We start from the raw sequence: 110,870 nt of genomic DNA, 5'->3' as shown, positions 1-110,870 counted from the left end.
GGGTGACGCCGCAGTCAGGGCAACGGTCTGAGTCCGTCATATATTCACCTTTCTGATGGAACACCGTGGCTGTTACGCTGTCAGTAAGGGCAGCGTACGGTCATCACAAAATCGTCGCACCGCTGCCGACCGACGTTGGGTAGGCCCGCGCTTCGACGTCCGCGTCTAAAAAGGCATCAAGCATTGCACTTGCGACCGAACTCTGTCCCCCCTCGCGGCAGACGGCGAGGACGCTCGGACCTGCACCACTGACCGCGACGCCGGTCGCACCCGCGGAAAGTGCGGACTCCCGCACCGCGTCGAATCCCTTGATGAGCGATTCGCGTGCCCCCGTGAGGGAGTTGTTGCGCAGACCCTTCCCGACGAGTTCGGGGTCGTCGCGAAACATCCCCGCGGTGAGCGTCGCGGCGTCGCCCACGGTTCCCACGAGTTCGTCGATTTCGACGGATTGGGGGACGACCTGCCGAGCATCTCGCGTCGAAACGACGATTTCTGGGAGACAGGCGACGACTGGAATCGACGCATCGACCTGCGTCACGTCCTCGTCGGTAACGATGGTAAACCCGCCGAGAATTGCGGGTGCGACGTTGTCCGCGTGGGCTTCGCCGGAAACGGCGGCCTCGCCCTCCGCGGCAACGCGAACCAATTCAGTGGGCGTGCATCCGCAGTCGTAGAGTTCGTTCAGCGCGACTGCGGCGGCGGCGGCGCTCGCGGCGGACGAACCCAGTCCGGACGATGGACGAACCCCTTTGTCTATTTCGATGTGCGCGGGTGCGTCAAGTTCCTCGGCGACGACGCCCGCGGTATTTTTCGCCGGATTCTCCGGAATGTACTGCTGTCCAACGCCTGTTACTTCAATCGTCGTCTCCTCGGCGCGCTCGACCCGGACGACGTCTGCGGGTCGCTCCAGCGCCAGTCCGAACACGTCGAAGCCGCTTCCGAGGTTGGCGCTTGTCGCGGGTGCCCGCACAGTGACCATGGCTTACGTTTAAAAGACTGGTTGAAAAACCTTCGCCTAGCATTGGGATTTGCGTGTTGGGGTGGAAGGGAGGTTCGTTTAAGAGTCGGTCACCATCCGAAAACCCGACAACGCGCTGAAATCCCCTTACCGCTAGGGCAGGGCTTTAAGCTACCGTGCCACCACCGCACACGCATGCAGGTGGCCATACTCGCTCACGAGAAGTTCCCCGGGCGTGCGAAAACCGCGGTCGGAATCCTTCGCTACGCCGACTACGAAGTCGAGGCGATTCTCGACCACGACCGACCCGGCGAGCGCGTGAGCGACCATTTACCGGACGTACAGGACGCCCCCATCGTCGCCGGAATGGACGACGTTGGCGACGTGGACGCGCTGATTATCGGCATCGCACCCATCGGCGGCGGATTCGACGACTCGTGGCGCGATGACATTCGAACTGCGCTCTCTCGCGGGTGTGACGTGATTTCCGGACTCCACTACTTCCTCGAAAACGACGAGGAGTTCGCCCGACTTGCGGAAGAGAACGATTGTGAGATTTGGGACGTACGCAAACCGCACGACGACCTGACGGTCGGCCAAGGGATTGCGAACGAAGTGGACGCGGAAATCGTGCTGACGGTCGGCACCGACTGCTCGGTTGGGAAGATGACCGTGACGCTCGAACTGCTCGAAGCGGCGGAAGAGCGCGGAATCAACGCCGAATTCATCCCGACCGGACAGACCGGAATCATGATTGACGGCTGGGGCAACCCGATCGACCGCGTGGTCAGCGACTTCACCGCCGGGGCGGTCGAGGAGATGATTCTGGAGCGCGGCAACGACTACGACTACCTGTTCGTGGAAGGACAGGGAAGCATCGTCCATCCCGCCTACTCCGCCGTAACCTGCGGCATTCTCCACGGGTCGATGGCCAACAAACTCGTGCTTTGTCACGAAGCAGGAAAAGAAGTCATCCACAGCTACGAATCGTTCTCGCTCCCGTCCATCGAGGAGTACGTCTCGCTGTACGAGAATCTCGCCAGACCAGTTCAAGAGGCCGAAATCGTCGCGGGCGCGCTCAACACCTCCGGAATCGAGGGAGATGAATCTGCCCGGGATGCGGTCGAATCCTACGAATCCGAACTCGGCAGACCCGCGACAGACCTCGTTCGCTTCGACGCCGACGACGTGCTGGAGGCGATTCTATGAGCCTCTCGACCGAATACGAACGGCTCTCGCTTCCGCTCGAACACGCCTTCACGATTTCCCGGAGTACCCAGACGACTGCCGACAACGTCGTCGTCCGAATCGAGGACGACGAGGGGAATGTCGGCGTCGGCGGGGCCGCACCCTCCAAGCATTACGGCGAGACGGCGGACACCGTGGAGACCGTCATGCCCGACCTCCTAAACGTCGTGGAATCGGTGGACGACCCCCACGCGCTCGCCCAAATCGAACGGGAGATGAAGGAAGTGGTAAATCGAAATCCCGCCGCTCGCTGTGCGGTGAGCATCGCGCTCCACGACCTCGTGGCGAAGCGGGGCGACCTGCCGCTGTATCGCTACTGGGGACTCGACCCGGAGAACACGCTCGAAACCTCGTTCACCATCGGCATCGACACGACCGAAGTCATGCGCGAGAAAACGGCGGAAGCGGTCGAAGCCGGATACAACACGCTGAAAGTGAAAGTCGGCACCGACCGCGACGGGGAAATCGTCGGGGCGATTCGAGACGAGGCTCCCAACGCGACGATTCGCGTCGATGCGAATCAGGCGTGGAGTCCCCGAGAAGCAGTACGCAAAATCGAGGTACTCGCGGAGTACGACGTGGAGTTCGTCGAACAACCGATTCCAGCCGAAAATCCCGACGGGATGCGATTCGTCCGCGAACGCTCCGCCCTACCGATTGCGGCGGACGAATCCTGTATCACACTGGAAGATATTCCGCGAATCGCCGGACAAGCGGACATCGCCAATCTGAAACTAATGAAATGCGGTGGGCTTCGGGAGGCAATGCGGATGATTCACACCGCGAAAGCGCACGGGATGGAAGTCATGCTCGGCTGTATGATAGAGAGCAACGCGAGCATTGCGGCGGCGTGCCACCTCGCACCGCTGCTCGACTACGCGGATTTGGATGGCTCGCTTCTGCTCGCCGAGGACGAGTACGAGGGCGTTCCGATGCCTGATGGCCGCATCTCTCTCGAAACCGGGCAACCCGGAACCGGCGTGCAAAAACAGTAATCAGCTCTCCCTCAGAGTTTGCCGACCCGTTCGGCCTGAAACCCGAGAATATTCTCATACCCGTCCGTGGACATCAACACCGGATAAAACGCCCGTTCTGCGCGGCGTTCCTCGCCGTTCTTTCTGGCGAACGTCTCGCCCACTTCCACGCGGACGAAGTTCTCCCCGACGAACTCGTAGTCGCCGCCTTCGACGACGTCGAAAATCCGATACAGTTCGGGGTCGCCCGCGTCCGACAGCGTATCGACTGCGCCCATCTCTCCCAGAAAATTGCGGAGGACGCGCTCTGCGTTTCGGTCTGCTCGCTCGCTTCCCCGTAGTCCGCATTCGACTGCCACTCCATCAACGTAGTCGATGAGACCGCCAGCGATGTAGCTGACATCGACCACGCGGGGCGTACCTGTTGCACGAGCGAGTCTGGTCGTTCGCTCGTTCACCTGCGCGACCAACGCGAAGGGGTCGGGATGCGAGCGCGTCGAATGGAGGTCGAGAACGGAACAATCGCGGACTTGCGGAAGGAGTTCCGCTGCGAGTCTGGATTCGTGGGGTTTTCCACCAGAGTCGCCCGGAAAGGCACGATTCAGGTCTTCGTCGATGCTGCGGACGTTTTTCTCGATTGCCGCCTCGTTGGCCACGACGAACCGAACCGGTCTTCGAAAATCGTGGTTTTCGGCCAGCACGCGCTCGATTGCCGTTTTTCCACACAGTTCATTTCCGTGGAGGCACGCGACCACGGCGAGTTCCGGCGTCCCGTCGCCGACGGTTTCGACGTGCATTGACAGCGAGTGGCACGCAGTGGTACTACTTGAGACTGTGGATTTCGGTCATCGTTTGTGGTCAGTCGTCTTCGTGTTCCGAATCGCGGGTTTGCAGACGAACCTCCTTGTCCGTTATTTCCGCGATTGCCTCTTTCGGAAGCGGGTAGATTTCCTTCGAGTCGTCTTTCCACCCGAGAAGCATCTTGTATTCGGTCAGGAGGCTCGGATGCGGGTCAACGTAGGCGGTGCCGTCTTTGATCTCCGTGACGATACCGACCTTTTCGTCGTCCACGTTGAACACCGGTTTGCTTTCGTCTTCTTTTGCTGGCAGTCGTCGCATGGAGGTGATACGGGCTTGTCGAGCATCAGATTGTCCGCCGAATCAGTCGAACGTTGCGGGGATTTTGCGTCCGATTGGGCGTGATTGGCGTGAGTTCAGTTTTTGAGACCGATTGGGCGTGGTTTGCGTGATTTTTGTCGCTAGGTAGTCACGACTCCACTGAAACCGTCTCCGCCCACATGCCTCTCCAACCGACACGTGCGCTCACAGTCGTTCGCACACTCGTCCCTCGCACGACTTCACCACAGGCCCTCAGACGACGAGTCCTCGGGCCTGTGGAAGCACGCGCCATGGTGTTTGTGTGATTTCTACAGATGAGAAAAACCACACGGCGTGCGAAGGCGAACCGTAGGTTTGCCCGCGCGGGGGATGACTGACCGAGTGAAACGAGGGAAGGAATCGGTTGGGGAGGTGTGTGGGCGGATCGGTGCGGAGGCGGTTTCAGTAGAGTCGGGAATTGCAGACAGCACAAAACCAGACAAAATCCACCGAAATACGGGCTTCACGACAGGGATGCATCTGCGCAAAAATCCACAAAAATACTAAAGAAACCAACGCCTGAAAATCTCCGTCCTCGCCTCCGTCTCAACACACTTATCTTGCACCTGTCCCGTATCTGCGCCCATGAGCGAAATCGTCGTCACGCTTCCGGATGGCTCCGAACTCCAGATGGAGGACGGGTCAACCGTAGAAGACGTGGCCTACGAAATCGGCCCCGGACTCGGCAAGGACGCGGTCGCAGGTGTCGTTGACGGAGAACTCGTTGACAAGGCAACGCCCCTTTCCGAGGACTGCCGACTCGTCATCGTCACCGACCAGAGCGACGAGTACGTTGATGTGCTCCGTCACTCCGCGTCCCACGTCTTCGCACAAGCCCTCCAGCGACTCCACCCCGAAGCGAAACTCGCAATCGGCCCGTGGACGGACGAGGGATTCTACTACGACATCTCCGGCGTCGAACTCGACAGCGACGACCTCGCGGAAATCGAAGACGAGGCACACGACATCATCGAGGAAGACTTAGACATCGAGCGCGTCGAAAAATCCCGCGAAGAAGCGTTCGACCTGTACGAGGACAACGAGTACAAACAGGACGTTTTGGACACCGAAGCGGCGGACGAAGACCCGCTTTCGTTCTACGAGCAGGGCGAGTTCGTAGACCTCTGTAAAGGCCCGCACGTCGAATCGACGGGCGAAATCGGCGGCTTCACGATTCTCGAAACCTCGGCGGCCTACTGGCGCGGCGACGAGGAAAACGACACGCTGACTCGCGTGTACGGCACCGCGTTCGCCAGCGAGGGCGACCTTCATGACTATCTGGAGCGCATGGAGGAAGCAGAAGAGCGCGACCACCGCAAACTCGGACGCGAGATGGACTTGTTCTCGATTGACGAGACGACTGGGCCGGGTCTGCCACTGTACCACCCGAGCGGAAAGACGATTCTGCGGGAACTCTCCGACTTCGCGGGCGAACTGAACCGTGAGGCAGGCTACGACGAAGTCGAAACGCCCCATCTGTTCCGCACCGAACTGTGGAAGAAATCGGGCCACTACGACAACTACGTTGACGACATGTTCCTCCTCGACGTGAACGATGAGGAGTACGGCCTCAAACCGATGAACTGCCCCGGCCACGCGACCATCTTCGACCAAGATACGTGGAGTTACCGCGACCTGCCGGTTCGGTACTTCGAGAACGGGAAAGTCTACCGCAAAGAACAGCGCGGGGAGCTTTCCGGCCTCTCGCGCGTCTGGTCGTTCACCATCGACGACGGCCACCTGTTCGTTCGCCCCGACCAAATCGAGCGCGAGATTCGACAGGTCATGGACCTCATCTTCGAGGTCATCGAGACGTTCGATTTGGACGTGGAAGTCGCGCTGGCGACCCGCCCGGAAAAATCGGTCGGAAGCGACGAACTCTGGGAGCACGCGGAGGAACAACTCGAATCCGTCCTCGAATCCTCCTCGATGGACTACGACATCGAACCCGGCGACGGCGCGTTCTACGGCCCGAAAATCGACTTCGGCTTCGAGGACGCCCTTGGGCGCGTCTGGGACGGCCCGACGGTGCAACTCGACTTCAACATGCCCGAGCGATTCGACTTGGAGTACGTCACCGAGGACAACGAGCGCGAGCGCCCGGTGATGATTCACCGCGCCCTGTACGGAAGCTACGAGCGCTTCTTCATGGTGCTCATCGAGCACTTCAACGGGAAGTTCCCGCTCTGGCTCTCGCCCGAACAGGTTCGCATCCTCCCCGTCAGCGACGACAACCTCGGTTACGCCCACCGCATCAAAAACGAACTCGGCGACTTCCGCGTCGAAGTCGAAGACCGCTCGTGGACGGTCGGACGCAAGATTCAGCAGGCCCACGACGACCGCGTGCCGTACATGATTGTAGTCGGTGGTGACGAGGAAGAGGCAGGCACGATTTCGGTTCGTGACCGCAAAGAGCGCGAAGAGAAGGACGTGTCGTTGGAATCGTTCCGCGAGCATCTGGAAGCGGAGCGTGAGGAAAAGCGGACGGAAATCAACTTCCTCGACTGAAAACGTCGGCGCGCTTAGTCGGACAGCGTCCACGTCGAATCCTTCTATCGACTACGTAGTACCGGACTGCAATGAGGCAAGCGGAAAAGAAAACGACACACGCACACAGCTAACAAAGTCTTCTCTAGGGAGCCTCCGGTTTCAGTTATACTGGCTCGGAGAACTCTCGGGGCGAAGAACGCAAAACCAACGGCAGTAACTACGCTGACCACACCGTACCCGAACGCTTTCATAGAACGTTCCGGGTGGTGATTCGGACTAACTGTACCAAGTAAATAGAGAAGAAGCCCTATTAAAATAATATACAGCTCGCGTATCATTATCATACGAATTAAATATCAACCGATTTGAAAAGGTTGCTGATTGGAGTTGACGGGGTCACTCCAACTCGTCGTTTCGTGCCGTTTCTCGCAGAATAAACGGCCCGATAGATAGCGTCCGTTTCGCCACCGTCGCAATCCGGAGGATGTACGAAAGCAGGATGACGAAGGGAACGACTGCGATGGTCGTCGCCAAACTAACGACCAGTACGTCGTTGCTGATGGCGAACGTGTAGCCCGGAACCGCCCTCGCGTCGTAATAGAGTATCATCGCCACGGCGACAACGAGCGCCGGAATCGAGGTGTAAAGCATCGACCGCGAGAGGTTGACGAGTTCCCACTGGAAGTAAAGCGTCTTGAAATGCTCCCGCGACGGGCCGAAGAACTCCAAGCATTCGATAATATCGTCGAATGCCTCGTCTACCTCGTCGGTGAGCGCGTCCGCATGTTCGTTCCGGATTTTGCGCGCGAGGAAGATTTTCCACGAGTAGTTGAAGTTGAGGATGGCAGAAAGCAGGTCGAACGTCCCGAACTGCTTTTCTTTGAGACGCTCACTCACCGTGTTCGCATTTTCGGCGAGGCCATCCACGTAGCTTCGAATCTCCTCCTTCAACTCCTCGTCCCGACTCTCTTCGACAGCATCCGCAAGTGCTTCGGCTCGGTCTTCAGTTTCGTTCATCAACGCCTCCATAAACGAGGCGGGTTCCGGCGGCGCGGTCGGAACGTCGAGTAGTTCCTCAACGTCCTGCCGAAATTCCATTGCGCCTTTCATCCGACTGCGCTGGTCGCCGACCGGGCCGAGTTCCTGCGAGAGAACGAGTTGGTTCAGCGTCACGACGAGCGTCACGCCCGTGATAATCGCGCCGATAAAGCCTTGAAAGGCGGTGTCAATAGGGTCTGAGGTTGCGATAGACTGCTGAAGCGGTGACGGGTCGAGAATACCGAGAATCACCAGCGAGAGAAAGAACGCGAGCAGGATGCCACCAGCGACACCCCACCGGTTTGCCTCCATCAGAATCCACAACTTCCGCCGACTCTCGTCTACTCGTTCCCGCATGGTATCGCCGGGCTGGGAACTACCACCTGAATCGCTCATACTGTCCGTGAGGGTAAGCGGACTCAAATAGGCTGTTGCCGGGGCGATACGACTACCGGCAGAGCTGTTGGGTGATTACTGAAACAGCAAATGGCCGAGAAGGTTACGAGTTGTTCTCCTCAGTGGCCTGTTCGGTTTCGACTTCAGTTTCAGTTTCGGTTTCGTCGGCCGAGACTTCCGCCTCGAGGTCTGCAAGGTCGATGTCCTCCTCGCCGGAATTTGTCGTCGTTTCTGTCTCGGCTTCCGGTTCCGGCTCCGGTTCGTCCTCGACTCCCATCTCGGCTTTCAGGGTGTCGAGTTCTGAATCGACTTCTCCGCCGGTTCGCATCTCTTCGAGTTCGCGGTCGAGTTGGTCTTTGTCCGAGAGCGCGTCGTCGAACGCACCCGTGTCGTGGAGTTCGTCCATCGCTTCTGCGCGCGCTTCCATCTCCTCGGTCTGTTGTTCTGCGTTCTCGATGGAGCGCGAAACGTCTTCCATCTCGTCGCCGACGCCCGTCATGGCCTCCGAGACGCGACTGTTCGCTTCGGCGGCCTCGTAGCGCGCTTTCATGCTCTCTTTTTTCGTGCGGAACTCCTCGATGCGGTTTTGGAGCGTGTCCTTTTTCTCCACGAGGTTGTCCTGCGTGTTCTGGAGTTGTGCGATTTGGCCCTCCAAATCCTCGATTTGGTTCATCTTCTGCTTTTTCTTCTCAAGCGCTTTCCGGGCTAAATCCTCGCGTCCCTGCTTTACAGCCTCCCGCGCCTGCGAGTTGTGCTTCTCGACGTTCTCTTCGAGGTTTCGCTTCTGAATTTCGAGGCGCTTTTTCTGGGTGGTCAGGTCGGCGATGCCCTTCTTCACGTCCTGCAGTTCGTCTCGCATCTGCTCGTAGGAGTAGTCGAGCGTCTCGGTCGGGTCTTCAGCCCGGTTGAGGACGGCATTTATTTTCGAGCGGATGACGTACGACATGCGTGAAAGTACTCCCATACATCTACATTCAGAACCCGACCCTTAAAATCCTCACCAAGCTAACACGCCCTCATGCAGTCGAACAAAGTCGTCGTCCCCGGTGCGCGGGACGTTCGGGCCACCTTGGACGTGCCGGAGGGCGAAACCGATACGATTGTAGTCGCCTGTCCGCCCCATCCGCAGTTCAACGGGAATCGGCGCGACAACCGACTCGTGGTCCTCGGCGAATATCTTACTGACCACGGAATCGCCTGCCTGCGCTTCGATTACGGAGATTGGGACGAAGGCTACGGCGAGCGCGAGGACGCCCGGAACGCGATTCGGTGGGCGAGGGAGCGGTACGGTTCAGTTGGAATTTTTGGGTTCAGTTTCGGCGGCGGAGTTGCGGCACTTGCAGGGGCAGATGAAGCGGTGGATGTGATTGGACTGCTCGCGCCCGCGTCTCGGTTGACGGACGATTTGGACGCGGTGGAGGTTTTGGATGGGATTGCGGTTCCATTGAAGATTCTGTACGCGACTCGGGACGACACCGCGAACTGGGAACCCATCGTGGAGCGCGCAGAGGAGTTAGGCTTCGAGACGGAGGCGTTCAGCGCCGACCATTTCTTTGTTGGGCAAGAGAAGAAGGTTGCGAGGCGGTTGGGCGAGTTCTTCGTTGGACAGTTCTAATAGGGGGATTGATTTTCATTCGGGGAGGGGGTTGCACCTGATAGTTAAAACGAAGCAGTAAGAGAAACACGAATAATTGACCGTGGTGTAAAGTTGCTGTTGGCAAGTCACGACTCAAATGAACTGCCACCGCAGGCCACTCCCTCCCCAACCGATTCCCTCGCGCGCTTCATCACGCCTTCTCGGACGGTCGCTCGCGGCTTCACCGCTCGCGTTCGAGATTTCGGAGAAATCTCGTTGTCCTCGAATACCCGCCAGCGCGCCACATCGCTCGATGATTGAGGGCCGGAGAAAATCTTCGATTTTCCGGTATCACGAAAAACGCCGTCTTTCACAGGCTTCGTTTGGAATCGGCATCAGTTGTCGTTCGGATTTCTTCCCCATACTAAACCTCGACCGTGTGACCAGAGACGGCTTAGCCACGGCGTATGACTGCCGCCAAGTTCGATGACGTGCATCTTCGCCATGAGGAGATAGACTCCCAGCGAAAGAACGTAGACGAGTGGCGTCAAGCCCAACTGCCAGAGAAGCGTCGACGTGAGGTCAATCCCAATCTCGGGACGCCAAACTCTGTTCATCGTCCGGAGGAGACGCATTACCGGAACGTGAAGCAGATATATGCCGAGGGCGTGCCGCCCTATTTTCGGGAGAATCGTATTCTTGCCCCACTGTGGCTTCGAAAGCACGTATGCGAAAAGCGCGAGAACGAAGAATATCGTCGAAATGGTGTACCCCGTCGAGTGGATTTCGGAGCGAAGAACGTTATCACGGATGATATAGCCAATCGCGTACTGCTCGACTAGTTGGGCCACTGCGAAGAAACAGACCGCCGCAAAATAGATGTGACTGCGACTCTCCTTCGGCGTCCAGTCCATCGAACTGATGTGGTATCCAAGCGCGACGTAGAAGAATCCGAAGAAGAGAGCATCCCGCGTTCGAAACGGTACGTTAGCGAGCATTCCGTAATTCATGCCGATAAGACCGACGACGTGGAAAAGCGCGGCAACGGGCAGTAGATAGCGGGTTTTCCTGAACTTGACGAAGCAAGCGACGAAAACGAGGGAGTAAATCAATGCTGTCAGGAACCACAGTGGAACGGCAAGCGCGCTTCCAAAGTACAGGAGGTCGATCGCAGAGATGTTTTCGATGCCACGGTTGACGAGGGCAGTCACTACGGGAACACCTTGGAATAGCGCAAGACCGATGACTGCCGTCACGGAGAGGAGTCTCCCGAACACGTAAATCGAACCGAGTTTGCGGACAGAACCGACGACGGTCGATGTGACGGTGTCAGCAGTCGCCGTCTTTGCGAGGAAGTATCCGGACGTGAGGAAAAAGAACGCAACGTCGAACTGACCGATTGTGTCTATCACGAAAAAGACGTAGTTCCCGTACGTTCCGAAACCGCGAAACGGTTGTACGTGTGCTATGACGATGAAAAATATCGCAACTGCTCGCAGGGTATCTATGCTATGGATTCGCTTACTCATCGTATCTCAAAGGTCCACTGAGGAATCATTCCCCGGTATTTAAATTGCCTCCGATATTGTCGGGAAAACCGAGTTAGTTCGTATCAAGGAGTTGGACTTCGAGACTGAGGCGTTCAGTGTTGGGCACTTTTTATCGGAAGTAAAAAAGCGATGGGGTAGTTGGCGAGTTCTTCGTCGGTTACGATACTATTCGATGAATAGACAGCACCAACACATTTAAAAATTAATACTAACCAAAGAATATTATATAAAATTAGTCATAAAATAATTTAATATAGTTCGAAGTAAATTCCGTATGCAGTATGACAAAACGAAACAAAGACTCGAATCGGAGAACGTTCATGAAGCGAGTTGGTGCAGCATCCCTTGGTGCTGTGACCATTCCAGCGACTGCTGCTGCAGATTCCAATAGTGAAAGAGAGTACAACGTCGCTCGACAAACGGGTACGTTCGACGCGTCGTCCTCGGGCCTTTCGCGCTCCGAACGGCGCGACTTTGTCGAGAAAATGGAACAACGACACGGAAAGGAGGCGACGGCGAACCTCGTTGCAGAACCCGAAAGTAACTTCAGTGCCAGTGCAGACGTTGATGGAACACTGGTCGATTCGGTGGACGGCCACGTCGAAACGAACGAAGCAACGTCCGACCACATTATCGACATCTACAAAACGGATGTCTACACGTCCAGTGGCGCACGACGATACATCTACCATCACTGGAGTACTGCGTCATCAACGAGCGGTGGTCTCTACGAAGGAAATCTAGTTAGTTTCACCAATCACGTCAAGCACACGGACTATTCTGACAGAAAGCAGATAAAACCAGCGAGTTCGATTTCTCGCAACGGGACGGACGTGGATCTATCCTTGACGACGACAGCGCAAAACAAGACCGGAACGGGGGAGGTATCGGCGTCGGCCAGCACGACCGTCACCGTGCTTGAGGATACCATCGGTTACGACCCGAACCGAACGAGTACGACGACTGACGAGTATGCCGCCCAGTGGTCTGGAAACTACGAAGGTCAGCAGGAGTTGAGCGGTTTCCACGTCGAACAGCGACCTTCCTACGGCATTCGTGAGTTCGACTACACGTTCGAACTCGTTTCGGACGCGTTCTAATCTGAAATAGGAAACACTTTTCAAATATTTTCATACACAATTAGAGGCCGCCATGAATGAGAAAAAACAGACACGAAGTACGCGACGTTCAGCGATACGAACGCTCGGAACAGTCGCACTTGCAGGTTCAATAGCAGGGTGTACAAATATTGGTTTACGTGCAGACGGGAAAGACGACCCCTCCTACTCGGAAAAAAAAGTCGTCACCCCTGATTCGGATGCGCTTTCCCACGAAGCATTCACGAAAAAAGTATCGTCGCTCGAATCGACCTACGGTACGAACGGTGTTTGGGGGATTGCAAAACAAGAACCGGAACACGGTCTTACGTTCGCTGGTGCGTGGACGCTTTCCTCCGACGATGAGAACTGGTCTTCCGACCATGTCCTTGCCCTCTACAAAATACCAGACGTGGAACTCGACTCCGAACAGTTTTACAGGGCATGGCTCTGGAGTGGCGTAACTCCTGAAAACGAGACACAGCTTCAAGCGATTCAATCAAGGCTCTCGTTGCCCCGAGAGACGGACGACATGCGTCGGTACGACCCGGCGGAAAAGACGAGTTCCAAGAAGGTTCCAGTCGCGTTTTCGCGGGTCAATCGGGACGGACCGATGATACAATTCCCCCTTCATACCGGTTCCGTCGGATATGTGGGCGAAAAAACGAACGTCGGCAAAGCAGGGTCGTATGCCGTATCGTGGTCGGGAGAGTACGATAGTACGCAATCGGTGAACGCGACGTGTGAAATGAAGTGGCCGAAATCGAACGAGTACGAGCTAAAGTGGCAAGTAGAAGTGAACGCCACTCGGACGTAAACATCTAATCGAGCGGCCATATCGAGATGGACTGTGCCACCCCCTACCGAACCGGCCCCTCTCCGAAATCGTTTTGACGAACGATTGCGGAACATCAGTATGCCGACTGACCCCGAGACAGGCTACGACCCCGAGATGGGGGAGAAGTTCATTTTCGTCACAGGGGGCGTCATGTCCGGACTTGGCAAAGGCATCACCGCCGCGAGCACTGGCCGACTGCTCGCAAACGCCGGGTTCGACGTGACCGCCGTAAAAATCGACCCGTATCTGAACGTGGACGCGGGGACGATGAATCCCTACCAGCACGGAGAAGTGTACGTCCTGAAAGACGGTGGCGAGGTTGACCTCGATTTGGGCAACTACGAGCGATTCCTCGACATCGACATGACGTTCGACCACAACGTCACCACCGGAAAAGCGTACAAGCACGTCATCGAGAAGGAACGCGCGGGCGACTACCTCGGAAAAACCGTCCAGATCATTCCGCACATCACGGACGAAATCAAGCGCCGAATCCGCGAGGCCGCCGAAGGCCACGACGTGTGTATCGTCGAAGTGGGCGGCACCGTGGGCGACATCGAGAGCATGCCGTTCCTCGAAGCCCTGCGCCAGTTCGCCACGGAACAGGACGAAGACGACTTCCTGCTGACACACGTCACGCTCGTTCCGTACTCGAAAAACGGCGAGCAGAAGACGAAACCGACCCAACACAGCGTGAAGGAACTGCGAAGTATCGGCCTTCAACCCGACGTACTGGTCGGACGCTGTGACGACGGATTGGACGAGGAAACGAAGGAGAAAATCGCGCTCTTTTGCGACGTGCCGACCGACGCCGTGTTCTCGAATCCGGACGTGGAGGACATCTACCACGTCCCGCTGGTTGTCGAGGAAGAAGGCTTGGACGACTACGTCATGCAGGAACTCGACCTGACCGACCGAGCGGTTTCCAGCGAGGAACGAAGCACGGCGTGGCGCGAACTCGTCACGCAGGAAACCGAGGGCGAGGTCGATATTGCGCTCGTCGGTAAGTACGCGCTCGAAGACGCCTACATGTCCATCCACGAGGCGCTGAAGCACGCCGGACTGGAGAAAAACGTTGACGTGAACGTCCTGTGGGTCGATTCCGACGAGATGGACGACGACCACGAGGAGCGACTCAAAGAGGCCGACGGAATCGTCGTCCCCGGCGGATTTGGCAGTCGCGGAACCGAGGGTAAAATCGAGGCCATTCGCTACGCCCGCGAGAACGACGTTCCGTTCCTCGGCCTCTGTCTCGGCTTCCAGATGGCCGTCGTGGAGTACGCCCGGAACGTCCTCGGACTGGAGGGTGCGAACTCCGCGGAAAGTGACGACGACACGCCACACCCCGTCATCGACATCCTGCCCGAACAGTACGAAATCGAGGATATGGGCGGGACGATGCGTCTCGGCGCGCACGAAACCGACATCGAATCGGACACGCTTGCTCAGGAGGTGTACGGCGACACGAGTTGCACGGAGCGCCACCGCCACCGCTATGAGGTAAATCCCGAGTATTTCGAGGATTTCGACGGCGAACCGATGGTCTTCTCCGGACACGCAGGCAACCGGATGGAAATCCTCGAACTGGACGACCATCCGTACTTCTTCGGGACGCAGTTCCACCCCGAGTTCCGTTCCCGGCCTGACAGGGCCAGTCCACCGTTCGTTGGTCTGCTAGACGGAGTGCTCGAAGAGAAAGCAAACGGAAGCAAAACTTCGGACGCGGAAGAACGCGAGGAGGTCGAAGCATAATGGTCGAAACCGGAAAATTCATCGAGGAAGCAGTCGCGGAGATTCGAGAGGAAGTCGGCGACTCGCACGCCATCATCGCGCTGTCGGGCGGCGTGGATTCGTCCGTCGCCGCCGCACTGGCGTACAAAGCTATCGGCGACCAACTCACGCCCGTCTACGTCGATACCGGCCTGATGCGGAAAGGCGAAACCGCGCAGATTCGAGAGACGTTCGCCTACATGAGTTCGTTGGAGGTCGTGGAAGCCGAAGACCGATTCTTGGACGCGCTGTCGGGCGTCATCGACCCCGAAGAGAAGCGCGCCGTCATCGGCGAACAGTTCATCCGGGAGTTCGAGCGCGAAGCGAAGGAGACGGACGCGGACTACCTCGTGCAGGGGACGATTTACCCCGACCGAATCGAGAGCGAGGGTGGCATCAAATCCCACCACAACGTCGGCGGCCTGCCGGATGTCGTGGATTTCGACGGCATCGTAGAACCGGTTCGTGACCTCTACAAGGACGAGGTGCGCGACGTTGCGCGCGCCCTCGGACTGGAAGACATCGTCGCGGAACGCATGCCCTTCCCCGGCCCCGGGCTCGCAGTTCGCGTCATCGGCGAAGTGACGCGCGAGAAGGCCCAAGTCGCCCGCGAAGCGTGCCACGTCGTCGAAGAAGAACTCGAAGAGTACGACCCGTGGCAGGCGTTCGCCGCCGTCGTCGGGAAAGGAACCGGCGTGAAAGGCGACAACCGCGTTCACGGCTGGATTGTCGCGGTTCGGTCGGTCGAATCGCGCGACGGCATGACCGCCAGAGCGCAGGAACTCGACTGGGAGACGCTCCAGCGAATCCAGTCGCGCATCACGGGACAGAACGAGAACGTCGCCCGCGTCGTCTACGACGTGACACATAAACCTCCGGCGACCATCGAATACGAATGATGCGCGCAGTTATCGCAGGCCCGGATGAAGGTGGACTCGGAACAGCACTGAAATCGCAGGACGTCGAAACGACCGACGTGGAAGGTGTCGCCTCCCGGCCTGCAATGGAAGACGCAGGCATCCACGACGCAGACCTATTCGTCCTCACCGACGTCGGACAGGCCACCGCAATCGCGGTTGCGAAGGACGTGAACCCGAAGATTCGGGTCGTGGTCTACGACGAAAACAGCATTCCGGAGTTCGCCCGCAGTCAGGCCGACCTCATCGTTGACCCGAACCTGCTGACGGTGGACGCGGTCGCAGAAGAGTTGACGGCGTAGAGAGAAGACAAAAAGGAGAACGAGAAGGAAAACGGCCGGAACAGGAAGCCCTAATCACCTGCCCGCGGAACGATTTTGTATGACCTACGACGTTCGTGACGAACTGCCGACAGTCGAGGAGTTCATCGCCCTGCGTGAAGCCGCCGACATGGCATCCCGAAGCAGGAAGGCAGTCGAACAGGGGTTGCCGAACTCCGTGTTCGGCGTGACGGTGGTTGATGAGACTGGTGAAGTCGTCGGCATGGCCCGGATTATCGGCGACGGCGGTTCGGTGTACCAAATCGGCGATATGGCGGTACATCCCGACCACCAACGACAAGGGCTTGGTTCGCGGATGATGGAGCGACTGATGGCGTATTTGGACGAGAACGCGCCCGAGGGTGCCTATGTCAACCTCATGGCGGACGTGGAGGGATTTTACGAGCAGTTCGGCTTCGAGTACACTGCGCCTGTTTCGCGCGGGATGTACCAGCGAATGTGAAACGACTTGGGAGTTAATGGGTAGTCAGGAGGGTAATTTTGTGACCGTTACTCTGAGGAATTTTCGAGTTGCTGTCCATATTTACGGGGGTGGCTGTAGCTGTAGAAGTTGCTGAGTTGCTGTCTACAATTCCCGACTCCAAACACCGCCTCCGCACCCGCCCATATGCCTCCCCAATCGACTGCGTTTCTCACTCCCTACAGTCGTTGCGATACTCATCCCTCGCGCGACTTCACCACAGGCCCTCGGACGACGAGTCCTCGGACCTGCTGGCGCACGCGCCGTGGTGTTTGGTTGAGTTGCTGTAACGGTTGGTTTTCCCGTCTATCACAACATTTTGGCCAACTCCCGCAGTCGCTCGCTTCCGTCACGAATGAAAGGCACCCCGTGGCCCATTCCCGCGACTTCGAAGTCGGGGGCGCGTTCCGCCAGCGAAACGATGCTGTCGCGCACGTCGTCGGTGTCGTAGCTCATAGCCCACGACGAGGGTTTCAGTTTCCCGTGGCTCTCCATCACCAAATCCCCGAAGAAGGCGGCATCGAGTTTTTCGCTGACGTACACGACGTGGCCGGGAGAGTGCCCCGGCGTGGTGTAGGCCGTGAAACTCCCGATTTCGTTCTCGTCTTCGACCGGTCGAATGTCGTTTTCGGGCGCGGAAACCAGCGACCCCGCCGCGCGCTGGAATGCACCTTTGTGGTTTTGCCAGTCGGGCGTTTCTGTTCCGGAGAGAATCGGCGCGTCCGCCTTGCCGACGAAAACGGGCGCTTCGCTGGCAAGTCGGGAGAGCGCGCCGACGTGGTCGAAATCGTAGTGCGTCACCAGCACGCGGTCGATGTCGTTCACGCTGTATCCCGCTTCGTTGACACCGCGGGCGATGTCGCCGCTGTCGAACGGCGTTCCGGCGTCTACGAGCGTCAGGTCGCCGTCGTCGTCCGCGAGGAAAGCGTTCACGCGTCCGAGGTCGAACCACCAGAGGCCGTCCGCGAGTTCGGTCGCCATGGGGGCGGTACGACGGGGAGTCACTTGAGCGTGGGGCGAGGAGACGAAGCGAACGGACAGTTTTTGGTCGTGGGACGCCGAGCATTGGATATGGGTTCGTCACTGCTGGACAGATCGGACGAGGTAGATAGAAAACGTGCGGCGAAAGCCATCGCGCCGTTTCTCATTCTCGGACTGCTCAACCTCGCCCTAATCCTCTGGTGGGGGATGGAACCGCTCTGGGGCTTCGCCATTCTCCCGCCAATCTTGTTCATCAGCGTCATTGGCTGGATTGGGTTCAAATCAGGGTTCATCACCGACCACGCCGATTATCGAGAGGAAGACCGCGAAGAAATCAGCGATGACGCCGACCGCACCGCCACCGACCAGTCGAATTAAGTCCCAACCCGCCGTTTTCCCGGTATGTTCGACCGCTACGCAGACCTCGACTTGTATCCCGACGACGAGGAAGTCCAAACCGCCGAACTGGTCGTCACCGACGACGTACTCGTGAAGGCCTTCGCCCTCGGCCCCGACGCGGAACTCTCGGCCCACGAACACGGCGATAGCACGAACGTTTTCCACATCTTGGAGGGCGACGTGACCGTGATTCAGGACGATTCGGAGGAAGTCGTCTCGGCCCCCGGCGTCGTCCTCCACGAGCGCAGCGTGATTCACGGCGCGCGGAACGAGACGGACGAAACTGTGATTTTCACGGCGAGTCTCTGCCCGCTTCCGTGAACGCTGACGGCAGTGTTCGCGCATGTTGGGTATGCTCGTTCATCCGTCCATGTCCGGCCTCCCAATCTAAGTCCGACCTGCCGTTTTCGTGGAAACTCGGCTTTTCGACAGCCAAAGACAGTCTCGTCCACTCACTTGGCGGGCGAGTGCGGTGCACTCGCCCGCCAGCTGGTTTGGCCGTCCATTGCGCCTAGTAACTGAAACGTTCACATTCTTGTGACCGATTTGCCTGTATCGAACACGAAACCAACGTACTGTATCAGAGAGATACAGAAGACAATCATTTCGGCTTCCTGTTCGAAACTGTAGGATTTTACTTTCAAAACGGGCCTCGGCAGTTCCCTCTCGGTTGAACTTTTCTCCAACGACACACAATCCCACGATTCTCGGTAACCGCTTTCGGAACGGCTTTGAAACCGGACTACATTGCCGGGGGCATGAACCGAATCATCGGAGAGCGGGAACTGGCCGAGACGCCCTTTTCCGCCGAAGATGCCCGCGAGACGTTTAAACAGATGGTTCTCGCCCGACGATTTGACGAGCGCGCAATCGCACTCCAGCGCCGGGGCTGGATGAGCAGTTGGCCGCCGTACCGCGGGCAGGAAGGCTCGCAGGTCGGTGCCGCGCTGGCGATGGAAGACGACGACTGGCTCTTTCCGACCTATCGCTCGAACGCGATGCAGGCCGCGCGCGGCGTCCCGATAAGCGACATTCTCCTGTTCCGACTGGGACGACCCGAGTACAACTCCGACCACGACGTGCCGAACTTCCCGCAGGCGGTTCCCATCGCCACCCAGATTCCCCATGCGGCGGGCGTCGGCATGGGGATGAACTACCGCGCAGAGGAGAATGCAGTGCTCTGTTACTTCGGTGACGGGGCAACCAGCGAGGGCGACTTCCACGAAGGGATGAACTTCGCGGGCGTTTTCGACGCGCCGGTCGTCTTCTTCTGTGAGAACAACAACTGGGCAATCAGCCTCCCACGACACAAACAGACCGCGAGCGAGAGCATCGCGGTGAAAGCCGAAGCCTACGGATTCGAGGGCGTACAGGTGGACGGCAACGACCCGCTCGCTGTGCGCGAAGCGGTCGCCGAGGCGCTCGATTCGGCACGGGAAGGAAAGCCCGTCCTGGTCGAGAGCCTGACCTACCGACAGGGAGCCCACACGACAAGCGACGACCCGAGCAAGTACGAAGACCAAGAGCGTGACCTGCCCGAGTGGCGGAAAGCCGACCCACTGGAACGCTACGAATCGTGGCTCAAAGAGCAGGACGTTATCGACGACGAGTTCGTGGAGGAAGCCCACGACGAAGCCGACGAAACGCTAGAAGAGGCAGTCGAAGAAGCCGAATCCGTCGAAGACCCCGACCCACACGACGTGTTCGACAGAGTGTACGCCGACGTGCCGCCGCGACTGCGCAAGCAGAAAGGCTGGTTAGACTCGTTCCTCGAAACGAACGACGTGTACGAACTTGACCACTGAGAGGTGAATCGTACCGGGAAAATTCGCTCAGTCGATTGCGATGTACGTTTTCGTATCCACGACGCCATCCAACCCCTGAATGTCCGACGAAGAGGTTTGAAGCACGTTGTACACTTCCTCCGCGTCCACTTCCACCACGATGTCGTAATCTCCTGCAACGATGTGGGCTTCCCCGACGCTGTCCAAGTCCCGCACCGAATCCAGTAGTCCTTGGGACTTTCCTGCAGCGGTGTTGACCATGATAAATGCGTGAACCATGGTGTGTGATACTCTACCATGCGAGAAAAACCTTTGCCCGCCGCTCACTCGATTCTCGTTTCCCGATTCCACCACCGGAGAAAGGTTATTTAACCCCACTGTCGTACAGTGTGCCATGCGATTCGTTATCATTGGTGCAGGTCGCGTCGGCCTGCGAACCGCCCGCGTTCTCCGCGAAGAGGGCCACGACCTGGTTCTCGTGGAGTACGACGCGAACAAGGCAAAGCGCGCACGAAACGACGGCTTCGAGGTTGTCGAAGGGGACGGGTCGCGCGAATCGGTGCTCGAACAGGCAGACCTCGAATCCGCCGACGCCGTCGGCGGATTGACCGGCGACTTGAACGTCAACTTCGCGGCCTGCATGGTCGGCAAGCACCACGGCTGTCGAACCGTCCTCCGCATCGACGAAGATTACCGAGAAGACATCTACCGGAAGTTCGCAAGCGACGTGGACGAGGTCATCTACCCCGAACGCCTCGGCGCAATCGGGGCGAAAAACGCCCTCCTCGGCGGCAACATCCGCGCGATTGCCGACATCGCCCAGAACTTGCAAGTGGTCGAACTCACCATCACGAAAGAATCACCCATGCGGGGCTACTCCATCAGCGAACTGGAACTTCCCGCCAACTCGCGCATCCTCGCGTTCGGAAAGAAGGGCGAGACGATGGGGATCCCGCTTCCCGACGATTCGCTCGAACAGGGGGATAGAATCGCAGTTCTCGCCGATTTCGCCGTGTTAGAGGACGTGCGAAGGATTCTCGTCGGAGATGGCGGTCGAGCAACCGTGGAAGCAGGAGGTGTCTAAGATGGTCGCCGCATACATCATGGTCAAAGCGAACACGGGAGAGGCAGACCGACTGAAGAACGCAATCCTCGGCATCGACGGCGTGGAAGACGCCCACATCGTCGCCGGGGACGTAGACCTCATCGTGAAGGTGCAGGTCGAAAACCCCGCCGAGGTCAAGACGATTTCCGCCGACGGGATTCAAGGGATTCAGGGCGTCGAGGATACACAGACGTACATCTCGATGGACTAAGGTTGAACAGTCAAGAGAGTGAGAAGAACCAAAAACAGTGAGGAAAATGAACGCGCGAAGGCGTCCGGGGAACGCCTTCGCGCGTTTCTTCGCCACTCGCTTGCCTTATTCGATTTTCTATTCGTGGCTCTGGCGTGCCTGTGACAGCAGCCCCGCCGCAGGGTCACCGTACTCGTAGCCGGGAATAATGCCTTGCACCCACGTCCCTTCGACGAAATCGACGACGGCCATCGCGTCGTCAGCCGCCTTGTCCGGATAACCCGAAAAATCCAGCGAGAGTACGGCTTCGTCGCCCTCGCGCTCGATTACCGGCGACGTGATGTCGTCCGTGGACGCGACGGTGTGTGCGTCTTCGAGTCGCAGTTCGAGCGTTTCGAACCAGCCGTCTTCGACCACGTCGGCGACCGATTCGCTCTCGACCACTGCCGAGAGCATCGGCGTTCGAACCGTCACCGAAACGGTTTCGTCTGCTAGTCGAACGATTCCGTCGAACGGTGTCGTCGTCACGACGTACGTTCCCGGGCCGTTTTGCTCGAATCCATCGTGTAAATTAAACGCACGTTCGATGCTCGTCTGCGTCATTGCCCGGAGTAGGGTCGGCGGACGGAAGGGCGTTACGAGAAGTCTCGGGCGACATCGATTTCCGATGTCCAGCGGAGGGTGCCGTCGTAGACGACTGGCGCCTCTTCGAGGCCGAAGTACGCTCGCAGTTCGTCCGCCGTGAGAGTCACCGTTGGGATGTCACCACCTGAGAGGAAATGCGTCTGGACACCGTCGATGAACGGCAGAATGGTTCCACCCATCGACCGCCCGTTTGCCGGGTGCGAACGCGAACGAACCCGATAGCGTCCATCATCGAGCGATTCCACGAAGTGGATGAGCGGAACACCGCTGTCGGCTTGGACGATTTCGATGCCCCCGTCGCCGACGACGACGTACTGATTCCCGACGAGTCGTTGTTCGCGGGCGATAGAGAGCGCAGACCGGAGCGGGAATCCAGTGTTGAGGAGACGGCCAACCGTCCGCCCGACGACTGTCGCCCCGGCGTTTCCAACTTCGCTGTAGGTGACGATGCCACCGATGCTTCCCGCTTCGATGAGGCGCTTTCCGGGCACATACGACCGACAGGCGTTCAAGAGGAACATATCCACGCCGACGTGCGGGATGTCCGACGGGTCGAGCGTCCCATCGGAGCAGACGAACGACCCGTCTTCGACGTGGCCGATGTAGTGGAAAAAGTCCGTCCGAGAACGAAGCAGTTCGTGGAGTTCGGCAGTCGAGCAGTTTCGATACGTTTGCACGTCGAAGGGGAGTTCCTCACGGTTGCCGTACAGGTCATCTTCGTATTCGGCCTGCATCTTCGGGTCGTTGCAGACGATGGCGATACTGATGTCCTCCGTCGAGTGTTCTTTGTCGAGTCGATGCTCGAACCCTTTCGGAAGGAGTTTGTTGCCGCCGACCGGCGCACCTTCACCGAGCCATGCCCGTTCGGTGGTGTCGATATTCGGCGGCGTGACGTACCGTTCTGTTGGGGCGCGACCGACCGGTCGATTTGTATCTGATTCGACCGTGCGTGCGAAATCCCGAATGCTACCGACCGTCTCCACGGTGTCATCGTTTTCTCGAATGCCGTTTGCCATCCGCACGAGTGGAATATCCCTGATGACATACGGAAGGTGCGTACTATTTTCCGGTTCTGCGGTGACGTGAATTGCCAACCGCCACGTCGGAAGCAATCCGGACAGTGTGGCGAATGGCACGTCGAGGTACGCTTCGAGTCGTTCCGCAATGGGCATGTCGTAGAGGACTGAAAAATCGAGGTCAACCAGCGGTTCGATCTGTTCTCGTTCGTGGAGATCGATTCGATAGAGCCCCTCGGTTCGAGTCACGCAGTCGAGAAAGAACGTCTGTTTCAACACGCGTTCGATTTCCCCCTCGAAGCCGCGTTCCGGATGGTCGAGCGGGATGGTCGTGGATTTCGTCACGATTCGGGGATGCTCTCCGGGAACGACGGTCGCACCGAGGTAGTACGACAACGGCGCGATTGGAAAGATGAATTCGAACTTCGGCGGCACTTCGATTCTGATTCCCGTTTCGGGCGGTTGCAGTTCGTCCGGAACGTGCAGTTCGTCGCCGAACTCGACCGCCGGGGGATGACCGCGAAGCGTCGGGAACGACCGTTCCGGACTCGTCGTTTTCAGCGCCGACCCAAACGACGAGACGGCGGCCATCACGTCTTTCGGGTCTGTCGTCGTCGTCACGGTTCCGCCGGGGTGAGTGTGACGCGAGCGCGACCCGATTTCGACGGTGGTTTCGCCGCCGAACGAGAGGTCGAGTCGCTCGTTCGACGTGTCGATGTCGATGGCGGACTCGACGCGCAAATACGTCTTCACAGGCGTTGTGAGTTCGATGTAATACTCGGCGTTCGGAAGCGTCGCGTTCGTCTCGTGGTCTACTGCACACACCAATTCGTTGTCGGTGGTTCGGATGTATGCCCCGAGGAGCGCGGAAAACCGAATCCGTGCGGTCGTGATGCTGGTGACGACGCCGACCGGTGCGTGAAATGCGGAAACCGGAACCGCCCGTGGCTCGACCGGACGAGACGTTTCTATCTGGAACTGATTTCGTTCGAGCGGGTCGATAACGGTGAGTCCGGGGAGGTCGTCGCGGAGTCGAAACTGTGGAGTGACGCCCTCGCCTGCAACGTCGGTGACGGATACCTCGCTCATCGTTGTCGGTAGTCGGCTCTGTTCAAATGTCGAACCATTCTGTGGTGTAGCCCGTTTCCCGAAGGTGCCAGCGCTGTTCTGGGCCGGAGTCGCCCGCCCGAAGCTCAACGATGGCGTCGAACTTCGAAGCGATGGCACGAACTGGGGGCGAATCGTACTCTATCGGAAGGATGTAGTGAGCCATACCGGAAACGTCCTTTACTGCCTCGCAAATCGGGCCGAGGAAGGCATCAACCAGCGCATCGTCGTAGGATTCCGCCAACGGACGGAGCGTGTCGAAACAGAATCTGAGTTCCGCGGGTTCGAACCCGCCGCGCTCCGCGTCGAGTCGGCGAATTGTGGCGACGATTTCGTCGCGGAACGCGTCCAGGTCTCCATCGACGCGCTCGATTTCGGGGCCGATTCGAACCGAATCGTCGGCCGCCGCCGAGCGCGAATCCGTGTGATAGTTCACGATGTGAGCGTTTTCGCCGATAGATCCGGCCATCGAAAGCCGACTACGGGCCGTCGAGATGCTTCGGTCGTGGAGGGCGAACAGTCGCGTTCGGTCGCGCTTCGTTTCGCCGAGGAGGGGCGTACTTGCCGTGTCGATGACGGAGTCCGGAACCGACCCGACGACGAGCAAGTTTCCGCCAAGTTGTTTGATGCGGGCGAGTCCGGCTTGTACCGTAATTGACCCATCGCCGCGAACCGTCACGTGATGGCCGTAAAGCGAAAACGACAGTCGGCCACCCCGTCGTGGCGTGCCGTCGTCACGGGATTTGAACAGTTTGTCGAGGGCTTCCGGGTCGATAACGTCGTACAACTGCTCGGGGATTTCGGCTGGTTCGACACCCGCAACGTCCGCGACGGCCACCGTAACAGTCGTGCTAATCGACTGCGGGCCAGCAAGGTCGTGCTGGACGCGATGGACACCTCGCTCGTCGGGGGAACCGTCCTCATTCATATACTTTGTAACACTCTGCAACGGACAGTCAAAAACCCATCGTCATTTATTTGACATTCATTCATACAATTCGGAAATGAAATACGGACGAGATGTTGTTTTTACGTTGGTATCGTTTGAACACGAAGCAGTCGTCCTCACCACCAGACAAGACAAATTCATCCCATTATTGGCAGGGACATTGTACGAAAGGAGAGACAGGTCAATCGAGTAAAAGTCGTATTCGAACTACTCGCAGTATCCGACCGGTTAGTTCATTCTGGCATTGACGTAGCGGAGGAATCGCTCGACGGGATACGGCGCGCTACTGGCGATTTTCGCCTTAAGTGGGTTTTTGCTCGGATTGACGGTGTATTTCTCCAGTTCCGGCCATTTCGTCTCGATAACGCTGCGTATCAAGTCGTGGTCGGGAGCGCTGAGCCTCGACGAATCGACGCTCAGCGCCGTCAACAACAGGTTGTAGTTCGAAAACGGAGACACACCCCTGATAGCAATGTCCTTTTCACGGGGTGCCAGCGCGCCCCATCGACCCATTCTCTGTTCCCAATAAAGGAGGTTCATCAGCGAAACGTCGTTGTCGTTCGCGTACTCTGTCGCACCGGGTAGCCACTCCTCGATTTCGCGCTCGACGTATTCGTTACCCGGATACTGAAGCATTTCACAGCAGTGTTCGACCATGTTCGCGCCGTTCTCCGGCGACTCGTAGTTGCGCTTGTATATTGGACCGTTTCCGGTCACGTAGACGTGTTTTTCTACGTCGTAGTTGTTGTAGAAAAACTGGACGTGCTTCGTTTTCGGCAGGTTCCGCGTCCAGCAGAGATACTCCGAAAGTGCATTTCGGAAGTCGTCTTCGAGGTCGCGCGGATGATGAATCGAATAGTCGAAATCCTGTTCCGCAGCGATTCGCTTCGGGATTTTCACGTCGGGATGTTCGCCCGAAGACCAGTCGGAAAACGTGTACCACGTGATATCCCGAACGATGTCCTTCGAACAGGCGAGTATCGTCCGAGAATCCTGTCCCGCCGTAATCGGCGTTAGCAGGTGGAACTTGTCGTTAAACGACTGCATCGACGCCGAGATGCTGTCCGCGATGTACTCCGCCGGCGTTCGGTCGTGGTCAGGTGCGAAAAGCGGTCGCCGCGACGGCTCCATCGCATCCATATCGAGAACGTGGTTCGGGAGAACGCACCGAACATCCTGAAAGAGCGTTTTGTCGCCGATGAACGCGTTTTCGTTGTTTTTGAACTGCGACGAGTTCATGAACGCCACGGTGTCCGAATGTTTCTGCTGGTCGACATCGACCGAATCGAATAGCAGTTTCAGCGAGGTGGTGACCAACCGAGAATCGGTGTGGTAGTAGACGGATTTGTGCGCGAGAGCGTCCGGAACAACAGTCGCCGAATCCCCGTCGGAGTAGAGAAGAACGTACCGACCCGTGAGTGCCTGCGATCGTCGAAGCACTTCGTGTAGTGATTTGTTGGCAGTATCTTGTATCCACTTCCGAACTGTCGGCCCGTTCGGAATAACTGCATCGCCGATAACTGCGAGTTCGTTACCGCCCTCCGACGCCCGCTGAACCGGAAGCATTTCGGAGTGATAGATGTCCAGTTCGTCAGTAAATTCGGCGTGAGAAAACCCGGTCGGCGGCTCCGGCTGAAACGTCGAGTCGCATACGAAAAACTGGTTTTGATGTTTCACGCGATTGTTCTTTTTCATTAGATAATTTAACTCATAACTCCTGATTAAAGCTATCGGCCACTGGGAAATTCGTGAAAATATTGATTCAGGGATGGGAGGACTTCAGAAAGAACTACGTATATAAAATATATTAACTGGTAATTTGTAATATATTCAACCGTCGTTGAGGAAGTGTGGTGAAAGCCCTGGTTGAGTAATTACGGAGAATGCAAGGGATGGGATTCGAACTACGCCCGAGAACCTACGTTTCACGCAGAACCTCGGTCTAATTCGAATCCCTTTCTCGCACTTCCTCACTTCGTTCGTCAGTGCATGCGAGGGATGGGATTCGAACCCATGGACGCCTACGCGAGCGGGTCTTAAGCCCACCGCCGTTGGCCTGGCTTGGCAACCCTCGCCCGTCAGTCGATTGCCCCTTCCTATCCAAGTGGGTTTCGGTTGACCGGCCTCCTCGCTTATGCACTCTGAAGATGAACCACGGTGCATGCTCGTCCTCTCGCGCGAAGTGTACGACACGCTCGTGAGTCGCGCACGCCGGGGTCGTCCTGCCGAAATTTGCGGTATTCTCGCCGGAACGCAGGGCAGTCCGACCACAGTCGAAGACACGTTTCAGGCCGAAAACGTCGCGGAGACGCCGGAGACGAACTACGAAATTCATCCGGAAGAACAACTGGAGATAATGGAAAAGATAGAAGACCGCGGGCAGGACGTCGTCGGATTTTACCACTCCCATCCGGAAGGGCCAGACCATCCGAGCGAAACCGATGCCGCGGACGCGACGTGGGACGGCTACGCCTACGTCATCGTCTCTCTGAACGGGGCGTACCCCTTCGTCGGGTCGTGGCGCTGGAGGGGGGAGGCGTTCGACCCCGAAATCGTCCACCTCGAATAGGCGATAGGATTTTCACCGCTCTCCGAGGAGGAAAGCGCATGGACGATTACCAGCGCGCTCGACTGGCACTGCAACGCTGTCGGACGAGACACGCTCCCGATTCGCGAGTCGCCGTGTTCGACGCGGCAGTCGAATCCGAAGACGGCGAACTCCTGCTGCGAGGAACCGTCTCGACGCACGAACTCGAAACGCACGCGAAATTGGCAGTCGAACAGGCAACCGGCAGGCCGGTAACGAGCGAGCTATCGGTTCTCGCTGACGAGCGAGCGGAGCAAACAATCCAGGTTGCGGTCGCGCCCGTCCGCAGTGATTCGGACGCCGAGGTAGAACAGGTCACGCAGGTGCTCTACGGAGCATCGGTGGCCGCGTTCGACCGCGACGGCGATTGGATTCGGATTCGAACGCCGGACGACTATCTCGGATGGGTCGAAGCAGGGGTTCTCACCTCGCCGCAGGCAGACACTACGGACGCGACTCTGGCCCACGAAATCTGCCCCGATGAACTAGCACACCCGATATACGCCGGAACGGAGTGTCGAATCGACGGAGAAGAAATCGTTTTTCGAACGGGTTCGACCATCGCGCGCTCCGATTTCGAATCCAAATCCGAGTTGGAACCCGACCGGGCGGTTCGCCACTCGCCCAAAAATCCGACCGGCGAGGCAGTCGTCGAAATCGCACGGCAGTTCTTCGGCACGGAGTACGACTGGGGCGGGATGACGACGGACGGAATCGACTGCTCGGGATTGGCGTGGATTTCGTACCAAGTTAACGGAATCTCCCTTCCCCGTGATGCCGACCAACAGCGGGCCATGGGGGAGACGGTTTCTCGCGGCGAACTCCTGCCGGGTGACCTGCTGTTTTTCCCCGGCCACGTCGCCATCAGTCTCGGCGGCGACGAGTACATCCACGCCTATGGCGGCGACGACGCGGTGGTCATCAACAGTTTCGACAGTGACCACGACGACTATCTCGCGGATTTGGACGAAAAGTTCGAACTCGCGCGACGGCTCATCTGAGCCACGAAAACACTGCGTCGCCGATTTCCGCGATTGCGTCCGCGGCGTCGGCACCGTGTGAAACGGAATCAACGAAGACGGAGAAGACGAGCGGCGGGGTTCCTTCGTCCGGAACCGACAACAAACCGGCGTCGAGCGCGGCGGTTGGGAGCCACCCGGTTTTGTGCATGATTTCGGTTTCGTAGGGGAGATACCGCGGAACCATCGAGGTGTCTTTCTGGGCAGAAAGTGGAACGCACAGTCGTTCGTAGGCGTTCGCGGAAAGAGTCGCCTCGCATCCGATGTCGGCGAAAAACCGGGCGCAATCGACGGGAGACGTGACGTTGGCGGGTTCGTCCTCCGGGACGTGGATTTCCGACTCCTCGAAATCGGTCGCTTCCAGTGTCGTCATCATCTTCCGGGCCAGTCGCGTGTGCTTCATGCCGAGTTTCGCCGCAGAATCGTTGATCGTCGTCATGGAGAGGTGGTCGATGAGTTGGTTCGTCGCGGCGTTGTCGCTGGTGGCAATCATCGCGCGAGCTAACTCCTCGATTGTCGGCGTGGCGTCGAGAAGATGCAAGATACCGCTTCCGCCGACCCTGTTTTCCGGGGCGAGTGGGCACGATTCCGCGAGAGAGTCGAGTCGGCCGTCGTATCGTTCGTACAGCGCGTATAAGATGAGAATTTTCACCACGCTCGCGCTCCGAAACGCCCGGCGGGCGTTTCGGGTGTAGACAGTGTCGAACTCGTCTGGGCCGTAGGGAAACCCGAGGAAGACACCGAGTTCGCCGTCGATTCGGTCGGCGTAGCACTCGACGTACTTCCCCAGTTCGTCGCGGGATTCGAGTGTCGGTGTCGTCGGGCGCATCGTCACCGACACCCTACTGTCGTCTGCATATCGGCAGTTTTGTCCGGTCTTCCTACAAATAGTTTTGTTACGGTCGGTCGTGAATGCCAAAACGCTTATTTTTCGTTTGTTAGTCTGTACCGGTATGGCAGGGATGAGCACACTCGACTGGGTGGGATTGGTCGTACCATACGTAGTTTTTTTCGTGATGCTAATCGCGTACTACGTCCTCGAAGGCAGGCGCGAAAAGCGCCTGCGTGAGGAGTACGAGGAGGACACTCATGCCTGACGGAATCGCAGGACAGGCAGGCATCTGGGTGCTCGGAACCTTCGGCGCGTATCTGCTCGTCCTCATCGGAATCGGGCTGTGGGCGTCGACAATGATGGATTCCGTCGGCGATTACGTCATCGGCGGGCGTCAAATCGGCCCGGTCGTCACCGGGTTCTCCGAACGAGCGTCCGAAATGAGCGGTTGGCTCACGCTCGGTGTTCCCGCGGACGCCTTCAACACGGGAATCATGGCGTTTTTGAACGGACTCGGAATGATTCCGGCGGATTTGCTCGCGTGGGCAGGACTGGCAAAACGACTCCGGAAATACACGGAAATCGTGAAATCGGTGACGCTCCCGACCTTCTTCGCCACTCGCTTGGGTGACACGTCGGGCATGGTAAAAGGCGTCTCGGCAATCGTGTTGATGCTGTTCGAAGGAGGCTACGTCGGTGCCCAAATCGTCGCCGCCGGAACGCTGTTGCAGGTTCTCACTGGCGTCGAACCGTGGGTCGGCATCGTCGTCGGTGGCGTCATCGTCGTCGGCTACACTATGCTCGGCGGCTACTTCGCCGTCGCATGGTCGGACTACTTCCAAGGAGCAATTATCCTCGCCGCGTTCATCATCCTCCCCGTCATCGCGTTCACGACCTACGGACTGCCGTTCGGTGACCTCGCAAACGTCGATGGCGGGGCGTCGCTGACCAGCATCACCGCTGGCGCAACCGGCTGGGCGGCGATTTTCGGCATCATCAGCTACGCCGCAATCGGTCTGGGTGTTCCCGGCAACCCGCACATCATGGTGCGGTTCATGGGCATCGACCGAGTGAAAAACGTCCGTCTCGCGGCGATGGTCGCCCAACTGTTCATGTTCGTCGCGTACATCGGCGCGGCCCTCGTTGGACTGTACGCCATCGTCATCTTCGGACAGGGTGACCTCGCAAACGCCGACAACGCCATGCCGCGATTGACGCTCAACCTCCTGCCCGGAGCCATTGCCGGAATCGTCCTCGCGGCGGCACTGGCGGCGATGATGTCCAGCGCCGACTCGCAACTGCTCGTCGCCACGAGCGCCGTCGTGGAGGACGTGTACCACGGCTTCCTGAACAAGCAGGCGACCGAACAACAACTCGTTCGCTACTCGCGCTACGTCACGCTCGGACTCGGTGCCGCAAGCATCGCCTTCGCGTACCTCGCCAAGGACACGCCGATTTACACCCTCGTCCTCGATTATGCGTGGGGTGGTTTAGGCGCGGCAATCGGGCCGACACTCATCGCGGCGTTGTGGTGGAAGCGCGTCACAGCGAAGGGTTCAGTGGCGAGTATGATTGTCGGTGCAACGACGATGGTCATCTGGACGCAACTCAGCGTCATTCTTCCAATCATTGCCGACATTCTCGGATTGCTACCGTTCGTTAACAATCTCACGCTGATGCCGACGGAATCCTCGCCGTTCCTCTACAGTCTTGTCGGTGTCTACGGCCTATTCCCAGCGTTCATCCTCTCGGTGATTACGCTGATTTCCGTCTCTCTTGTGACGAAACCGCCGTCCGGTGTCGAAGACCACTTCGACATATTCGACAAGCCGCTGTCCGCGGTGACGAGCGAACCTGGAAGTGGGACACCGAGTTACGTGACTGACGGTGGGCGAGACGTGTCGCCGAAAGCAATCACCGAAGCGGACAACATCCGCGCCCACGTCGGGGAATCCGGCTATTGGAATAATGAGAAATGACTGGAAATTGTGAGCAATGACGAGTAAACTGGTTGGAAAACGGCGAGAACGCGCGGAACTCGCGGTCATCCCGCCGTCGGTTTCGCGCGAAGAGGCCGGAACCGGACGGGTCGGTGCGGTTGCGTACCCATACCGAGTATACGAAGCCGAAGTGACCATCAAGCGCCCGTTCATGAGCGCCCGAACCGACCGGTTCGTCGCCAGCGTTGACCGTTCCCGCAGGTTGGTGGTTCGCGCGGATGGCGTGCCGGACGCGGAAGAAATGGAAATCGAGGACGTGCTGGTGCTCCCGACGGAACTCTCCCCGGAACAGTCGCGGGCGAAAGCGCGGGAGTCCGTCCTCCAGTGGACGCTCCGGCGCTACTCACTCAACGATACGCCGAACATCGAGTTCGTTCGAGACGTGGATGCCTACAAACTGTTTTGGTTGGTCGAGCGTCCGGAGGGAGACGTTATCGTGGACAGCGTTCGCGGAACCGAAGACCCGCTGGCGGACTGACCCGAATCGACGCGATTCGATTCTCGATTACTCTCCCGCAGTACTCACGACCCAGACGCCGAGCGCCATCACCGCCCCACCTGCGAGAAATGACGGGGCGAGCGACTCCGAGAGGAAGAGCGCGCTGAGTACCGCACCCACCACTGGTTGCGCGAAAAAGAAGACAGCAACGACGCCCGCATCCAATTCTTCCAGTCCGCGATACCAGAGAAACCACGCCGCCGCGGTGCTGAACACGCCGAGATACAGCACCGCCGCGACGATTGGGAGGGTTAGGCTCGCGTCGAAGGAGGGAGAGGCAGTTGCGAGTTCGAGTGGAACGAGAACGCCGACCAGCGGAATCGATACGAGCGTGGAGTAGGTCGCGGTTTCGAGGGCCGAATAGGTTCTGACGAGCGGTTTCCCCCACACGGTGTAGCCCGCCCACCCGAAACTCGCGGCGAACAGAGCGAGAACGCCGAGGAGGTTCCCATCACCGATTGTCGAAAAGTCGTACTGCCCAGTGAGGACGACGACGGTTCCGACGACTGCCAACACCATTCCCGCGCCCTTTCGCGCGGAAAATGATTCGCCGAGAACGCTGACGCCGAGCAGAACCGTAAAAACGGGTGTGAGAACGGTCAGCAGTGAGCCTTGGCTCGCGGTGGTCAGGTCAGTGCCGACGAACTGGGTCACGAGGGTGAGCGCGACCCAACCGCCAAGAATTCCGAATCGTTTCCAATCATCCCACGAAAATTTTCGGGTTGGTATCGTCAGTCGAACCACCACGAAAAGCGTCAGGCCGCCGAGAGCGACGCGCAGAAACGCCAGCGTCACGGGCGGAATCACCTCGAATCCCCACTTGCTCACGACGTACATGCCGCCCCACAGCGCGGCGGCGGTGAGCGGCGCGAGCGCACCGGCGCGTGACATTATGCGGAGGGTGTCGCCCTCGTGGTAAATTTCTGTCCCTAGTATGGGAGGGTGAATCGTTATTCGCCCTCTGGGGAATTTCGTGGCATGGACGTAGCCACCCGAAGAGAGCGACTGCGCAGACACGCCGACGACCTCGTTTCAAAATTCGGGTCGCCGCTGTACGCCTTTTTCGAGGACGACCTGCGAGCGAACTACGAAACGCTCCGGAAAGCACTGGACGACCACTACCCCGATTCGGAAGTCCACTTCGCGGTGAAAGCCAACTACAACCTCGGGATTCTCTCGGTGCTTCGAGATGCCGGATGTAAGGCGGAAGCCTACGCGAGATGCGAACTGACGGCGACTCAGCAGGCAGGATTCGACGCCGAAGACGTGCTTCTCACGGGAATGAACCGTGCGCCGGAGGACATCGAACGCGCGCTTTCGTGGGGTGTCTCGCACCTGCTCGTGGACAACGCCGCGGAGTTGGAGAAAATCATCGTGGCGGCGAATGCAACCGACACGAAACCCGACGTGCTGATTCGCGGCAACCCCGCGATGGAGGTGCCGACGCATCCCGGGGTGGCGACGGCGACCCGAGAGAGCAAGTTCGGACTGGACATCGAAAGCGGGCGAGCGATGGCAGTTGCGGAGACGGCTGTGGAATCCGATGCCGTTTCCCTCGCTGGCGTGCAGTTACACGTCGGCAGTCAGATTCGCGGCGTCGAACCATACGGGATCGCCGCCCGCGAAATGCTCGGCTTTGCAGGCCAAATCCGCGACGAGTTGGGCGTCGAAATCGACGTACTCGACCTTGGCGGCGGCTTTCCGGTTCCATACGACGAGGACGTTCCGGCCACCGAAGATATCGTGGAGCACATGGCTGAGACGGTTCGCACGACCTGCGCCGACCTCGGTCTTCGGGAACCGACGCTGTTCGTGGAACCGGGGCGCAGACTCGTCGGCAACGCCGGAACCTACCTCGCCACGGTCGGCGTCGTAAAGGAGACGCCATACGCCGATTTTGCGGTGCTGGACGGCGGGACGAACGCCGTTTCCTCCTACTGGCCGTACCCGGTGTACGCCCTGAAAGACCGCAAACCGACGCAAAAATATCACGTCGCTGGCCCGCTCTGCTACACTGGCGACGTGATAAGCGAGGACGTGGCGCTTCCCGAACTCGGTCCCGGCGACCTCGTCGCGGTGGACAGAATCGGCGCGTACTCCCTCGGCAGTGCGAGTCATACCAACGCGGAACCGAAACCGCCGGTCGTGCTGGTTCGAAGCGATGGGGCGCACGACTGCCTGCGAAAACGCGAAACGTGTGAAGACGTACTCGGCCGTGACCGAATTCCGGATGGGCTGTGAACGATAAATTTCGAATGGACTGCAAAATCGAATTCCATCGTGAGAAAGACATTTGGGTTGTCGGTTCGGTGACCAGACCATGAAACCGGCAGACGTGTTGTCGCCCGACCCTGCGGGTGGTACCGAAAGCGGGGGCAGTTGGGTCGCCGGATTGGTTCCGAACCCGATTGCGTTGCGGTGCCTTTCGGTCGAACTGCGCGCGCCGCGGGAAATCGTCGCCGGAGAGTCTGCGAAGTTCGTCCTCCGTATTCGAAATCGTGCGCCGATTCCGCTCGGCGTGCGCCTGCCGACGAGTCGGCTCTGGGGATGGGACGTTGATGGCATTCCGGACGCCGACGAACGACGCTTCGAACCGCCAGAAAAGTCGCGGCGAGTCGCCTTTCCGCGACGGGGTATCCGTCAGTTCGAGGGAACGTGGGACGGGCAGATTCGTCGTTCCGGAATCGACGGCGACGAGTGGCGACCCGAACCGGGAACGCACACCTTGACAGGGTATCTTGCAACCGGTGAAAATACATCAAATTTACAGGACAGCGTACAGATTACTGTTCTGATCAGATAACCCTAGTATAAAAGGGCTGTCTTATTTGCTATATCCATCTTTGCTATTAGGTATCACGAACCGGGCAACGTGCCCGCACTACCGACTACCATGACTGATAAAGACAATCTCCCCCTCGACCGACGACGCTTTTTGACCATGAGTGCACTCGGCGGGGCCACGATGCTCGCCGGGTGTGGCGGCCAGACGACGGACGATGGACCGAGCGACGGGTCGGAAGGTGGAACGTTCATCAACACGTCTCCAGAGAGCGCGACGACACTCGACCCACGTATGAACGAACTCGCGTGGGCGAATTCGATGATGCACTACCTGTTTGATACGCTCGTGACCATCAAACCCGACGGAAGCGACATCGTTCCTCATCTCGCAAAGGAACGACCGAAAAAGCAGGACGAAACGACGTACACCGTTCCGCTCAAGCAGGGAGTCATGTTCCACGACGGAAGCGAGATGACTGCCGAGGACGTGGCGTACTCGTTCAACTGGGTGCTCGACCCGAAGAACAAATCGACGAATCGGGAGAATCTTGGCTTCATCAAAAGCGTCGAGAAGACTGGCGATTACGAGGTGACGTTTAACCTCAGATACGCGTATGCGCTGTTCGAACTGGAACTGGCGGGGATGAACGCAGCCATCGTTCCGAAGAAAGTCGCCGAGGACAAGGGGCAAAAGAAGTTCGCGCAGAAACCGGTCGGAAGCGGCCCGTTCAAACTCAAGGAGTGGCAGTCCGGGTCACATCTCACGCTCGAACGGTACGACGATTACTTCCTGGAGAAGGCCAATCTAAAACAGATCAAGTATCGCATTATTCCACAGGCACAGACCGCATTCGTTGACCTCAAAACCGGTGGCGTGCATCAGGCGTCCGTCTCCGAAACGTTGCTAGGGGAAGCGAAAAAAGTCGATTCCATCCAGATGAAGCGCATCTCGCAGTTCGATTACAACGGACTTGTTTTCAACTCGAAACGAGAGCCGTTCGATAATCGGAAAGTTCGGGAAGCGATGCAGTACCTCGTTGATTACGACGAGATGCTGAAAGCGACGAAGGGAGAACTCGCAAAGCGAAGCTATGGGTTCATGCCGAAAGAGGTGAACGAGGCGTGGAATTTCCCATGGCAAGAGTGGAAACAAAAATACTACCCGTCGAGAGACCACGAAAAGGCGAAGCAGTTGCTCGAAGAGGCGGGATACGGTGACGGGTTCGACGTGACGATGTCCACACTCGCGTCTGGAAAGTTCAAGAAAATGGTCATCAAGTTACAGAACGAGATGAACCAAGTCGGTATCAATGCGGAGGTGCAGGAAGTGGACACCGGTCGATGGCTCGACCAACTCGATACGGGGGAGTTCGACGTGACTATCTACGGCTGGTCCGGCGGCCAAGACCCCGATGGATTCTACTACTATCTGTTCCGCAATCCGCGTAATGACGACGGTGGCGTGGAAGATAATTACATCGGCAACGCCGCCGGAGGAATGCTGTACGAGGCATACCCCGACAGCGAGAAGTTGAAAAAAGCGGACGAAAAGATTCGAGAAGCGCGTAAGCTTGGGACCCGAGAAGAGCGCAGAAAGCTGTACATCGAACTCGCGGAGACGTTCCAGTCGGAGTATCCCCACATTCCGGTGTACTCGGAACAGTCCGCCACCGCGTGGAGCAAGAAAGTCAACGGCTACGACCCGACCGCGTTCGCGGCGCAACCGCTGTGTAACAAGTGGTCGAACGTCTCGCTCGACAACTAACAATCCACCGTTTCCATACACGAAATTATGAGTATGTACCGATACACCGCCCGGCGACTCCTACAAATCATTCCGGTGTTGTTGGGCGTGTTTACCCTTACCTTCGTCATGATGCACGCGCTTCCGGGCAACCCGGTGCGCATCTACCTCGGATTGAATCCGAGCCAAGAACTCGCGGACGACCTCATCCGGCAGTACGGGTTCAACCAACCGCTCTGGCAGCAGTATCTCGATTACCTTGGACGGGTTCTTACCGGGAACCTCGGCGAATCATTCCTGATGAAACGTCCCGTCACCGACCTCATGCTGGAGCGTATCGGGCCAACCCTCACGCTGATGGGTCTTTCGTACGTCATCGCACTCCCGATTTCGCTGTTGCTCGGTGTTTATGCCGCCTCGCGACACAACGAGCTGGGCGACCATGTCTCCCGATTTTTGGGACTGGCAGGACTCTCCACGCCGAACTTCTGGCTCGGGCTGATGCTCATCTTCCTGTTCTCTTACGAGCTGGGCTGGCTTCCGACGTCGGGGTACGTACCCTTCGCACAGAACCCGGTGGAGTCGGCGAAACGCCTCGTGATGCCCGTCGTCACGCTCGCGACTGCACAGACCGCGACGTTGATGCGCATGACGCGTTCCAGCATGATCGAAGAGCTATCGCAGGAGTACGTCCAGACGGCCCGGGCGTACGGCTTGCCGGAACGCCGCATCCTGCTCAAACACGCCTTCAGAAACGCGTTGTTGCCACTGGTGACCATCATCGGGCTCCAGCTGTCGTTCCTGCTGGACGGCAGCGTCATCGCGGAGAAAATCTTCGCCATCCCCGGCATGGGCCGACTGTTCTTCAATGGCATCACGAAACAGGACTACGGCGTCATCATGGGAATGACACTGTCGTTCGCGCTGTTGTTCCTCATCGGCGTCCTGCTGACAGACCTCGCCTACGCGTACATCGACCCACGAATCAGATACGACTGATATGAGTACGACCAATTCACTCTCCGAGAGCAGCATCGACACCGAGAGCAGACTCAAAGGAACCATCCGAGAACTCAGGTACAGTCCGACCGCCATCGCTGGCGCAGTTATCATCGGAATCCTCGTCGTGCTGGCCATCTTCTCGACCATCGACCTCGTGGTGTTCGACAAGGCCCTCATCACTGCGATTCACGAAGACCCCCACGCGATGAACCAAGCCGAATCCTACTCGCCACCCTCCCTCGACCATCCGATGGGAACGGATAATTTCGGCCGGGATGTGCTCTCTCGAATCGTTTACGGAAGCCGAATCGCGCTCGCCATTGGCGTCATTTCCGTCGGAATCAGCTTCCTCGGTGGAATCGCCTGTGGCGCGGCGGCGGCCTACTTCGGCGGTCGAACCGACGACACGATCATGCGCCTGCTTGAGGTGCTATACTCGATTCCGAGCCTCATCCTCGCCATGACGATGATGGCGATTCTAGGACCGAGCGTCTACAACCTTTTCATCGCTTATGGGGTTATCGGCATCCCGGCATACGCCCGCGTGATTCGCTCCGAGGTGCTATCCATCCGCGAGGAGGAATACGTCGAAGCGGCGCGCGCCGCCGGACTGCCGAACCGAACAATCCTGTTCCGCGAAATCGTGCCGAACGGACTGGCCGCGGTCGTCGTGCAGGCCACCCTCTCGATGGGGAGCGTCATCATCGGTGCGGCGGCCCTGTCGTTCCTCGGGTTCGGTGTCCAACCGCCGACGGCCTCGTGGGGGCGAATGCTGAGCAGTGCCCAAGAAGCGATGGTTCTCGCGCCGTGGGTTGCCGTGTTCCCCGGCGTGATGATTTTCATCACCGTGATGGGGTTCAACCTGCTCGGTGACGGTCTGCGAGACGCGATGGATCCGCGGACGACGCTCCGCAAGGCGAACTGGGACGAACTGGACGACGATTTCCTCCCCAGCGAGAACGCGCCGAGGGAAGAACCCGATGCCGTCGCCGACAGACCCGCGACGGACGGCGGGACTGATGCGAATCCTGAATCAGAGACGAAGACAGGAGAAAACGAGAATGAGAGGGGGAGAATGCAATGAGCCTCCTCGAAGTCGAAGACCTCCGAACGTACTTCTACACGGAAGGCGGCATCGTGCAAGCCGTCGATGGCGTCAGTTTCGAGGTAGACCGCGGCGAAACCATCGGATTGGTCGGCGAGAGCGGGGCCGGAAAGAGTGTGACAATCAAGAGCCTCCTCGGCCTCATCAATCCGCCCGGCAAGGTGGTCGATGGGTCGGTTCGATTCGACGGGCGCGACCTGACCGAGTGTTCGGAGCGCGAACTGCGACAGGAAGTTCGCGGGAGTGAAATATCGTTCGTCTTCCAAGACCCGATGTCGGCGCTGAACCCGGTTTTCACCGTGGGTCATCAAATCGCCGAAATCGTGGAGTACCACACCGACCGGAACGAGAAAGAGGCTCATGAGCGGACGGTCGAACTGTTGGACGACGTGGGGATTCCAGACCCCGAACAGCGGGCCGACCAGTACCCACACGAGTTTTCGGGCGGGATGCGCCAGCGCGCGCTCATCGCCATGGCGCTGTCGTGCAGTCCGAAACTCATCATCGCGGACGAACCGACGACGGCGCTGGACGTGACGATTCAAGCCCAGATTCTCGACCTGTTCGACGAGATTCAAGAGAAATACGACACAAGCGTCGTCTACGTCACGCACGACCTCGGGGTCGTGCGTGAAGTCTGTGACCGAGTCGCCGTGATGTATCTTGGCAAGGTGGTCGAACAGGCACCCTACGAAGAACTATATCGAAATCCGAAACATCCCTACACGCAGTCGCTCCTGCGCTCCGTCGTCCGCCCGGATAAGCGCGCGGACGCCCTGAATCCAATCGAGGGAACGATGCCGAGTGCAATCGACCCGCCGTCTGGTTGTCGATTCCGCACGCGCTGTCCCGTCGCGGTTGACGACTGCGCCCGCATCGAACCGCCGCGAATCGACGTGGGGCCAAACCACGATTCGGCGTGTATCCTCTACAAAGACGAGTACGGTGAGAAAAACGAACCGACGCTTCACCAGCGAGGTCAACGATGAGTCAACGCCTTCAGCAACGACCCCAAGAATCGGACGAACCACTGCTTAGAGTCGAGAACTTGAAAAAACATTTCCCGGTCAACACCGGCTTCATCAGTTCGATTCGGTGGAGTTCCGACGGCGGATTTCCGCTCGAACTGGACGACAAGAGTGTGAGAGCGGTCGATGGCGTCAGTTTCGACCTCTATCCCGGCGAGACGCTGGGCGTCGTCGGCGAATCCGGCTGTGGCAAATCGACGCTCGCGCGAACCTTGCTCGGTCTGACCGAACCGACCGATGGGGCGGTCGAATTTCGCGGAACGCGAACCACGACGTTCGACAGCGGCGCAAAACGGGGGTTTCGGCGGAACGCCCAGATGGTGTTCCAAGACCCACAGTCGAGTCTGAACCCGCGCCGAAAAGTCGGGAACATCATCGCCGACCCGCTGGAAGCGGCAGGATGGGACGAAGCAAAGCGCCGGGAGCGCATCCGCGAACTACTCGAACAGGTCGGATTGAAAGAGGAGCATTACGGACGCTATCCGCACGAGTTTTCGGGCGGCCAGCGCCAGCGAATCAATCTCGCAAGAGCGCTGTCGATTAACCCAGACCTCGTCATCGCGGACGAACCGGTGAGTGGATTGGATATGAGCGTGCAGGCCCAAATCCTCTCGCTGATGCAGGATTTACAGGAGGAGTACGGACTAACCTACCTGTTCATCACGCACGATCTCTCGGTGATCCGGAACGTGGCAGACCGCGTTGCCGTGATGTACCTCGGCGATTTCGTGGAAACCGGCCCGGTTGACAGGCTGTTTACGGAGCCACATCACCCCTACACCCGCGCCCTGCTGGATTCGGTGCCGAACCCCGACCCCGGCACTCGCGGCGTCGAATCGAAACTGGTCGGCGACGTGCCGAGTCCGAGCGACCCGCCATCCGGGTGTAAGTTCCACACGCGCTGTCCGTCGCTCATCGTTCCCGACCCGTTCACTCGGAATGAGTACCGTGAGTACATGGAACTCAGAGGCGACATGCGCGACGAAACGCTACAAACCGACGCCGACCCAGCGTCGGTTCGAGCACACTACTTCGAGGGCAACCTTCCGGCACGAGTCGAGGAAACCGTGGAGCGGGCCGTTTCGCACGCGGCGGGCGGAAACTGGAACGAAGCACAGTCCGTGCTTTCCGAATATCTCTCTCCCTGCGAAGCACACGTCCCGGAACTGGAATCCGTCGATGACGGCCACCTGTCGGCCTGTCACATCGACAGCGACGACCGAGAGGCCTTCTCGTGGTGAACTCCGACAGTTTCGCATCGAGCGTGCTGGCGCGGAAACTCGGCGGCGACGAACTCGTCGCACACGACCCGGACGTGCCGCTCCCGCCAGCGTCGAACACGAAATTGCTCACCGCCGCGCTCGCGTTGCACCATCTCGGCCCGGACTACCGATTCGAAACGGGCGTTTTCAGGGATGGGGATTCCCTCGTCCTTCGAGGACGAGGGAATCCCTCGCTCTCGTCATCGCAACTGTCTATACTCGCGGAGCGCGTCCGAAACGAGGATATCGAGACGGTCACGAACCTCGTCGCCGACGTGGGATGCTTCTCCGAAGCATCCCGCGGGCCGGGATGGATGTGGGAGGATGGAAAATACGGCTACGGCGCGGAAAGCACGGCACTCGCGCTGTCCGGCAATACGGTTTCGGTGACGGTGTCCGGCACCGACATCGAAGTCACCCCGAAACAGAACACGACCGAAATCGTCGCGGAGTTCGACCCGTCTGCTGACGAACTACGCGTCTTTCGAGACGAGGACGAAATCCGAATCGAGGGACAACCGCCTGACGAACCGCAAACGGAAACCGTTCCGGTCGTCGACCCAGTTCGTCACTGCCTGCTCGCGTTTCGGGATACACTGGAAGCGGCGGGAATTAATCACACGAGCGGACTGCTGATTTCCCGAAATTCGGATTCAGGAGAGACGATTGCGACCGTGAAATCGCCGCCCGTTTCCGAACTCGTTCGGGAGATGAACGTCCCGTCGGACAATTTCCTCGCGGAGCAACTCGCCAGAACCGTCGCCCGCGAGGTTCGCGGCGACGGTTCGTGGAACGAATGGGAGACAGTCGTGAGCGAGTTTCTCGAAATCCGTGACGCAGGCGGGGCCAGAATCCGGGACGGTTCCGGCCTGTCGCGGTACAACCTGGTTTCCGCTCGGGGATTGGTTCGCGTTCTCGAATGGGTCGAAAAACAGCCGTGGTCGAACACGTTTTTCGACTCGCTTCCGCACCCCGGCAAGGGGACGCTGGAAGAGCGACTGTCCGATGTGGATTGTGAAATCAGGGCAAAAACGGGGACGCTTACGGGGAGCAGAACCCTTTCGGGAATCGTTCGTCGGAATGGCGGAAACAACGACGTAATGTTTTCCGTGCTTCTGGGTGGATTGACCGGCGAGGACGAGGAGGACGCACGAGAGACGATTGACGATTTTGTGCGGGAACTGGCCGGTTGAGGGACGGAAGTTTTTGTTTGAGGAAGCGGCCAACAAGGAGCGATGCGTAGTATTCGAGTGGTCGTTTGGTCAGTGATTTCAGCAGTGCTACTGGTGTTTCTTTGCCATCACGACTACCGAACGCGTTTCAAAGCAGAGCACGCCGTCCGTCGAACCCGAAACGGTAAACCGGAAATCCGAATTGTCGGCATCGGGCCACCGCCACCCGCGAACGACCGCTGTTACCCGTACCACTCATTCCGCCCCGCGCCGCCGGCACGGAGCATCGCCACCGATGCGTCAAAGGCGTCAGCGTAGCCATCGCCTTCGACGCGCGTCGTCCGCCCGCTGATTCGTTCGACCGACGGAAGCCCCGCCGAACGTGCGGCCTGATTCGTCGTGGCCCAGTCGGCCTCGATAGCGACCGGTTCGTCCGGCACAGGTTGGGAAAATTCGTTGCCTTCGTCTCCGACCCGCCGAACCGCTCGCTCCGCGGCGGTTCGAATCTGCTCGCGGGCGTCTTCGGGTGGAAGACAATCAGCGGTGAAGCGGTCGATTCCGTCCTTGACGACCGCAGTTTCTACGTCTTCCAGTTCGTCGCGGGCCTCAACTTCGGTTGCGTCGTCGCCCGTCACGAGGCCGACGGGAACGTCGAGCGAGCCTGCGAGTCCGGCGTTCCAACCGAGTTCGCCGACTTCGGCGTCGTTCACGCGAAGCGAGACGAGTATCTGCGGGTAGAAGGTGTGATTCAGGACTGCTTTTTGGGTTCCGGCTTTGCCGTGATAGCCAACGAAGAAGGCAACGTCGTGGTCTGCGGTGAGTCCCTGCATCATCGACCGTGGTTTGGTTCCGCCGCGAATCAGGCGGGCAGAGTCGTGGAGTGCGCACCGGGAGAGGTTCGTCATCGAAGAGTGAGAATCGTTGACGAGAACGTGTTCCGCCCCGCCCGCGACTGCCCCCGCTACCGCGGCATTCACGTCGCCGACCATCAGTTCCCTGCCAGCGTCGTAGTCGAATTCGCCTTTCACCACGTCGCGCGGGTCGGCGATGCCCGTGATGCCTTCCATGTCGGCGGAGACGAAGACGTTCACAGTTCCATCTCCAAGGCCCGCTCGACTTTCTTCAGGGTTCGTTCCCACGTCGCTCGCTTCGAGAACACGTGGTTCTCGTCGGGATAGTAATCGGCGTCGAACTCCTTGCCGAGGTCAGTCAGGCTTTCGACCACGAGGTCTAACTGCTCGAAGTTGACGTACCGGTCGCCGGTTCCGTGGAAGTTGTAGAGCGGAACTTCGTAGTTGTCCATGTGCGTCGCGGGCGATGCTTCGGCCCAGCGGTCGGGCACCTCCCACGGTTCGCCGCCCATCCGGAGCACTTCCGCGGAGGCGGCGCGCGGATATTTGGTTTCCTCGGCCCAGTCGCGGTACAGTTCGAGGTCGGCGAGTCCGGCGAGGTTGATTCCCAGCGCGAACACGTCCGGGTGCGTGCCGAGGACTTGGAGCGTGGCGTAGCCACCATACGAGAGTCCCCAGACGGCGACCGAATCGGCATCGACGTAGTCGAGTCCCTTCAGGTACTCGCCCGCTCGTGCCACGTCCTCGATTTCGTCCGCACCGCGGACGCCCGCGATGGCTTGGCGGAACTCCCGTCCGTAGCCGATTCCGCCGCGGTAGTTGACGAACAGGCCGACGTAGCCCTTCTCCGCGAGATACTGGTGGAACGTGTAGAAGAGGCTGTACGACCGCGAGGGATGCCAGCCATCGCGCATTTGCCGCATGGGGCCGCCGTGGACGCAGACGACTGCGGGGAGGTCTGTCGCGTCGTCCGCAACTGCATCCGATTTTCGCGGATCAAGCAGATAGCCGTCGATACATCGTCCTGCACTTTCGAACTCGATGCTTTCGGGGTCGATTGGCGAAATCGGCCACGATTCGATTGCGGACCGGGTAAGTCGATGGGTTCCGTCATTCGTATCAACGGTATCGACGCGGATTTCCGGCGAGCGCTGGGCGTCCGCGTGCAGATACGCAAGACTATCGCCCGACGGCGACGGTCTTGGATACACGTTCGTGCCCGACGTTTCGACGAGGGATTCGATTCCTCCGGAAAGCGTAACGGAGTAAATGTGGCGTTCTCCGAAATCGTTTCGATTCGAGGCGAACACGAGGGTTTCGTCGTCAATCCACTGCGGCGTCTCGTCGGCGACGCCCTTGTCCTCGAACGTTCCCTCCGTGAGTTGCGTTCGTTCGCCGGTTTCTGTGTCCACGACGTGAATGTGGTCCCAGCCGTCGAGCGGGAGGGCGAGTGCTACTTTTGTTCCGTCGGGTGAGACTTCGGGTGCACCCTGCGAGACGACGCCGCGTTCGCGGTCGATTTCCCGCGCGAGAACGATTTCCTCGCCGTCCTCCGGGTCAGCTGCGACGATTCGCCGGACGCGTCCGCCTTCGCCTCGCTGGTCGAAGACGACTCGACCGTCGGCTAACCACGTCGGACTGTGACTCGACATCGTGTCGCGGGTGCGCCACACCAATTCGCCGGTTTCGACGGAGACGACGCCGACCTGCGTCGTTTCGTCGTCAACGAACCGGTAGGCGAGATGTGTATCGTCGTCAGACCACGCGAACATTCGAGATTTGGCGAGGAACGGGCCGCGCTCCGGCACGTCGTAGGTTCGTTCGCTGCCGGTCGCAACGTCGCGGACGACGGGGCGGCCATCGCGGTAGAACGCGAACCGCGACCCGTCGGAAGACCACGTGTAGGCCTCTCGGTCGTCCGGCCCGGCGATGAGTCTGCTGGTCGTCTGTCCGTTCGGGTCGGCCAAAAAGAGGTCACCGTCGTCCGTGGCGACGAGCAGTTCCGCGGCAGTCGGCGACCACGAAATTTCGGTGACGAAGCCGTTTTCGGGTGAGAACCGCCACGTCCGTTCTCCGGTTCGGTCGGAGACGAACAGGGCTTTTCCGTCGTCTTCGTACAGCGTGACGGCGAGAAACTCACCGTCGCAAGACCACGAAGGGGGAGCAGGATACTCCACATCGAGCACATCAGAGAGAGTGAGGTTCGATGGCATACCAACCTAATTTACGCACACCCTCAAAGCGATTCCCAATCCGACGAGGGTTCGAATCGAATACATTTTTGGTACGTTAGTAGTTCCGTCCGGCGAGTTTCGTCAGGAATGCGTCGAGCACTTTCTGTTCGCCTTTTCGAAGGTGTTCGAGGAACGTCGGGCCGCTGATACCGAAATCGTCCGCGATGTCGTTCGCCGATATCTCACGGGGCCAGTTGTAGTAGCCTGCATCGTGCGCCTCGAACAGGCATTCCGTCTGGCGCGCGGAAAGCGAGTCATAAATCTGGTCACTGGTGTCGGCAAATTCGACGTTGTCGTGGGGGTTCACCTCGTGAATAGCTTCCAGCGTAACGTCGTACTCCTCTTCGAGGCGGGCGAACACGGATTCCAGTCGATCTGCGCGGACGAGGACAGTCCACTGTTCGTACCCGCCCGTGATGTGAACCGGTTCGATGGGCATAAACTCCGAGTTGACGATTTCGGGGACGATGCTGGACGCGCGCTCGTAGGTGACGACGACGCGGGCGCGATTTCCGCCGTCTTTCAGGATGGCCGTGCTCTCGACGACCCGGTGGGCGTCGATGGCTTGCACGAACGTTTCGATGTCGTGGTCGCTCTCCGAGACGAGAATGAAATCGCCCTTGACCGTTTCATCGGTCGGATAGAGCGATTTTTCCAGAATGTGGGTTCCGTCGTACTCGTCGGTCACTTCCAGCGTCCAACAACCGGGATGCCACAGTTTGAGTTCGACCTGCCGATAGGACGCCCCATCGTGTTGGTCTTTAACGTGGATAACACTCATGGCATGTGATTACGCCACACGGTGAAAAGTTTGTGGATTTTCCGATTTACGTTTTGCGCTGGGCGGCCCACACCGCAGTCGCGCCGAGGAGAATCGCGGGAACCAGCGGCACCACGATGTACGCGAACTTGAACGGCAGATACGGCGGATTGATGTAGATGAGGAGGGGCGCGATGATGAACGCGAGCACCATCACGGCGACCAGAATCCAGCCGCTTCGTCCGAACTCCCTGCTTTCAGTCATCATAGTTCACTGTCGGGTTTGACGACGACCTTCCCGAACCCGTCGCGGTTTTCGAGCATTTCGTGGGCGCGCGCCGTCTCGCTCATCGGGAGCACGTCCCGGATTTTGGGTTCGAACGTGCCGTCCCACACCAGTTCCAGCGCGTCGTCCGCCTCGCCGTGGGAGGCCATCGTGGAACCGATGACGGACAACTGATTCCAGAAGATGCGGTTGATGTCGGTTTCCGGTCGTCCACCCGTGGTCGCCCCGCAGGTCAGAATCCGGCCACCCTTGGCGAGGCTTTTGAGGGAGTCCTGCCACGTCGCCGCGCCGACGTGGTCAACGACGACATCAACGCCGCGCTTTCCGGTCAAGTCGCGGATTTGCTCGACGAAATCGTCGTCCTCGTAGTTGATGGCGTAGTCCGCGCCGAGTTCGCGCGCGTGGTCTAATTTCCCCTCGCTACTGCCGGTCGCGTACACCGTCGCTCCGGCGTAGTCCGCGATTTGGACGGCGGCGTGGCCGACACCGCCGGACGCGCCGAGAACCAGCACTTTCTCGCCGGGGCGAACGTCACCCCGAGTCAGGAGCATGCGCCACGCAGTCTGGAAGACGAGCGGCGCTGCGGCGGCAGTTTCCCACGAAACGCCGTCCGGAACCGGAAGCAGGTTGTCCTCGGGCATGACGGCGAGTTCGCTGTGAATCCCACGAACGTGTTCGCCGATGACGTGGTATTTCACGCACATCGAGTGCTGGCCGTGGCGGCAGAACTCGCATTTTCCGCAACTGACGCCCGCCGAGAGGGCGACTCTGTCACCGGGTTCGAAGCGAGTCACGCCCTCGCCGACGTCGATGACTTCGCCCGCTCCGTCACTGCCGGGGATGTGCGGCATGTCGAGCGAGAGGCCTGGAAGCCCTCTGCGCGTCCACACGTCCAAGTGGTTCAGCGCGCCCGCTTTCACGTCGATGAGAACTTCATCTCGTGCTGGTTCCGGGTCGGGGAACTCCGCGTAGTCGATAACCTCCGTCCCGCCGTGTCCTTCGAACTGGACGGCTTTCATGTGCGGTATGTCGGATGGGAGGGCTAAAACTGTACCTCAACGGAGTCGCCGACGATTTTTAGAGGTCGCAACGGAAACGACCACCCATGGTCGATTTTCAATCGCGCGACACGCGCCGCGCACCGGTTGACGAGGAGGACGAGACAGAAGACGAAACTGCTGAAGAAAGTGACGGACGGAACGAAAACGAAGAACGACAAGACGACGACCATCAGCACAACGACGACGATACCAAACACGACCACGACGACCACCAACACCACCACGCCCACGATAAAGGCGAACTCGGAGTCGGCGTCGTCACCGTTTCGTCCTCGCGCTCGCTGGACGAAGATTCAGCGGGCGACGCCATCGCCGAACTGGTCGAAGCGGACGGCCACGACATGGTGACACGGGAACTCGTTCCGGACGACTACGACACGATACAGAAAACCGTGGACAACCTCGTCGGACGAAAGGACATGGATGTGGTCGTGACGACCGGCGGAACCGGCGTCACGCCCGACGACGTGACCATCGAAGCGGTGACCCGGCTGCTCGAAAAGGAACTGCCCGGATTCGGCGAATTGTTTCGCACGCTTTCCTACGACGAAATCGGAACGAAAGTCGTCGGAACGCGGGCGACGGCGGGCGTCGTGGACGGCGTCGTCATCTGCTGTCTCCCCGGCAGTGAAAATGCAGTTCGACTCGGAATCGAAGAGATTCTACTCCCGGAAGTCGGCCACCTCGTCGGACTGTCGGGGCGAGAGTAGAGAACGGAAAGGAAAAGGGGAAAGTCGAACCTCAGAGACGAAGCGGTTCTGCCATCTCCCACCGCGAGGAAAACTGGTTGTTGACGTTCGCCGCAAATTCTGGGTCTTTGAGGTCGATCATGGCGAATGCCTCGCCCGGCGACAGCGGATTCGCCACCTCGATGCACACCTCGATTTCGTCGATGAGATTGAACGTCCCGTCGAGTTTCGGCGTCGTCCGTACCGAAAACTGTGGATGGTCGGAAAGCGTCGTGGCGTACCGGTCGCCGACGCTCGGTGGAAGTGTCCGAACGAGTTCCGGCGACATGAGCACCGACACTTCGACGTCGCGGTCGAGTGCGCGTTCGATGTGCTCGGTGACGGTTTCGCCGACGTCGCCGATGTCGAACGTCGGCGACACTCGCCCGGCAACCATGACGATTCGCTCTTCGGCGGCGTCCAACCGTTCGACCAGCAGTTCGAGCGATTCGTCCGGGCCGACTGCCGCCGTCCAGAACCCTTCTTCGATGGGCGGTTCGGCGGTGTCGAGTTCGGTGCTCAACTCGTCCACGATGCCTTCGTACTGCTCCGCCTTCGCGTCCAGTTCTTGCAGTTTGTCGTCCAACAGTCGGTCGAGCGCGGTGCTCGGTTCGACCGCGACGTACTTTTTCGGCCGACTCGCGCTCTGACTGCGGACGAGATTGTGCGTCTCCAAGCTGTTGAGAACGTCGTATATTCTCCCCATCGGTACTTCGCTCGCGCGCGACAGTTCCTTGGCCGTGGTCGGCCCCGTGTTCAACAGTGCCCGATACACCCGCGCCTCGTATTCCGAGAGCCCCAAATCGCGGAGACTTGCCATATCTGTTGACATTACGCTGACTCTATAAAAACGCTCCGTGCGTTCGTCGATATTCCAACCGCATGCTTGTTTTTATCTATGTTATTCATTTTAAAAGAAACTCGTTGCGAGTTCGTTCAGTTCGGCGGGCGTGCTCGCGGGGTCGGACATCGTCCCCTCGGTAACGAGATAGGCGTGACCGGCTTCGAGTTCGGCGCGGACGGCATCCCTGCCGTTCGTGCCACTCGCATCAGTCGTGTCAGTCGCATTCGGAACGACGACTTTCTCGTGGTCGGCGATACGGAGTCCCGCCCGATGGAGGTCTGACCCCACCGGGGCGGCGACGAGAATCTGAAGCGGTTTTCTGCAGACGCGGGATGCGGCGGTGCCGTAGCCTGCAACTTGCACGCCGATTCTGTCCGCCGCGCCAGCGAACGCACCGAGGGACTCCCGCGCCGTCTCCTCGTAGCGTGATTCACCGGTGAGAATCGAGAGGTCAACCAACACATCTGCGAATGCGGCGTTTCCATCGACCGGGCGGAGCGGTCGGTCGAGCAATCCTGCACCCTCCATCGGCCCATCAACGAACGCGCCGTCGTCTTGTTGGAGCGTGTCGATGGCGTAATCCGCAACCTCTTGCGCGGTGTCCAGATAGCCGGAATCCGTCGCATTCTCATCGCCGAGCACCTGCACAGCAGTCGTGAAGGCCCGAGTGACGTGTGTGTGGTCGGCGAGTAGGCCGGATTCGGCCGGTTCTTCGCCGGGATTTTTATAATGGGCGACCACGCCGTCGTCCACGAGCGAGTCGAGGAAGGAAAGCGTTCGCTCCGCGTAGCGTCGGGCGTAGTCGTCGTCGGTGTAGGCCGTGAAGGTGAGCAAGGCGTCAGCGGCCAGCGCGTTCCAGTCCGCGAAGGCAGTTGGGTCAACGTCGGGCGCGTCCTCGCTCTCGCGGTCGCTCGCGTCGCCGCCGTAGTATCCGTCGCCGGGTTGTTGGCTTCCGCCGAAGGCGTCGCCGTTCCAGAGCGTCGTCGTCAGGTATTCGATGGTTTTCTCGGCGGGGTCGCGGTAGCGTTCCTCGCCCGTGTACAGGTAGGCGTTCGCGTAGGCGCGCACGAGCGCTGCGTTCGCGTCGAGCACCTTTTCGTGGTGAATGTCGTTCCAGTCGCGGGTTCCGGCGTAGCGGAAAAAGCCACCGTCATAGTCGTCGAACAGGTTCGCCGTGATTGGAGACAGGGTGGCGAGTGCGCGCTCTCGGTCGCGTTTCAGCGCGAACTCGATCGTTCGCGGAACCGGGAACTTGGCGTCGTCGCCCCACCCACCGTGGGTCGAGTCGAACCGGTCTTCGACCTGTCCGACCAACAGACGCTCGATTTCCTCGGTTACCTCCCCGGCGGGTGGATTCTGGTCACGAATGTTTCGCGGCACCTGCGCCGCTTCTCGTCCTTTGTGTTTCCAGAGGTCACGCACCTGTCCCACGACCTGTCGCATAGTGTCGTGGTCGAGGAAGGTGGCACCAGTGAGATGTTCGCCCTCGGGCGTGAGGAACACGGTTGTCGGAAACCCGCCCATGTTGTATCGTTCTCGAACCCGTGGATGGCGGTCGATGTCGACCCGAATCGGGATGAAGGAGTCGTTGACGTTCGCCGCCAGCGTCGGTATCGAATACGTCTTTTCGTCCATCTCGTGACACCACGAACACCACCGCGCAGAAAGCGACAGGAGGATGGGTTTGTTCTCGTCTTTCGCCGCCTCGAATGCGTCCGCACCCCACTCTCGCCACTCGATTTTCGTTCGTTCCGCGGACTCGTCCATAGGCGAGGATTTGGGATGGATGGGGAAGTGGTTTCGGAAATCGCCGAGAGAAGGACTTTTCTAGCGAATGCATCAAGTATAGTGTTTAAGTTACACTGTTGAGCAAATGTTGGTTCTGTTGTGACTACTGATGTAGGCAATATTTGGGTTGGCCGGGCGCGCTCGCGTGCCCGGCCTCGGCGGCCTGGTGTCTCAAAATCGCTCTGTGATTTTGATGTCCTGAAAAATCAAAGATTTTTCGGATGTGACGAACGCGGAGCGTTCGTAACCAGCAGGGAAGAACTTGCTTCTTCCCGTGGATACGGGCGAACGAGAAACGAGGGACTGTAAGAAGCGAGTGACGAGTGAGGGTGATTTGCAAACAGCATTCTTTCACCAAAATTAGAAGGCGGTAGCGAAAATGTGATTCGTACCGCGCAGTCACAGCAGTAACTCCTGTGCTGGCTCTGTTGTTATAAACGAACAGAAAGTCGCTCGACAACCGTTTCGTCGCGTCGTTATTCGTCGTGAACTTCGACCGACTCAAGCACAACGTCGTCTTTCGGTTTGTCCTGTCGGTTCGTGTCTACCGAACCGATTTCCTTGACGACGTCCATGCCGTCGATAACTTCGCCGAAAACCGAGTGTTTGTTGTTGAGGTGTGGCGTGGCATCCAGCGTGATGAAGAACTGCGAACCGTTGGTGTTCGGGCCGGAGTTCGCCATCGACAGGATACCCTCGCTGTCGTGTTGGAGGTCGGGGTGGAACTCGTCGTCGAACTGGTAGCCGGGGCCGCCGCGGCCGGTTCCGGTCGGGTCGCCGCCCTGAATCATGAAGTCGTCGATGATACGGTGGAAGATGACGTCATCGTAGAGCGGTTCTCCGGAGACTTTGTCGCCGCTTTTCGGGTCTGTCCAGTCGCGGTCGCCCGTTGCGAGTCCGACGAAGTTCTGGACGGTGCGGGGTGCGCGCTCGTCGAACAGTCGGACTTCGATGTCGCCGTGATTCGTGTGAAGCGTGGCTGTCAGGTCGTCTGCCATAGCCGAACCGTCTACCTCCAAGGAAAAAAGGCGTTCTATCCTATCTGCCCGCAGTCGTGTACAGCACCGGGGCGATAACCAGCAGTGCGAGGCCGAGATAGGCGAAGTGCGGCGGTGCGCCCATCGCAACCACGGTGAGGAACAACAGGCCGAACAGGATAGTGTTCAACGACAGTACCTTTCGGGACTTCAGCGGAATCGCGGCCAGCAGTGAGAGCGCGAACAGGACGAAAACCGCCTGTCCCACGTTGTATTCGATGAGGAAATCGTCAACGAGTGGGAGTGGGACGAACTCAAGCATTCCTGTCCGTGAATCGGTGTGAGTTCTCCTTTAAACTTCCGCTATGCCCCGCTCGACCCTGTCAGTTTCAGCGGTCTGACCCAGATGTACCAGATGAGGAGCGCGGCGGTGAGATAGCCGGTGTAGAAGACCGCGGTTCCGACGAAATCGTATCCCATTTCCGTCAGGACGTATTTCGACATTCCGGGGACGACGACACCGAGTGCCAGCGCAAGTCCGAAGCGAACCTTTCCCGCGGCGTTCTCTGTGCTCATGGCATCGCCTACGCACTGAATAGGGGTGAATCGCTCGGTTCGCACCGAGAAGATATCAAACCACAAAGTATTTGTCCGGATGTGAAATTAATCGGACATGAATCGTGAACGAACACTGGCGGGCGGCATTGCCATCATCGTACTGGCGTCCCTGCTCGCCGTCGTCCTGATTCCCGGCGCAATCGCCGAAACGGACATCGAGGACGTCCGGGCCAGTTCCCTCCAAATCGAGGATGTGGCCATCGAACCCGGTTCCGTCTCCGGCGGCACCGCGACGTTGGCCGTCGAAACCCGCCTCGAACACAGGGGCGGCCCGGCGGAGAACGTTTCAGTCCTCGTCAGGGCAATTCACGCCGATTCGGGATTAGTCGAGACGACCACTCGGCAGGACGTACCGACCATCGAAGGGGAACGCGAAGCGAGTGTCACGCAGAACATTTCGGTCGAACGACGCGGCGACTACCGAATCGAAACCGTCGTCTTCCGCGACGGCGAGCGAATCGCGGAGGGTGCCAAGGAGGTCAACGGCGTCGGCACGCTCAAACCAGCCTACGCGGAAACTAGCGTCAATTTCCACTGGCAGGACAGCGCGAGCGAGTTCCCGCCAATCGAGTACTCGATTGCGGACGCCGGGGACGAGCAGACCACCCTCAACGTTTCATCGTACCTGACAAATCAGGGAGACAATCCGTCGGAAAACGTTCGCGTCGTGTTCACGGCGCGGCAAGCCGACTCGAACATCGTCGCCGACCGCGTGTCGGTGCCAGTCGGCGAAATCGAGGCGGGACGGACTGCAAGTCCATCCGCCTCGCTGTCGGTCGCGGACGACTACAACTACTACCTCGACGCCGTCCTCTGGAAGGACGGCGTCGTCGTCGGCTCGGCACGCAGTGCGGCGAATCTCGACCCCACGGAACGACTTTCGGTCAACGAAACAAATCGGGAAATCGACCTCTCGGTGTCGGATTTCTCTGGAGACAACAGTCCGAACGCGGCCACGGAAGCAACCACCACTTCGAACGACAGCGGACAACCGGGTTTCACCGCTCTCACGAGTGTCGCCGCACTTCTCGTGGCGGGTGCAATCGCACGGAGGAACACGGACAACGATGACTGAAACGGAATCCAAATCGACGGCCATCGCGGAACCGGCCAGCGACCAGACGGTACGAACCGACCGGAAAAAAGCAACTCGCGGGGAGCAGAATCGTGGAAAATCCAATCGGGAGAAACCAAACCGCGAGAAGGTACAGGGATACATCTATCGAGGTGCACTGGTGCTTCTCTGTTTCCTCGCCATCGTCGCCCTGTTCCAGTTCTACATGAGCGCGCTGGCGGTGATTCGGACCTTCGTCGCCGACCAGTACCGCCCGGTGTTCAATGCGGCGTTCAACCTCGCCGTCCTGTTGGCGACCGGCATCGGCATCTCCTCCGTCGTTCGAAAAATCGAATAGTTACCTGGCGCGAACCGTCATCTCGACCGGATTTTCGGGGTGAATCGTGACGAACGGAACGAGCGAAAGCGGCGCGTCGGAAACGAGTTCGAAATTGAACTGCGTGCCGAGTGTCGCAAGGACGAGTTTCGCTTCTCGCATCGCGAATCCGTCGCCGATACATTTGCGCGGGCCGCCGCCGAACGGGAAGTAGGCGAAGTCGGGGAGTTCTCGGCGGAACTCCGCCGTCCATCGTTCCGGACGGAACGCCTCGGGGTCGTCGAAAAATCGCCCGTCGCGGTGGACGACCCACTGCGGGGTGGAAACGACGGTGTCGGCAGGGATGTGAAACCCGGCGAGCGTATCTTCGTTTTCGGCCTGTCGATAGATGACGTATGCAGGCGGATAGAGTCGCATGGTTTCCATGACGATTTGTTCGAGGTAGTCTAACTCCGCGAGGTCTGCCACGGTCGGCGAGCTATCCACTTTCGAATCCAATTCGTCGTGGAATTTCCGTTCCACCTCGGGATGTGTCGCAAGCAGATACCACGCGTAGGTGAGCGTCAGCGCGGTCGTGTCGTGGCCCGCGAGCAACATCGTCATCATCTCGTTGCGAACCTGCTCTCTGCCCAGCATGCCGCTTTCTTCCTCGCCGAGCAGTTTGCCGAGCAAATCGTCAGCCTCGCCGTGAACCTCGTGTTGTCTGCGAATGTCCCGCAAAATCCTGTCCAGAACATCGACCGACCGGCGATAGCGCACGTTTCGCGGTGTCGGAATCTCCTCGGGAACGAATCCCTGCGGGCCGGGGCGGAATCGCTCTCCGACCTCCAGCAGGGCTTCGCGGATGGTGCGCTCCATGCCGTCGATTCGCGCCCCGAGAAGACTTTCGACCACGATACGAAGCGTCAGTTCGGACATCTCGCGGTGCATATCGACGTGTTTGCCGTCGTACCACGAATCGCCCAATGTCTCCGAATCGCGCACGATGATGTCGGCGTAGTCGTTCAGCTTGTCACCGTAGAACGACGGTTGCATCACTTTTCGCTGGCGTTGCCAGTGTTCCCCGTTGCTTGTCAGTAGGCCGTCGCCGAGCAGTCCACCCAATCCTTCGTCACCACCTAAACTCGGTTTCTTGTAGTTCTCGGCGTTCGTCACCAGCACTCGACGGATCGCTTCGGGGTCGGTGACTTGGTACACCTCCTGACTGTACACGTCGATTCGGGCGACGTCGCCGTACCCGTCCGCGACACGCTCCATGAACCCCAACGGGTCGTCGGCGTAGTGGAGACTCGACCCCAGAAACGGTACCCCCTCCGGCCCCGATGGCACGCGCTCTGCCATAGGAGACAGTAGGTCGCAGGCGGTAAGAATCCTCGCCCAAACAGTGACAGATTTTTTATGAATCATGGTGAAGATTGAGTATGAGCAATACGCACGAATCTCTCGCCGACCAAATTTCGGGTATCTTCGCGCTTCTCGTTCTCGGCGCAGGGTTGACCGCGCTGTTTCTCGGCTATTCGTGGTTCTGGATGGTATTCGTTCTCGGGTTCGCCGTTGCCCTCCCGATTGTGGCGATTCTCTCGGAATCACTGTTCGGAACCGGAGACGAAAGCAAGAGCGAATGGCGGGAAGACGAATCGAAATCGGAACAAGTGGACGAACAACAGGACGCCCTCGACACGCTTCGACGTCGATACGCGTGCGGCGAAATCGACGAAGCCGAGTTCGAACGTCGGGTTGCTCTGCTGTTGGAAAACAAGACGGTGTCGGACGTGAGAGCGCGGAGGGAGCGAGAGCAGAAACGAGAAACCGAAAGAGAGCGCGAACGAAACTGAGTTTCCATCGGGGTGAAAGCTTATGCCGTCGTGTCGATTTTTGAGAATTGATGAAGCGACGTAAGTTGTTGGCCTGTGGGTCTGGTGTTCTTTCGGTTGGGCTGGCAGGATGTATGGACTCGGTCGGAATCGAAGGAGAAGACACGACGCAGACGACTACAACGGAATCGACAACGACAGTAAACTCACGAACTACTTCTCCGGCGACCACCACTGAGCCGGGAACGGAAGAACTCAGGATTCTGAACGACGATTCTACAACCTACGAAATCGACCTAACCGTGGCCAAAATCGGTGATGAGGAAAATCCGGTTGTGGATTCTCGCTATGAAGTGCCGAGCAAATATTTGCTCTACTTTTCGCCGTTTCTCGAACATGGACAGAAGTATTATCTGAAAGCAGTCGTGAAGCAAGGAGCGACGCTCGAAAAGACGATTACAAACGACGGGTGTGTAAACGACCAGTACAACCCCGAGGGAAACAAGCCTCTCGTCCTGAGCATTCGGGATGAGGAACTCGATACCTTGTTTTGGGAGTGCGATGTTGTCTATCCGACTGTCGAGTACACGGGTTCGATGGCAAATCAGCACGAAATATCCGATTCTGAAGCGACGACGACCACTCCCTGACCCGCCACAATCGGTTTCCCTGTATCTGCTGACTGGCTTCCATGGAGCAAAACGAAGACCCTCCGGGGTGGCGTGAACTGCTGAAACACATTCTGACAGGGCTGGCGGTGCTGTCGTTCGTGTGGGCAATTCGGCGGTTGCAGGGAAAGCAAAACGGATAGCAACCGCTTTCGAATATTGAAAACCGCAAGATTAGGTGGCTGGGGAGTTTATGTCCTCGGCCCACGTTGAAAGGTGGGCCAACGCGGATTTGAACGCCCCGTTCCGGGGCTACCGCGTGAACCCACCTTACCACCGCTTCGCGGCGGTATGAAAGCGGACTGATGGGTTTCCCTTCTCCTTGCTCTCACAGGTAGAGCCAATGACATTGGAAAAAAATACCATCGGATATGGCAGTAGAAATATACCTTGAACAGAAGGAAGAAGACAACAGCGAAGCCACTGTAAAAGCACACCGCTACCGGCTCAAGCACTTTATCCGCTAGTGCCAAAACGTCAAGGATATTGACGCCATGAGCGAGTTATCAGGCCGCCACTTGTTCGACTACCGCCAATGGCGAAAAGAAGACGGTGAGCTGAATAACGTCACTCTCCAAACCCAAATGAGTACCTTCAAGGTATTCCTTCGGTTCTGCGAGTCGATTGCCGCCTTTGGGTGTGAAGCATGCGAATACACCAACTGCCTATGAACAAAGAAGAAACTCAACACCGCGTTGGCAATGCGAAAGAGGTACTGGGTCACCCCCACTACATGCACGGCTTCAGTGAGGAAGTCATGAGCGAGAAACTGCCCTGCCGGGAGGGAGAACACTACAAAGTGCTTGCTTCAACCGATTGGGGCGGGTACTTCGTGCCTACCGTCGTTAAATGGAACAACGGGGGAAGTAGACTCATTTAGGACACTAAGCGAGAGTAAGAAGAACCGTCAAGACTCGCTATAATCTCTATTGTTGTTCTGTTTCTGTTATCTAAATTTTCAACAAAAATCAATAAATGTGAAGTTGTTATACACAATAATATGTGTGACAAAAACTCACATGATTCGGTGAATAGTAACAGAAGACACTTCGTAAAAGCCGTTGGTTCTCTTGGCGTCGGTCTTGGTGTAACAAGCTACGCAACAAGTTCCGAAACAACAGCCTCCCCTCCGGACATTTGTACAGCAGGTGCAACAACCGAATGTAATACCGGCGGGGCGGGTGTTCCTCCAAACATAACCCTAAATGCGTCCGTGGTCGGGAGATACGTATCTGAAGACGAATATTGCCAACTTCTTGCCGGAGGGTGTGGAATTGCTACGGCACTTGCCGCGGCTGACGGAATCCCCGGCGACGAAGTGAAGATTGCCACCGCGTGCGGTTCTGCAACGGGAGGCTGTAACTTGTGGAACGTTTTCAAAGACAAACACGGTGGTAGTACCTCTATGTCAATCTTCCAATTAGACGAGTCCGGTGGGTCACTTGATGTAGAGGATTACATCGTAGTTCCTACAGAGTGGGACTGGTAAGTTCAACGCTGGTGAATAGCCCGCGATTATTTTAATCACAGAGAATAATAACAAATTATGGATAACCTTGCATTCGCCTCACTAATGTTCGTCATGTCAAGTTCAACCTTTGTCATAGCGCGCAAGCAACTGGGAAACCAACGGAATCGAATGTACGTAATTTCTTTATCAATGCTTCTTGTTGCCCTCTCATTAGCCATATTCGGGAGTACATCACTGATTACCGGAGCGACCGCCGTAGTTCTCATTGCCGCAAGTGTCGCTACGTTTCTCTACAGCCGGTGACCGCGTAGACAGTCAGGCTATTCGCCACTTTCACCGACTGATTTATATGCAACGATAGCTAAAGCTAAGGCAGGAAGAAAAACCTCCAAGTGGTAAGAGGAAACTTCTACGGAAACACTTTCTGCGAAACGCACACTGTACATAGTACAAAGAGCGTTGAGTAACTGCCTTGGGCAACAAGGCCGCTGTATACAACTCCCGTCGAGGTAGTCATATCAACGGGGGTTGTACTCCAAGCTTGTTGACTAACCCCGGTGGGAAAGTAATACCATACACCGAATATCACAGAAGTAATACCCCCCGGTGTAATATCGTACCAAGTAATTTCAGTAACCCCCATTGGGGAAAGAATCCCTCTCTATCTACCGCAAAAGTCATATATTTTTTTACCTCAAAATGACATGACAGCTTCCATGGAAGGGGTGCATTTCGGCTATTGTGTAGTGCAAAACGTAGGCGGGGTACACGTCAGTTCCAAAGGGTTACCTGTTGGGATATATTGGTCTAATCCGCTTCGCGGAAAATGGAAACGGCGTATTTGGCCTTTGTGGATCTTGTACTATCCGTTTCCGTCAACTAATATGTCACACAAAATCAAATGGGCCAACGCGGATTTGAACCGCGGACCTCCCGGTTATCAGCCGAGCGCTCAACCTAACTGAGCTATTGGCCCCGGTTGGCGCATTTCATCGTTGCGCCCTGCAACGTTTAAGGGTTTCTTTTCGAATCGGAGTCGTCCTCGAAGTCGATGTCGTAGGCGTCGGAATCCACTCGATAGGTGTCGCTGTTGTTGCCAGTCGAACTGCCCGAACTGCTCGCTCCGCCGCTCGTATTTCCGGGGTTCGGGAAACCGAACGTGTAGACGTTGCCCGAAGCGAACCCGCCGGTCTGTTTGTCGATGTAGGGCGTGATTATCCACTTCTTTGCGACCTTTCGGAACACAGCGCGCGTCACGGGGAACGCTAGCAGGAACCCGAGCGAGTCGGTAATCAGTCCGGGTGTGAGCAGGAAGGCACCCGCGATGAGCAAGAATCCCCCGTCGATGATGCGATTGGTGGGGATGTCCCCGTGCTGGAGGTCTGCCTGAATCTTTCGAATCGTATGTCTTCCTTCCGCGCGCACGAGAAGCATTCCGAGCAGGGCGGTCAGCACGACGAGCGCGACGGTGAGTTGCCAACTTAGCAACTGGGTCGCAACGAAGACGAGGAACAACGAATCGGCTAACGGAATCAACAGCAACAGCGCCAGCAACCGTTTCCACATGGTCGGACGTTGTAGTTCCGACTGTAAAACGCTTTACCTGCTGACTCGTTCGTGGAGAGGGGAATTGTGGAGATGGTGAGTTGCGGTAGTTCGTGGTTTCTCTGGTGGATATGAATCGGTTGGTAACAGGGTAGAGGTCGCCGGGGGCGACTCCACGTTAGCTTATTGCCTGCATCAGTAGCCGTCATCATCGAATTACTTCAATTACTCCAACAGCTTCAACAGTAACTCACCAAACACATTTTGTGTCTCGTGCCAGTTCCGAAATTCGAAATAGGGTTTCGTTCCTCGTAATGATTCGTGGCGCTTATTACGATGTACGAACTTTACCCCGATAACAACCATGAGTGAGGACACCGAGGACAGGACGATTTTGCTCATCGGAAGCGGCCCGATTCAAATCGGACAGGCCGCAGAGTTCGACTACTCCGGCGCACAGGCCTGCCGCGCGTTGCAGGAAGAGGGCGCACGGGTCGTTCTCGTCAACTCCAATCCGGCGACCATCATGACCGACCCAGAGATGGCCGACGAGGTGTACATCGAACCCATCACCACGGACGCCATCGCCGAAATCATCCGCAAGGAGCGCCCTGACGGAGTCATCGCGGGACTCGGCGGACAGACGGGACTGAACGTCAGCGCAGAACTCAGCGAGGAGGGCGTGCTGGACGAGTACGACGTGGAAATCATGGGCACGCCGCTCGACACCATCTACGCGACGGAAGACCGCGACCTGTTCCGCCAACGGATGCAGGAACTCGACCAACCGATGCCGTACTCGACGACCATCTCGCTGGACGACGGCGAATCGACCAGCGACTTGGACGAAGAGGCACTCGGCGAACGAGTCGAGGACGCTGTCGAATCGGTCGGCGGTCTTCCGGTCATCTCGCGCACGACCTACACCCTCGGCGGGTCGGGGTCGGGCGTCGTTCACGAGATGGACGAACTGAAAGAGCGCGTGCGCAAGGGTCTGCGCCTCTCGCGCAACAGCGAGGTGCTCATCACGGAGTCCATCGCGGGATGGGTCGAACTGGAGTACGAGGTGATGCGCGACGCCGACGATTCGTGTATCATCATCTGCAACATGGAGAATCTCGACCCGATGGGCATTCACACCGGGGAATCGACGGTCGTCACGCCCTCGCAGGTCATCCCCGACGACGGCCATCAGGAGATGCGTGACGCGGCCCTCGAAGTCATCCGCGACTTGGGTATTCAGGGCGGCTGTAACATCCAGTTCGCGTGGCGCGACGACGGCACCCCCGGCGGCGAATACCGCGTCGTGGAAGTGAACCCGCGCGTGTCGCGCTCCTCGGCATTGGCGTCGAAGGCGACGGGATACCCGATTGCCCGCGTCACTGCGAAAGTCGCGCTCGGCAAACGCCTCCACGAAATCGAAAACGAGATTACGGGCGAGACGACTGCGGCGTTCGAACCCGCAATCGACTACGTCGTGACGAAAGTACCGCGCTGGCCCAAGGACAAGTTCGGCGACGTGGATTTCGAACTCGGCACCGCGATGAAATCCACTGGCGAGGCGATGGCAATCGGCAGAACGTTCGAGGAAAGCCTGCTGAAAGCTCTGCGCAGTTCGGAGTACGAACCGGATGTGGAATGGAGCGAAGTCACCGATTCGGAACTCGAAACCGACTACCTCGAAGCGCCGACGCCCGACCGCCCCTACGCGATGTTCGAGGCGTTCGAGCGCGGCTACACCGCCGAACAGGTCGCCGAACTCACCGGAATCGAGAGTTGGTACGTCGAACGCTACGAACGCATCGCCGACGCCGCGGAGGCCGCCGAGGAAGGAAACTTCGACTCCGCCGCCGAGAAAGGATTCACGAATCACGAGGTCGCAGGCATGGCTGGCGCGAATGTCGAAAGCGTCGAAACATCGGCCCCGGAACGCTCGTTCAAACAGGTCGATACCTGCGCGGGCGAGTTCGCGGCATCGACGCCGTACTACTACTCCGCGCGCTCCGCGATTGAGACGAACTTCTCCGGGCGCGACGAACTCCAAGTGAACACCGACGTGGAGAGCGTCGTCGTGGTCGGCGGCGGCCCGATTCGTATCGGCCAAGGTGTGGAGTTCGACTACTGCTCGGTTCACGCGGTGCGCGCCCTGCGCGAGATGGGCATCGAAGCACACGTCGTGAACAACAATCCCGAAACCGTCTCGACTGACTACGACACCTCCGACGGCCTCTTTTTCGAACCGATTACTGCTGAAGAGGTCGCCGACGTTATCGAGGCAACGAACGCCGACGGCGTGATGGTGCAGTTCGGCGGCCAGACTTCAGTGGACATCGGCCACCCGCTCGAAACGGAAATCGAACGTAGAGGACTCGATTGTACGGTTCTCGGAACCACGGTTGACGCGATGGACTTAGCGGAAGACCGCGACCGCTTCAACCGCCTGATGAACGATTTAGGTATTGCACAACCGACCGGCGGAAGCGCGACCAGCGAGGAAGAGGCCCTCGAACTCGCGCACGAAATCGGCTACCCGGTTCTCGTCCGCCCGTCCTACGTCCTCGGTGGCCGTGCGATGGACGTGGTGTACGACGACGAAGAACTGAAAGAGTACATCGAAGAGGCGGTTCGGGTCTCGCCGGACAAGCCGATTCTCGTGGACGAGTTCCTCGCAAACGCTGTCGAGTTGGACGTGGACGCCGTGAGCGACGGCGAGGACATCGTCATCGGCGGCATCATGGAACACGTAGAAAGCGCCGGAGTTCACTCGGGCGACTCGGCCTGCATGATTCCACCGCGCTCGCTGGACGACGAGACGCTGGCCCGCGTGCGCAAAGTGACCGAAGACATCGCCCGCGCGCTCGACACGGTCGGTCTGATGAACGTCCAACTGGCAGTGCAGAATGGCGAAGTCTATGTCCTCGAAGCCAATCCGCGTTCCTCGCGTACCGTTCCGTTCGTTTCGAAGGCGACGGGCGTCCCAATCGCCAAACTCGCCGCGAAGGTGATGGGTGGGGAAACGTTAGCCGAACTCGATGCGACGGAACAGATTCCGGAACAGACGAGCGTGAAAGAGGTCGTTCTTCCGTTCGACCGTTTGTCCGGTTCCGACCCGCGCCTCGGCCCGGAGATGAAATCCACGGGCGAAGTGATGGGAACCGCCGACTCGTTCGCGAAAGCCTACGAAAAAGCGCAGTCGGCGGCGTACAATTCGCTTCCAGAGGAAGGAACTGCCGTTGTGGAACTCGACGTTGACGGCTTCGGCGACTACTACGAACTCGGCGAGTTCGAGAGCACGGCCGACGCGGTTCGCGCCGGAAAAATCGACCTGCTCGTGACCGACGACCGCGAAGCACTGGAGATGGCCGTGGAGGAGGACATTCCGTACTTCACGACCGTCGCGGGCGCGAAGGCCGCAGTCGAGGCCCTCGGCGCGCGCGACGAATCGCTGTGCGTGCAGTCCGTCGGCGACAGGCCGAAGGTTGCGCGTCAGTGGGGACGCTAAGCGGTCTGATGGTGGCGAGCGTGGGATTACTCTAACCAGAACATCCCCTTCGACCACAGGTTTCGGGCGGAACCGCCGTCCGCGAACTGTCCTTTCACCTCGTTTTCACAGATGTTTCGGCGACCCATCGAGGAGTCCCAGTAGTCCATCGACGCCGCGCTCGACGGTTGGAAGCCGACGAAGTTCTCGCGGGTGTCGTCCCCGGTGTTGACCTTCAACTGCCACTGGTTGTACTCGTTGTACGCCGAGAATTCGTCCACGACTTCGACGTTCGGTTGCGAGTACGACCACGTAATGCCCGCCGTGACCTGCGCGGTCATCCATCCGGCGCTCACGCTAAGCGAGTACGCGGTCGTTGACGACCCGCCCTGCGTTCCGTAGGGATTCCACTGGCCGTAATCCACGTCGGTGTTGCCCATCTGACTCCTGTTCCATCGGTTGAATACGCGACCCCAGTTGTTCGTGTAGCCGCTTCCGAACGCCTGATGGCCCGGTTCGAACCCTGCGGGGGAGTGGAACGAGTGAACGTCGCCCTCCGTGCTGTCGGGGTTGTCGCGGAACCAGTAAAACGTAGACCCGACCACACCGTAGGGGTCTTCCGCGTATTCGAGTTTGTCGGAGTACACCTGCTCCATGTTCTCCGTGCCGGACACCGTCCCCCCAGCCATCGTGGTGACTTGCCGTTCGGAGGCGGCAACCGCGTGGGACAGTTCCGCAACCCGGCCACCAAAGCGGTCGTGAATCAGGGCTTCGGCCCGCCCGGACTCCGTTTCCGGTTTGGTCGCATCTTCGCCCGCAATCCCGGTGTACGACCGGGCAGTTCCGTTGGCGTCGATGGCGTACGCATACGCAACCACTTTGCCGGATTTCGAGCGATGTTCGCTCCCCGGAACTGCCTCGGGGGAGTGGCTGTTTTTCCGCTCGAAGTCGCCGACAGCGCGCGCTCTAATCTTTCGTCGGTGTTCCTCGGAAATCGCCGCGCCCTCCTTTCGCCGTATAGATGGTGCTTCCTCGCGGTGTGCTCGTGCTCGAAGTCGCGTCGTCTGCGCTGGCAAAGCCTGTCCCCGCGACGAGGCTGGTCAACCCGACTGCGCCGGATTTGAGGAGAGTTCGTCTATCGGTTCGCTTGCTGTTTCGTTTCGCTCGTGGACTTTTTTTCATTGGCCCGTGCCCAAGGTATTTGTGCAGGAATAAATACTTAATTGAGATTTTAGTAAAGTTGCAATTTGGATGGGCAACCATTGCTGGTTCAGGTATGTTCATTCTCCGTCTAAATCGGATTACGACTGGTCTAACGAGCAGTCTGACAAACGAAAAGCCACATCATTCCTGCAAATCGGCTATTTTGGACATTGTCGTACTGACAGACCACACAGTAGCGCTGTTCGTTTCCGGTGTTGGATTGCGACGGCCACGAGTACTTTGTTCGTTCCACGCGAAAGACAGGGGACATGAGTTCCGAGATTCAGCGCGTTCTCGTCGCAGGTGCCAGCGGCGGAACGGGACGCGAGATACTACAACGGCTTCGAGACACCGATTTGACCGTCAGGGCGATGACGCACTCACCCGACAAAGAACACGAACTGTCGAATCAGGGCGCGGACGAAGTCATCGTCGGCGACCTCCTCGACCCGGCGGACGCCTCGCGGGCCGTCGCCGACTGCGACGTGGTGCTCTGCGCGGTCGGTTCGAAACCCGGCCCCCGCGTTGTCTTGGGTGGGGAACTGGTCGACGGAGCGGGCGTCGAAAACCTCGTCCACGCGGCAGTTGCGGCCGACGTAGACCACTTCGTGTTTGAGAGTGCAATCGGCGTCGGCGACTCCCGCGAAAAGATGCCAGCGCCGTTTCGGGCGCTGCTCTGGAACAATTTGAACCAGAAAAATCACGCAGAGGCCGTACTCCGCACGTCGCCGCTTTCCTCCACCATCGTCCGACCTGGACTGCTGACGAACGCCCCGGCGACCGAGGACGTGCTGGTCGGCGAGGGCGGCGAAACCGTCTTCGGACGAATTCCGCGGGCCGACGTTGCCCGGTTGATGGTCGCCGCGCCGTTTACGTCCGAAACCGAAAACCGAACCTTCGAAGTCGTCAGTCGGGACGGATTGCGCGGAACTGCCCGCGGACTCGTCGAACTAGACTGGCAAGTGCCGGGCGAGGAAGCGATAGAAATCGAAGAATAAGCGGGTCGTCCGGCTATGTTAGCCGACGATGTACTCCCACGTCACTGGCCCGACGACACCGTCAACCGAAATCCCGCTCGTGCTCTGGAAGGATTCGACCGCGCCTTGGGTTCCCGGACCGAAGATGCCATCGACCGCGATGCTGTAGCCGTGCTTGTTGGCGAGGTTGTCCTGCACGGCGCGGACGGCCTGACTTTCGTCGCCGTTGCTGACCGTAACGACGAGTTCGCCCCACGTGTTCGGGCCGACGACGCCGTCCACGGCGAGGCCGCGGTCGGACTGGAACTGTTCTACGTTCGTCTGGACTTCCGACCCGTAGATGCCGTCGTGGTACTGCATCGGATAGCCGTTCGCTTCGAGCAGATACTGGACGGTGTAGATGTCGCGCGCCGTATCGCCGTTGGAGTAAATCGGCCAGCCTGACGTGCCGCCGTTTCCGCCATCGTCGCCATCGCCGGGGTCACCGATGACTTCACCGCCGACCAAGTCCATGAAGTACTTCCAGTCGAACGTGTCGCCGGGGTCTACTTTGCCGTCGGTGGTTCCCGTACAACTCGGGTTCGGAATCTGGTGATGACCGATGACGCCGCCCTCGCCGTCGTAGGTGTTGCACGGCGCGAGGTCGGAGGTCGGGTGTCGTTTCGGGATGCCATATTTGTCACAGACGTGTGCGACTGCTTCGGCGGTCTGCTCGTAGATGTTGTCGTTGAAGTTCGTGACGTTCGCCGAACCTTCGAGTTCGAAGTTGATTCCCGTGTCGTTGTACGTTCCGTCGCCGCCGTTCGTCCACGCAACGTCCGAGACTTCGACCATCTGCATGATTTGACCGGGTTCGTCGCCGATGACGAAGTGGGAACTGACGTTCGAATCGGGATTCTCGAACCAACTGTAGCCCGCCTCGTAACTCCCTTCGATGGTGTGAATGACGACCCAGCGAACGTCCGAGGCGGTTCGGTTCGCGCTGGAATAGTTGCTTTCGTGGGCAGGCCGCCACACATCCGTGACGCTTTCGTATGCGGATGCAGTGGACGCGGAACCGACGATTGCTCCGGCACCGATTGCGCCGGACGCGAGTTTTATGAATTTTCTTCTGGATTTTTCCATGCCTTCATATTACGATCCGAAGTAAAGAATTTTTCTAGACCGGGTAAAAAATTCTTTTAGGCACGAATGTAATACAGAACAAAACGTCAGGTTGTGGTCGCTATCTAAGCGTCGATAGCCGGTTCCTCGCCGACTAATTGGAAATTAGTCGGCGAGGACGAGTCGCTTTCGGGGTGCCATCGAAAGTACGTCGTCGAAGAAGCCGAGGGTGTCGTTCGGGCCGGGGTTCGCTTCAGGGTGGTACTGGCGCGTGATGACGGACAGATCGTCGCTCTCCAGTCCTTCCGGCGTGTCGTCGTTGACGTTGATTTGCGTCACGTCGAGTTCGCCGGGGTCGGCGACGGTGTAGCCGTGGTTTTGCGTCGTCATCACGACCTGATTCGATTCCAAGTCGAGAACCGGTTGGTTGACGCCGCGGTGGCCGAAGTCCATCTTTTCGGTGGTTCCGCCGAGCGCGCGGGCGATGATTTGCTGGCCGAGACAGATGCCCGCGAGCGGGAGTTCGCCGACGTAGGTTTCGACCAATTCCTGGGCCGCTTCGAAGTTCGCGGGGTCGCCCGGACCGTTCGAGACGAAGAGCACGTCTGGGTCAACGTCCTCGACATCGTCTTCGGTCGCGTCGTGGGGCAGGACGTGAACGTCCGCGCCGCGTTCGACCAGCGCGTCGATAATGCTTCCTTTCGCACCACAGTCCACGAGCGCGACGGTTTTGTCGCCGCCAGCGTCCTCGCCGAGATGGATTTCTCGCTCGTGGACGCTGACCTGCGTGCCGATGTCTTCGTGGTCGCTCATGCCCGGACAGCCGTCGAGTTCCGCGAGCGCGTCCTCCGGCGTGGCGTTCTCGCCGACCGCGATACCGCATTTCATCGCGCCCTCCTCTCGGATTCCGCCGACGAGGTCGCGCGTGTCGAGGTGGTCAACCGCGGGAATGCCCTCGGCTTCGAGCCACTCCGCGACATCGTCGGTTAGTTCGCGCGCGACGACGGCGCGCGGGTGGACTCGGTCACTTTCGAAGCGTTCCTCTCGGACGCCGTAGTTTCCGATGAGCGGATACGAGAACGTCAAGACCTGTTCTTCGTAGGATGGGTCTGTGAGGCTCTCTTCGTATCCCGTGTATGCAGTTGTGAAAACCAGTTCTCCGCAAGCCGTACCCGGAACGCGACCACGGGCTTCTACCACATGGCCGTTTTCCAGCGCGACGTAAGCACCCGGCATTACGAGATTCATATGGAACAAGGGATAATAAACCTTGCTTTCGAAGCATTGTTACGATATTCGTAATCATCAAGTAGCAGGCCCGGCTAGGTGCAAATCTCTATGGACGCACTCGACCGACAGATACTGAATCTCCTCCGGCGAGACGCCCGTACACCGTACACGGAGATAGCAGAGGCGGTTGGAACGTCGGAAGGAACGGTTCGAAATCGAGTCGAGCGGATGACCGAAAACGACGTTATCGAGCGATTCACCGTCACGACCCACACCGGTAACGTCAAAGCAATGATAGAAATCGGCGTGGACGTGGCCGTCGATACCACGCAGATGTCCGATCGGCTCGCGGAGTGGGAACAGGTGGATTTCGTCTGGCAGGTCAGCGGCGAGGACGACATCGTCCTCATCGTGGACGCCGCGGACACGCAGGGCGTGAATCAACTCATCACTCGCGCGCGTGAGTTGGAAGAGGTTGTGAGTACGAAGACTCGACTCATCTTGGACGAACGGCTCGGATGAGGACAAATCGGCCGAATCCGAAAACTACCGAGATGAGTCGAAGGTTGATTTTGCACGAGCGGCTTGGATGAAGAGTCGCCCCTACACCCCCCAAATACATACGTCAGATAAACACAACGTCAGAGCATGGGGTTCGAAACCAACGTTGGCGGAATCGACCGCATCATCAGAGGCGTCTCCGGAATTTGGCTCATCGCGGTGGCCATCTCCGCCCTGCTCGATGACCGGTGCACGACTGCCGCAGTTGCGGGTATCGCAGGAGCAGGATTACTGCGCAACGCACAGGCTCAACACTGCGGCGGGAACGCACTACTCGGTATCGACACGACCACGTCAGAGTCGTGTTCGCTGGAATAAGCCGCGACTCAGTCGTCAGCCTTCTCCGCCTGTGGCGGGTCGCCCACGCCCGGAGATTCCTCTTTCGGGCGATGAAGGTTTTCTTTCCCCTCATGAATTTTTCGATACAGTCGTCTCACACCTTTGTCGAACGTGTCGCGTCGAACCGCGGGTTCGACGCGACCATCCCGAATCGCCTCCACGACGCTTCCGGGCGTGAGCACGTCCGCATCCACGCGCGTGTAGGCCCGCCCGACTTCGACCGGATAGTGGGCGTCACTGCCGCCGACTAATGGAAGACCATTGCGCTCCGCGAGGGTCGTCACCCACTCTTCGGTTCGGGGATGTTTGCCGTTGACCTCGATTGCGTCGAAATCGGCGTCAACCTCGCGCACCGTGCTGTTGCGATAGGGATGGGCGACGATGGCCGCACAGCCTCGCTCGTGAGCCATTTCGACCACTTCGTGGGGAATTAGCGTTCCGGGTTCGGTTCTCGTCGGCGGGTCAGGGCCGATGACGAGGATGTGCCCCTTCGTCGTGGAAATCTCGATGCCCGGAATGGTTTCGACCGCGAGGCCGCCGAACTGCCGATAGTAGTCGTGGTTCGTCAGAGCGACGCCGTCCAAGCCGCGGTAACGCGCGCCCAGCGTGAGAAGTCTAACGCCAATTGGGTCGAACAGTTCCGCGGCCCGCTCGTGGCCGTGGAAGAATCGTGTATGAGCGTGAAGGTCGATTGTGAACACGTCTGTAAATACGCCGCCGATAGACCTTTGGTTTTTCCGCCGAAATTTTACTACATGGATGCCGACGAGGCTGGAACTGCGGGTGACCTCGCGGCGACGGACGACATGGAGTACGAGCGTGTCGTCGTGTTGAATCCCGTCAGTGGCAACGGCGACCACGCCGAGGAAGTCCGCGAACTCGCCGCAGAGCACGGCTTTACGATTCTCGAAACGCGCGAGGAAGACGATGCCATCGAGTTCGCAGAACAGGCCGCCGAAAACGGGGCGGAGATGGTCGCGGCGGCGGGCGGCGACGGAACGCTGAACGAAGTCGTCCGCGGCCTCGTCTCGGCGGACGCGCTGGATTCGGTCACGTTCGGCGTGATTCCCGCCGGAACCGGCAACAACTTCGCCGAAAACATCGGCGTGACGAGCATCGAACACGCCTTTGAGGTGCTTGAACACGGCGAACGGAGACGAGTCGACCTCGGAACGGCGAACGACCGAGATTTCATCAACTCCTGCGTCGGCGGCCTTACCGCCGACGCGAGCGTCGAAACCGACTCCGAGCAGAAAGAACGCCTCGGAATCCTCGCTTACGTCGTGAACACACTTCAGTTGATGGCCGATTTCGACGGCGTTCCGCTGACGGTCAAAGCCTCTTCCGAAGGCGAAGTGTCGTGGTCGGGCGACGCTGTCTTCGTTCTCGTTGGAAACGGACGGCGATTCCCCGCGAAGGGGCGCACGCAGGCCAACATGGAAGACGGCCTGCTCAACATCACCATCATTGAGGAGATGCCCGCGCCGAATCTCGTCGGAGAAGCCCTCCTCCAGCGCCTGTTCGGTACGGAGTCGGACAACGTGACGCACCTCCACGCGCCGACGGTGGAAATCGACATCCACCGCAACCAACCCGTTCAGTTCAGCCTCGACGGCGAGATGGGCGAGTGGGACGACCTAACCCTGGGCGTGCTGCCGCGCGCGCTGGAACTTCCAGTTGGATCGGCATACGAACCGATTCCGGGCGACCAGACGGACGACGGGAGCGGGTTTTAGGGCGATTGTACGCTTTCGTGGCGAATCGGAAGTTGTGATTCCTTAGTCGTCCGACTCGGCGACGGAATCTGCGACCAAATCACCGACAGCATCGCCATCCACCGGCCTATCAGGAGTTACTTCATCGAGTTCCGTCGGCATGCCGAGACTGTACGACTGCTCGGAATCGCCGAGTTCCGTGCGCCCGCGTCGAATCGACACGTCGTCGTTGAGGTGCAGACGCACTGCTTCGAGCAGTGCGTCTGCTTCGAGTGGTTGGCCTCGTTCGCGCATCTCGTCAACAGTTACGTCGTCGGGGACGTTGAACACGCGCTGGGTGACGATTGGGCCTTGGTCTAAATCGGTCGTTACGTAGTGGGCGGTGACGCCGGCCACGCGGACGCCCGCCTCCTTTGCCTGCCGGTAGGCTTTCGCGCCGGGGAAGGCGGGGAGCAGGCTCGGGTGGATGTTGATGATGCGACCCTCGTACCGGAAGACGACTTCCGGACTCAGGATTCGCATGAATCGCGCGAGGACGAGCAGGTCGATGTCGTGGTCGTCCAGTACGGAGAGCAGTTGTTCCTCGTCGTGGCTCCCATTGTCGTCGCCAACGTCGTAGAACGGGATACCGTGTCGTTCGGCAATCGATTCGAGTTCGTCGTGGTTACCGATGACGACGCCGATTTCGGCGTCTAAGTCGCCGCGGGCGGAGAGCAGTCGTTGCAGACAGTGCGATTCCTTCGTGACGAGGACGGCGACCTGCCGGGTGTCGCGCTCCGACGGAAACCGCACCCGAACGTCTACGCCCAAATCGTCGCCGAGGGCCGAAAGGTCACGACGAAGTTGATGCTCGTCAACCGCCATCTCGCTCGTTTCGACGAGCATCGTCATCCGAAAGATGGCGTCACGAACCGCTTGGTCAACGTCCTCGATGTTGATTCCGCGCTCGAAGAGGAGGGTCGTCACTCGGGCGACGAGTCCGGTGTCGTCGTTGCCGACGACGGTAATTTCGGTCAGTTCGCGGGAACTCATCGTCTCACCTGCTGAATGCGGGGGACAGCCATGGAATGCGTGTAAGCACTGGAGGGGACAAAAACGTTGCCGACCGTGCAACATTTTCACAATCGGTTGCAAAAGTTGGAGAGTACCTGAACGAGGACGAGGAGAGATGAACAATCCGGTAGGGACTGCCAACCGACGTAGCTACGACTCGCAGACGTATCGAAACACTTTGTGGCGTAGAATACACAAACGTGTATAACAAAATCGTTCCAAAAGAGTTTTTGAACATAGACGCGCAGGTTCAGGTGATGACTGCCTACACCGCGACGGTGACGGTTCGCTTGAAGCAGGGTGTCCTCGACCCTGAAGCGGAAACCACCCGGCAAGCACTGGGACGACTCGGCTTCGAACTGGAATCGCTTCGTTCGGCAGACCAGTTCGAAATCGACCTCGACGCGGAATCCGCGTCCACCGCCGAGGAACGCGCCGGAGAGATGGCCGAACGCCTGCTCGCCAACCCAACCATTCACGACTACACGGTGGCAATCGAGGAACGATGACGGTCGCTATCGTCCAGTTCGGCGGGAGCAACTGCGACCGAGACGCACAGCGCGCGCTCTCGCACCTCGACATCGACGCCGAACTCGTCTGGCACGAAGACGGCCTCCCCGCGGACGTGAGCGGCGTGATGCTCCCCGGCGGGTTCTCCTACGGCGACTACCTCCGCGCGGGCGCAATCGCCGCGAACTCACCGATTGTGGCCGAGGTGCGCGAGGCCGCAGAGTCCGGCGTTCCCGTCCTCGGCGTCTGCAACGGCGCGCAAATCGGCTGTGAGTCGGGATTGATTCCCGGCGCGTTCACGACCAACCGGAGCGCGCGCTTCCAGTGTGAACACGTCTACCTGCGCGTCGAAAACGCCGATACGCCGTGGACTTCGGCCTACGAGGCGGGCGAGGTCATCGAAGTTCCCATCGCCCACGGCGAAGGCCGATTCGAAATTACGGACGAGCAGTACGACGAACTCGATGCTGACGACCGGGTGCTGTTTCGGTACTGCGACGAAAATGGCGTCGTCAGCGACGAGACGAATCCCAACGGTTCGAAAGGGAACGTCGCCGGAATCGTCGGCGAGTCCGAAACCGTCGCGGTCATGATGCCCCATCCCGAGCGGGCGACGCTTCCGGATATTGGTGGGACAGATGGCGAAGGCGTGCTGTACGGATTTGTGACACCCTGATTTCTCCTTGTTCTGCCGGAACTGAATTCGACTTCGATTGACTGTTTTACCACCGAGATTTTATAAAAATCGACAATTTCTATCAGTTCATGACTACGAGCGAAGCGAATATCGATTTTACCCATCTCGAATCGTATCTCTCGGCGGAACTGGGTGAAGCCGTGACTGGAACCGAAGTGCTTCGAGATGGTCTCAACCTGAGCCTTGCGATTTCGACCGAGAGAGATGCAAAAGCGTACGTCCTCCGACACCCGAACATGTTGCGCCACACCAGCTACATCAACGAGTTAGAACAGGAATACGAGGTGATGCAACGACTTCGAGAGACGACAGTGCGAACGCCAGCGCCGGTTTTGTTTTGCGACGACGAGTCGATTCTCGGTGATTCGTTTTTCGTCATGACGCATCTCGACGGCGAAGCGGTTCCGCTCGGTTTCGACCTCCCCGACCGATTTCGAAATGCGAAGTCGCGTGCGAGGCTGGCAGACAACCTGATAGACACGCTCGCTGAACTGCACTCATTGGCTGTCGAACCGTTCGAAGGTGTTTGTGAGCAGAAAACTCCGCGAGAACTCGTCGCTCGAACCACCGACCGACTCGTTGCGTCGGCGAACGCAACAGGTCACGAACCACCCGAACTTCAGTCCGTCGCAAAGTGGCTCCGACGAAACGCCCCATCAAAGACGGAAACGGCCCTCGTCCACGGAGATTTCAGGCCCGGAAACGTCCTTTTTGCGGAGAGGAATGGCCCCGGAATCATCGGCGTTCTCGACTGGGAGACGGCGATGTGTGGTGACCCGCGAACCGACCTCGGCTACCTTCTGCTTCGCTGGCGAGATAAAGACGACCCGACGCCGTCGCTTGACGAACTCGAAGCACGGTATTCGAACGAAGACGCGATAGAGCAACTGCGAGAACGGAACGAAAACGGGATTTCGCCGTTTACGGCGAAATCCGGCAGCCCCACCCGACGGGAGTTAGTGACACGCTACGAGGACGAGACGGGAATCCAGTTCGAGAACGAACGCTTCTACAGAGCGCACGCCGCCTTTTCACTCGCAGTAGTTTGGGAAGATTTTCACCGGGAGCGGATAGAGGCCGGAGAAGAATCCGACTGGGAACCGTATATCGACTACATGCTGATGATTGCGGAGAGCATCGCACGCGGGGAATTTCCGCTATAGATTTTCGAACTTCTTCGTTGAGTCTCTCACCGACCCGAGGAGAACACGCCCATAATCCGCGGGAGTTCCCGGGAAATCGCGCGGCGCTTCAGGAGACAGAATCCCGCGAAGATGACGAGAAAGCCGAACGCGGTAATCGGCGTGATGGTTTCGTCGAGGAAGAAAAATCCGGAGATTGCCGCGAAAATCGGCGCGACGTAGGAGACGAGGTTGATTTCGATTGGGCCGAGACGTTCCAGCAGGTCGAAGTAAACCAGAAATCCAATCGCGCTGGCGGCAATCGACAGGTAGACTAGTGCGAGGATTGCCTCCGGCGTCCATTCGATGGCGACGAACGATTCGCTCGGCCGGGCGATACTAATTCCGTGCATCATGAGTGCGCCGAGCACCATCGACCACGCTTCCATCGTCTCGATTGGGAGGTCGGCGTCGATTCGCCGCGAAAGGACGCTTCCAAGGGCGAACGACAGGGCCGCCAGCAGGACGAGGATTTTGCCGACGAAATCGTCCGCGAGCAGGTTGTTCGGATTCGGTTGGCTGAGTATCGCAACGCCGACGAGTCCGAGGAAGAGTCCCGCGATTCCGGACGGTTCGAGTCGCTCGCTGGGAAGGAACACTCGCGCGAAACCGGTCGTCAGAACCGGGGAGAGGCTGACGATAATCGCGGCGACGGCGCTCGTCGTCTCCAGTTCGCCGACGAAGAGGAAGGCGTGGTAGCCCGCAATCATCAGCGCGCCGCCGACGAGGACGAGTTTCCACTCGGCGCGGGTTTTCGGAAGCCACCTGTCGGTGGCGTAGATGGCGTACGCGAGCATCAGGACGCCCGCCACGTCGTAGCGGATGGCCGCGAACAGCACGGGCGGGAAGTAGTCCAGACCGACCTTGATGGCCATGAACGCAGACCCCCAAACTGCGGCGAGAAGAACGAACAGCACTGCATTTCTGTACCGGGTCACTGTACGACATCTCTTTCCTGCCCGGGAGTAGCTTTCGAAAACCCCCGTCGAATGCCGGGTTCGGTAGGCTATATCGGGGGGTCGTTTTCGGAATCAGTTCGCCGAACGGCGCTGGTCACGAATCGCCCGAATCACGTCCTGTCGCGCGATGATTCCGACGAGAAGGCCATTTTCGAGCACCGGCAGGCGATTGATGTCCGACTCGGCGTCGGCCAACAGGTCGAGGATGCGGTCTAACTCGTCGTCGAGTGTCACCGTCACCACGTTCTCGGTCATGATTTCGCTGATTGGCTTTCGCGCGTTTTTCACGAGTCCGAGACTGGTGTCGAGGCCGTCCCACGAGAGGTCGAATCCGTATTCGATGCTTTCGAGAAACGGCGGAAGACCGATCGGAATCCACAGCGTCCGGTCGCTCGGTTGGAAGATGTGAACGAGGTCGTGTTGGGTGACGATGCCGACCAGTTTTCCGTCCTCCGCGACTGGAAAACCGTTGAACTCCGCCCGGGAGAGGCGGGTCAGCACCTCGCTGATTTCGTCGTCCGGCGCGACCGTTTCCACCTCGGTCGTCATGAGGTCGCGGGCAGTAATTGCCATACTGGATGGAAGGGCGTATTCCGGCGTAAACCTTGTTGCGACGGCGAGGGTTCGTTTTGCGTGGTTTGGAGTCGCGACTTTTACAGTCATCATGCTTGCGAACAGTTCGTCGAAGCCATGGCTTTCAGTACCAGAATATCGAAGTTCCCGTCTCGTTTCCACAAACAGTGCTGTTGAAATGAGAGCGTACCTTTGTCCGTGCGGAGACACCCCCGTTAACGAAAAATCACTCTCGGCTAGCATCCGGTACGCAAAAGAGCACTGACGTCCTATTGCCGGGTATGGTTTCGGCCGCCACGGCACTCGGTTTCCTCGTCATCATCACCATCAACACCGTCATCACAGCGGTTGTCATCCGCTTTTTCCGCCTTCGTCTCTCGACGAAGTGGGGTGCGGTGGTGTACTCCCTCCTGTTGGTTCCCCTCGTCTACGTCGCCACGACGCTCTTGTTGAGCGGCGCAGTCGGATTCGGCGGAACCGGCCTGCAAGACCGGAACACCGCCCTCATCCTCATCTGGGTGCTCCCGTTCACGCTGGGGCTGTCCATCGACCTGTTCTGGATGCCCCCGCCCGAGGAAATCGACCTACCGAAGGAGTCGCGCGAACAACAACAGAGTCGCTGACGGCACGGCAGCCAGCCACCCTATTCCTGCAAACGCGGCGAATCCTTCCCAGAGATAGACCGAACCGACGGGGCCAGCCACGATTGTCATCAGCACAGTTCCGACGACGGCCCGGAACCACGGCGCTGGCGACCCTTGCAGAACCAACAGGGCGTCGATGACATCGAAGAGGAGCAGAAAGGCGACGAGCGTTCTAAAGCGGACGCGGAGTCGCGCCGATTTGTCCGGTTCCTTCGGACGCTCGAAAACGGGCACGATAAGTCGAACCCGGTCAGGGAACGTCACCGGCGGAAGGTGCATCGGGGGAAGCGTGAAGCTGAATCCCGAATCGTCGTCCCGGTCTGCCATGGTCGATATACGACCCGGCCCCTGAAAACTACTCGTTCGGACTCAGCGCTCGTCCGGCCTCAGCGCTCGCTCGATTCGTTCGCGTTGTTCGTGACACGCTCGATGGTCGAGACGACGCTATCGATGACCGCTTCCGGCGATTGGGTTGCATCGACGCGGACGAATCGGCCCGGTTCCGCGTCCATCAGGCGTTCGTAGTTCGACTGGACTTGTGCAAGGAAACCGGCCTGTTCGAACTTGTTCGTCGCGCCGCTTCGCGCCGCGCCGGTTTCGGGGTCAACGTCGAGATAAATGGTGCAGTCCGGCGGACGCGTCCACGGCTTGTGGACGCCGATGATGTACTCCATCGGTCGGGTGACGTGGCCCTCCAGCGCAACCGCTTGGTAGGCGTACCGGGAGTCCGAATATCGGTCGGAGATGACGAGTTCGTCTTCTGCCAGCGCGGGACGAATCGTGTTCGAGAGATGGGCCGCGTGGTCTGCGGTGTACAAGAACAGTTCCGCGATAGAATCCGCATCGTCGTCCTCGATAGACCGATTGACGGCTTCACCGTACCACGAGTTCGTCGGTTCGCGGGTGAACACCGCGTCGGAGAATTCCTCGTGGAGAACCTCCCAGACGGTCGTTTTTCCGCTTCCGTCCAGTCCCTCCAGCGTTATCAGCATGGCAGGACGTTCGGGTTGGTGGGTAAAACGTTGCGGGTTTCGTAACAGACGGACTTCGTGGCAGATAGGCTTACCTACAATCGCGTACATATCTGGTGTATGAATGTTCTCGTGACCGGCGGCACCGGATTCGTCGGACGGAATCTCATCCGCGAACTACACGACCGGGGCCACGAGGTGACTGCACTCGCGCGAAGTCCGGACGAGGCGGACTTTCCAGACGGCATCGAACGTGCGATGGGCGACGTAACCGCGCTCACGTCCATCGAGAGCGCGTTCGAGAATCAGGACGCGGTCGTCAACCTCGTCGCGCTTTCGCCCCTGTTTAAGCCCCCACGAGGGGTGACGCATATGAGCGTCCACCTCGGGGGAACCCAGAACATCGTGCAGGCCGCCGAGGAACATGGCGTCGAAAAAATCGTGCAGATGAGCGCGTTGGGTGCAGACCCGACCGGCCCGACGGAGTACATTCGAGCGAAAGGGCAGGCAGAAGAGTTAGTCAAGAGTTCCGACCTCCGATGGACGATTTTCCGGCCGTCAATCGTGTTCGGCGACGAAAGCGAGTTTCTCTCGTTTACGAAAAAACTCACGCCACCGTATCTCGCGCCGCTCCCCGGTGGCGGAAAGACGCGATTCCAACCGATTTGGATAGGCGACCTTGCACCGATGCTCGCCGATGGAGTGGACGAGTCGCACGACGGCGAACTCTACGAAATCGGCGGCCCGGAGGTGTTGACGCTGGCAGAGGTAGCGAAACTCGTGCGTCAGGCCGAGGGACAACCCGTCACGGTCGTTCCGGTTCCGATGGCGCTCGCGGGAGTCGGACTAAAAATCGGCGGGTCGATTCCGGGCGTGCCGATGGGTGGCGACCAGTACCGGTCGTTACAGTTCGACAACACGGTCAAAGAAAACGATGTGGCGGCGTTCGGCGTGGAGTCCAGTTCGCTGACGACACTGGCAGAGTATCTCGGCGTGAAAACGAGATGAAACGCCGCTGATTTGAACGCGGGCGAGGCGCGCGCAGCCGTGACAAATTATAATCAGTATTGCACATATCCACACTTAATAACCCCGGAGTGATGGACATATCCAGACTTAAAGAGGGGATGTCTGCATACTGTCTATTATATTACCAAAAGGCTGATAAAACACCGCCTTAGGGCGTTTACTGCTGGCACTATCTTTTAAGTAAGACACCAAACACCACAAAGTTTATACGGTATTTGGTTCTGGTGTTCTCTCAACGGAGAACGGTACCGAAAAATGAAACTCGCGATGATCGGATTCGGTCAGGCAGGCGGAAAAATCGTTGACAAGTTCCTGGAATACGACCAGCGAACACAGAGCGGCATCGTGCGCGCCGCCGTCGCAGTCAACACCGCTCGCGCTGACCTCATGGGCCTACAGCACGTTCCGGAGGAAAACCGGGTGCTCATCGGACAGTCCCGCGTCAAAGGTCACGGCGTGGGTGCGGACAACGAACTCGGCGCGGAAATCGCCGAAGAGGACATCGACGAAGTACAGGGAGCTATCGACAACATCCCTGTCCACGAGGTCGATGCCTTCCTCATCATTGCCGGAATGGGCGGCGGTTCAGGGAGTGGCGGCGCACCAGTCGTCGCAAAACACCTGAAGCGCATCTACACCGAACCCGTCTACGGGCTCGGCATCCTCCCCGGCGGCGACGAGGGTGGCATCTACACCCTCAACGCGGCGCGCTCGTTCCAGACGTTCGTCCGCGAAGTGGACAACCTGATGGTGTTCGACAACGACTCGTGGCGCCAGTCGGGCGAGAGCGTCCAGAGCGGCTACTCCGAAATCAACGAGGAAATCGTCACGCGGTTCGGCATCCTCTTCGGAGCCGGTGAAATCGGTGGCGGCGACGACGTTGCAGAGAGCGTCGTTGACTCCAGCGAAATCATCAACACGCTCGCCGGTGGCGGCGTCTCGACAATCGGCTACGCCGCCGAGGAAGTCGAGATGCAGAACTCCGGCGGGCTGCTGTCCCGATTCACCGGAAACGGTGGCGGGACGGGAGAGGACACCGCACACACGACGAACCGAATCACCAGTCTCGTGCGGAAGGCGGCACTTGGTCGCCTGACGCTCCCGTGTGAGATTCAGGGAACCGAACGTGCACTGCTCGTCATGAGCGGCCCCTCGGAGCATCTGAACCGCAAAGGGATAGAGCGCGGGCGGAAATGGCTGGAGGAGCAAACCGGCAGTATGGAAGTTCGCGGTGGCGACTACCCCGTCAAGGAGCCCAACGTGGCCAGCGTCGTCCTCCTCTCTGGAGTGACGAACGTTCCACGAATCAAGGAACTCCAACAGGTCGCCATCGAGGCACAGGACAACATAGACGACATTCGACAGGAGAGCGAGACGAATCTCGAAAGTCTCGTCGAGGATGATGAGGATGAACTCGACCCGCTGTTCTAAACTGACAGCACTCCTCTTCGTCGTCACGTTGGCCCTTTCGGCGATCGCCCCTGCTGCGGCGATTTCGACCGACGCACGGGGCGTGCCGGACGACGCGAAAGTGGGAGACGAAGTGAGCGCGGAACTGACGCTGACCGACCTCTACAGCGATTACGAGGAATGGACGCTCAACGGTGAAACCGAACTCACGGACGTCACGTGGACGGTGACGACCTACGATCAAGCCGGAAATCAGAAGGCAAAGGAGTCCTACGACGGCCAATCGTTCAATCACTCTCTCGCGCTCGACAGTGACGCGAGCGAGGCCGTGGTGAAGGTGTCCGGCACCGTGCCCGAAATAGAGAACTTCACCTACGACCCACAACAGGAGTTCGCGTTCGCCACGTTGAGTCAGACCCGAGACGGTGGCAACAGCGACGAAATTCAGACGTGGAGCGCGAACCACCACACGGAGGACAGTTCGGAAGCGCGAACCGCAATCGCTGACGCGGAGGATGCAATCGGCGGCGCACCGGGCGGTGCAGACACGAGTGACGCAGAAGACCGTGTCGGAAACGCCATCTCCGCCTACGAGGCGGGCAACTTCGGTAACGCGGTGGACATCGCCGGACAGGCAGAAGAGAGCGCCAACTCGGCGTCCGAGGACGCCAACGCGTCGGCCCAGACGAACAAAATGCTGCTGTACGGCGGCGTTGCCGTGGTCGGCCTCGTCGTCATCGGCGGCGCTGGGTTCTGGTACCGTTCCCAGCAACAGAACACGAATCGACTGCGGTAACGTTACTGACTTTTCGATTTTCCCGACGCTATTTTCGCAACCCCTTAACACGACAACCGAGTAGATGCGGTCATGCAGGTGGTGGTGCCGTTCTCCGCAAACGACCCGAAGACGCGACTGGCCGACATCCTCGCGCCCGACGAGCGCCGGGAGTTTTCGCTGTCGATGCTCGAAGACGTGCTCTCCGCGATTCGCGCGACGGGGCGAGAGCCACGGCTACTCACCACCAGTGCAATCGACATCGATGCACCGCAGACGGTCGATTCCAGACCGCTGACGCCCGCCGTGAACGACGTGCTGGCAGAGGGGAAACCGACAACAGCCACGGAACCCACCGCAATCGTGATGGCCGACCTCGCGCTGGTGACACCCGACGCGCTGGAACGACTCTTTTCGACTTCGGGCGACGTGGTGCTTGCACCGGGTCGCGGCGGGGGAACGAACGCGCTCGTCTCCCGCCACGACGAATTTCGAGTGGACTACCACGGAACTTCCTACCTCGACCATCGTCGAATCGCGGGGGATGTGGGGGCCTCGGTTACTGAAGTGGATTCGCACCGACTGGCGACCGACGTGGACGAATCGAGCGATCTCGCCGAAGTGCTGATACACAGCGATGGGTCGGCGTGCCGGTGGCTCAGAAAAGCTGGCTTTTCGCTTTCGGTGACCGAGGGCCGGGTGGCAGCGAGTCGAGACGGAACGTAGAAAAAGCGGAAAGGAGCAAACCAGGAAGCCGAACGCTACGCCGAGACAGCTATCGAATTGATGGTCGAATCGGTCGAGTTCGGAGCCGAATTTGTTACGGGATGGGTTTTTACCTCCAGCAGTTCCGGCGGCGTGGCGATGCCGAACTGAAGTCGAACGTGGCCGAGCCACGGAATTTTGAGCTTTGCCTTGCCGACGACCCACGACGGTTTGACGGGGGCAGTGTGTGCGCCGAAGCTAGCTTGGTCGTACCCGCCGTTGTTGTCGCCCTTCGTGATGAATCCGGCATGCGGGGCCGGACAGTTGGTCAACTGCTCGCAGTTGGTTGCAGTGCCAACGTAGTCGGGATTCGCTTCGTCGTACCAGTTCTCTCCGTCTTCAACCCAGAACATCGCGCGGTGGATAATCGGCACCGCCTGTCCGTTGCCGTTCGGCTCGAAAATTATCACGTCGCCCGGTTGGTTGAACTCAGAATAGCCGGAGTTTTGCCCGGCGCGGTAGGTCACGACCCCCGTATCGGCGTAGGAACCGTCACCCGCGAATCGGCCTTCTTCCATCACGAAGATGAGGTCGCCGCGCTCCATCTGCGGTTCCATGCTGCCGCTTTCGACGGCGACCATCGGCGGCCAGACGCCGCTTACAGCGAACAGGAGCAGACCGATTCCGACCGCCCACATCGCCGTTGTGAGGATTTCGCGGGCGATTGCGACCGGTTCGTCCTCGGTCGTTCTGAGCCAGTGAAGTAGTTCGCGTGGAGAAGCGTCGTCGGGAGGAGACATTCGTTGTTTTGTGTTGAAATCTAGGTGGCTTGAAGATTTGGGTTCGAAGAGTGTGGAAAGTCATTGAAAGCTCATTGTTTAATAGCAAGGCGACAGAACTAGATGACAATTGAAGAGCGATGACTAAGCTCACTCACATCGAGGTCGAGGGATTCAAGGGTATCGAGTCTCTCGAATTTGAACCTACAGATATTAATTTGATCACTGGTCGGAACAATACTGGGAAGACTTCAATTTTGGAAGCAGTAGATATGTCCGCTAGACCTAGCTCACTCAAGAATTTTGAGAATAATGTTGGGGACATAATAAACAAAAACAATAACAAATCGAGAATAGAAGTTACAACAAGTAATGAAAAGGTAGAGATTCAAATGGAACCAGCTTCAGCAGAAGAGGCGAAACTTTATTTTCTTGAATCTACAAGGAAGCAGGTTAAAAAATCATTAGAGGTGTTCTTCAACTCCACTAATGAGATTATTAATGAACCAGTTCCGATGGAGGAGATTATCACTCTAATACAAGAGACAACAATAGGAGTATTGGAGAGGTTATTTGAGCAAGAGTCGTTAGAAGACCTGCGAAATAGTTGTCTCATTTTGAGTATCAATGGTGCCAAAAGCCCATATATCATGTCGAATATTTATTCTCCCCTATCATTTGATTCAAAATCGCAAGTAGAGTCAGAAGTTTTTGAATATTTAGAATACAATATAGATGAAGAAACAATAACCGAATTACAGCCAATTTTAGAGACTTTTATCGAAATTGCCATTCCCGACCGTATCGAATCTATTCCAGAATTCCCAGATCACCCAACATATAGTAGCACATTCATAGAACATTCGAACAATTTTTTGGAAGAAGAGAAGAAGAATAACAACGAAGAGTACGCTGTTAAAGTGGACGATATTAACGATTACCTCAAAGAAGCAGATCTAGTGGACGACCTCAAAACCTTTAATTTAGACTATTTAATCTTCGAGAACGAAGAACGCGGTAAATGGCAAGTACCATTTGAGTTCATGGGTGATGGATTCAAAAGCATTGTTGGTCTTCTCTGGAAACTCATGGACAATGAATCCTCCAACAACATCGTCCTCATCGAAGAACCGGAAAACCACCTTCATCCCGGCTACATCCGGGAGTTGGTTCACTTCCTTATTGGCCTCGCGCGAGAAGAAAACATCCAACTGTTCATCACGACTCACAACAATGACTTCATCAACGATTTCTTCAACGAAAATATCCGAGACGAACGTCTAAACTACCTCGAGGAGGAGTTTTCGGTAGTCAAGATGGACGATTTCGGAGCAGAGATATTGGATTACGATACTGCAAAGAAGCATTTGGAAGAACTCCATCTCGACCTTCGAGGACTCTAAATGAAGAAAATCGTCTTCAGCGAAGGGAAGTACGACGTTCACTTCATAGATAAATTATTTGATAATAGTTCTGCAAATCCATCTGTCGATAAGTTTGTAGTCGAAAACGAATCTCGCTCGGACTTGAAGAACAAAGAATCCGAAAAAATACGAAACTTTTTGGAGCGATTCAACCCTTACGACGTGTTAATCAAGTCAGAAAACGGGAAACCAAATCTCAAACACGGATTCGTTTCTGTTCTCCGTCAATTAGCAAACGAAGAAGTCGAGAAATACGTACTCGTTGACCTTGACAACCGAAGTATCCATGATTTCCTTACTGATATAGAGGAACAAATGAACCAGCGATTTTCGGGATGTGGTCTCCGACTCGGAAATCGCAGTATAATCAAGGAAAATCGACACATGATTGCACAAGAGATCGAACTGCAAATCGACACAGGTCGTGATCCCAGAACTGGTTTCGTCGTTGTGGCATTCAAAACGAGTTTGGAAACGGTTGCTGACATCGGTGATGGCGATGGCCACAGCGAAAAGACGACTAAAATTGAATCCATATTGGACATCCGGCCAGTCAGTAGACTTCTCCAGACGACTTTTCTCTGACCACTCCAACATCCGACTTCCAAACGAACTTTTACCCACACCACCAACACCCGACAATGATTCCGGGGGCCGACGAGTACGACATCGACATCACGTTCGACGAGGCGGAAATCGACCGATTGCTTGCTGTCACCCCGGAGGACGTAGAGTCAGCAAACTCGCTTACCTACGCGAAAAACGTCTTCATTCCACTCACCACGGCTTGCCGGTACACCTGCACCTACTGCACCTACTTCGACCCGCCGGGGGAGGCGTCACTGCTCTCGCCCGAGGAAGTCCGCGAAATCGTCCAGATGGGCGTGGACGCAGGGTGTACGGAAGCCCTGTTCACCTTCGGCGACGACCCGGACGACCGCTACACGCAGGTCAACGACCAACTCGCGGAGTGGGGCCACGATTCGATTCATTCCTACCTCCGCGAGGTGTGCGAACTCGCGCTGGATGAGGGCTTGCTTCCCCATTCGAATCCGGGCGACCAGACGCCGGAACAGATGGAACTCGTCGCAGACGTAAACGCCAGCATGGGCGTGATGCTGGAGACGACGGCGGACGTGTCGGCCCACGCTGGCCCGCGGCAGAAAAATCCCGGCCAACGACTCGCCACGATTCGAACCGCGGGCGAGTTGGGCGTTCCGTTCACGACTGGCCTGCTCGTCGGTATCGGAGAGGACTGGCGCGACAGGGCCGAGAGTCTGCTGGCGATTCGCAAGTTGCACGAACGATACGGGCATATTCAAGAAATCATCGTCCAGAACGTCGTGCCGAACGAGCGGTCGCAGTTCGAGCAACCCTCGGTCGAAACGATGCGCCGGGTGGTTGCGATGGCCCGCGCGGCGCTCCCCGAGGAAATTTCCGTGCAGGTGCCGCCGAACCTTTCGCCGACGCGCGAACTCCTCGACTGCGGAGTGGACGATTTGGGCGGTGTCTCACCGGTTACGGACGATTACATCAATCCGGATTATGCGTGGCCCGCGTTACGGGAATTGGAAGACATCGCGGAGGAGGCGGAAGTCCCACTTCGTGAGCGTCTGCCGGTGTACCGGTGGTACCTCAATGACGATTCCGATGATGGAACGTGGCTGTCCCACCGGATTCGACGGGCTATCGACTCCGACGCCGAAGCAGGCGAGCGATATCGGTCGGTTATCGCCGAGTCGATACCGCGCTGAGCACGGGGTGTTTGGCTTGTAGCGTTCTATTTTAAGGGTTTAACGCACCGATACCGCAATTCCCCAGCTGAAATTGAAGGTTTCCTGGACGGATTTCGATGGTGAGATGGTATCAATCGCCATCCTGTCGGGCAACCCCAGAGAAAGGTTAAACTGAAACCGTCCATTCGCCCTACTGTGAACGGGTACAGCGACGATAGAAACGATGTCGGTTTCGGAAACGCGAGCGGTGGGCACATCAGAACTGACGGGTTCGTGATAACGAATCGATACCGAGAACAGGGAGAGACGTGGCTGGTCGTATCGAGTGTCAGTGCGCCCCTCGTCGAGATGTGTGTTCGACAAAGCGACGTAGACGCCGTGGAAGGCTGATAGAAGTTAGTGAGACATTGATTGACGGCTGTTTTGGGTTCCATTGATTCAACAGAGTACTTCGACACCCGCAGTCGCTATCCGTTCCGTGGAAACCGACGAGGACGGCGCGCGCTTCGAAATTCTCACGTGAGCAGAATTTCTGGAGTATCACCGAAGCAGTGGCGACCCGTTGGCACACGGCCCGAGTTCCGGACCGAACGGCGAATCGTCGGGGTCGATGGTTCGAATCTGACGATAGTCGGTCGAACGCTCCGCGGGCGTTCGACCGATTGCGGTTATCATCTCGACATACTCTTCGAACGAGCGGAACTCGCCGAACTCGCCGCCAGCGCGTTTCGTGATTTCTTCGGAAAGGATGGTTCCCATGAAGTCGTTCGCGCCACAGGAGAGCATTTTCAATCCCTGTGCGTCGCCGTACTTCACCCACGAGGATTGGATGTTGTCGATGTTGTCGAGAAAGAGCCGCGAAACCGCAATCATCAGTTCGTCTTCGTGCGTGGTCGCGCCAGCATCGACCATGCCGCGCTCGTACAGCGGCGTGTTCTGATGGACGAACGAGAGCGGAACGAACTCCGTTATCGTCTCCGTCCGGTCTTGGAGGTCACGGACGCGCTCCAGATGCATGACGCGGTGCATCTCGTTTTCGACGTGGCCGTACATGATGGTTGCCGTCATGTCGAGTCCGACGCTGGCGGCGGCCTCCATCGATTCCAGCCATTCGTTCGTGTCGATTTTGCCGGGACAGATGACGCGGCGAACCTCGTCCACCAAAATTTCGGCGGCGGTTCCCGGTACGCTTGCGAGGCCTGCCGATTGCAGTTTTCGGAACACTTCTTCGTAGCTCCACTCCGTCCCTCTCCGGGCGTGATACGCTTCCTCCGGCGTCATCGAGTGGACGTGAATTCCGGGGAGGTTCATCGCTCGAAGGTGTTCGACGTAGGTTCGGGGGTCGGTTTCGTAGGCGTCGGGCGATTTGTAGTTCAAATCGCCCCGGTCGCTGGCTTCGAGGACTTCTCTGTGTTCTTCGTCCAGCGTGATTCCGGGGTGGAGTCCGCTAACGGAGGTGACTTCGTAAATCCCGCGTTCACGGGCGCCAGCGACGATTTCGCGCGATTCTTCCGGCGTCTTCGTGAATCCGCCGTGTTCGCCAGCGCCGACCTCGAAATTCTGTGCCGTATTTTTGAAATTGCAGAACAGACAGCCGGTGTTGCAGGCCGTCGTGACGTTGTTGTTCAGGTTGGCAACGAAGGTGACGGGGTCGCCGACCATCTCCTCCCTGCGCCGGTCTGCGACCTCCAGCACCGACTCTTTTCTCCCGATGTCGATGCCGGGCGAATCGGTACCGGTCGTCAGCAGTTCGACGCCGTCTGCAACCGTCAGGCGCTCGCCGGTTCGCGCTTTTTCGAGCGCGTTCTCGAACGACTGATCGGTTTCGGGGACGTGTTCGAATCCGAACTGCCCCCGCGGAACGTTGCTCTCCGCGCGCACGTTAGCCATACGCCTTCATCCAGTTCGACCGTGAAAAAGCGGTGGGTCACGGCAGAATCCATCGCACAAGTATGTATATTGTTCGGCCACATGTCGGCTCATTTCAGCACGAGGATGGAAACTTCTTAGTCCGGGGACGGCAGACCACATACCATGACGAGTGTGAAGGAGTTCCGGGTCGAGCGGGAACCGACGCCGGACTCCCTCGGACGCGGCTCGTTCGTCTTTACTGACGACTACTCGGTGTTCGACTGGGGCAAGATGCCCGACGAAATCGCAGACAAAGGCGCGAGCCTCTGCACCATGGGTGCGTTCAACTTCGAACTGCTCGAAGATGAGGGGATTCCGACCCACTACCGGGGCGTCGTTTCGGACGGCGAGGTCGTCCCACTCGCGGATGCAACCTCGCCACCGACCGAGATGGCAATCGACCTCACGCAGGTTCCAAACCTGCCGCGCGAAGGGCGGAACTACGACTACGACCTGTTCCACAGCGGGGCCGACGACAACTACCTCATCCCGCTCGAAATCGTCTTCCGAAACAGCGTGCCAGTCGGTTCGAGTCTTCGCCGCCGCACCGAACCCGCAGACCACGGTCTCGACTTTCCGGAGTGGCCCGAGGGTGCGGTACAACTCGAAAAGCCGGTGGTCGAGTTCTCCACGAAATACGAGGAAGAAGACCGCTATCTCTCGTGGCGGGAGGCCGACAAAATCGCCGGAAAGGCCAGCGTCGAAACCCTCGAAGACCTCGCCCACGAGGTGAACGACATCATCACCCGGCAGGCCGCGGAAGCCAATCTCGTCCACGAAGATGGAAAAATCGAATGTCTCTACTACGACGGCGAGATTCGGGTCGGCGACGTGGTCGGCACTTTCGACGAAAATCGTTTTACCTTCTACGGCCAGCAAGTGAGCAAGGAGTTCATCCGCCAGTACCACAAGCGCGAACAGGAAGCATGGGTCGATGCAGTGTACGATGCCAAAGAACGCGCGAAAGAACAGGACATCGCCGACTGGAAATCGCTCTGCGAGGAACAACCGGAACCGCTTCCTGACGACGTGCTGACCGCCGCCCGCAACCTGTACGCCGCAGGCGCGAACGCCTACGTTGGCCGCGACTTTTTCGACGCCCCGGAACTCGAAGACGCCGTCATGGCTATCAAAGATTTGTGAAACTATTTTTAAGTCAGGTTTGTCGTCGTGACGATTGCAGAGACGAGACGCGATTTTCGTTTTGAGAGAGTTTCCCGAATCGGTTTTACTCGGGTGAGGGCTACAAATCCCGCCTGTCGGTCGCTCCCTCACTCAACCGCTCACTCGTGGCTTCGCCACTCGTTTCGTTCTCGCTCGACAGGAGATTGGTCGAACTTTTCATTGTATTTAGGAAGAAGAGTTTCCCCGGAAAACAGCAGGCCGAATTTGGGTTGGACGGGCGGGCCAGTGGCCCGCCCGTTATGGGGAACCTGGTGTCTCAAAATCGCGGCGCGATTTTGATGGCAGGGAAGAGCCTGCCTCTTCCCGTGGCAACGGGCGAGCGAAGAGGGAGCGAATGGCGAAGCCATGAGCGACTGCGTGAGCGAGGGCGTGACTTGGAGTCGGGAATTGCAACTACGGAAACAACACACCAATTTACAGTTCGTCACCAAACCGAACTGATGAAAAAGTCAACTACTGTCGTTCGTGCTAGTACTCGACTTCGACGGAGCTACCGAGGTATTTCGAAATCACTTCGGAAACCGAGTCGGCCTTGAAATCCGCTAAATTCGCCCCAATCTCGGCTTTCAGGGCGTCGTAGTATTCTCCGTCGGTTTCGAAGGCGCGGTAGTTCACGCCGGTCACCGGGACACCGAGGGCATCGCTCGTCAGGTCGCTGAAATACCGCTCGTCGCCGATGTCGCCGCGCCAGAGGTTGTCGCGGAAGAACAGCCACCCGTCTTCACCCGGTGGGTCGGCCTGCCGGGACATGCGGGTTTCGAACTCCCGCGGTTCGAGCGCGAGGCCGGAAACGGTCGGTTCGAGGCGGAACCGAACCGCGAAGACGTAGCGGGCGTCCATCAGCGAACGTCGTCGAATCGCTCCGCCATGTCCACATCCTTGGTGGTTATTCCACCCTCCTCGTGGCTGGTCAGGCGCACCTCGACCTCCTTGTAGCTGATGATGATTTCCGGGTGGTGGAACTCTTCTTCGGAGATTTCGCCGACTTCGGAGGCGAACGCGACACCTTTGAGATAGTCGTCGAACTCGTAGGTGCGGGTGATTTCGTCGCCCTCGCGCTCCCAGCCGCTCGGCATTCGCGTCTGAACCTCGTCGTCGGAAAGCAAGTCTGCCATACGGAACCAGACGACTGGAATTAAGATAAAAGCGTTTGCCGTCTCTGTGGTATGTTGCTTTCAGCAGTGACCGAGAAGTGAAACGTTTCAGTCGTCTGCGGCGGATTCGAGTCGGTTCGCAATGAATGCCGGAGGTTCGTCGCCGAACTCGGGGTCGAACAATTGGAGGGCGGTGTTGATGGTCGTCCAATCGTCCTTCGCCGCCGCGTCCCGCAGGCTCTTCGTCGGCGGCGCGAGCAGTTGAGAAACCAGCGCGTCGGCCATGGATTCCACGACTGCTCGCTGGTCTTCGTCCATGCCCTGCGACTCAAGTCGGACGAGCGCAGTCTGTAGTTCTCGCTCTTTCACGCGCTCCGCACCCTCGTACATCGCGGCGATGGCCTCGTCCGCGCGCTTTCGCTTGTACTGTTCGAGCAGGTTCTCGAACTCGCGGTCAACCATCGTCTCGACCGATTCGGCGGCGGCGCGCCGCCTGCTTCTGGTTTCATCCGTCACGGACTCCAGCGCGGCCATGTCGTGCACCGTGATGCCGTCCAGTGCGGCCACCGCAGGCGAAACGTCCCGCGGTTGTGCGATGTCCACGACCAGCGTTTCGCCGCAGTCCGAAAGCAGATCGGCGTCGAGGACGTGCCCGTCGCTTCCGGTCGCCGTGACGACCACATCTGTCCGTGGAAGACACGCCGGAAGTGCCTCCAATCCGACTGCACGAGCGTCCAGCAGTTCGACTTCCTCCGCGACCGTTTCGGCACGCTCAAGCGAGCGGTTTGCAACGATGAGCGTCTCGATTTCGGCGTCGGCCAGCGCGTGGGCCGTGATGGTTCCCATTTCGCCCGCGCCGACGACGAGCGCAGTCGCGCCGTCCAAGTCGTGCTGTTCGTCCGCGAGCGCGACCGCGGCACTGCCGATGGAGACGACGCCCTCGTTGATTGCCGTCTCCGTGCGAGCGCGCTCGCCGACGTGAATCGCCTTCATCAGCGCCTCTTCGAGCATCGGCCCGATAGCGCCGATTGCTCGCGCGGATTTGTACGCACTGCGAACCTGCCCGATAATCTGGTCTTCACCGAGGACGATGGACTCAAGCCCTGCCGTGACGCGGAGCAAGTGGCGAAGGCTCTCTTCGTGGCCCATCGTGACGACCGCATGGTCTTCGACATCGGGTGCGAACTCCGCGAGGATGGCCGCGCCAGCGGTCGGCGTGTCGGTAACGATGTATGCCTCGAACCGGTTACACGTCTGAAGCGCGAACGCCTCCGAGACGCCGGGTTCCTCGACGAGTCGGGAAACGACCGCCTGCTGGTCGGTGTGACAAGCTGTCGCAACGTCGTCAAGAGACGCCCGGTCGTGGGAAACGCGGACGCCAGAGATAACGCCGCCACTCCCCGTCACAGCTTTTGCCTCCGGCGGATATAGAATATACAGTTCATACGAAACGCTCCCAATTGTTCTATCAGACCGTTAGAATGGGCCATATGTAAATGCTTCTGACTTGCCTCCGTATTGCCGCAGATTCCACTCCGTTGATTTAACTGTGATCCTTCCCTTCGACGCCTGTAACCTCGAAACCGAGGTCGCGGATGCCGTCCACAATGCCCTGTTGGTCGGCGCTGGCTTCGTAGTAAAAAACCACGTCGAACGTACCGTTTCGGAGCAGTTGTTGGCACTCCCAGACGAACTTTTCGCCGTCGAGCGTTAGCCCTTGGTGCTGATTCGAGGAAAAATCGGTGTCGTCGGTACCGGAGTAGACGTAGGTGTCTTTCGGGTCGTGGCCCGCATTTTCGGCGATAACGTCGCCGATGTCCACGCAGGCTTGGTGCATCTCGATGTCCGCGTCGCTTCCGAGGTCGGTGTGAACGATGGCTCCGTTGAGTTCTATCTCGCCCGGTTCCAGCAGTTGTTGCGTGCGTCGGTAGAGGTCGTCGTCGATGACGCTGTCCATATCCGAGGATGTGCGGCCGACGTTATACGACCTACGGTTGACCGCGTGACTCACGGCCACAGACACCGCTCAAAAATTGTGGTTTTCGCGCGGCAGTGTACACTCCCGCGAGAAGTAATCGCTTCCGATACCGTACTTACAGGCGCGTGACGTTGGTCGCGCGTGGACCTTTGTCAGCCTGTTCGATGTCGAACTCGACTTCTTGGCCCTCTTCGAGGTCTGGGCCGCCAACGTCTTCCATGTGGAAGAACACGTCTTCGTCTTCGTCGTCTGTTTCAATAAATCCGTAACCACCGGTCTCGTTGAAGAAGTCAACCGTACCTTTCGCCATTGCATTCTCCCAGAGTGATTCTATCGTTAAAAAGGTATGCAAGTTCCCGAGCACATTGTGAACACAATGCGTTGCAAATGAAAGCATCAGCGTCGTTCGGAAGACAAGGCTGATACCAGTCGGGTGAGTGAGAGAGAACAAGACGATGTTGACGCGGGTTCGGCGACAGTTGGAAACAGCGTACGAGCGACATCTGCGGCGAACCATCTCGGGGGCTCCCACCCACGTCGCAGTCATTCAAGACGGAAACCGGCGCTACGCCACAAAAAAAGGCGAAGAGGCCTCCGACGGTCACCGCGAAGGCGCGAAAACGACCGAGCGCGTCCTCGACTGGTGTGAGGACATCGGCGTCGAGGAACTGACGCTGTACACTTTTTCGACCGAGAATTTCGACCGTCCGAAAGACCAACGCGAGGCCCTGTTCGACCTGCTTGAGAGCAAGCTGTACGAGTTCGCCGATGCCGAGCGCGTCCACGACAGCGGCGTCTGTATCCGTGCCATCGGCGACGTAGGGGAACTCCCCGCCCGCGTCCGAAAAGCAGTGGACTACGCCGAGGGACAGACGCGCGACTACGACAACTTCGTCCTCAACATCGCGCTGGCCTACGGCGGCAGAAACGAACTCCTCGGCGCGGCCCGCGACGTGGCCCGCGAAGTCGAATCCGGCGACCTTTCCCCGACGGAGATTTCGGTCGAAACCATCGAATCGCGGCTCTACGACCGCCCGCTTCGCGACGTCGACCTCATCATCCGAACCGGCGGCGACGAGCGAACCAGCAACTTCCTCCCGTGGCACGCAAACGGCAACGAGGCCGCCGTCTTCTTCTGTACGCCCTACTGGCCCGAGTTCTCGAAAATCGACTTTCTGCGCGCAGTGAGAACCTACGAATCCCGCGAGCAGTCGTTCCATCAGGCGAAAGTCCAACGCGCGGTAGCACTGGTTCGGGCAATCGGCGGTGTGGAACTGGACGAGGCCCGCTCGATTATTCGCAAATTTAGGGAATACGTGCCGGATGGGGTTTCGATGGATGAGTTGGAGAGCGAAGAGCGGACGACGGACTGAGGAGTCCAACTCCATCAAATAGCGTCGTACACCGATTCACCCAACTGCGACAGCGAACCGATTCCGTCCGTCTTTATATTTCGCGTCATTGGCGTCAAACCCGGCGCGACGATTGGCGTACCGCGAACCCGCAACCGAGCGTCGTGAATTTTCGTCCCCCGGCCGTCCTTGATGGTGATTCCGTCCCGAGTGCCGAAATGGTGCTGAACGGAAATCTGTTCGAATCTGCATCCATCTCGTCCCGCGAGCAAAACCGCGGTTCCCTCTGGGGCGGTTCCGTACATCGAGACGTTTTTGCAGGTGACGTGAGTGTTCGACGGAAGCCGATTCATACTCGGCATCGTTTCCGGGTCGTATTCGGTGGTCGGCGTGCGGATGTTGATGGCCGGGACGCTCTGGTTCGTCTGAATCGTCGTGTTCCTGATTGTCGCGCTCCCGAACTGCTTTTCGACCACGACTCCGCCGGAACTGTAGGTTCCGGACAAATCCGTAATCTCGACGGTGCAATCCTCGATGACTGCGTTCGTGCCCTCCTCCAACCAAATGCCGCGCATGTTCGGCTTTGCCTTCGGATTTCGCGGGTTGTTCACGCGAACGGTCGCGTCCTTCACCCGTGCACCGCTGGTTCCGCCGCCGATTCGAATCTGGTCGATGCCGTTGTTCGCGTAAATTCCGCCCCGAACCACCAGCGGGCCGGAATGCGGAGAGGCGTACAGACCTTCCGCCCAGTGTTCGATGCGGCAGTCCACGAATTGCAGCGACCCGTCTCCTGTGTGCGTGAAAATCGCGTTTCCATTCCGCGACCCGCCGCGCATATCGAGGGAATCGACGAGCAGTGACGCCGACCGCTCGGGAACTTCGAGTTCGAGGGCACTACGCGGATACGCTTCGCGACTTCCTTTGAACTGCAAGTTTCGCAGGACGTTCTTTCGGCCAGCGACCGAGAACGCGACGACGGGAGCCGCGGTCGGTGCCGTGTAGTCAAAGGTAAACCCGTCGAACAGAAGGTTACGAACCGATTCGCCGTACATCCAGTTTCCCTGTTCGGACGGCGGAACTTGCAAGGTTGCTCGATTTCCGACGAGTCCGCAGTTCGAATAGCCCGAAAGGTCGAGGTTCGAGAGTCGGTAGGTTCCGGGGGGGAAATAAAGTAGTGTGTCGTCGTGCATCGCACGGGTAACGACCGAATCGACCGGTTCGACACCAGTGCTATCCGCGTCCGTCCGTCCGAGGTCTACGACCGTCTCGAATCGGTTACGATACGGGGCGAGAACCGATTGTTTGCTCGGTTCCGAGATACTGTTGCATCCAGCGACTGCGGTTGCCAGCGCGACCCCGGCGACTCGAAGATAGTTTCGTCTGGTCGTTCCGTCGCGCTGAGTTGCCATTCCTTCGGGACAACTGTCGTCCGCTATTTCGTAATTATGCGCGTAAAATGGGTCAGGGCGGGCGTAGTCGGGATAGGCGAACCTTTCGATAGTGAGTTGGAAACCGCGCTCGATAGGATGTCTTCGCTTACCGACCAAACCGTCGCTGTCGATTCTTGTAATCCAACATTGCCCGCAGATAGTCGCGCCGGCGGAAATCCCGCCAGTTCACGTCGGTAAAGTACAGTTCCGAGTACACCGACTGCCAAATCATGAAATCCGAGAGGCGTTCCGCGCCGGTTTTGATGACTAAATCGGGGTCAGTCGGAAACACCAGTCTCGATTCGATTGCCGACTCGTCCACCTCGTCTGCGGACACGTCGCCGGATTCCACGTCCTCCGCAACCGCCCGTACCGCTTCCGCGAACTCGCTTTTGCCGCCGAGTCCGATACTCACTTGAATCGGGGCGTCGGCGGGCGTGAGGTCGTCCGGGCCGCGCACCGCGATTTCTCGGGGGGCGCGAACGTTTTCGAGTTCTCGCTGGAGGGTCGGCACTGCGCCGGAGTCGAGAACGCTCACGTAAATAGTAACACGCTTTGCGCCGTGGTCGAACGCCCAGTCAAAAAATGATTCGAGCGTTTCGTACGCGCCCTGCTCCAGCAGGTCGCGTTCGGTGATGACGACGGCAATGTGACTCGGCGGGTCGGCCCCGTGGCGGCGGACGCGAGCCGTGAGGTACTGGTCGTAAACTCCCACTGGCCCGAAATTGCCGCTATCGTCTCTTAAACGTCACGCCATCCTCCGTTCGGGAGGATTAAGTGTTCGTCCCCGAAAATCCACATCGTGACCACGAGCATTCGGCGGGCGGCGGCGTTCGCGGTACTCGGAACGCTAACCCTCGTTGGGTCGGTACTGGTGGCGGGCGTGGCCGCGCTGTTCGCCGCAATCGGGGCGCTCTCGCTCGTCGTAGACGACGGAGTCGTGTTTGAACTGTTCGCACGCCCCAGCGACCGCAGTGAAGGGAGACTCCGCGGCCTCGCCGCGTTCTCCTTCGCAACCGCGGGACTCGCCATGCTCGTCATGCTCGTCGGCCTTCCGACGCGCGTATTCATCGCCGCCGTCTGTCTGCTCGTCTACGGGAACCTCGCCGAGCAAGTCGCCCGTTCGTGGAACAACACCGCGATTACCGCGACGACTGGGTTCACCCTCGGCGGATTCGTTGCGGCTATCGTCGCACAAATCATCGTCCTGCAAATCAGCGGCGCGCCGGTGGATTCGTTGGTTCCCATCATCATCTTCCTCGCCGCGAGCGGCGCGCTGTTGGCCGGACTGCTTCGCTCCGTCCTGTTCGAGCGTGACGACCCGCTTGTGATGTTTTCGGTGGCACTCCTCCTCTGGTTGTTCGCCGACCTGACCGTGACGGTAACGCCGCTCGAAGTCGGACTGGCGATTGCGATTACCGCCGGATTCGGCTACATCTCGTGGGCGCTCGACACCGCCTCGGTTACTGGAATGTTGACCGGCGTCCTCCTCGCACTGCTCACCATCGTCCTCGGCGGCTATCCGTGGTTCGCCGTTCTCATCTCCTTTTTCGCGCTGGGGGCGCTGTCCACGAAGTTCCGCTACGAGCAGAAACGAAAGAACGGCGTGGCGGAAGCCAACGAAGGCGCACGCGGCGGCGGAAACGTCCTCGGCAACGCCGCAGTCGCGCTGTTTGCGGTGCTGGCCTTCGCCGCCAGCGACCGCCTGCCGGTCGCCAGCACCGTTTTCCTGTTCGCGTTCGCGGGGAGCATCGCAACCGCGATGAGCGACACCCTGTCGAGCGAAATCGGCGGCGTCTTCGACAATCCGCGACTCATTACGACACTCAGGCGCGTCGAACCGGGAACCGACGGCGGCGTCACGTGGCAGGGCGAACTGGCCGGTGCCCTCGGCGCGAGCGTCGTCGCACTCATCGCCGTCCTGCTGTTCGATTCGATTGGCCTCCTCGGCGGCGGCGTCATTGCGCTGGCCGGAATCGGCGGCATGACCGTCGATAGCCTCCTCGGCGCGACCATCGAAGGCGACAAAATCGGCAACCAGAGCGTCAACTTCCTCGCCACCCTCTCCGGCGCGCTGTTGGGTGCTGGCCTCGCGCTTCTCGCGGGTCTTCCGGCGTGATTCGAGAGGCCACTTCCGACGACCTTCCTCGCCTCCAACAAATACGAGCATGGCTTCCAGAACCGACGCCCCAGTTGCTCGAAACCGCACTTTCGGGTATCGCTTCCGTCTTCGTTTCGACCGCCGAGGGTCGCCCAGTCGGTTACGTCCTGCAGATGGCTTCCGACGATGCCTATATCGCGGAACTGGTGATAGAACCGTCACACCGCCGAGAAGGTCGGGCGACGGGATTGTTGGAAACCGCAATCGAAGTTGCGAAAAACCGAGGCTGTGGCCACGTTTCGATCACGGTTCACGAGGAAAACGAGTCGGCTCAAACATTGTACGAATCGGTGGGATTCGAACTGTGGTGCGAAGAATCGGACTACTACGCCGACGGCGGAACAGCGTTGGTGTTCCGAAAAATCCTTTAAAATCTGTCCGCGGTCAGGATACGAACCGTCGTCGGCTTTTTGACGAACTCGCCTTCGTCGCGGGCGACGATTTGTTCGACGCCGCGCTGGGCCGACACGTCGAGGATGCGCTGGTCGAGCGTTCCATCGAAAACGACCGTGGCTGGGACGGTTTCCGCACGTTCGATTAGGTCGAACGTTTCGTCGGCGGGTGCTTCCGCTGTGACTTCAAACTCCGAATCGAGCAGTCGCACCGTTTCGGATTCGCCGTCGATGACGGTTTGCGTGTGGCCGCGAAGCGTCGTTGGTTTCGAGGACTCGGTGTCGGGTTCGGAGTCAGGTTGCGACGGGGATTCGGTTTCGGCGGTGGATTTCGGTTCGGTGTCGGCGGATTCGGACGCCGGTTCGGATTCCGTTTCGAGGTCGGGTTCCACAGACGACTCGCCCGCGGGCGAGTCGTCCGCCGTTTCTCCGCCGTCTCCGTTTTCGGACTCGATTTCCGTCGCGTCGGTCATCGTTTCGACGGGGTCGTCTTCGGTATCGGAAACGTTCTCGCCGTTTTCGACGTCGCCGTTCTCCACGCTCGCGATTGTGGGTTCCGTCGGACGTTCCGTATCGCTCTCGTCGCTTTCGGGTGCGGGGCGTGCGCTTCCGTCGGTCGCGGCGGCAAACTCGGTGTCGCCCTGTTCGAATCGGTCGAGGCTCTGTTTCTTCCGGAGGGAGGACATCACCTCGTCGCGGGAGAGGTCTTCGACCGATTTTCCGGGCGGGGCGACGGCGACGTAGTCGATGTCGCCCACCTGTTCGAGTTCCTTCAGGATGAGGTCGCCGCCGCGGTCGCCGTCGAGAAACGCAGTGGTCGTGCGCTCCTGCGTGAGGTCGGCGACGACATCGGGAACGTTCGTTCCCTCCACCGCGATAGCGTTTTTCACGCCGTATCGGAGGAGAGTCAACACGTCTGCGCGACCCTCCACGACGATAATCGCGTCGCTGTTCGTGACGTTCGGCCCGGCGGGGAAGCCTTCGTACTCCGTGATGTCCTCGACGCGGACGCTCTGGCGGACTTCCGACAGAATTTCCCGACTGGTCATCACGTCGTCGTCGAACGACGACGACAGCAGTTCCTTCGCGCGGTCAACGACTTCCCGGCGTTTTGCGGTGCGAACGTCTTCGATGTTGGCGATGCTGACGCTGGAGCGACACGGGCCGACGCGCTCTATCGTTTCGAGCGAGGCCGCCAAAATCGCCGTCTCGACTTTGTCGAGACTGCTGGCGATGGTGACGGTGCCGAACGATTGGCCGTGTTCGCTCTCGATGCGAACGTCGATTCGGCCGACTTTAGAGGACTGCTGGAGGTCTCGCAAATCGAGGTCGTCGCCCAGCAGTCCCTCGGTCTGCCCGAATATCGCGCCGACGACGTCACTCCGCTCTACCACCCCGTCGGCGGTAATGTCTGCGTGAATGAGGTATTTCGCTGTATCGTCCATGAGTGATGAACTGCCCCTGTGCGGGGCGTGATTGTGATGCGTCCATGAACCGTACCATGGATACGTCTCATTGTGGCGCTTGAGTGCTGAAATAGCTGTCGTCACCGTCGTTCGCTGGCGTGATTTTGTAGTTATTTTTCACCCAAAACCGTCGTGAAATACGCGGCGATAACTAATATTCATGGACGTTCGTTCAGTTCTGTAAGACGTTCGGCACCGTGGAGAAGTGACGCTTCCGGGTCGTCCGGAGAATCGTGTTCGTACACCAGCCACTCCGCGCCGACACTGCGCGCAGTGTCGGCGCAGGCTTCCATGTCCACGTCGCCGTCGCCGAGTTCGACCGGGACGCCATCGGCGGTGTCTTTCAGATGCACCAAGGGAGTGCGCCCCGAAAGGCAGTCGAGGAGCGAAGTCGGGTCGCAGCCGCGGGCCGCGACCCAGCCAACGTCGAGTTCGACGTTCAGGTCCGATTCCGCGATGAAGGCGTCGAAGGCTGTTCTGTCGCCTATTTCGACAAACTCGTGGTCGTGGTTGTGATAGGAAAGCTCCGCACCAGCTTCCGCCACTCGCTCCGCGAGGTCGTCCAGTCGGTGTGCGGTTTCGACTGCCGATTCCTCGCTGTCGAAATGCGATTCGTCGAGATACGGCACGACGAGTCGATGGCATCCAATTTTGCGGTAGGTTTCGACCACGTCCGCCGGATTCGCTTCGAGTTCCTCGAACGGGACGTGTGCCCCCGCAACACCGAGTTCGGCGGTATCGAGTGCATCCGCCACGTCCGCGGGGTTGGCGTCGTCCAATCCCGCGAACTCCACGCCGTCAAACTCTGTTTCGCCGACACGGGCGAGCAGGTCGGAGAGCGATTCGTCCAGTTCGCGGAGGGAGTACAACTGAATCGCAGTTCGAGTCATGTTGGTTGTGGAGTTTCGAGAGAGTTAATCGTTGTTCCCGGTAGGGGATAGGCCGACTATTGAAGAGAAATTTTCTTCGAAAAGTATCTTCGAACACAGTTAGTAACATTTATCACCGTATAGTCAAACATCTGGGACGATGATGAACAACTCCGCACGAATCGGTTGGGTGGTCGTCTTCGCGCTGCTCATCGCGCTGACGATTCCGTGGTTCCTCTGGGGTGACGGGCAGGTACTGTATGGATTGCCGGTGTGGCTCTGGTGGCACATCGGCTGGATGGTTGTTGCGTCGTTCGTATTCAAACTGTTCGCAGACCGAGCGTGGGGACTCGGTATCGAGGAGGGCGTATGAACGAAACGACGCTTCAGGTAGGAATCGTCGGCGGCTATCTTGCTCTCTCGTTGCTCGTCGGCCTACTGGCGTATCGACTGACCGACCGAAGCGCGGAGGACTACTATCTCGCCAGTCGAACCCTCGGCACCGTCGTTTTGCTGTTCACGACGTTTGCGACCCTGCTGTCCGCGTTCACGTTCTTCGGCGGGCCGAACACGGCCTACGGTTCCGGGCCAGAGTGGATTCTCGTGATGGGCCTCATGGACGGCATCCTATTCGCCGTGCTGTGGTACGTCATCGGCTACAAACAGTGGCTACTCGGACGCAAACACGGCTACGTCACGCTCGGCGAGATGCTCGGCGACCGATTCGGGTCGCCCCTGCTCCGCGGCCTCGTCGCCGCAATCAGCCTATTTTGGTTGTTCCCCTACGTGATGCTCCAGCAGGTCGGGGCCGGAACCGCGCTGGAAGCCCTGACAGGTGGCGAACTCTCCTACGCGATGGGTGCGGGCATCGTGACGGTGTTCATGATTGCCTACGTCGTCCTCGCGGGAATGCGCGGGATTGCATGGACGGACACCCTCCAAGGCGTCTTCATGCTCGTGATGGTCTGGGTCGCTGCGCTCTGGGTGCTAACCGAACTGGGCGGCATGGGTTCCGCAACCGCGCGCCTCGCCGAATCGAATCCCGAGTTCCTCTCGCTCGGAGGCGGGCGATACTCCCCGCAGTGGATGCTCTCGCAGGCAATCGGCATCGCGTTCGGTGTCGCAATGTTCCCGCAGGTCAACCAGCGATTCTTCGTCGCGGGGTCGAAGAAAGTGCTGAAGCGCACGTTCTCGCTCTGGCCGATTCTGGTCGTTCTGCTATTCGTCCCGGCGTTCATGCTCGGCGCGTGGGCGCGCGGCCTGCCAATCAACGTGCCGGAGAACGGAAACGTTCTCTCCATCCTGCTCGCAGAGTACGCCCCGGCGTGGTTCGCCGCGCTTGTCATCGCGGGTGCGATGGCCGCCATGATGTCTTCGTCCGACTCGATGCTTCTCTCCGGGTCGTCCTACTTCACCCGCGACCTCTACCGCCCGTTCATCAATCCCGATGCGAGTAGCAGTTGGGAGGATACCCTCGGACGAATCGGCGTCGCCGTCTTCGCAATCGCGGCGTTCGTCGCCAGTCTGTATTCGCCGAAAGCGATTACGACGATTGGCTCGACTGCCTTCGGCGGATTCGCCCAACTCGCGCTTCCCGTCATCGTCGCGCTGTACTGGTCGCGCGTGACGCGAACCGGGATGTTAGTCGGCATCGTCGGCAGTCAGGCGTTCTATCTCGCAAGTGTGTTTTTGCCGTTCATTCCCAGCAGTTACGCCGGGTGGCTGGCTTCGGTCGTCGGAATGGTCATCGGATTGGTGCTGACTATCTCGGTTTCGGCGGTTACGTCGCCCGCGCCAGATGAGGATCGAAACCTGTACTTCGACCTCCACGCCGACTAGCACGAATCGTTTTCTGCAGTGTTCGTTGTACGAAAATCATTCAGTTCCACAACTGCGCTAGGTTTACTCTTTTTACGAGAATGGCGCTAGGTAATCACGACTCCAGTGGAACCGCAACCGCCCCGCACCGCGCTCACGGCTTTGCCGTTCGCCAGCGAGATTTCGCAGAAATCTCGTCTGCCACACACCTCCCCAACCGACTCCTTCGCTCCTTCGTCGCTCGGTCACCCCTCGCGCGGTAATCAGGAGGCCTGCGGGCGTCCCGCAGGCCTCCCGACGCACGCGCCACAGTGGTTGCGAAGATTTCGAAGTAAGGACAAACCGCATGGCGCGTGAAGGCGACTGAAGTCGCCCGCGCGAGGGATGACTGAAACGAGCGAATGCGAGTGAAGGAATCGGCTGGGGAGGTATGCGGCTCGATGCGGTTTCACTGTAGTCGTGACTTCCGCGGAGACAGAAAGCGTATTCACGTAACCAATACGATAGCAGTTATGTGTTGTCGTGACTTGCTATCGACAGACCAACACAGATATAAACCGCATACTGCTTGTCTCGCCAAGTCGCGGTTTTGATTGGAGTCGCGATTACCTAGCGGCCACCCAGTGTGAGAGTGAGCGACACACGAAAAGAGCAATTCGATTCAGATAGAAATGGTGATACTCGTTCTTTCGTCCCAATCGAAACCCACCGACTATCCAAAGCTGTTCACGACGAGTTTAAACCGCCTTCACGAGAACTGACACGCATGCAGACACACATCGTTCCGGTCGGGTTCGACTACGACCGGGTCATCGCGCCCCTGGTGCGCGACCAACTGGATGTTGACCGCGTCATCCTCCTCGAAGGCGCGGTCGGGAGCGAAGCCAACGTCGAATACTCCCGCCATCTCTCCCGGAAACTCGGCAAGGATTTCGAGAACCTGCTCGGCGCGGAAACGGAGCGCGTCGTCCTAGCAGACGTGTACGACTACGACGCCGCGTTCGAACAGGCCTACGACCGAATTAACGCCGAGCTTGACGCCGGGGGAGAGGTCTGGGTGAACGTCAGCGCGATGCCACGGACGGTGAGTTTCGCGTTCGCAACCGCGGCCCACTCCATCATGGTCGAACGACAGAGCGACCGCGAGAAGATTCACACCTACTACACCGCCCCGGAGAAATATCTGGAAACCGAACTCGCGGAGGAACTGCGCGAGGAAATCGACCTGCTCGCGTCCGTCCTCGACGGCGACGTGGACGAGGCCCGAATCGAAACCCGACTGGAGAGCGCCCGCGACCTCCTTTCGGAGTTCGACGAACGCGGGACGACAATCGGCGCGAAAGAAATCGACGGGAAACACATCGTGGAACTCCCGGTTGCCTCGTTTTCGAACGTCAAACCGTTCGAGGAACTCATTCTATTCACCCTCGGCGAACACGGCGAGTTCGAGAGCGTGAGCGAACTCGCCCAAGCCCTCTCTCGCGATTTGAACGAAGAGTACACCGACAGTTTTCGGTCGAAAGTCATCTACAACGTGGACAGGCTTGGGCCGGGTGGCAAAGGCTACATCGAGCAGGAAGAACACGGAAAGTCCTACCGGACGCGACTCTCGCGAATCGGTGAGTTGTGGGTACGGTCGCATACGAACGAGGCGTGAAGCGCCTCGAAATTGTGAGCGGGAACGACCCGCGAACAGCGAGATGTAACTGTTCGACACAGATTACCAGCCCTCGTTCCACTCCGCACGAAGTTCGGCGAGCAAGGCCTCCGAATCTATTTCGTCCACGTCCTCCACGGAGAGCGTCCAATACTGTCCCTGATGGTCAAGCAGACCGTCGTCTGCTAATCGTGTGAGTACCGCCCCGATGCTTCCGTCAGAAATTCCAGTCCCGTCCCGTATCTCGCTCCGAGTGAACGCGTGGCCGTCGTTTGCGGCGAGAAAGGCCATCGCCCTGCGACCGTTGGTTCCTTCTTTGATGTGTAACCCCGTCTCTGGAAGATTCTCGGAATCGTCTCGCTCGGTAGGCATGGTACCTATTCACACTGCAGACTACTAAAATGTACTTTCGGGCACTGTAACGTACTTGGAATAGGTTTCTTATCGGAACGAAAACGCGAGATTCGTCACACGGAGAACTATTGGCTCGCCAGTTCCAACTTTTTTACCCGCGTCGAAAGTGCCAAAAACGTCGCCAACAGGGTCAACGTAACCGCGCCCGCCGCCGCGATTTCGTGAGTCGGGGAGGGATGGCTGTATCCCGTTGCAAGTATTTCCTGTGCCGGGAGCGCAGTGTGATGTGGCGTGCCGACGATTGGAACGAAGTAGTCCACGATGTCGTTGACGCCGTACCAGAGTACTGCGACAAAGACGGCTCCGACCGGAAAATCGCTGTACCGATAGATGAGAAACGCCTCCACGACCATGGCGAGGTGGCTAAAGAAAAGAAAGAGATACATCGGGAGAGCCGTTCCCGCGAGGAATCCATCAGCGAACGCGACCAGCACGTAGGGCGTCCACGCACCGAGTTTGATACAGCCGAAAAAGGCGAGGGCGTTCACCCACTCGTTGTTCCGTCCCAATTTCCACAGGCCGAGCGAAAGCGCGATGAACAGCGTGGCAACCGGGCTGTCGGGGACGAAGAGCCACATTTCGGGAGCCTCCACCGCGAACTGCCACGTTATCAGCGGGTCGGAGAGTGGAATCGGGTGAAAGCCGTAGTACCAGAACCCGAACGCGGTGCCGACGAGGTTAATGACGACGATGACCCACGCCATTCGCAGGCCGAAATCCTCCAGCCACTTCGGAAGCGGCGCGACGTACCACGGAAGGTTCTCTCGGGGCGGGAGGCCGGTCATACTCGCGGCCACGAATGGTCGGGCCAAAGAGGCTTCGATACGCGTCAACGTGGTTTTCGGAGCAATCGAGACAAGCAATTTCGGCGCGGGGGAACGATCGGAATTCTCGTGAGCGACCGAAAGGCGTGAAAGGAGTCGGTTGGGGAGGGTGTGGTCTGCGGGGCAGAGCGGTCTTTTGTTGTCGTGATTTGCTCACGCTCGTTTGGTCGTGCTATGTTGTCGGCAAGTCACGACTCCACTGAAACCGCCGCCGCCCCGCTACCGCCAGTGTCCCCACACCTCCCCGCCAGCGCGGGACTGCACTCACGCCTCACTTCGTTTCGGCATTCGTGCGAGCGCGCTGGCACAACCATGTGGAAGGCCAATCGAGCGGTAGGTGAAGAAAAATAACGCCTCCTGAAAAGTACAGACTCGAAAAACACCGACACGTCACGTTCCGCAATCGGTACGGCTTAAGTCCCCACGTTCGCTACGAACACCCATGGCAGAACCGACGGACATCGAGGAACTCAAACGTGGGACAGAACTCGTAAAGCGCGGCTTCGCCCGAATGCAGAAAGGCGGCGTCATCATGGACGTGGTGAACCCCGAACAGGCCCGCATCGCGGAGGACGCGGGTGCGGTCGCGGTCATGTCGCTCGAAGCGGTTCCGGCGGACATCCGAAAGCGCGGCGGCGTGGCTCGAATGGCCGACCCGGCAGACGTGGAAGAAATCATCGACGAAGTTTCGATTCCGGTGATGGGCAAGTCACGAATCGGCCACTCGGTCGAAGCCCAGATTCTCGAATCCATCGGCGTGGACATGATTGACGAGTCCGAGGTGCTCACCCCGGCGGACGACAAATACCACATCGACAAACGCGAGTTCACCGCACCGTTCGTCTGCGGCGCGCGGAACCTCGGCGAAGCCCTGCGACGAATCAACGAGGGTGCGGCGATGATTCGAACCAAGGGCGAAGCGGGAACCGGCGACGTGAACCAAGCGGTTCACCACCAGCGTACGATCAAGGGCGTCATTCGGGAACTGCAAGGCAAAACGCATGAGGAGCGCGAAATGCTTGCCCGCGAACTCGAAGCGCCCGCAGAACTGGTTCACGAAACCGCAGAAGCAGGTCGCCTGCCGGTCGTGAACTTCGCGGCCGGTGGCATCGCCACGCCTGCAGACGCCGCGCTCATGATGCACCACGGCTGTGACGGCATCTTCGTCGGGTCGGGAATTTTCGGAGCCGAGAACCCACGCGCGATGGCCAACGCAATCGTCGAGGCGACGAACAACTGGGACGACCCGGAGCGACTCGCGGAAATCAGCAAGGATATCGGCGCAGGCATGAAGGGCGAAGCCAACGCCGACATCCCGAACGAGGACAAGCTTCAGGGTCGGGGAAACTAAGCCCGGGAAACGGAGTATGAGCGTTTTAACGAGGGGTTGAGGACGCACTCTCGAACGAATCTGATCTTCTCAAAAGTCGATAGTTACAGCATCGCTCCTGCTACACGGCACCGCCACGCCCAAATTCGGGATTTCGCGGTTGGAACTGAAGGAGTTGTTCCACGCGGTCGGCTTTCGCCAGAAGCACCTCCTTCAGTTCCGGCGGATTGCGAATCCGAGTGTTTTCGAGGAGGTCGTCCGGAACGACGAGGGTCTGGTCTGGAACACCCGCTTCCCCGTGGACGGAGAAATGTTGCTGGTCGATTTTCATCACGAGCGGCCAGTCGATTCGCTCGACGCCGTCGCCGCTGGCGTAGAGGGCTTGGTTCACGCGCTCGTGGTCGTCCCGAGACATGACGGCGTGGTCTGCCCCGGACGGTTCGACGTACAGACGACCGAGGTAGTACCCGCTGGAAAACGACTCGAACATGGTAGACAGTAACACACAAGAGGTAATAGTTATATAGGAGTTATGCAAAATTCTTATATAGAAGAGCAAACTTAGTATATAAATAATCCTATTTGTTCCGGTGGTGGAACGATGACAGCAGTTCTTTTAGTAGTTCCCTGCGCGGGAAGAACATGGCAATTCCCGAGCGATACGCCCGATACTATCTCGAAAACGCGCCGAGTTTGGTGTGGTTGCTCCTCGTCAACTCGCTTGCGATTCTCGTCGGCGTTCGTTTTTACGTCGAAACCATGCCGGAGGTGCCCACGTTTCTCTGGCCGCTGTACGCCGACTCACCCATGGCGCTCGCGCTCGTCACCGCATCCCTATTGACACTCTTGCCAAATCTCGGCAATCGCCTTTCCGACGCGCCGCAAAATCTTCCGCTCGCGTACCTCCACACCTTCGCGTTCGTCTGGCTCGTCAAGTTCGGCCTCTGGACGTTCGTCGGACTGAACCTTGGGTTTTCGGCGTATTTCGGCCCGCCGTGGGACCCAAACGCCGTCTGGGACTACTGGGGAATCATCATCACGCACCTCGCGTTCGTCGTCGAGGCATTTCTCATTCCACACTACGGCCGGACGACGCGCGGCGCGCTGGTCGCCGCGCTCGTCGTCGCGCTGGCAAGCGACGTGTTGGACTACGGATTCGGGTTTTACCCGCCGCTTCGCTACGAACCCGGCCTTTTACTCCCGCTTGCAACTGTCACCTTATCGATCATATCTGTCTTCGCCGCTGCACGGGTATTTGACCGATTAGAGCCATTTTAATGGTATTTTAAACACTCTTTTCACCGCTCGTCCTTTCGTTTTGAGATGTGAACAGAACGAACGAATTGCCCTATTTTTAACCCGGGACGGTAATGAGCTATTGATGAACGCCATTCGCGCCGTCCTGTTGGCGACGCTGACAGTATGCGGGTTTGCCGTCGCGCTGCCGACTGCCGCCGCACCGTCACCTACAGCACCAGCAGACGCCTCCGTAAATACCTCCCCAAACAGCTTCCAAACCGAACAGAACGCGACAAGTTCCAACAGCACGCTCGGTGCCGAAGTTTCATCGTTCATGCAGGTCAGCACTTCACAAGCAAAAGGAACCGTCGATACCGGCCTGTGGGTCGCCCGATTCAACCAAACACAGAACAGGTCGGCGCGACGAGCCCTCGTCAGACATCAGACCGAAGATTTGGAAACCGAACTCAATGCGCTCCAACAGCGAAAACGGAGCCTCATCGAGGCGCGAAACAGCAGCGAAATCAGCCGACTCCAGTATCAAGCCAGAATGAGCGAACTCGTCGGCGACATTCGCTCGCTCCAACACGCGATCAATACGACCAAGCCACGAGCCGAAACGGTCGGAACCCGCGTCAACCGACTCCAGCGACTCGACAGGCAGGCGAACAACGTCGGCGGCCCCGAGGTCGCTGAAGTCGCTCGGTCGCTCAACAGCGTGAACGTGCCGGGCGAAAACGCGAACAATTCCACAAGCGCACCCGGCAATGGAAACGGAACAGGGAACGCCGGAACCGGAAACGGTACCAACAGAAACGCTGGCGGCGGAAACAATGGGAACGCCGGAAATGGTAACGGAAACACCGGCAACTCGCTAACCGGTGATGTGTCGATTTCCATGTTCCGGTGAATCGGAATCCCGCTTCGCGGCGAGAGACACGCTTTTCCGTTCGCGTTACCAAGCCGTTGACGTGAATGGACTCCGCTGTGCTGCTCGATATACTCGGCAATGAAAATCGCAGGCGCATCCTGCGGCTTCTTTCGCATAAACCCTGCTACGTCACGGAGATAAGCGACTATCTCGGCGTCAGTCCGAAGGCGGTCATCGACCACCTGCGGAAACTCGAAGAAGCGGGATTGGTCGAAAGTCGAACCGACGACCAGCGCCGCAAATATTTCAACATCTCTCGAAATCTCCGATTGGAAGTCGACGTTTCTCCCTACGAGTTCGATATGAAGAGCGCGTATCCTGCCAGTCCGAGTCTAGACGTGAGCACGTGCCAGTACCTCTCGCTCAACGTTCAGTACGGAACCCAGCCCGACGACCCCGAAGGAGATGACGACACGGAAACCGTGAGCGACGTGGAAGCAGGGGAAATCGCCACGCTCGCGGAAGAACTCAACTGTTTAGAGGATTTGAAAAGCGAACTGTCGCTCGCACAGCGATGGGTTCACGGACGGATTACGAACGTCTTAGACCAGTTGAGCGAGGAGGTTGACGAAAACGGACAGAATCGGATTCGAGCCGAAATACTGGCCGCGCTCGCGGCGGGAGCAGAAACCGTGAGAGACGTGAGTCGAGAAACAGACGCGCCGGAACACATCGTCGAACGACATCTAACGAGCATGGCGGAACGTGGAATCGTCGAAGGAGACGACAACAACTGGACGCTTTCGGGATAGCTACGTTTTCAAATCACAGGTCGCGGGTCAGGCCGTCGCGCAGGTCATCGCCGAAGTGCGCGCCAAGACCGGCCACGAGAAATCCAGCACCGAGTCCGATAGCGGCGACAGTCGTTCCGCCCGCGGCCAACAGGGTGAGATTGCCGAGGAGAAGCGTGAGGCCCGCGGCGACCAGTCCACCGGTCGCGGTTTCTAACGTTTTCGACTCGCTCGTCAGTCCACCGAGAGCGAACGCCGCGACGAACAGTCCGAGAAGGCCGCCGATGTTTTCCACGAACGGAACGACGAACCCGCCGACGAACATCGCAATCGTCAGCACGACGGCGGCGAGGAGGAAGTAGCGCGGCGAGAAGAAGTTCACCGCCCTGCGCTTCGTGCGACTCCGGAAACTCTCTCCCTGTCCGGCCTGCTCTCCGCTTTCTGCATCGCCGAGGATTTCGGACAGGTCGTCGTCCGCCTCGCGCGTCCGGGTACGCTGGGTCATGTATCCGAATTGACGCCCGGCGGTAATGTGCCTTTCCCCGAAAGAGTGGATTGAAGTCGAACGCCGCGTTACCCCGAGGTATGAATCCAGGGGACCGCGTCCGCGTCGAACGGGCCGAACAGACGTTCGAGGGGGTACTGCTACCCTCCTCGACGGTGAGCAATCTCGTCGTCAAACTCGACGGCGGTTACAACGTCGGCGTAGACCGCGACGACGCCGACGTTGCCGTGCTCGAATCCGACGTGTACGACATCGAAGAGGGAGAGACGAGTGACTCGTCGGTCGTGGAGTTCGACCCCGAACTGCCGATGATTTCGCTCATCAGCACGGGTGGAACCATCGCGTCCACTGTGGACTACCGAACCGGTGCCGTGACCGCGCGATTCGACGCGAAGGACGTGCTTCGTGCAGTGCCCGACCTCGCAGGGCGAGCGAACTACCGCGGACGAGTCGTCGCTAACATCCTGTCCGAAAACATGACGACCGACGTGTGGCAGGATTTGGCCCGGGCAGTGTACGACGAAATCGAGAACGGTGCCGACGGCGTCGTCGTCATGCACGGCACCGACACGATGCAGTTTACAGCATCGGCGCTTTCCTTTATGCTCGACACGCCGGTTCCCATCGTCTTCACGGGAAGCCAACGCTCCGCCGACCGCCCATCCTCGGACAACGTGATGAACGCGGTCTGTGCCGTCGAAGCCGCGAAATCCGACTGCGCCGAGGTGCTGGTCTGTATGCACGAAAACGAGAGCGACGACAACTGCGCGCTCCACCGCGGAACCCGAGTTCGGAAGAACCACACCTCGCGCCGTGATGCGTTTCAGACGATTGGCTCGAAACCCCTCGGGCGAGTCGATTACGACACCGAGGAAGTCACCTTCCGGCGAAAGTACAACGAGCGCGGGGCACAAGAACTCGCTCTCTCTGCTGACCTCGAAAGTGAGGTCGAACTCCTCAAATTCACGCCCGGGATGGGCGTCGAGGCCCTCGACCTCGCGGACGGAAAGGCGGGCCTCGTCCTCGAAGGAACCGGTTTGGGCCACGTCCACTCCGACTGGGCGGACAGGATTTCCGAACTGGTGGACGGCGGAACGACCGTCGTCATGACCAGTCAGTGCATCGAGGGGCGAGTCTGTGACCGCGTCTACGATACGGGCCGCGACCTGCTCGACGCGGGCATCGTAGAGGGCGAAGATATGCTTCCCGGCACCGCCAAGGTGAAACTGATGTGGTCGCTTGCGAACAGCGACGACCCGGCGACGACGATGCAAGAATCCGTCGCGGGTGAGATTTCGAAACGGTCGGTGCCATGGGAGTGACCGAGATAGAACTCAGGGAGGCCACTCACGACGATTACGAGAACGTCGTCGCGTTCACCGAAGATACGTGGGCAGACCGCGGCCGAGGGGACTACATCCCGCGCATCTATCACGACTGGATAGACGGCGAGAATCAGTACACCCTCGTTGCGGATGCTGGCGACGAAATCGCCGGAATCGTGCAGTGCGTCATGCTTTCTGACTGGGAAGCGTGGGGGCAGGGAATGCGCGTCAACCCGAACTTCCGCGAACAGGGTGTCGCAAGCGTCATGACGTACGACCTGTTCGACTGGGCGCGCGAACAGGGTGCGACCGTTCTGCGAAACATGGTCTTTTCGTGGAACGTCGCCGGTCTCGGTTCCTCGCGTGCCGCGGGCTACGACCCCGTTACCGAGTTTAGGTGGGCGCACCCCGAACCGGACGCAACCGCAGAATCGGCAATGACGCTCACGGAGGACGTGAACGCGGCGTGGAAGTTCTGGACGGGAAGCGACGCCCGCACTCATCTCGAAGGCCTCGTCCTCGATTACGAGGAGTCGTGGGCGCTGTCGGAGCTCACGCGCGACGACCTCCAGAACAGAGCGGAAAACAACGAACTTCTCGTCGTACAGGAAAACGGCGTGCGAGGATTTGCGACCGTCTGTCGTAAATCCGAGTGGGAAAACGAAGACGGCGACCCCGAAACGTGGGTCGAATATTCCATCGGCGCGTGGGACGACGCGGATTCGGCACGGTCGCTGTTCGCGGAAATCGCCCGCGATGCCGCGGAGCGCGGTGCGGAACGGACGCGAGTGTTGATACCCGAAACGGCACAGTTCGTCAGCGACACGGCCTACGCCCGAGTGAAAATCTCCGACGACCCGGACTTCGTGATGGGGATGGATTTGACCAAATCCTATCGCTGACGAGTGGGCGATTTACTGCTCGAACTCAGCCGCAACACCTTCTAGCCCGTCGCTTCGTTTCAGTTCGTGACCAACACCGAGTGGCGAGACGCTGATTTCTCCATCCGCCAGCGCCCGGCGGTCGGTTCCTTTCGGGTCGTCCAATTCCTCGGGGCGGTCACCGCGAAGCGGGTCGTAAAACTGGTCAACGACCGCGAACCCGTCTTCGTCCCTATTTCGCTCGATTCGAACGCCGAAATCCCGCGTAGGGCGGGTGATTTGAATCCGAGCATCGTCTCTCACCGTCGGCGCGTTGACGTTCAGATACGTCCCTGAACCGATGGAATCCGCATTCTCTACGAGATAGCGTGCAACCCGCGCGGGAGGGACGAAATCCTCGCGTTCGAACTCGCGCAGGCCACCAGCCACAGGGTCGTATGCGGAGATGGCGATTCCGGGAACGCCGAGATAGACGGCTTCTTTCGCGGCCCCGACGGTTCCGGAGCGGTCGAGTTTGTGCGCGCCGAAGTTCGGCCCCGCATTGCATCCGGAAACCACGAGTTCCGGCGTCGGGTCGAGTGCTTGGAGTCCGACTGCAACACAGTCACAGGGCGTCCCGTGGACGACGAGTCCGCGCTCGTGGTCGTCAACCGCAACCTTATGCGAGTTGGTTCGACCGGCACCGCTCTGGTTGTCCACAGGTGCGACGACGGTCACCTCGACGATTTCTGAAAGCTCGTCGTAGAGCGCGTCGATGCCCCCGGCATCGACGCCGTCATCGTTTGTCAGGAGGATATCCACGCGCTATCCTCCGCTTACGGGGGGAAAGAGCGCCAACTCGTCGCCCGATTCGAGTTCCGTTTCCAGTCCCTCCTCGGAGAACACGTTCGTCCCGTTTCGAAGCACGTTGATGTGGTCGCGGAGGTGGCCATCGTCGTCCAGTACGCGATTTTCGAGTTCCGGGCGCGGTTCCAGAAGGTCGGAAAGCGCGTCCTCGACGGTGTCTCCCGACTCTGCGTCTACGGATATCTCCTTGTCCCCCGCGAGTTCCGCGAGATCCGCGAAGAGTTTCCACTGCATGTGCGCAGAGACGGTGGGGTGTGGGAAGTGGCTTTCTCTCTCGATGGGAACACGGCGGGTCGGTCGCCAGTGGGCGACCGACCCGCCCCATCCAGTGAAACGAGGTGAGAATCCGAACGACCAGCAAAACCTGCAGCCCAAGACACATTATTCGATTTGGTTTCGGTTCGGTATATAAACCTTC

The 110,870-nt window shown here is 58.7% G+C and carries 119 protein-coding genes and 2 tRNA genes (1 of these 121 cut by a window edge); 65 read left to right on the top strand and 56 right to left on the bottom strand.

Annotated elements, in window-relative coordinates:
- On the bottom strand, positions 1–40 hold the 5' end (the start) of the coding sequence (locus tag HL45_RS03490) for a hypothetical protein (RefSeq protein WP_049969707.1). The gene continues 167 nt to the left of window position 1, outside the view; only the first 40 of its 207 coding nucleotides appear in the window; it begins with the start codon at positions 38–40; the stop codon falls past the left edge of the window.
- A 63-nt stretch (positions 41–103) separates the two neighbouring features.
- Positions 104–979 carry a homoserine kinase gene (locus HL45_RS03485; protein ID WP_049969706.1) on the bottom strand — a complete coding sequence of 292 codons (876 nt, stop codon included), beginning with the start codon at positions 977–979 and terminating at the stop codon, positions 104–106.
- Between the two features lie 174 nt (positions 980–1,153).
- On the opposite strand from HL45_RS03485, the gene HL45_RS03480 reads away from it, so the two are divergent.
- The gene (locus tag HL45_RS03480; protein ID WP_049969705.1) at positions 1,154–2,167 is read left to right on the top strand and encodes a DUF1611 domain-containing protein; all 1,014 of its coding nucleotides are present in this window, start codon (positions 1,154–1,156) and stop codon (positions 2,165–2,167) included.
- Entirely contained in the window at positions 2,164–3,201 is a 1,038-nt protein-coding gene (locus HL45_RS03475) for a dipeptide epimerase (protein WP_049969704.1), read from the top strand. Before HL45_RS03480 ends, HL45_RS03475 begins: the two co-directional genes overlap by 4 nt.
- Before the next feature lie 11 nt (positions 3,202–3,212).
- Here HL45_RS03475 and HL45_RS03470 read toward each other — a convergent pair whose 3' ends face one another.
- The gene (locus HL45_RS03470) at positions 3,213–3,977 is read right to left on the bottom strand and encodes a M14 family metallopeptidase (RefSeq protein ID WP_049969703.1); all 765 of its coding nucleotides are present in this window, start codon (positions 3,975–3,977) and stop codon (positions 3,213–3,215) included.
- A 61-nt stretch (positions 3,978–4,038) separates the two neighbouring features.
- Positions 4,039–4,299 carry a PRC-barrel domain containing protein gene (locus HL45_RS03465; protein ID WP_233274675.1) on the bottom strand — a complete coding sequence of 87 codons (261 nt, stop codon included), beginning with the start codon at positions 4,297–4,299 and terminating at the stop codon, positions 4,039–4,041.
- A gap of 624 nt (positions 4,300–4,923) precedes the next feature.
- On the opposite strand from HL45_RS03465, the gene thrS reads away from it, so the two are divergent.
- Complete coding sequence (gene thrS, locus HL45_RS03460) at positions 4,924–6,846, top strand: threonine--tRNA ligase (protein WP_049969702.1); 1,923 nt, start codon at positions 4,924–4,926, stop codon at positions 6,844–6,846.
- Between the two features lie 378 nt (positions 6,847–7,224).
- Here the strand turns inward: thrS and HL45_RS03455 are convergent, their stop codons facing one another.
- Both HL45_RS03455 and HL45_RS03450 read right to left on the bottom strand, forming a co-directional pair.
- Positions 7,225–8,262, bottom strand: a complete 1,038-nt coding sequence (locus tag HL45_RS03455; RefSeq protein WP_049969701.1) for a hypothetical protein — start codon at positions 8,260–8,262, stop codon at positions 7,225–7,227.
- 103 nt (positions 8,263–8,365) lie between these two features.
- On the bottom strand, positions 8,366–9,226 hold the full coding sequence (locus tag HL45_RS03450) for a PspA/IM30 family protein (RefSeq protein WP_049969700.1): 861 nt from the start codon (positions 9,224–9,226) through the stop codon (positions 8,366–8,368).
- A 54-nt stretch (positions 9,227–9,280) separates the two neighbouring features.
- Between HL45_RS03450 and HL45_RS03445 the strand changes: the two genes are divergently transcribed.
- Positions 9,281–9,877: an alpha/beta hydrolase gene (locus HL45_RS03445; RefSeq protein ID WP_049969699.1), complete on the top strand. Its 597-nt coding sequence runs from the start codon at positions 9,281–9,283 to the stop codon at positions 9,875–9,877.
- A 107-nt stretch (positions 9,878–9,984) separates the two neighbouring features.
- Here HL45_RS03445 and HL45_RS20705 read toward each other — a convergent pair whose 3' ends face one another.
- Together HL45_RS20705 and HL45_RS03440 are read right to left on the bottom strand one after the other, a co-directional pair.
- Complete coding sequence (locus HL45_RS20705) at positions 9,985–10,143, bottom strand: hypothetical protein (protein ID WP_158413654.1); 159 nt, start codon at positions 10,141–10,143, stop codon at positions 9,985–9,987.
- 90 nt (positions 10,144–10,233) lie between these two features.
- Positions 10,234–11,367 (bottom strand): acyltransferase, encoded by a 1,134-nt coding sequence (locus HL45_RS03440; protein WP_049969698.1) that lies wholly within the window; start codon positions 11,365–11,367, stop codon positions 10,234–10,236.
- A gap of 302 nt (positions 11,368–11,669) precedes the next feature.
- Between HL45_RS03440 and HL45_RS03435 the strand changes: the two genes are divergently transcribed.
- The 6 genes from HL45_RS03435 (at position 11,670) to HL45_RS03410 (ending at position 16,793) form a co-directional block, all read left to right on the top strand.
- Positions 11,670–12,488 carry a hypothetical protein gene (locus HL45_RS03435; protein WP_049969697.1) on the top strand — a complete coding sequence of 273 codons (819 nt, stop codon included), beginning with the start codon at positions 11,670–11,672 and terminating at the stop codon, positions 12,486–12,488.
- Between the two features lie 52 nt (positions 12,489–12,540).
- Positions 12,541–13,302 (top strand): hypothetical protein, encoded by a 762-nt coding sequence (locus HL45_RS03430; RefSeq protein ID WP_211250819.1) that lies wholly within the window; start codon positions 12,541–12,543, stop codon positions 13,300–13,302.
- A 99-nt stretch (positions 13,303–13,401) separates the two neighbouring features.
- Positions 13,402–15,075: a glutamine hydrolyzing CTP synthase gene (gene pyrG / locus HL45_RS03425; protein ID WP_049969696.1), complete on the top strand. Its 1,674-nt coding sequence runs from the start codon at positions 13,402–13,404 to the stop codon at positions 15,073–15,075.
- Positions 15,075–15,992 (top strand): glutamine-hydrolyzing GMP synthase, encoded by a 918-nt coding sequence (gene guaA / locus HL45_RS03420; RefSeq protein WP_049969695.1) that lies wholly within the window; start codon positions 15,075–15,077, stop codon positions 15,990–15,992. The genes pyrG and guaA overlap by 1 nt, the downstream gene beginning before the upstream one ends.
- Complete coding sequence (locus tag HL45_RS03415) at positions 15,989–16,312, top strand: DUF7126 family protein (RefSeq protein ID WP_049969694.1); 324 nt, start codon at positions 15,989–15,991, stop codon at positions 16,310–16,312. The genes guaA and HL45_RS03415 overlap by 4 nt, the downstream gene beginning before the upstream one ends.
- Positions 16,313–16,391: 79 nt before the next feature.
- Positions 16,392–16,793: a GNAT family N-acetyltransferase gene (locus tag HL45_RS03410; RefSeq protein ID WP_049969693.1), complete on the top strand. Its 402-nt coding sequence runs from the start codon at positions 16,392–16,394 to the stop codon at positions 16,791–16,793.
- A 327-nt stretch (positions 16,794–17,120) separates the two neighbouring features.
- Here the strand turns inward: HL45_RS03410 and HL45_RS03405 are convergent, their stop codons facing one another.
- Positions 17,121–17,792, bottom strand: a complete 672-nt coding sequence (locus HL45_RS03405; protein ID WP_049969692.1) for an MBL fold metallo-hydrolase — start codon at positions 17,790–17,792, stop codon at positions 17,121–17,123.
- A gap of 30 nt (positions 17,793–17,822) precedes the next feature.
- On the opposite strand from HL45_RS03405, the gene HL45_RS03400 reads away from it, so the two are divergent.
- From HL45_RS03400 to pdhA, 3 genes are all read left to right on the top strand, one after another.
- Complete coding sequence (locus HL45_RS03400) at positions 17,823–18,170, top strand: hypothetical protein (protein WP_233274674.1); 348 nt, start codon at positions 17,823–17,825, stop codon at positions 18,168–18,170.
- A 24-nt stretch (positions 18,171–18,194) separates the two neighbouring features.
- A complete protein-coding gene (locus HL45_RS03395; protein ID WP_049969690.1) occupies positions 18,195–18,512 on the top strand; it encodes a cupin domain-containing protein in 318 nt (105 codons plus the stop codon).
- 437 nt (positions 18,513–18,949) lie between these two features.
- The gene (pdhA, locus tag HL45_RS03390) at positions 18,950–19,996 is read left to right on the top strand and encodes a pyruvate dehydrogenase (acetyl-transferring) E1 component subunit alpha (RefSeq protein WP_049970074.1); all 1,047 of its coding nucleotides are present in this window, start codon (positions 18,950–18,952) and stop codon (positions 19,994–19,996) included.
- Between the two features lie 27 nt (positions 19,997–20,023).
- On the opposite strand, the gene HL45_RS03385 is transcribed toward pdhA, so the two are convergent.
- Positions 20,024–20,254, bottom strand: a complete 231-nt coding sequence (locus HL45_RS03385) for an Lrp/AsnC ligand binding domain-containing protein (protein ID WP_049969689.1) — start codon at positions 20,252–20,254, stop codon at positions 20,024–20,026.
- 115 nt (positions 20,255–20,369) lie between these two features.
- Between HL45_RS03385 and HL45_RS03380 the strand changes: the two genes are divergently transcribed.
- On the top strand, positions 20,370–21,059 hold the full coding sequence (locus tag HL45_RS03380; RefSeq protein WP_049969688.1) for a potassium channel family protein: 690 nt from the start codon (positions 20,370–20,372) through the stop codon (positions 21,057–21,059).
- A 1-nt stretch (position 21,060) separates the two neighbouring features.
- Positions 21,061–21,291, top strand: coding sequence for an Lrp/AsnC family transcriptional regulator (locus tag HL45_RS03375; protein ID WP_049969687.1), 231 nt, complete (start codon positions 21,061–21,063; stop codon positions 21,289–21,291).
- Positions 21,292–21,408: 117 nt separating this feature from the next.
- On the opposite strand, the gene HL45_RS03370 is transcribed toward HL45_RS03375, so the two are convergent.
- The 5 genes from HL45_RS03370 to HL45_RS03350 form a co-directional block, all read right to left on the bottom strand.
- The gene (locus tag HL45_RS03370; protein ID WP_049969686.1) at positions 21,409–21,873 is read right to left on the bottom strand and encodes a DUF5813 family protein; all 465 of its coding nucleotides are present in this window, start codon (positions 21,871–21,873) and stop codon (positions 21,409–21,411) included.
- A 32-nt stretch (positions 21,874–21,905) separates the two neighbouring features.
- Entirely contained in the window at positions 21,906–24,020 is a 2,115-nt protein-coding gene (locus HL45_RS03365) for a caspase family protein (protein WP_049969685.1), read from the bottom strand.
- Positions 24,021–24,042: 22 nt separating this feature from the next.
- Positions 24,043–24,966 (bottom strand): DUF7504 family protein, encoded by a 924-nt coding sequence (locus tag HL45_RS03360; protein ID WP_049969684.1) that lies wholly within the window; start codon positions 24,964–24,966, stop codon positions 24,043–24,045.
- 249 nt (positions 24,967–25,215) lie between these two features.
- The gene (locus HL45_RS03355) at positions 25,216–26,682 is read right to left on the bottom strand and encodes a hypothetical protein (protein ID WP_049969683.1); all 1,467 of its coding nucleotides are present in this window, start codon (positions 26,680–26,682) and stop codon (positions 25,216–25,218) included.
- A gap of 295 nt (positions 26,683–26,977) precedes the next feature.
- Positions 26,978–27,062: transfer RNA gene (locus HL45_RS03350), tRNA-Leu, on the bottom strand.
- 86 nt (positions 27,063–27,148) lie between these two features.
- Between HL45_RS03350 and HL45_RS03345 the strand changes: the two genes are divergently transcribed.
- Positions 27,149–27,556: a desampylase gene (locus HL45_RS03345; protein ID WP_049969682.1), complete on the top strand. Its 408-nt coding sequence runs from the start codon at positions 27,149–27,151 to the stop codon at positions 27,554–27,556.
- Positions 27,557–27,594: 38 nt separating this feature from the next.
- Entirely contained in the window at positions 27,595–28,575 is a 981-nt protein-coding gene (locus HL45_RS03340) for a C40 family peptidase (protein WP_049969681.1), read from the top strand.
- Here HL45_RS03340 and HL45_RS03335 read toward each other — a convergent pair.
- Positions 28,568–29,422 carry a serine hydrolase gene (locus tag HL45_RS03335; RefSeq protein ID WP_049969680.1) on the bottom strand — a complete coding sequence of 285 codons (855 nt, stop codon included), beginning with the start codon at positions 29,420–29,422 and terminating at the stop codon, positions 28,568–28,570. The two genes, HL45_RS03340 and HL45_RS03335, sit on opposite strands and share 8 nt — an antisense overlap.
- Before the next feature lie 124 nt (positions 29,423–29,546).
- Here HL45_RS03335 and HL45_RS21065 point away from each other — a divergent pair, with 124 nt between their 5' ends.
- From HL45_RS21065 to HL45_RS03325, 3 genes are read left to right on the top strand one after another with little or no spacing between them, the layout of a single operon-like run.
- Entirely contained in the window at positions 29,547–29,690 is a 144-nt protein-coding gene (locus HL45_RS21065; RefSeq protein WP_162833839.1) for a hypothetical protein, read from the top strand.
- Positions 29,683–31,404 carry a sodium/proline symporter gene (locus tag HL45_RS03330; RefSeq protein WP_049969679.1) on the top strand — a complete coding sequence of 574 codons (1,722 nt, stop codon included), beginning with the start codon at positions 29,683–29,685 and terminating at the stop codon, positions 31,402–31,404. The genes HL45_RS21065 and HL45_RS03330 overlap by 8 nt, the downstream gene beginning before the upstream one ends.
- A gap of 16 nt (positions 31,405–31,420) precedes the next feature.
- The gene (locus HL45_RS03325; RefSeq protein WP_049969678.1) at positions 31,421–31,903 is read left to right on the top strand and encodes a hypothetical protein; all 483 of its coding nucleotides are present in this window, start codon (positions 31,421–31,423) and stop codon (positions 31,901–31,903) included.
- Positions 31,904–31,930: 27 nt separating this feature from the next.
- Here the strand turns inward: HL45_RS03325 and HL45_RS03320 are convergent, their stop codons facing one another.
- Positions 31,931–32,815: a DMT family transporter gene (locus HL45_RS03320; protein ID WP_049969677.1), complete on the bottom strand. Its 885-nt coding sequence runs from the start codon at positions 32,813–32,815 to the stop codon at positions 31,931–31,933.
- Positions 32,816–32,902: 87 nt separating this feature from the next.
- Between HL45_RS03320 and lysA the strand changes: the two genes are divergently transcribed.
- From lysA to dacB, 8 genes are all read left to right on the top strand, one after another.
- Positions 32,903–34,165 (top strand): diaminopimelate decarboxylase, encoded by a 1,263-nt coding sequence (lysA, locus tag HL45_RS03315; RefSeq protein WP_049969676.1) that lies wholly within the window; start codon positions 32,903–32,905, stop codon positions 34,163–34,165.
- 79 nt (positions 34,166–34,244) lie between these two features.
- Entirely contained in the window at positions 34,245–34,727 is a 483-nt protein-coding gene (locus HL45_RS03310) for a hypothetical protein (RefSeq protein ID WP_049969675.1), read from the top strand.
- Between the two features lie 90 nt (positions 34,728–34,817).
- Positions 34,818–36,473 (top strand): ABC transporter substrate-binding protein, encoded by a 1,656-nt coding sequence (locus HL45_RS03305; RefSeq protein WP_049969674.1) that lies wholly within the window; start codon positions 34,818–34,820, stop codon positions 36,471–36,473.
- Positions 36,474–36,500: 27 nt separating this feature from the next.
- Positions 36,501–37,451, top strand: coding sequence for an ABC transporter permease (locus HL45_RS03300; RefSeq protein WP_049969673.1), 951 nt, complete (start codon positions 36,501–36,503; stop codon positions 37,449–37,451).
- Position 37,452: 1 nt separating this feature from the next.
- Positions 37,453–38,538 carry an ABC transporter permease gene (locus HL45_RS03295; protein WP_144239992.1) on the top strand — a complete coding sequence of 362 codons (1,086 nt, stop codon included), beginning with the start codon at positions 37,453–37,455 and terminating at the stop codon, positions 38,536–38,538.
- Positions 38,535–39,548, top strand: a complete 1,014-nt coding sequence (locus HL45_RS03290) for an ABC transporter ATP-binding protein (protein WP_049969672.1) — start codon at positions 38,535–38,537, stop codon at positions 39,546–39,548. Before HL45_RS03295 ends, HL45_RS03290 begins: the two co-directional genes overlap by 4 nt.
- Entirely contained in the window at positions 39,545–40,828 is a 1,284-nt protein-coding gene (locus HL45_RS03285) for an ABC transporter ATP-binding protein (RefSeq protein ID WP_049969671.1), read from the top strand. The genes HL45_RS03290 and HL45_RS03285 overlap by 4 nt, the downstream gene beginning before the upstream one ends.
- Complete coding sequence (gene dacB, locus HL45_RS03280; RefSeq protein ID WP_233274673.1) at positions 40,825–42,042, top strand: D-alanyl-D-alanine carboxypeptidase/D-alanyl-D-alanine endopeptidase; 1,218 nt, start codon at positions 40,825–40,827, stop codon at positions 42,040–42,042. Before HL45_RS03285 ends, dacB begins: the two co-directional genes overlap by 4 nt.
- A 221-nt stretch (positions 42,043–42,263) precedes the next feature.
- Here dacB and HL45_RS03275 read toward each other — a convergent pair whose 3' ends face one another.
- The 5 genes from HL45_RS03275 to HL45_RS03255 form a co-directional block, all read right to left on the bottom strand.
- A complete protein-coding gene (locus HL45_RS03275; protein ID WP_049969669.1) occupies positions 42,264–43,112 on the bottom strand; it encodes a M55 family metallopeptidase in 849 nt (282 codons plus the stop codon).
- On the bottom strand, positions 43,109–45,085 hold the full coding sequence (locus tag HL45_RS03270) for a S9 family peptidase (protein ID WP_049969668.1): 1,977 nt from the start codon (positions 45,083–45,085) through the stop codon (positions 43,109–43,111). Before HL45_RS03270 ends, HL45_RS03275 begins: the two co-directional genes overlap by 4 nt.
- Before the next feature lie 76 nt (positions 45,086–45,161).
- On the bottom strand, positions 45,162–45,887 hold the full coding sequence (locus tag HL45_RS03265) for a helix-turn-helix domain-containing protein (protein WP_049969667.1): 726 nt from the start codon (positions 45,885–45,887) through the stop codon (positions 45,162–45,164).
- A gap of 46 nt (positions 45,888–45,933) precedes the next feature.
- Positions 45,934–46,134: a hypothetical protein gene (locus tag HL45_RS03260; protein ID WP_049969666.1), complete on the bottom strand. Its 201-nt coding sequence runs from the start codon at positions 46,132–46,134 to the stop codon at positions 45,934–45,936.
- Positions 46,131–47,171 carry a zinc-binding dehydrogenase gene (locus HL45_RS03255; protein ID WP_049969665.1) on the bottom strand — a complete coding sequence of 347 codons (1,041 nt, stop codon included), beginning with the start codon at positions 47,169–47,171 and terminating at the stop codon, positions 46,131–46,133. Before HL45_RS03255 ends, HL45_RS03260 begins: the two co-directional genes overlap by 4 nt.
- An 86-nt stretch (positions 47,172–47,257) precedes the next feature.
- Here HL45_RS03255 and HL45_RS03250 point away from each other — a divergent pair, with 86 nt between their 5' ends.
- Complete coding sequence (locus HL45_RS03250) at positions 47,258–47,923, top strand: MogA/MoaB family molybdenum cofactor biosynthesis protein (protein WP_049969664.1); 666 nt, start codon at positions 47,258–47,260, stop codon at positions 47,921–47,923.
- A gap of 31 nt (positions 47,924–47,954) precedes the next feature.
- Here HL45_RS03250 and HL45_RS03245 read toward each other — a convergent pair whose 3' ends face one another.
- The 5 genes from HL45_RS03245 to HL45_RS03225 form a co-directional block, all read right to left on the bottom strand.
- Positions 47,955–48,761: a TrmB family transcriptional regulator gene (locus HL45_RS03245; protein ID WP_049969663.1), complete on the bottom strand. Its 807-nt coding sequence runs from the start codon at positions 48,759–48,761 to the stop codon at positions 47,955–47,957.
- 90 nt (positions 48,762–48,851) lie between these two features.
- Positions 48,852–50,552 carry a DUF255 domain-containing protein gene (locus HL45_RS03240; RefSeq protein WP_049969662.1) on the bottom strand — a complete coding sequence of 567 codons (1,701 nt, stop codon included), beginning with the start codon at positions 50,550–50,552 and terminating at the stop codon, positions 48,852–48,854.
- Between the two features lie 497 nt (positions 50,553–51,049).
- Complete coding sequence (locus HL45_RS03235; protein ID WP_049969661.1) at positions 51,050–51,571, bottom strand: peptidylprolyl isomerase; 522 nt, start codon at positions 51,569–51,571, stop codon at positions 51,050–51,052.
- Positions 51,572–51,611: 40 nt separating this feature from the next.
- A complete protein-coding gene (locus HL45_RS03230; RefSeq protein ID WP_049969660.1) occupies positions 51,612–51,872 on the bottom strand; it encodes a hypothetical protein in 261 nt (86 codons plus the stop codon).
- Positions 51,873–51,913: 41 nt separating this feature from the next.
- Positions 51,914–52,126, bottom strand: a complete 213-nt coding sequence (locus HL45_RS03225; RefSeq protein WP_049969659.1) for a hypothetical protein — start codon at positions 52,124–52,126, stop codon at positions 51,914–51,916.
- 97 nt (positions 52,127–52,223) lie between these two features.
- On the opposite strand from HL45_RS03225, the gene HL45_RS03220 reads away from it, so the two are divergent.
- Both HL45_RS03220 and HL45_RS03215 read left to right on the top strand, forming a co-directional pair.
- Entirely contained in the window at positions 52,224–53,243 is a 1,020-nt protein-coding gene (locus HL45_RS03220) for a DUF7490 domain-containing protein (protein ID WP_049969658.1), read from the top strand.
- Positions 53,236–53,580 carry a hypothetical protein gene (locus HL45_RS03215; RefSeq protein ID WP_049969657.1) on the top strand — a complete coding sequence of 115 codons (345 nt, stop codon included), beginning with the start codon at positions 53,236–53,238 and terminating at the stop codon, positions 53,578–53,580. Before HL45_RS03220 ends, HL45_RS03215 begins: the two co-directional genes overlap by 8 nt.
- Here HL45_RS03215 and HL45_RS03210 read toward each other — a convergent pair whose 3' ends face one another.
- Positions 53,581–54,900, bottom strand: a complete 1,320-nt coding sequence (locus tag HL45_RS03210; protein ID WP_049969656.1) for a cytochrome P450 — start codon at positions 54,898–54,900, stop codon at positions 53,581–53,583.
- Positions 54,901–54,980: 80 nt separating this feature from the next.
- On the opposite strand from HL45_RS03210, the gene HL45_RS03205 reads away from it, so the two are divergent.
- The 3 genes from HL45_RS03205 (at position 54,981) to HL45_RS20255 (ending at position 57,530) form a co-directional block, all read left to right on the top strand.
- Positions 54,981–55,394: an SHOCT domain-containing protein gene (locus tag HL45_RS03205; protein ID WP_049969655.1), complete on the top strand. Its 414-nt coding sequence runs from the start codon at positions 54,981–54,983 to the stop codon at positions 55,392–55,394.
- Positions 55,395–55,444: 50 nt separating this feature from the next.
- Positions 55,445–56,023, top strand: coding sequence for a hypothetical protein (locus HL45_RS03200; protein WP_144239991.1), 579 nt, complete (start codon positions 55,445–55,447; stop codon positions 56,021–56,023).
- A 1,018-nt stretch (positions 56,024–57,041) separates the two neighbouring features.
- Positions 57,042–57,530: a hypothetical protein gene (locus HL45_RS20255; RefSeq protein ID WP_144239990.1), complete on the top strand. Its 489-nt coding sequence runs from the start codon at positions 57,042–57,044 to the stop codon at positions 57,528–57,530.
- Between the two features lie 884 nt (positions 57,531–58,414).
- Here the strand turns inward: HL45_RS20255 and HL45_RS03185 are convergent.
- Together HL45_RS03185 and HL45_RS03180 are read right to left on the bottom strand one after the other, a co-directional pair.
- A tRNA-Ile gene (locus tag HL45_RS03185) sits at positions 58,415–58,488 on the bottom strand.
- Between the two features lie 35 nt (positions 58,489–58,523).
- Positions 58,524–59,078 (bottom strand): FxsA family protein, encoded by a 555-nt coding sequence (locus tag HL45_RS03180; RefSeq protein ID WP_049969651.1) that lies wholly within the window; start codon positions 59,076–59,078, stop codon positions 58,524–58,526.
- A 343-nt stretch (positions 59,079–59,421) separates the two neighbouring features.
- On the opposite strand from HL45_RS03180, the gene carB reads away from it, so the two are divergent.
- Positions 59,422–62,559, top strand: a complete 3,138-nt coding sequence (carB, locus tag HL45_RS03175; protein ID WP_049969650.1) for a carbamoyl-phosphate synthase large subunit — start codon at positions 59,422–59,424, stop codon at positions 62,557–62,559.
- A gap of 26 nt (positions 62,560–62,585) precedes the next feature.
- Here carB and HL45_RS03170 read toward each other — a convergent pair whose 3' ends face one another.
- Positions 62,586–63,614, bottom strand: a complete 1,029-nt coding sequence (locus HL45_RS03170; RefSeq protein WP_233274672.1) for a hypothetical protein — start codon at positions 63,612–63,614, stop codon at positions 62,586–62,588.
- Between the two features lie 396 nt (positions 63,615–64,010).
- Here HL45_RS03170 and HL45_RS03165 point away from each other — a divergent pair, with 396 nt between their 5' ends.
- Positions 64,011–64,739, top strand: a complete 729-nt coding sequence (locus tag HL45_RS03165) for an SDR family oxidoreductase (protein ID WP_049969649.1) — start codon at positions 64,011–64,013, stop codon at positions 64,737–64,739.
- Positions 64,740–64,757: 18 nt separating this feature from the next.
- Here HL45_RS03165 and HL45_RS03160 read toward each other — a convergent pair whose 3' ends face one another.
- On the bottom strand, positions 64,758–65,843 hold the full coding sequence (locus tag HL45_RS03160) for a peptidoglycan recognition protein family protein (RefSeq protein WP_049969648.1): 1,086 nt from the start codon (positions 65,841–65,843) through the stop codon (positions 64,758–64,760).
- A 144-nt stretch (positions 65,844–65,987) separates the two neighbouring features.
- The gene (gene carA, locus HL45_RS03155; RefSeq protein ID WP_049969647.1) at positions 65,988–67,058 is read right to left on the bottom strand and encodes a glutamine-hydrolyzing carbamoyl-phosphate synthase small subunit; all 1,071 of its coding nucleotides are present in this window, start codon (positions 67,056–67,058) and stop codon (positions 65,988–65,990) included.
- 102 nt (positions 67,059–67,160) lie between these two features.
- Between carA and HL45_RS03150 the strand changes: the two genes are divergently transcribed.
- On the top strand, positions 67,161–67,574 hold the full coding sequence (locus HL45_RS03150) for an Lrp/AsnC family transcriptional regulator (RefSeq protein ID WP_049969646.1): 414 nt from the start codon (positions 67,161–67,163) through the stop codon (positions 67,572–67,574).
- A gap of 126 nt (positions 67,575–67,700) precedes the next feature.
- The gene (locus HL45_RS03145; protein WP_049969645.1) at positions 67,701–67,931 is read left to right on the top strand and encodes a YgaP-like transmembrane domain; all 231 of its coding nucleotides are present in this window, start codon (positions 67,701–67,703) and stop codon (positions 67,929–67,931) included.
- Between the two features lie 8 nt (positions 67,932–67,939).
- On the opposite strand, the gene HL45_RS03140 is transcribed toward HL45_RS03145, so the two are convergent.
- Positions 67,940–68,653 (bottom strand): PHP-associated domain-containing protein, encoded by a 714-nt coding sequence (locus HL45_RS03140; protein ID WP_049969644.1) that lies wholly within the window; start codon positions 68,651–68,653, stop codon positions 67,940–67,942.
- A 54-nt stretch (positions 68,654–68,707) separates the two neighbouring features.
- Here HL45_RS03140 and HL45_RS03135 point away from each other — a divergent pair, with 54 nt between their 5' ends.
- A complete protein-coding gene (locus tag HL45_RS03135; RefSeq protein WP_084156784.1) occupies positions 68,708–69,688 on the top strand; it encodes a diacylglycerol/lipid kinase family protein in 981 nt (326 codons plus the stop codon).
- A 42-nt stretch (positions 69,689–69,730) separates the two neighbouring features.
- On the opposite strand, the gene HL45_RS03130 is transcribed toward HL45_RS03135, so the two are convergent.
- The gene (locus HL45_RS03130; protein WP_049969642.1) at positions 69,731–70,699 is read right to left on the bottom strand and encodes a formyltetrahydrofolate deformylase; all 969 of its coding nucleotides are present in this window, start codon (positions 70,697–70,699) and stop codon (positions 69,731–69,733) included.
- A gap of 278 nt (positions 70,700–70,977) precedes the next feature.
- On the opposite strand from HL45_RS03130, the gene purS reads away from it, so the two are divergent.
- The 3 genes from purS (at position 70,978) to HL45_RS03115 (ending at position 73,090) form a co-directional block, all read left to right on the top strand.
- A complete protein-coding gene (purS, locus tag HL45_RS03125) occupies positions 70,978–71,229 on the top strand; it encodes a phosphoribosylformylglycinamidine synthase subunit PurS (protein ID WP_049969641.1) in 252 nt (83 codons plus the stop codon).
- Positions 71,226–71,906 (top strand): phosphoribosylformylglycinamidine synthase I, encoded by a 681-nt coding sequence (gene purQ, locus HL45_RS03120; protein WP_049969640.1) that lies wholly within the window; start codon positions 71,226–71,228, stop codon positions 71,904–71,906. The genes purS and purQ overlap by 4 nt, the downstream gene beginning before the upstream one ends.
- Positions 71,907–71,995: 89 nt before the next feature.
- Positions 71,996–73,090, top strand: a complete 1,095-nt coding sequence (locus HL45_RS03115; protein WP_049969639.1) for a phosphotransferase family protein — start codon at positions 71,996–71,998, stop codon at positions 73,088–73,090.
- A gap of 26 nt (positions 73,091–73,116) precedes the next feature.
- Here the strand turns inward: HL45_RS03115 and HL45_RS03110 are convergent, their stop codons facing one another.
- Positions 73,117–74,046, bottom strand: a complete 930-nt coding sequence (locus tag HL45_RS03110) for a DMT family transporter (RefSeq protein ID WP_049969638.1) — start codon at positions 74,044–74,046, stop codon at positions 73,117–73,119.
- A gap of 93 nt (positions 74,047–74,139) precedes the next feature.
- Positions 74,140–74,640 carry a CBS domain-containing protein gene (locus tag HL45_RS03105; RefSeq protein ID WP_049969637.1) on the bottom strand — a complete coding sequence of 167 codons (501 nt, stop codon included), beginning with the start codon at positions 74,638–74,640 and terminating at the stop codon, positions 74,140–74,142.
- A 281-nt stretch (positions 74,641–74,921) separates the two neighbouring features.
- On the opposite strand from HL45_RS03105, the gene HL45_RS03100 reads away from it, so the two are divergent.
- Positions 74,922–75,263, top strand: coding sequence for a hypothetical protein (locus HL45_RS03100; RefSeq protein ID WP_049969636.1), 342 nt, complete (start codon positions 74,922–74,924; stop codon positions 75,261–75,263).
- On the opposite strand, the gene HL45_RS03095 is transcribed toward HL45_RS03100, so the two are convergent.
- The gene (locus tag HL45_RS03095; RefSeq protein ID WP_049969635.1) at positions 75,225–75,611 is read right to left on the bottom strand and encodes a hypothetical protein; all 387 of its coding nucleotides are present in this window, start codon (positions 75,609–75,611) and stop codon (positions 75,225–75,227) included. The genes HL45_RS03100 and HL45_RS03095 overlap by 39 nt on opposite strands.
- Before the next feature lie 59 nt (positions 75,612–75,670).
- A complete protein-coding gene (gene tmk / locus HL45_RS03090; RefSeq protein WP_049969634.1) occupies positions 75,671–76,276 on the bottom strand; it encodes a dTMP kinase in 606 nt (201 codons plus the stop codon).
- Between the two features lie 99 nt (positions 76,277–76,375).
- Between tmk and HL45_RS03085 the strand changes: the two genes are divergently transcribed.
- From HL45_RS03085 to cofC, 4 genes are all read left to right on the top strand, one after another.
- Entirely contained in the window at positions 76,376–77,263 is an 888-nt protein-coding gene (locus HL45_RS03085) for a complex I NDUFA9 subunit family protein (protein ID WP_049969633.1), read from the top strand.
- A 276-nt stretch (positions 77,264–77,539) separates the two neighbouring features.
- On the top strand, positions 77,540–78,715 hold the full coding sequence (locus HL45_RS03080) for a tubulin/FtsZ family protein (protein ID WP_049969632.1): 1,176 nt from the start codon (positions 77,540–77,542) through the stop codon (positions 78,713–78,715).
- The gene (locus HL45_RS03075; RefSeq protein WP_049969631.1) at positions 78,693–79,490 is read left to right on the top strand and encodes a hypothetical protein; all 798 of its coding nucleotides are present in this window, start codon (positions 78,693–78,695) and stop codon (positions 79,488–79,490) included. The genes HL45_RS03080 and HL45_RS03075 overlap by 23 nt, the downstream gene beginning before the upstream one ends.
- A 72-nt stretch (positions 79,491–79,562) precedes the next feature.
- Positions 79,563–80,195, top strand: coding sequence for a 2-phospho-L-lactate guanylyltransferase (gene cofC / locus HL45_RS03070; RefSeq protein ID WP_049969630.1), 633 nt, complete (start codon positions 79,563–79,565; stop codon positions 80,193–80,195).
- 35 nt (positions 80,196–80,230) lie between these two features.
- On the opposite strand, the gene HL45_RS03065 is transcribed toward cofC, so the two are convergent.
- Positions 80,231–80,974: a S26 family signal peptidase gene (locus HL45_RS03065; RefSeq protein ID WP_049969629.1), complete on the bottom strand. Its 744-nt coding sequence runs from the start codon at positions 80,972–80,974 to the stop codon at positions 80,231–80,233.
- A 119-nt stretch (positions 80,975–81,093) separates the two neighbouring features.
- Here HL45_RS03065 and HL45_RS03060 point away from each other — a divergent pair, with 119 nt between their 5' ends.
- The 4 genes from HL45_RS03060 (at position 81,094) to HL45_RS03045 (ending at position 84,503) form a co-directional block, all read left to right on the top strand.
- Positions 81,094–82,356, top strand: a complete 1,263-nt coding sequence (locus tag HL45_RS03060; protein WP_049969628.1) for an ATP-binding protein — start codon at positions 81,094–81,096, stop codon at positions 82,354–82,356.
- A complete protein-coding gene (locus tag HL45_RS03055; RefSeq protein WP_049969627.1) occupies positions 82,357–82,962 on the top strand; it encodes a hypothetical protein in 606 nt (201 codons plus the stop codon).
- 56 nt (positions 82,963–83,018) lie between these two features.
- Positions 83,019–84,131, top strand: a complete 1,113-nt coding sequence (cofG, locus tag HL45_RS03050; RefSeq protein ID WP_049969626.1) for a 7,8-didemethyl-8-hydroxy-5-deazariboflavin synthase subunit CofG — start codon at positions 83,019–83,021, stop codon at positions 84,129–84,131.
- A 177-nt stretch (positions 84,132–84,308) separates the two neighbouring features.
- Positions 84,309–84,503, top strand: a complete 195-nt coding sequence (locus HL45_RS03045) for a hypothetical protein (RefSeq protein ID WP_049969625.1) — start codon at positions 84,309–84,311, stop codon at positions 84,501–84,503.
- Between the two features lie 150 nt (positions 84,504–84,653).
- On the opposite strand, the gene cofH is transcribed toward HL45_RS03045, so the two are convergent.
- Positions 84,654–86,003 carry a 7,8-didemethyl-8-hydroxy-5-deazariboflavin synthase subunit CofH gene (cofH, locus tag HL45_RS03040; protein ID WP_049969624.1) on the bottom strand — a complete coding sequence of 450 codons (1,350 nt, stop codon included), beginning with the start codon at positions 86,001–86,003 and terminating at the stop codon, positions 84,654–84,656.
- Between the two features lie 144 nt (positions 86,004–86,147).
- Here cofH and HL45_RS03035 point away from each other — a divergent pair, with 144 nt between their 5' ends.
- A complete protein-coding gene (locus tag HL45_RS03035; RefSeq protein WP_049969623.1) occupies positions 86,148–87,167 on the top strand; it encodes a phosphoribosylaminoimidazolesuccinocarboxamide synthase in 1,020 nt (339 codons plus the stop codon).
- 510 nt (positions 87,168–87,677) lie between these two features.
- Here HL45_RS03035 and lwrS read toward each other — a convergent pair.
- The 5 genes from lwrS to HL45_RS03010 all read right to left on the bottom strand — a co-directional run bounded on the left by lwrS (position 87,678) and on the right by HL45_RS03010 (position 90,591).
- On the bottom strand, positions 87,678–88,049 hold the full coding sequence (gene lwrS / locus HL45_RS03030) for an LWR-salt protein (protein ID WP_049969622.1): 372 nt from the start codon (positions 88,047–88,049) through the stop codon (positions 87,678–87,680).
- Positions 88,049–88,324 carry a 4a-hydroxytetrahydrobiopterin dehydratase gene (locus HL45_RS03025; RefSeq protein ID WP_049969621.1) on the bottom strand — a complete coding sequence of 92 codons (276 nt, stop codon included), beginning with the start codon at positions 88,322–88,324 and terminating at the stop codon, positions 88,049–88,051. Before HL45_RS03025 ends, lwrS begins: the two co-directional genes overlap by 1 nt.
- 87 nt (positions 88,325–88,411) lie before the next feature.
- Positions 88,412–89,710, bottom strand: coding sequence for a glutamyl-tRNA reductase (gene hemA / locus HL45_RS03020; protein WP_084156783.1), 1,299 nt, complete (start codon positions 89,708–89,710; stop codon positions 88,412–88,414).
- Positions 89,711–89,846: 136 nt separating this feature from the next.
- On the bottom strand, positions 89,847–90,260 hold the full coding sequence (locus HL45_RS03015; protein ID WP_049969620.1) for a DUF5778 family protein: 414 nt from the start codon (positions 90,258–90,260) through the stop codon (positions 89,847–89,849).
- 136 nt (positions 90,261–90,396) lie between these two features.
- Complete coding sequence (locus HL45_RS03010) at positions 90,397–90,591, bottom strand: cold-shock protein (protein ID WP_049969619.1); 195 nt, start codon at positions 90,589–90,591, stop codon at positions 90,397–90,399.
- A 145-nt stretch (positions 90,592–90,736) separates the two neighbouring features.
- Here HL45_RS03010 and uppS point away from each other — a divergent pair, with 145 nt between their 5' ends.
- A complete protein-coding gene (uppS, locus tag HL45_RS03005) occupies positions 90,737–91,654 on the top strand; it encodes a polyprenyl diphosphate synthase (protein ID WP_049969618.1) in 918 nt (305 codons plus the stop codon).
- A gap of 14 nt (positions 91,655–91,668) precedes the next feature.
- On the opposite strand, the gene HL45_RS03000 is transcribed toward uppS, so the two are convergent.
- Both HL45_RS03000 and HL45_RS02995 read right to left on the bottom strand, forming a co-directional pair.
- Complete coding sequence (locus HL45_RS03000) at positions 91,669–93,180, bottom strand: right-handed parallel beta-helix repeat-containing protein (RefSeq protein WP_233274671.1); 1,512 nt, start codon at positions 93,178–93,180, stop codon at positions 91,669–91,671.
- Positions 93,170–93,778: an undecaprenyl diphosphate synthase family protein gene (locus HL45_RS02995; protein WP_049969616.1), complete on the bottom strand. Its 609-nt coding sequence runs from the start codon at positions 93,776–93,778 to the stop codon at positions 93,170–93,172. The genes HL45_RS03000 and HL45_RS02995 overlap by 11 nt, the downstream gene beginning before the upstream one ends.
- An 87-nt stretch (positions 93,779–93,865) precedes the next feature.
- Here HL45_RS02995 and HL45_RS02990 point away from each other — a divergent pair, with 87 nt between their 5' ends.
- A complete protein-coding gene (locus tag HL45_RS02990; RefSeq protein WP_049969615.1) occupies positions 93,866–95,182 on the top strand; it encodes a DUF92 domain-containing protein in 1,317 nt (438 codons plus the stop codon).
- The gene (locus tag HL45_RS02985) at positions 95,179–95,595 is read left to right on the top strand and encodes a GNAT family N-acetyltransferase (protein WP_049969614.1); all 417 of its coding nucleotides are present in this window, start codon (positions 95,179–95,181) and stop codon (positions 95,593–95,595) included. The genes HL45_RS02990 and HL45_RS02985 overlap by 4 nt, the downstream gene beginning before the upstream one ends.
- Here HL45_RS02985 and dnaG read toward each other — a convergent pair.
- Positions 95,592–97,061 carry a DNA primase DnaG gene (gene dnaG / locus HL45_RS02980; protein ID WP_049969612.1) on the bottom strand — a complete coding sequence of 490 codons (1,470 nt, stop codon included), beginning with the start codon at positions 97,059–97,061 and terminating at the stop codon, positions 95,592–95,594. The genes HL45_RS02985 and dnaG overlap by 4 nt on opposite strands.
- Positions 97,062–97,240: 179 nt before the next feature.
- A complete protein-coding gene (locus tag HL45_RS02975) occupies positions 97,241–97,972 on the bottom strand; it encodes a sugar phosphate isomerase/epimerase family protein (protein ID WP_049969611.1) in 732 nt (243 codons plus the stop codon).
- Between the two features lie 139 nt (positions 97,973–98,111).
- Between HL45_RS02975 and HL45_RS02970 the strand changes: the two genes are divergently transcribed.
- The 4 genes from HL45_RS02970 (at position 98,112) to HL45_RS02960 (ending at position 101,426) form a co-directional block, all read left to right on the top strand.
- A complete protein-coding gene (locus tag HL45_RS02970) occupies positions 98,112–98,324 on the top strand; it encodes a DUF3311 domain-containing protein (protein ID WP_049969610.1) in 213 nt (70 codons plus the stop codon).
- Positions 98,321–99,790 (top strand): sodium:solute symporter family protein, encoded by a 1,470-nt coding sequence (locus tag HL45_RS02965; RefSeq protein WP_049969609.1) that lies wholly within the window; start codon positions 98,321–98,323, stop codon positions 99,788–99,790. The genes HL45_RS02970 and HL45_RS02965 overlap by 4 nt, the downstream gene beginning before the upstream one ends.
- An 80-nt stretch (positions 99,791–99,870) precedes the next feature.
- On the top strand, positions 99,871–100,032 hold the full coding sequence (locus HL45_RS20700) for a hypothetical protein (RefSeq protein ID WP_158413653.1): 162 nt from the start codon (positions 99,871–99,873) through the stop codon (positions 100,030–100,032).
- A gap of 503 nt (positions 100,033–100,535) precedes the next feature.
- Positions 100,536–101,426, top strand: a complete 891-nt coding sequence (locus tag HL45_RS02960; RefSeq protein WP_049969608.1) for an HFX_2341 family transcriptional regulator — start codon at positions 100,536–100,538, stop codon at positions 101,424–101,426.
- 63 nt (positions 101,427–101,489) lie between these two features.
- Here the strand turns inward: HL45_RS02960 and HL45_RS02955 are convergent, their stop codons facing one another.
- On the bottom strand, positions 101,490–101,798 hold the full coding sequence (locus tag HL45_RS02955) for a MarR family transcriptional regulator (RefSeq protein WP_049969607.1): 309 nt from the start codon (positions 101,796–101,798) through the stop codon (positions 101,490–101,492).
- A 107-nt stretch (positions 101,799–101,905) separates the two neighbouring features.
- Entirely contained in the window at positions 101,906–102,625 is a 720-nt protein-coding gene (locus HL45_RS02950; RefSeq protein WP_049969606.1) for a DUF1405 domain-containing protein, read from the bottom strand.
- Between the two features lie 481 nt (positions 102,626–103,106).
- Here HL45_RS02950 and pdxS point away from each other — a divergent pair, with 481 nt between their 5' ends.
- On the top strand, positions 103,107–104,015 hold the full coding sequence (pdxS, locus tag HL45_RS02945) for a pyridoxal 5'-phosphate synthase lyase subunit PdxS (RefSeq protein ID WP_049969604.1): 909 nt from the start codon (positions 103,107–103,109) through the stop codon (positions 104,013–104,015).
- 100 nt (positions 104,016–104,115) lie between these two features.
- Here pdxS and HL45_RS02940 read toward each other — a convergent pair whose 3' ends face one another.
- Positions 104,116–104,484 carry a DUF5802 family protein gene (locus HL45_RS02940; RefSeq protein WP_049969603.1) on the bottom strand — a complete coding sequence of 123 codons (369 nt, stop codon included), beginning with the start codon at positions 104,482–104,484 and terminating at the stop codon, positions 104,116–104,118.
- Positions 104,485–104,636: 152 nt separating this feature from the next.
- Here HL45_RS02940 and HL45_RS02935 point away from each other — a divergent pair, with 152 nt between their 5' ends.
- The 3 genes from HL45_RS02935 (at position 104,637) to HL45_RS02925 (ending at position 106,916) form a co-directional block, all read left to right on the top strand.
- Complete coding sequence (locus HL45_RS02935; RefSeq protein WP_049969602.1) at positions 104,637–105,272, top strand: DUF1405 domain-containing protein; 636 nt, start codon at positions 104,637–104,639, stop codon at positions 105,270–105,272.
- Positions 105,273–105,375: 103 nt separating this feature from the next.
- A complete protein-coding gene (locus HL45_RS02930; RefSeq protein WP_049969601.1) occupies positions 105,376–106,143 on the top strand; it encodes a DUF7096 domain-containing protein in 768 nt (255 codons plus the stop codon).
- A 65-nt stretch (positions 106,144–106,208) separates the two neighbouring features.
- Positions 106,209–106,916: a metalloregulator ArsR/SmtB family transcription factor gene (locus tag HL45_RS02925; RefSeq protein WP_049969600.1), complete on the top strand. Its 708-nt coding sequence runs from the start codon at positions 106,209–106,211 to the stop codon at positions 106,914–106,916.
- 13 nt (positions 106,917–106,929) lie between these two features.
- Here the strand turns inward: HL45_RS02925 and HL45_RS02920 are convergent, their stop codons facing one another.
- Positions 106,930–107,400 (bottom strand): hypothetical protein, encoded by a 471-nt coding sequence (locus HL45_RS02920; protein WP_049969599.1) that lies wholly within the window; start codon positions 107,398–107,400, stop codon positions 106,930–106,932.
- Between the two features lie 80 nt (positions 107,401–107,480).
- Between HL45_RS02920 and gatD the strand changes: the two genes are divergently transcribed.
- Positions 107,481–108,722: a Glu-tRNA(Gln) amidotransferase subunit GatD gene (gene gatD / locus HL45_RS02915; RefSeq protein WP_049969598.1), complete on the top strand. Its 1,242-nt coding sequence runs from the start codon at positions 107,481–107,483 to the stop codon at positions 108,720–108,722.
- Positions 108,719–109,627, top strand: a complete 909-nt coding sequence (locus HL45_RS02910; protein WP_394324782.1) for a GNAT family N-acetyltransferase — start codon at positions 108,719–108,721, stop codon at positions 109,625–109,627. Before gatD ends, HL45_RS02910 begins: the two co-directional genes overlap by 4 nt.
- A 12-nt stretch (positions 109,628–109,639) precedes the next feature.
- Here the strand turns inward: HL45_RS02910 and surE are convergent, their stop codons facing one another.
- Together surE and HL45_RS02900 are read right to left on the bottom strand one after the other, a co-directional pair.
- A complete protein-coding gene (gene surE / locus HL45_RS02905; protein WP_049969596.1) occupies positions 109,640–110,407 on the bottom strand; it encodes a 5'/3'-nucleotidase SurE in 768 nt (255 codons plus the stop codon).
- A gap of 3 nt (positions 110,408–110,410) precedes the next feature.
- A complete protein-coding gene (locus tag HL45_RS02900; protein WP_049969595.1) occupies positions 110,411–110,686 on the bottom strand; it encodes a ubiquitin-like small modifier protein 1 in 276 nt (91 codons plus the stop codon).
- Between the last annotated feature and the right edge of the window lie 184 nt (positions 110,687–110,870).

The sequence above is a fragment of the Haladaptatus cibarius D43 genome (assembly GCF_000710615.1).
Lineage (GTDB): Archaea > Halobacteriota > Halobacteria > Halobacteriales > Haladaptataceae > Haladaptatus > Haladaptatus cibarius.
This window is presented reverse-complemented; position numbering and strand designations above follow the sequence as displayed.

What these genes read in the sequence shown, in the direction of transcription:
- HL45_RS03485 (WP_049969706.1), bottom strand. Translation starts at nt 979, where the DNA reads ATGGTCACTGTGCGGGCACCCGCGACAAGCGCCAACCTCGGAAGCGGC.
- HL45_RS03480 (WP_049969705.1), top strand. Translation starts at nt 1,154, where the DNA reads ATGCAGGTGGCCATACTCGCTCACGAGAAGTTCCCCGGGCGTGCGAAA.
- HL45_RS03475 (WP_049969704.1), top strand. Translation starts at nt 2,164, where the DNA reads ATGAGCCTCTCGACCGAATACGAACGGCTCTCGCTTCCGCTCGAACAC.
- HL45_RS03470 (WP_049969703.1), bottom strand. Translation starts at nt 3,977, where the DNA reads ATGCACGTCGAAACCGTCGGCGACGGGACGCCGGAACTCGCCGTGGTC.
- HL45_RS03465 (WP_233274675.1), bottom strand. Translation starts at nt 4,299, where the DNA reads ATGCGACGACTGCCAGCAAAAGAAGACGAAAGCAAACCGGTGTTCAAC.
- thrS (WP_049969702.1), top strand. Translation starts at nt 4,924, where the DNA reads ATGAGCGAAATCGTCGTCACGCTTCCGGATGGCTCCGAACTCCAGATG.
- HL45_RS03455 (WP_049969701.1), bottom strand. Translation starts at nt 8,262, where the DNA reads ATGAGCGATTCAGGTGGTAGTTCCCAGCCCGGCGATACCATGCGGGAA.
- HL45_RS03450 (WP_049969700.1), bottom strand. Translation starts at nt 9,226, where the DNA reads ATGGGAGTACTTTCACGCATGTCGTACGTCATCCGCTCGAAAATAAAT.
- HL45_RS03445 (WP_049969699.1), top strand. Translation starts at nt 9,281, where the DNA reads ATGCAGTCGAACAAAGTCGTCGTCCCCGGTGCGCGGGACGTTCGGGCC.
- HL45_RS03440 (WP_049969698.1), bottom strand. Translation starts at nt 11,367, where the DNA reads ATGAGTAAGCGAATCCATAGCATAGATACCCTGCGAGCAGTTGCGATA.
- HL45_RS03435 (WP_049969697.1), top strand. Translation starts at nt 11,670, where the DNA reads ATGACAAAACGAAACAAAGACTCGAATCGGAGAACGTTCATGAAGCGA.
- HL45_RS03430 (WP_211250819.1), top strand. Translation starts at nt 12,541, where the DNA reads ATGAATGAGAAAAAACAGACACGAAGTACGCGACGTTCAGCGATACGA.
- pyrG (WP_049969696.1), top strand. Translation starts at nt 13,402, where the DNA reads ATGCCGACTGACCCCGAGACAGGCTACGACCCCGAGATGGGGGAGAAG.
- guaA (WP_049969695.1), top strand. Translation starts at nt 15,075, where the DNA reads ATGGTCGAAACCGGAAAATTCATCGAGGAAGCAGTCGCGGAGATTCGA.
- HL45_RS03415 (WP_049969694.1), top strand. Translation starts at nt 15,989, where the DNA reads ATGATGCGCGCAGTTATCGCAGGCCCGGATGAAGGTGGACTCGGAACA.
- HL45_RS03410 (WP_049969693.1), top strand. Translation starts at nt 16,392, where the DNA reads ATGACCTACGACGTTCGTGACGAACTGCCGACAGTCGAGGAGTTCATC.
- HL45_RS03405 (WP_049969692.1), bottom strand. Translation starts at nt 17,792, where the DNA reads ATGGCGACCGAACTCGCGGACGGCCTCTGGTGGTTCGACCTCGGACGC.
- HL45_RS03395 (WP_049969690.1), top strand. Translation starts at nt 18,195, where the DNA reads ATGTTCGACCGCTACGCAGACCTCGACTTGTATCCCGACGACGAGGAA.
- pdhA (WP_049970074.1), top strand. Translation starts at nt 18,950, where the DNA reads ATGAACCGAATCATCGGAGAGCGGGAACTGGCCGAGACGCCCTTTTCC.
- HL45_RS03385 (WP_049969689.1), bottom strand. Translation starts at nt 20,254, where the DNA reads ATGGTTCACGCATTTATCATGGTCAACACCGCTGCAGGAAAGTCCCAA.
- HL45_RS03380 (WP_049969688.1), top strand. Translation starts at nt 20,370, where the DNA reads ATGCGATTCGTTATCATTGGTGCAGGTCGCGTCGGCCTGCGAACCGCC.
- HL45_RS03375 (WP_049969687.1), top strand. Translation starts at nt 21,061, where the DNA reads ATGGTCGCCGCATACATCATGGTCAAAGCGAACACGGGAGAGGCAGAC.
- HL45_RS03370 (WP_049969686.1), bottom strand. Translation starts at nt 21,873, where the DNA reads ATGACGCAGACGAGCATCGAACGTGCGTTTAATTTACACGATGGATTC.
- HL45_RS03365 (WP_049969685.1), bottom strand. Translation starts at nt 24,020, where the DNA reads ATGAGCGAGGTATCCGTCACCGACGTTGCAGGCGAGGGCGTCACTCCA.
- HL45_RS03360 (WP_049969684.1), bottom strand. Translation starts at nt 24,966, where the DNA reads ATGAATGAGGACGGTTCCCCCGACGAGCGAGGTGTCCATCGCGTCCAG.
- HL45_RS03355 (WP_049969683.1), bottom strand. Translation starts at nt 26,682, where the DNA reads ATGAAAAAGAACAATCGCGTGAAACATCAAAACCAGTTTTTCGTATGC.
- HL45_RS03345 (WP_049969682.1), top strand. Translation starts at nt 27,149, where the DNA reads ATGCTCGTCCTCTCGCGCGAAGTGTACGACACGCTCGTGAGTCGCGCA.
- HL45_RS03340 (WP_049969681.1), top strand. Translation starts at nt 27,595, where the DNA reads ATGGACGATTACCAGCGCGCTCGACTGGCACTGCAACGCTGTCGGACG.
- HL45_RS03335 (WP_049969680.1), bottom strand. Translation starts at nt 29,422, where the DNA reads ATGCGCCCGACGACACCGACACTCGAATCCCGCGACGAACTGGGGAAG.
- HL45_RS21065 (WP_162833839.1), top strand. Translation starts at nt 29,547, where the DNA reads ATGGCAGGGATGAGCACACTCGACTGGGTGGGATTGGTCGTACCATAC.
- HL45_RS03330 (WP_049969679.1), top strand. Translation starts at nt 29,683, where the DNA reads ATGCCTGACGGAATCGCAGGACAGGCAGGCATCTGGGTGCTCGGAACC.
- HL45_RS03325 (WP_049969678.1), top strand. Translation starts at nt 31,421, where the DNA reads ATGACGAGTAAACTGGTTGGAAAACGGCGAGAACGCGCGGAACTCGCG.
- HL45_RS03320 (WP_049969677.1), bottom strand. Translation starts at nt 32,815, where the DNA reads ATGTCACGCGCCGGTGCGCTCGCGCCGCTCACCGCCGCCGCGCTGTGG.
- lysA (WP_049969676.1), top strand. Translation starts at nt 32,903, where the DNA reads ATGGACGTAGCCACCCGAAGAGAGCGACTGCGCAGACACGCCGACGAC.
- HL45_RS03310 (WP_049969675.1), top strand. Translation starts at nt 34,245, where the DNA reads ATGAAACCGGCAGACGTGTTGTCGCCCGACCCTGCGGGTGGTACCGAA.
- HL45_RS03305 (WP_049969674.1), top strand. Translation starts at nt 34,818, where the DNA reads ATGACTGATAAAGACAATCTCCCCCTCGACCGACGACGCTTTTTGACC.
- HL45_RS03300 (WP_049969673.1), top strand. Translation starts at nt 36,501, where the DNA reads ATGAGTATGTACCGATACACCGCCCGGCGACTCCTACAAATCATTCCG.
- HL45_RS03295 (WP_144239992.1), top strand. Translation starts at nt 37,453, where the DNA reads ATGAGTACGACCAATTCACTCTCCGAGAGCAGCATCGACACCGAGAGC.
- HL45_RS03290 (WP_049969672.1), top strand. Translation starts at nt 38,535, where the DNA reads ATGAGCCTCCTCGAAGTCGAAGACCTCCGAACGTACTTCTACACGGAA.
- HL45_RS03285 (WP_049969671.1), top strand. Translation starts at nt 39,545, where the DNA reads ATGAGTCAACGCCTTCAGCAACGACCCCAAGAATCGGACGAACCACTG.
- HL45_RS03270 (WP_049969668.1), bottom strand. Translation starts at nt 45,085, where the DNA reads ATGCCATCGAACCTCACTCTCTCTGATGTGCTCGATGTGGAGTATCCT.
- HL45_RS03265 (WP_049969667.1), bottom strand. Translation starts at nt 45,887, where the DNA reads ATGAGTGTTATCCACGTTAAAGACCAACACGATGGGGCGTCCTATCGG.
- HL45_RS03260 (WP_049969666.1), bottom strand. Translation starts at nt 46,134, where the DNA reads ATGATGACTGAAAGCAGGGAGTTCGGACGAAGCGGCTGGATTCTGGTC.
- HL45_RS03255 (WP_049969665.1), bottom strand. Translation starts at nt 47,171, where the DNA reads ATGAAAGCCGTCCAGTTCGAAGGACACGGCGGGACGGAGGTTATCGAC.
- HL45_RS03250 (WP_049969664.1), top strand. Translation starts at nt 47,258, where the DNA reads ATGGTCGATTTTCAATCGCGCGACACGCGCCGCGCACCGGTTGACGAG.
- HL45_RS03245 (WP_049969663.1), bottom strand. Translation starts at nt 48,761, where the DNA reads ATGGCAAGTCTCCGCGATTTGGGGCTCTCGGAATACGAGGCGCGGGTG.
- HL45_RS03240 (WP_049969662.1), bottom strand. Translation starts at nt 50,552, where the DNA reads ATGGACGAGTCCGCGGAACGAACGAAAATCGAGTGGCGAGAGTGGGGT.
- HL45_RS03235 (WP_049969661.1), bottom strand. Translation starts at nt 51,571, where the DNA reads ATGGCAGACGACCTGACAGCCACGCTTCACACGAATCACGGCGACATC.
- HL45_RS03230 (WP_049969660.1), bottom strand. Translation starts at nt 51,872, where the DNA reads ATGCTTGAGTTCGTCCCACTCCCACTCGTTGACGATTTCCTCATCGAA.
- HL45_RS03225 (WP_049969659.1), bottom strand. Translation starts at nt 52,126, where the DNA reads ATGAGCACAGAGAACGCCGCGGGAAAGGTTCGCTTCGGACTTGCGCTG.
- HL45_RS03220 (WP_049969658.1), top strand. Translation starts at nt 52,224, where the DNA reads ATGAATCGTGAACGAACACTGGCGGGCGGCATTGCCATCATCGTACTG.
- HL45_RS03215 (WP_049969657.1), top strand. Translation starts at nt 53,236, where the DNA reads ATGACTGAAACGGAATCCAAATCGACGGCCATCGCGGAACCGGCCAGC.
- HL45_RS03210 (WP_049969656.1), bottom strand. Translation starts at nt 54,900, where the DNA reads ATGGCAGAGCGCGTGCCATCGGGGCCGGAGGGGGTACCGTTTCTGGGG.
- HL45_RS03205 (WP_049969655.1), top strand. Translation starts at nt 54,981, where the DNA reads ATGAGCAATACGCACGAATCTCTCGCCGACCAAATTTCGGGTATCTTC.
- HL45_RS03200 (WP_144239991.1), top strand. Translation starts at nt 55,445, where the DNA reads ATGAAGCGACGTAAGTTGTTGGCCTGTGGGTCTGGTGTTCTTTCGGTT.
- HL45_RS20255 (WP_144239990.1), top strand. Translation starts at nt 57,042, where the DNA reads ATGTGTGACAAAAACTCACATGATTCGGTGAATAGTAACAGAAGACAC.
- HL45_RS03180 (WP_049969651.1), bottom strand. Translation starts at nt 59,078, where the DNA reads ATGTGGAAACGGTTGCTGGCGCTGTTGCTGTTGATTCCGTTAGCCGAT.
- carB (WP_049969650.1), top strand. Translation starts at nt 59,422, where the DNA reads ATGAGTGAGGACACCGAGGACAGGACGATTTTGCTCATCGGAAGCGGC.
- HL45_RS03165 (WP_049969649.1), top strand. Translation starts at nt 64,011, where the DNA reads ATGAGTTCCGAGATTCAGCGCGTTCTCGTCGCAGGTGCCAGCGGCGGA.
- HL45_RS03160 (WP_049969648.1), bottom strand. Translation starts at nt 65,843, where the DNA reads ATGGAAAAATCCAGAAGAAAATTCATAAAACTCGCGTCCGGCGCAATC.
- carA (WP_049969647.1), bottom strand. Translation starts at nt 67,058, where the DNA reads ATGCCGGGTGCTTACGTCGCGCTGGAAAACGGCCATGTGGTAGAAGCC.
- HL45_RS03150 (WP_049969646.1), top strand. Translation starts at nt 67,161, where the DNA reads ATGGACGCACTCGACCGACAGATACTGAATCTCCTCCGGCGAGACGCC.
- HL45_RS03145 (WP_049969645.1), top strand. Translation starts at nt 67,701, where the DNA reads ATGGGGTTCGAAACCAACGTTGGCGGAATCGACCGCATCATCAGAGGC.
- HL45_RS03135 (WP_084156784.1), top strand. Translation starts at nt 68,708, where the DNA reads ATGGATGCCGACGAGGCTGGAACTGCGGGTGACCTCGCGGCGACGGAC.
- HL45_RS03130 (WP_049969642.1), bottom strand. Translation starts at nt 70,699, where the DNA reads ATGAGTTCCCGCGAACTGACCGAAATTACCGTCGTCGGCAACGACGAC.
- purS (WP_049969641.1), top strand. Translation starts at nt 70,978, where the DNA reads ATGACTGCCTACACCGCGACGGTGACGGTTCGCTTGAAGCAGGGTGTC.
- purQ (WP_049969640.1), top strand. Translation starts at nt 71,226, where the DNA reads ATGACGGTCGCTATCGTCCAGTTCGGCGGGAGCAACTGCGACCGAGAC.
- HL45_RS03115 (WP_049969639.1), top strand. Translation starts at nt 71,996, where the DNA reads ATGACTACGAGCGAAGCGAATATCGATTTTACCCATCTCGAATCGTAT.
- HL45_RS03105 (WP_049969637.1), bottom strand. Translation starts at nt 74,640, where the DNA reads ATGGCAATTACTGCCCGCGACCTCATGACGACCGAGGTGGAAACGGTC.
- HL45_RS03100 (WP_049969636.1), top strand. Translation starts at nt 74,922, where the DNA reads ATGGTTTCGGCCGCCACGGCACTCGGTTTCCTCGTCATCATCACCATC.
- HL45_RS03095 (WP_049969635.1), bottom strand. Translation starts at nt 75,611, where the DNA reads ATGGCAGACCGGGACGACGATTCGGGATTCAGCTTCACGCTTCCCCCG.
- tmk (WP_049969634.1), bottom strand. Translation starts at nt 76,276, where the DNA reads ATGCTGATAACGCTGGAGGGACTGGACGGAAGCGGAAAAACGACCGTC.
- HL45_RS03085 (WP_049969633.1), top strand. Translation starts at nt 76,376, where the DNA reads ATGAATGTTCTCGTGACCGGCGGCACCGGATTCGTCGGACGGAATCTC.
- HL45_RS03080 (WP_049969632.1), top strand. Translation starts at nt 77,540, where the DNA reads ATGAAACTCGCGATGATCGGATTCGGTCAGGCAGGCGGAAAAATCGTT.
- HL45_RS03075 (WP_049969631.1), top strand. Translation starts at nt 78,693, where the DNA reads ATGAACTCGACCCGCTGTTCTAAACTGACAGCACTCCTCTTCGTCGTC.
- cofC (WP_049969630.1), top strand. Translation starts at nt 79,563, where the DNA reads ATGCAGGTGGTGGTGCCGTTCTCCGCAAACGACCCGAAGACGCGACTG.
- HL45_RS03065 (WP_049969629.1), bottom strand. Translation starts at nt 80,974, where the DNA reads ATGTCTCCTCCCGACGACGCTTCTCCACGCGAACTACTTCACTGGCTC.
- HL45_RS03060 (WP_049969628.1), top strand. Translation starts at nt 81,094, where the DNA reads ATGACTAAGCTCACTCACATCGAGGTCGAGGGATTCAAGGGTATCGAG.
- HL45_RS03055 (WP_049969627.1), top strand. Translation starts at nt 82,357, where the DNA reads ATGAAGAAAATCGTCTTCAGCGAAGGGAAGTACGACGTTCACTTCATA.
- cofG (WP_049969626.1), top strand. Translation starts at nt 83,019, where the DNA reads ATGATTCCGGGGGCCGACGAGTACGACATCGACATCACGTTCGACGAG.
- cofH (WP_049969624.1), bottom strand. Translation starts at nt 86,003, where the DNA reads ATGGCTAACGTGCGCGCGGAGAGCAACGTTCCGCGGGGGCAGTTCGGA.
- HL45_RS03035 (WP_049969623.1), top strand. Translation starts at nt 86,148, where the DNA reads ATGACGAGTGTGAAGGAGTTCCGGGTCGAGCGGGAACCGACGCCGGAC.
- lwrS (WP_049969622.1), bottom strand. Translation starts at nt 88,049, where the DNA reads ATGGACGCCCGCTACGTCTTCGCGGTTCGGTTCCGCCTCGAACCGACC.
- HL45_RS03025 (WP_049969621.1), bottom strand. Translation starts at nt 88,324, where the DNA reads ATGGCAGACTTGCTTTCCGACGACGAGGTTCAGACGCGAATGCCGAGC.
- HL45_RS03015 (WP_049969620.1), bottom strand. Translation starts at nt 90,260, where the DNA reads ATGGACAGCGTCATCGACGACGACCTCTACCGACGCACGCAACAACTG.
- HL45_RS03010 (WP_049969619.1), bottom strand. Translation starts at nt 90,591, where the DNA reads ATGGCGAAAGGTACGGTTGACTTCTTCAACGAGACCGGTGGTTACGGA.
- uppS (WP_049969618.1), top strand. Translation starts at nt 90,737, where the DNA reads ATGTTGACGCGGGTTCGGCGACAGTTGGAAACAGCGTACGAGCGACAT.
- dnaG (WP_049969612.1), bottom strand. Translation starts at nt 97,061, where the DNA reads ATGGACGATACAGCGAAATACCTCATTCACGCAGACATTACCGCCGAC.
- HL45_RS02975 (WP_049969611.1), bottom strand. Translation starts at nt 97,972, where the DNA reads ATGACTCGAACTGCGATTCAGTTGTACTCCCTCCGCGAACTGGACGAA.
- HL45_RS02970 (WP_049969610.1), top strand. Translation starts at nt 98,112, where the DNA reads ATGATGAACAACTCCGCACGAATCGGTTGGGTGGTCGTCTTCGCGCTG.
- HL45_RS02965 (WP_049969609.1), top strand. Translation starts at nt 98,321, where the DNA reads ATGAACGAAACGACGCTTCAGGTAGGAATCGTCGGCGGCTATCTTGCT.
- HL45_RS20700 (WP_158413653.1), top strand. Translation starts at nt 99,871, where the DNA reads ATGGCGCTAGGTAATCACGACTCCAGTGGAACCGCAACCGCCCCGCAC.
- HL45_RS02960 (WP_049969608.1), top strand. Translation starts at nt 100,536, where the DNA reads ATGCAGACACACATCGTTCCGGTCGGGTTCGACTACGACCGGGTCATC.
- HL45_RS02955 (WP_049969607.1), bottom strand. Translation starts at nt 101,798, where the DNA reads ATGCCTACCGAGCGAGACGATTCCGAGAATCTTCCAGAGACGGGGTTA.
- HL45_RS02950 (WP_049969606.1), bottom strand. Translation starts at nt 102,625, where the DNA reads ATGACCGGCCTCCCGCCCCGAGAGAACCTTCCGTGGTACGTCGCGCCG.
- pdxS (WP_049969604.1), top strand. Translation starts at nt 103,107, where the DNA reads ATGGCAGAACCGACGGACATCGAGGAACTCAAACGTGGGACAGAACTC.
- HL45_RS02940 (WP_049969603.1), bottom strand. Translation starts at nt 104,484, where the DNA reads ATGTTCGAGTCGTTTTCCAGCGGGTACTACCTCGGTCGTCTGTACGTC.
- HL45_RS02935 (WP_049969602.1), top strand. Translation starts at nt 104,637, where the DNA reads ATGGCAATTCCCGAGCGATACGCCCGATACTATCTCGAAAACGCGCCG.
- HL45_RS02930 (WP_049969601.1), top strand. Translation starts at nt 105,376, where the DNA reads ATGAACGCCATTCGCGCCGTCCTGTTGGCGACGCTGACAGTATGCGGG.
- HL45_RS02925 (WP_049969600.1), top strand. Translation starts at nt 106,209, where the DNA reads ATGGACTCCGCTGTGCTGCTCGATATACTCGGCAATGAAAATCGCAGG.
- HL45_RS02920 (WP_049969599.1), bottom strand. Translation starts at nt 107,400, where the DNA reads ATGACCCAGCGTACCCGGACGCGCGAGGCGGACGACGACCTGTCCGAA.
- gatD (WP_049969598.1), top strand. Translation starts at nt 107,481, where the DNA reads ATGAATCCAGGGGACCGCGTCCGCGTCGAACGGGCCGAACAGACGTTC.
- HL45_RS02900 (WP_049969595.1), bottom strand. Translation starts at nt 110,686, where the DNA reads ATGCAGTGGAAACTCTTCGCGGATCTCGCGGAACTCGCGGGGGACAAG.